This is a genomic window from Martelella radicis, assembly GCF_014196625.1.
In the GTDB taxonomy this organism is placed as follows: domain Bacteria; phylum Pseudomonadota; class Alphaproteobacteria; order Rhizobiales; family Rhizobiaceae; genus Martelella; species Martelella radicis.
In genome coordinates this window covers 1-113681 of record NZ_JACIDZ010000007.1, presented here as the reverse complement: position 1 = coordinate 113681, position 113681 = coordinate 1, and the positions used below count along the sequence as shown (strand labels likewise).

Annotated in this window: 104 protein-coding genes, 1 other RNA gene, 1 pseudogene and 1 riboswitch (1 of these 107 running past the window's edge); of the genes and pseudogenes, 49 read left to right on the top strand and 57 right to left on the bottom strand. The window is 62.0% G+C overall.

What is annotated here, in order from left to right:
* Positions 1–410, top strand: the 3' portion of a protein-coding gene (locus GGR30_RS11825; RefSeq protein WP_183486496.1) for a tripartite tricarboxylate transporter permease. Its footprint begins 1111 nt before the window's first position; only the last 410 of its 1521 coding nucleotides appear in the window; its start codon lies beyond the left edge, outside the window; it ends in the stop codon at positions 408–410.
* Positions 411–684: 274 nt separating this feature from the next.
* Here the strand turns inward: GGR30_RS11825 and GGR30_RS11820 are convergent, their stop codons facing one another.
* The 4 genes from GGR30_RS11820 to GGR30_RS11805 form a co-directional block, all read right to left on the bottom strand.
* Positions 685–2676, bottom strand: a complete 1992-nt coding sequence (locus GGR30_RS11820; RefSeq protein WP_183486494.1) for a TRAP transporter permease — start codon at positions 2674–2676, stop codon at positions 685–687.
* Between the two features lie 6 nt (positions 2677–2682).
* Positions 2683–3825 (bottom strand): TAXI family TRAP transporter solute-binding subunit, encoded by a 1143-nt coding sequence (locus GGR30_RS11815; RefSeq protein WP_183486492.1) that lies wholly within the window; start codon positions 3823–3825, stop codon positions 2683–2685.
* Positions 3826–4164: 339 nt separating this feature from the next.
* Complete coding sequence (locus tag GGR30_RS11810; protein WP_183486490.1) at positions 4165–4788, bottom strand: nuclear transport factor 2 family protein; 624 nt, start codon at positions 4786–4788, stop codon at positions 4165–4167.
* Between the two features lie 34 nt (positions 4789–4822).
* A complete protein-coding gene (locus tag GGR30_RS11805; protein ID WP_183486488.1) occupies positions 4823–6250 on the bottom strand; it encodes an aldehyde dehydrogenase family protein in 1428 nt (475 codons plus the stop codon).
* A 169-nt stretch (positions 6251–6419) separates the two neighbouring features.
* Here GGR30_RS11805 and GGR30_RS11800 point away from each other — a divergent pair, with 169 nt between their 5' ends.
* Positions 6420–6872, top strand: coding sequence for a MaoC family dehydratase (locus GGR30_RS11800; protein WP_183486486.1), 453 nt, complete (start codon positions 6420–6422; stop codon positions 6870–6872).
* Positions 6873–6888: 16 nt separating this feature from the next.
* Here the strand turns inward: GGR30_RS11800 and GGR30_RS11795 are convergent, their stop codons facing one another.
* The 6 genes from GGR30_RS11795 to GGR30_RS11770 all read right to left on the bottom strand — a co-directional run bounded on the left by GGR30_RS11795 (position 6889) and on the right by GGR30_RS11770 (position 12767).
* On the bottom strand, positions 6889–7644 hold the full coding sequence (locus tag GGR30_RS11795; protein WP_183486484.1) for an SDR family NAD(P)-dependent oxidoreductase: 756 nt from the start codon (positions 7642–7644) through the stop codon (positions 6889–6891).
* Positions 7641–9185, bottom strand: coding sequence for a class I adenylate-forming enzyme family protein (locus GGR30_RS11790; protein ID WP_183486482.1), 1545 nt, complete (start codon positions 9183–9185; stop codon positions 7641–7643). Before GGR30_RS11790 ends, GGR30_RS11795 begins: the two co-directional genes overlap by 4 nt.
* Positions 9185–9655 carry a MaoC family dehydratase gene (locus GGR30_RS11785; RefSeq protein ID WP_183486480.1) on the bottom strand — a complete coding sequence of 157 codons (471 nt, stop codon included), beginning with the start codon at positions 9653–9655 and terminating at the stop codon, positions 9185–9187. The genes GGR30_RS11790 and GGR30_RS11785 overlap by 1 nt, the downstream gene beginning before the upstream one ends.
* Entirely contained in the window at positions 9655–10677 is a 1023-nt protein-coding gene (locus GGR30_RS11780) for an NAD(P)H-quinone oxidoreductase (protein WP_183486694.1), read from the bottom strand. Before GGR30_RS11780 ends, GGR30_RS11785 begins: the two co-directional genes overlap by 1 nt.
* Before the next feature lie 54 nt (positions 10678–10731).
* Positions 10732–11718 carry a fumarylacetoacetate hydrolase family protein gene (locus GGR30_RS11775; protein ID WP_183486478.1) on the bottom strand — a complete coding sequence of 329 codons (987 nt, stop codon included), beginning with the start codon at positions 11716–11718 and terminating at the stop codon, positions 10732–10734.
* A 110-nt stretch (positions 11719–11828) separates the two neighbouring features.
* Positions 11829–12767, bottom strand: coding sequence for a DUF6282 family protein (locus GGR30_RS11770; protein ID WP_183486476.1), 939 nt, complete (start codon positions 12765–12767; stop codon positions 11829–11831).
* A 113-nt stretch (positions 12768–12880) separates the two neighbouring features.
* Between GGR30_RS11770 and GGR30_RS23670 the strand changes: the two genes are divergently transcribed.
* On the top strand, positions 12881–13663 hold the full coding sequence (locus tag GGR30_RS23670) for an IclR family transcriptional regulator domain-containing protein (RefSeq protein ID WP_183486474.1): 783 nt from the start codon (positions 12881–12883) through the stop codon (positions 13661–13663).
* A gap of 263 nt (positions 13664–13926) precedes the next feature.
* Here GGR30_RS23670 and GGR30_RS11760 read toward each other — a convergent pair whose 3' ends face one another.
* Complete coding sequence (locus tag GGR30_RS11760; RefSeq protein WP_343066498.1) at positions 13927–14346, bottom strand: GlcG/HbpS family heme-binding protein; 420 nt, start codon at positions 14344–14346, stop codon at positions 13927–13929.
* Positions 14347–14793: 447 nt separating this feature from the next.
* On the opposite strand from GGR30_RS11760, the gene GGR30_RS11755 reads away from it, so the two are divergent.
* Complete coding sequence (locus GGR30_RS11755) at positions 14794–15714, top strand: NAD(P)-dependent oxidoreductase (protein ID WP_343066497.1); 921 nt, start codon at positions 14794–14796, stop codon at positions 15712–15714.
* Between the two features lie 96 nt (positions 15715–15810).
* Here the strand turns inward: GGR30_RS11755 and GGR30_RS11750 are convergent, their stop codons facing one another.
* Positions 15811–15984, bottom strand: a complete 174-nt coding sequence (locus tag GGR30_RS11750) for a hypothetical protein (protein ID WP_183486472.1) — start codon at positions 15982–15984, stop codon at positions 15811–15813.
* 271 nt (positions 15985–16255) lie between these two features.
* Here GGR30_RS11750 and GGR30_RS11745 point away from each other — a divergent pair, with 271 nt between their 5' ends.
* Both GGR30_RS11745 and GGR30_RS11740 read left to right on the top strand, forming a co-directional pair.
* The gene (locus tag GGR30_RS11745) at positions 16256–17047 is read left to right on the top strand and encodes a helix-turn-helix transcriptional regulator (RefSeq protein ID WP_183486470.1); all 792 of its coding nucleotides are present in this window, start codon (positions 16256–16258) and stop codon (positions 17045–17047) included.
* A 65-nt stretch (positions 17048–17112) separates the two neighbouring features.
* Positions 17113–18684, top strand: coding sequence for a serine hydrolase domain-containing protein (locus GGR30_RS11740; protein WP_183486469.1), 1572 nt, complete (start codon positions 17113–17115; stop codon positions 18682–18684).
* Positions 18685–18751: 67 nt separating this feature from the next.
* Here the strand turns inward: GGR30_RS11740 and GGR30_RS11735 are convergent, their stop codons facing one another.
* From GGR30_RS11735 to GGR30_RS11710, 6 genes are all read right to left on the bottom strand, one after another.
* Positions 18752–19786, bottom strand: coding sequence for a LacI family DNA-binding transcriptional regulator (locus GGR30_RS11735; protein ID WP_183486467.1), 1035 nt, complete (start codon positions 19784–19786; stop codon positions 18752–18754).
* Between the two features lie 26 nt (positions 19787–19812).
* Positions 19813–21102: a sulfatase family protein gene (locus tag GGR30_RS11730; RefSeq protein WP_183486465.1), complete on the bottom strand. Its 1290-nt coding sequence runs from the start codon at positions 21100–21102 to the stop codon at positions 19813–19815.
* 10 nt (positions 21103–21112) lie between these two features.
* Complete coding sequence (locus tag GGR30_RS11725; RefSeq protein ID WP_183486463.1) at positions 21113–21946, bottom strand: carbohydrate ABC transporter permease; 834 nt, start codon at positions 21944–21946, stop codon at positions 21113–21115.
* A 7-nt stretch (positions 21947–21953) separates the two neighbouring features.
* Positions 21954–22832 carry a carbohydrate ABC transporter permease gene (locus tag GGR30_RS11720; RefSeq protein WP_183486461.1) on the bottom strand — a complete coding sequence of 293 codons (879 nt, stop codon included), beginning with the start codon at positions 22830–22832 and terminating at the stop codon, positions 21954–21956.
* Positions 22833–22894: 62 nt separating this feature from the next.
* Complete coding sequence (locus GGR30_RS11715) at positions 22895–24139, bottom strand: ABC transporter substrate-binding protein (protein ID WP_183486459.1); 1245 nt, start codon at positions 24137–24139, stop codon at positions 22895–22897.
* A 21-nt stretch (positions 24140–24160) separates the two neighbouring features.
* Entirely contained in the window at positions 24161–25219 is a 1059-nt protein-coding gene (locus tag GGR30_RS11710) for an ABC transporter ATP-binding protein (protein WP_183486457.1), read from the bottom strand.
* 566 nt (positions 25220–25785) lie between these two features.
* Here GGR30_RS11710 and GGR30_RS11705 point away from each other — a divergent pair.
* The 3 genes and pseudogenes from GGR30_RS11705 to GGR30_RS11695 all read left to right on the top strand — a co-directional run bounded on the left by GGR30_RS11705 (position 25786) and on the right by GGR30_RS11695 (position 29421).
* On the top strand, positions 25786–27465 hold the full coding sequence (locus GGR30_RS11705) for an arylsulfatase (protein WP_183486455.1): 1680 nt from the start codon (positions 25786–25788) through the stop codon (positions 27463–27465).
* A gap of 121 nt (positions 27466–27586) precedes the next feature.
* A pseudogene (locus tag GGR30_RS11700) lies at positions 27587–28385 on the top strand (transporter family protein).
* A gap of 70 nt (positions 28386–28455) precedes the next feature.
* Complete coding sequence (locus tag GGR30_RS11695) at positions 28456–29421, top strand: SphA family protein (RefSeq protein WP_183486452.1); 966 nt, start codon at positions 28456–28458, stop codon at positions 29419–29421.
* Positions 29422–29461: 40 nt separating this feature from the next.
* Here the strand turns inward: GGR30_RS11695 and GGR30_RS11690 are convergent, their stop codons facing one another.
* Positions 29462–30736: an anaerobic sulfatase maturase gene (locus tag GGR30_RS11690; protein ID WP_183486450.1), complete on the bottom strand. Its 1275-nt coding sequence runs from the start codon at positions 30734–30736 to the stop codon at positions 29462–29464.
* Between the two features lie 313 nt (positions 30737–31049).
* Positions 31050–32153 carry an ABC transporter ATP-binding protein gene (locus GGR30_RS11685; protein ID WP_183486448.1) on the bottom strand — a complete coding sequence of 368 codons (1104 nt, stop codon included), beginning with the start codon at positions 32151–32153 and terminating at the stop codon, positions 31050–31052.
* A 193-nt stretch (positions 32154–32346) separates the two neighbouring features.
* On the opposite strand from GGR30_RS11685, the gene GGR30_RS11680 reads away from it, so the two are divergent.
* From GGR30_RS11680 to GGR30_RS11635, 10 genes are all read left to right on the top strand, one after another.
* Positions 32347–33075 carry a GntR family transcriptional regulator gene (locus GGR30_RS11680; RefSeq protein ID WP_210288020.1) on the top strand — a complete coding sequence of 243 codons (729 nt, stop codon included), beginning with the start codon at positions 32347–32349 and terminating at the stop codon, positions 33073–33075.
* A gap of 4 nt (positions 33076–33079) precedes the next feature.
* Positions 33080–34102, top strand: a complete 1023-nt coding sequence (locus GGR30_RS11675) for an alpha/beta hydrolase (protein WP_183486446.1) — start codon at positions 33080–33082, stop codon at positions 34100–34102.
* Positions 34103–34136: 34 nt separating this feature from the next.
* Positions 34137–35360 (top strand): ABC transporter substrate-binding protein, encoded by a 1224-nt coding sequence (locus tag GGR30_RS11670; protein ID WP_183486444.1) that lies wholly within the window; start codon positions 34137–34139, stop codon positions 35358–35360.
* 140 nt (positions 35361–35500) lie between these two features.
* Positions 35501–36412, top strand: a complete 912-nt coding sequence (locus GGR30_RS11665) for a carbohydrate ABC transporter permease (protein ID WP_183486442.1) — start codon at positions 35501–35503, stop codon at positions 36410–36412.
* The gene (locus tag GGR30_RS11660) at positions 36409–37242 is read left to right on the top strand and encodes a carbohydrate ABC transporter permease (protein WP_183486440.1); all 834 of its coding nucleotides are present in this window, start codon (positions 36409–36411) and stop codon (positions 37240–37242) included. The genes GGR30_RS11665 and GGR30_RS11660 overlap by 4 nt, the downstream gene beginning before the upstream one ends.
* A 41-nt stretch (positions 37243–37283) precedes the next feature.
* Positions 37284–38174 (top strand): TIM barrel protein, encoded by an 891-nt coding sequence (locus GGR30_RS11655; protein WP_183486438.1) that lies wholly within the window; start codon positions 37284–37286, stop codon positions 38172–38174.
* Entirely contained in the window at positions 38171–39190 is a 1020-nt protein-coding gene (locus GGR30_RS11650) for a Gfo/Idh/MocA family protein (RefSeq protein WP_183486436.1), read from the top strand. The genes GGR30_RS11655 and GGR30_RS11650 overlap by 4 nt, the downstream gene beginning before the upstream one ends.
* 124 nt (positions 39191–39314) lie before the next feature.
* A complete protein-coding gene (locus GGR30_RS11645) occupies positions 39315–39659 on the top strand; it encodes a Rid family hydrolase (protein WP_183486434.1) in 345 nt (114 codons plus the stop codon).
* A 72-nt stretch (positions 39660–39731) separates the two neighbouring features.
* The gene (gene tkt / locus GGR30_RS11640; RefSeq protein WP_183486432.1) at positions 39732–41744 is read left to right on the top strand and encodes a transketolase; all 2013 of its coding nucleotides are present in this window, start codon (positions 39732–39734) and stop codon (positions 41742–41744) included.
* Between the two features lie 190 nt (positions 41745–41934).
* Positions 41935–42984 carry an aldose epimerase family protein gene (locus GGR30_RS11635; protein WP_246413783.1) on the top strand — a complete coding sequence of 350 codons (1050 nt, stop codon included), beginning with the start codon at positions 41935–41937 and terminating at the stop codon, positions 42982–42984.
* Positions 42985–43067: 83 nt separating this feature from the next.
* Here the strand turns inward: GGR30_RS11635 and GGR30_RS11630 are convergent, their stop codons facing one another.
* A complete protein-coding gene (locus GGR30_RS11630; RefSeq protein WP_183486430.1) occupies positions 43068–43298 on the bottom strand; it encodes a putative hemolysin in 231 nt (76 codons plus the stop codon).
* Positions 43299–43511: 213 nt separating this feature from the next.
* Here GGR30_RS11630 and GGR30_RS11625 point away from each other — a divergent pair, with 213 nt between their 5' ends.
* The 3 genes from GGR30_RS11625 to GGR30_RS11615 all read left to right on the top strand — a co-directional run bounded on the left by GGR30_RS11625 (position 43512) and on the right by GGR30_RS11615 (position 47856).
* Complete coding sequence (locus tag GGR30_RS11625) at positions 43512–44285, top strand: YrhK family protein (RefSeq protein WP_183486428.1); 774 nt, start codon at positions 43512–43514, stop codon at positions 44283–44285.
* Positions 44286–44401: 116 nt separating this feature from the next.
* The gene (locus tag GGR30_RS11620; RefSeq protein WP_183486426.1) at positions 44402–46018 is read left to right on the top strand and encodes an FMN-binding glutamate synthase family protein; all 1617 of its coding nucleotides are present in this window, start codon (positions 44402–44404) and stop codon (positions 46016–46018) included.
* 230 nt (positions 46019–46248) lie between these two features.
* Positions 46249–47856 carry an APC family permease gene (locus GGR30_RS11615; protein ID WP_183486424.1) on the top strand — a complete coding sequence of 536 codons (1608 nt, stop codon included), beginning with the start codon at positions 46249–46251 and terminating at the stop codon, positions 47854–47856.
* 84 nt (positions 47857–47940) lie between these two features.
* Here GGR30_RS11615 and apaG read toward each other — a convergent pair whose 3' ends face one another.
* Positions 47941–48324, bottom strand: coding sequence for a Co2+/Mg2+ efflux protein ApaG (gene apaG, locus GGR30_RS11610; protein WP_343066496.1), 384 nt, complete (start codon positions 48322–48324; stop codon positions 47941–47943).
* Between the two features lie 75 nt (positions 48325–48399).
* Positions 48400–49584 (bottom strand): O-succinylhomoserine sulfhydrylase, encoded by a 1185-nt coding sequence (locus GGR30_RS11605; RefSeq protein WP_183486420.1) that lies wholly within the window; start codon positions 49582–49584, stop codon positions 48400–48402.
* A 34-nt stretch (positions 49585–49618) separates the two neighbouring features.
* Positions 49619–49696, bottom strand: a riboswitch (SAM riboswitch).
* 69 nt (positions 49697–49765) lie between these two features.
* On the opposite strand from GGR30_RS11605, the gene GGR30_RS11600 reads away from it, so the two are divergent.
* Positions 49766–50854, top strand: coding sequence for a 2'-deoxycytidine 5'-triphosphate deaminase (locus GGR30_RS11600; protein WP_183486418.1), 1089 nt, complete (start codon positions 49766–49768; stop codon positions 50852–50854).
* Between the two features lie 125 nt (positions 50855–50979).
* On the opposite strand, the gene GGR30_RS11595 is transcribed toward GGR30_RS11600, so the two are convergent.
* The 5 genes from GGR30_RS11595 to GGR30_RS11575 all read right to left on the bottom strand — a co-directional run bounded on the left by GGR30_RS11595 (position 50980) and on the right by GGR30_RS11575 (position 56792).
* A complete protein-coding gene (locus GGR30_RS11595; RefSeq protein WP_183486416.1) occupies positions 50980–52425 on the bottom strand; it encodes a homospermidine synthase in 1446 nt (481 codons plus the stop codon).
* 163 nt (positions 52426–52588) lie between these two features.
* Entirely contained in the window at positions 52589–53506 is a 918-nt protein-coding gene (locus GGR30_RS11590) for a heme-dependent oxidative N-demethylase family protein (protein WP_246413780.1), read from the bottom strand.
* Positions 53503–53790 (bottom strand): YciI family protein, encoded by a 288-nt coding sequence (locus GGR30_RS11585; RefSeq protein WP_183486414.1) that lies wholly within the window; start codon positions 53788–53790, stop codon positions 53503–53505. The genes GGR30_RS11590 and GGR30_RS11585 overlap by 4 nt, the downstream gene beginning before the upstream one ends.
* 10 nt (positions 53791–53800) lie before the next feature.
* Positions 53801–54937, bottom strand: coding sequence for an aminodeoxychorismate synthase component I (locus GGR30_RS11580; RefSeq protein WP_183486412.1), 1137 nt, complete (start codon positions 54935–54937; stop codon positions 53801–53803).
* Between the two features lies 1 nt (position 54938).
* Positions 54939–56792: a M3 family oligoendopeptidase gene (locus tag GGR30_RS11575; RefSeq protein WP_183486410.1), complete on the bottom strand. Its 1854-nt coding sequence runs from the start codon at positions 56790–56792 to the stop codon at positions 54939–54941.
* Between the two features lie 377 nt (positions 56793–57169).
* Here GGR30_RS11575 and GGR30_RS11570 point away from each other — a divergent pair, with 377 nt between their 5' ends.
* Positions 57170–58807, top strand: a complete 1638-nt coding sequence (locus GGR30_RS11570) for a peptidoglycan L,D-endopeptidase MepK (protein WP_246413777.1) — start codon at positions 57170–57172, stop codon at positions 58805–58807.
* Between the two features lie 61 nt (positions 58808–58868).
* Positions 58869–59123, top strand: a complete 255-nt coding sequence (locus GGR30_RS11565) for an ArsR/SmtB family transcription factor (protein ID WP_183486408.1) — start codon at positions 58869–58871, stop codon at positions 59121–59123.
* Positions 59124–59493: 370 nt separating this feature from the next.
* Here GGR30_RS11565 and GGR30_RS11560 read toward each other — a convergent pair whose 3' ends face one another.
* Positions 59494–60516 carry a substrate-binding domain-containing protein gene (locus GGR30_RS11560; protein ID WP_183486406.1) on the bottom strand — a complete coding sequence of 341 codons (1023 nt, stop codon included), beginning with the start codon at positions 60514–60516 and terminating at the stop codon, positions 59494–59496.
* 394 nt (positions 60517–60910) lie between these two features.
* Here GGR30_RS11560 and GGR30_RS11555 point away from each other — a divergent pair, with 394 nt between their 5' ends.
* The 5 genes from GGR30_RS11555 to GGR30_RS11535 all read left to right on the top strand — a co-directional run bounded on the left by GGR30_RS11555 (position 60911) and on the right by GGR30_RS11535 (position 67488).
* Positions 60911–62266: an ABC transporter substrate-binding protein gene (locus GGR30_RS11555; RefSeq protein WP_183486404.1), complete on the top strand. Its 1356-nt coding sequence runs from the start codon at positions 60911–60913 to the stop codon at positions 62264–62266.
* Positions 62267–62505: 239 nt separating this feature from the next.
* The gene (locus GGR30_RS11550; RefSeq protein WP_183486402.1) at positions 62506–63516 is read left to right on the top strand and encodes an ABC transporter permease subunit; all 1011 of its coding nucleotides are present in this window, start codon (positions 62506–62508) and stop codon (positions 63514–63516) included.
* On the top strand, positions 63517–64659 hold the full coding sequence (locus GGR30_RS11545; RefSeq protein ID WP_183486400.1) for a carbohydrate ABC transporter permease: 1143 nt from the start codon (positions 63517–63519) through the stop codon (positions 64657–64659).
* A gap of 51 nt (positions 64660–64710) precedes the next feature.
* Positions 64711–66372 (top strand): beta-galactosidase BglA, encoded by a 1662-nt coding sequence (bglA, locus tag GGR30_RS11540; protein WP_183486398.1) that lies wholly within the window; start codon positions 64711–64713, stop codon positions 66370–66372.
* A gap of 18 nt (positions 66373–66390) precedes the next feature.
* Complete coding sequence (locus tag GGR30_RS11535; RefSeq protein ID WP_183486396.1) at positions 66391–67488, top strand: ABC transporter ATP-binding protein; 1098 nt, start codon at positions 66391–66393, stop codon at positions 67486–67488.
* Positions 67489–67620: 132 nt separating this feature from the next.
* On the opposite strand, the gene GGR30_RS11530 is transcribed toward GGR30_RS11535, so the two are convergent.
* Both GGR30_RS11530 and GGR30_RS11525 read right to left on the bottom strand, forming a co-directional pair.
* On the bottom strand, positions 67621–68307 hold the full coding sequence (locus GGR30_RS11530) for an outer membrane protein (protein ID WP_425488357.1): 687 nt from the start codon (positions 68305–68307) through the stop codon (positions 67621–67623).
* A 332-nt stretch (positions 68308–68639) separates the two neighbouring features.
* Positions 68640–69113 (bottom strand): helix-turn-helix domain-containing protein, encoded by a 474-nt coding sequence (locus tag GGR30_RS11525; protein ID WP_183486392.1) that lies wholly within the window; start codon positions 69111–69113, stop codon positions 68640–68642.
* 70 nt (positions 69114–69183) lie between these two features.
* Between GGR30_RS11525 and GGR30_RS11520 the strand changes: the two genes are divergently transcribed.
* Entirely contained in the window at positions 69184–70059 is an 876-nt protein-coding gene (locus GGR30_RS11520) for an aldo/keto reductase (protein WP_183486390.1), read from the top strand.
* A gap of 41 nt (positions 70060–70100) precedes the next feature.
* Here GGR30_RS11520 and edd read toward each other — a convergent pair whose 3' ends face one another.
* The 5 genes from edd to GGR30_RS11495 all read right to left on the bottom strand — a co-directional run bounded on the left by edd (position 70101) and on the right by GGR30_RS11495 (position 77087).
* On the bottom strand, positions 70101–71924 hold the full coding sequence (gene edd / locus GGR30_RS11515; protein WP_183486388.1) for a phosphogluconate dehydratase: 1824 nt from the start codon (positions 71922–71924) through the stop codon (positions 70101–70103).
* A gap of 49 nt (positions 71925–71973) precedes the next feature.
* Positions 71974–72672, bottom strand: a complete 699-nt coding sequence (gene pgl / locus GGR30_RS11510) for a 6-phosphogluconolactonase (RefSeq protein ID WP_183486386.1) — start codon at positions 72670–72672, stop codon at positions 71974–71976.
* 27 nt (positions 72673–72699) lie between these two features.
* Positions 72700–74172, bottom strand: a complete 1473-nt coding sequence (gene zwf / locus GGR30_RS11505) for a glucose-6-phosphate dehydrogenase (RefSeq protein WP_183486384.1) — start codon at positions 74170–74172, stop codon at positions 72700–72702.
* A 120-nt stretch (positions 74173–74292) separates the two neighbouring features.
* Positions 74293–75582 carry an NAD(P)/FAD-dependent oxidoreductase gene (locus tag GGR30_RS11500; protein ID WP_183486382.1) on the bottom strand — a complete coding sequence of 430 codons (1290 nt, stop codon included), beginning with the start codon at positions 75580–75582 and terminating at the stop codon, positions 74293–74295.
* A gap of 47 nt (positions 75583–75629) precedes the next feature.
* The gene (locus GGR30_RS11495; RefSeq protein ID WP_183486380.1) at positions 75630–77087 is read right to left on the bottom strand and encodes a glutamine synthetase family protein; all 1458 of its coding nucleotides are present in this window, start codon (positions 77085–77087) and stop codon (positions 75630–75632) included.
* 124 nt (positions 77088–77211) lie between these two features.
* Here GGR30_RS11495 and GGR30_RS11490 point away from each other — a divergent pair, with 124 nt between their 5' ends.
* From GGR30_RS11490 to GGR30_RS11480, 3 genes are all read left to right on the top strand, one after another.
* Positions 77212–78390 (top strand): BaiN/RdsA family NAD(P)/FAD-dependent oxidoreductase, encoded by a 1179-nt coding sequence (locus GGR30_RS11490; RefSeq protein WP_183486378.1) that lies wholly within the window; start codon positions 77212–77214, stop codon positions 78388–78390.
* Between the two features lie 347 nt (positions 78391–78737).
* Complete coding sequence (locus GGR30_RS11485) at positions 78738–79613, top strand: LysR family transcriptional regulator (protein ID WP_183486376.1); 876 nt, start codon at positions 78738–78740, stop codon at positions 79611–79613.
* Between the two features lie 187 nt (positions 79614–79800).
* Complete coding sequence (locus tag GGR30_RS11480) at positions 79801–80442, top strand: hypothetical protein (RefSeq protein ID WP_183486374.1); 642 nt, start codon at positions 79801–79803, stop codon at positions 80440–80442.
* Positions 80443–80529: 87 nt separating this feature from the next.
* On the opposite strand, the gene GGR30_RS11475 is transcribed toward GGR30_RS11480, so the two are convergent.
* Positions 80530–82305 carry an AsmA family protein gene (locus tag GGR30_RS11475; RefSeq protein WP_183486372.1) on the bottom strand — a complete coding sequence of 592 codons (1776 nt, stop codon included), beginning with the start codon at positions 82303–82305 and terminating at the stop codon, positions 80530–80532.
* 439 nt (positions 82306–82744) lie between these two features.
* Between GGR30_RS11475 and GGR30_RS11470 the strand changes: the two genes are divergently transcribed.
* The 7 genes from GGR30_RS11470 to GGR30_RS11440 all read left to right on the top strand — a co-directional run bounded on the left by GGR30_RS11470 (position 82745) and on the right by GGR30_RS11440 (position 87409).
* Positions 82745–82954 carry a cold-shock protein gene (locus tag GGR30_RS11470; RefSeq protein ID WP_024707586.1) on the top strand — a complete coding sequence of 70 codons (210 nt, stop codon included), beginning with the start codon at positions 82745–82747 and terminating at the stop codon, positions 82952–82954.
* 246 nt (positions 82955–83200) lie between these two features.
* Positions 83201–83425 (top strand): 30S ribosomal protein S21, encoded by a 225-nt coding sequence (gene rpsU, locus GGR30_RS11465; protein WP_183486370.1) that lies wholly within the window; start codon positions 83201–83203, stop codon positions 83423–83425.
* A gap of 65 nt (positions 83426–83490) precedes the next feature.
* The gene (locus tag GGR30_RS11460) at positions 83491–83703 is read left to right on the top strand and encodes a hypothetical protein (protein ID WP_183486368.1); all 213 of its coding nucleotides are present in this window, start codon (positions 83491–83493) and stop codon (positions 83701–83703) included.
* A gap of 204 nt (positions 83704–83907) precedes the next feature.
* Positions 83908–84930, top strand: a complete 1023-nt coding sequence (locus tag GGR30_RS11455) for an LLM class flavin-dependent oxidoreductase (protein WP_183486366.1) — start codon at positions 83908–83910, stop codon at positions 84928–84930.
* 261 nt (positions 84931–85191) lie between these two features.
* Positions 85192–86613 (top strand): alanine/glycine:cation symporter family protein, encoded by a 1422-nt coding sequence (locus GGR30_RS11450; protein ID WP_183486364.1) that lies wholly within the window; start codon positions 85192–85194, stop codon positions 86611–86613.
* A gap of 80 nt (positions 86614–86693) precedes the next feature.
* Complete coding sequence (locus GGR30_RS11445) at positions 86694–86849, top strand: DUF5993 family protein (RefSeq protein ID WP_183486362.1); 156 nt, start codon at positions 86694–86696, stop codon at positions 86847–86849.
* A gap of 8 nt (positions 86850–86857) precedes the next feature.
* The gene (locus GGR30_RS11440) at positions 86858–87409 is read left to right on the top strand and encodes a disulfide bond formation protein B (protein ID WP_183486360.1); all 552 of its coding nucleotides are present in this window, start codon (positions 86858–86860) and stop codon (positions 87407–87409) included.
* Here GGR30_RS11440 and arsB read toward each other — a convergent pair.
* From arsB to GGR30_RS11425, 3 genes are read right to left on the bottom strand one after another with little or no spacing between them, the layout of a single operon-like run.
* Positions 87376–88452 (bottom strand): ACR3 family arsenite efflux transporter, encoded by a 1077-nt coding sequence (arsB, locus tag GGR30_RS11435; RefSeq protein WP_183486358.1) that lies wholly within the window; start codon positions 88450–88452, stop codon positions 87376–87378. The two genes, GGR30_RS11440 and arsB, sit on opposite strands and share 34 nt — an antisense overlap.
* A gap of 1 nt (position 88453) precedes the next feature.
* Positions 88454–88981: an arsenate reductase ArsC gene (locus GGR30_RS11430; RefSeq protein WP_183486356.1), complete on the bottom strand. Its 528-nt coding sequence runs from the start codon at positions 88979–88981 to the stop codon at positions 88454–88456.
* A 4-nt stretch (positions 88982–88985) separates the two neighbouring features.
* Entirely contained in the window at positions 88986–89339 is a 354-nt protein-coding gene (locus tag GGR30_RS11425; RefSeq protein WP_183486354.1) for an ArsR/SmtB family transcription factor, read from the bottom strand.
* Positions 89340–89465: 126 nt separating this feature from the next.
* Here GGR30_RS11425 and GGR30_RS11420 point away from each other — a divergent pair, with 126 nt between their 5' ends.
* The gene (locus GGR30_RS11420) at positions 89466–90074 is read left to right on the top strand and encodes an HAD-IA family hydrolase (protein ID WP_183486352.1); all 609 of its coding nucleotides are present in this window, start codon (positions 89466–89468) and stop codon (positions 90072–90074) included.
* Positions 90075–90092: 18 nt separating this feature from the next.
* Here the strand turns inward: GGR30_RS11420 and recR are convergent, their stop codons facing one another.
* The 6 genes from recR to ffs form a co-directional block, all read right to left on the bottom strand.
* Positions 90093–90698 (bottom strand): recombination mediator RecR, encoded by a 606-nt coding sequence (recR, locus tag GGR30_RS11415; protein ID WP_183486350.1) that lies wholly within the window; start codon positions 90696–90698, stop codon positions 90093–90095.
* Between the two features lie 38 nt (positions 90699–90736).
* The gene (locus GGR30_RS11410) at positions 90737–91348 is read right to left on the bottom strand and encodes a LysE family translocator (RefSeq protein ID WP_183486348.1); all 612 of its coding nucleotides are present in this window, start codon (positions 91346–91348) and stop codon (positions 90737–90739) included.
* Positions 91349–91358: 10 nt separating this feature from the next.
* Positions 91359–91682 (bottom strand): YbaB/EbfC family nucleoid-associated protein, encoded by a 324-nt coding sequence (locus tag GGR30_RS11405; protein ID WP_183486346.1) that lies wholly within the window; start codon positions 91680–91682, stop codon positions 91359–91361.
* Positions 91683–91724: 42 nt separating this feature from the next.
* A complete protein-coding gene (locus tag GGR30_RS11400) occupies positions 91725–93641 on the bottom strand; it encodes a DNA polymerase III subunit gamma/tau (RefSeq protein WP_183486344.1) in 1917 nt (638 codons plus the stop codon).
* Between the two features lie 154 nt (positions 93642–93795).
* Complete coding sequence (locus GGR30_RS11395; RefSeq protein ID WP_183486342.1) at positions 93796–94266, bottom strand: YbaK/EbsC family protein; 471 nt, start codon at positions 94264–94266, stop codon at positions 93796–93798.
* Positions 94267–94297: 31 nt separating this feature from the next.
* An RNA gene (ffs, locus tag GGR30_RS11390) (signal recognition particle sRNA small type) lies at positions 94298–94394 on the bottom strand.
* A gap of 176 nt (positions 94395–94570) precedes the next feature.
* Here ffs and GGR30_RS11385 point away from each other — a divergent pair.
* From GGR30_RS11385 to GGR30_RS11370, 4 genes are all read left to right on the top strand, one after another.
* Positions 94571–94984, top strand: a complete 414-nt coding sequence (locus GGR30_RS11385; protein WP_183486340.1) for an HIT family protein — start codon at positions 94571–94573, stop codon at positions 94982–94984.
* The gene (gene nudC, locus GGR30_RS11380; protein WP_183486338.1) at positions 94981–95934 is read left to right on the top strand and encodes an NAD(+) diphosphatase; all 954 of its coding nucleotides are present in this window, start codon (positions 94981–94983) and stop codon (positions 95932–95934) included. Before GGR30_RS11385 ends, nudC begins: the two co-directional genes overlap by 4 nt.
* Before the next feature lie 3 nt (positions 95935–95937).
* Positions 95938–96624: an HTH domain-containing protein gene (locus GGR30_RS11375; RefSeq protein ID WP_183486336.1), complete on the top strand. Its 687-nt coding sequence runs from the start codon at positions 95938–95940 to the stop codon at positions 96622–96624.
* Between the two features lie 67 nt (positions 96625–96691).
* Positions 96692–97060: a VOC family protein gene (locus tag GGR30_RS11370; RefSeq protein WP_183486334.1), complete on the top strand. Its 369-nt coding sequence runs from the start codon at positions 96692–96694 to the stop codon at positions 97058–97060.
* 54 nt (positions 97061–97114) lie between these two features.
* Here GGR30_RS11370 and GGR30_RS11365 read toward each other — a convergent pair whose 3' ends face one another.
* The 3 genes from GGR30_RS11365 to GGR30_RS11355 all read right to left on the bottom strand — a co-directional run bounded on the left by GGR30_RS11365 (position 97115) and on the right by GGR30_RS11355 (position 99890).
* Positions 97115–98113 carry a lactate/malate family dehydrogenase gene (locus tag GGR30_RS11365; RefSeq protein ID WP_183486332.1) on the bottom strand — a complete coding sequence of 333 codons (999 nt, stop codon included), beginning with the start codon at positions 98111–98113 and terminating at the stop codon, positions 97115–97117.
* Positions 98114–98262: 149 nt separating this feature from the next.
* Positions 98263–99138 carry a prephenate dehydratase gene (locus tag GGR30_RS11360; RefSeq protein WP_183486330.1) on the bottom strand — a complete coding sequence of 292 codons (876 nt, stop codon included), beginning with the start codon at positions 99136–99138 and terminating at the stop codon, positions 98263–98265.
* Positions 99135–99890 (bottom strand): 3-deoxy-manno-octulosonate cytidylyltransferase, encoded by a 756-nt coding sequence (locus GGR30_RS11355; protein WP_183486683.1) that lies wholly within the window; start codon positions 99888–99890, stop codon positions 99135–99137. The genes GGR30_RS11360 and GGR30_RS11355 overlap by 4 nt, the downstream gene beginning before the upstream one ends.
* Positions 99891–100047: 157 nt before the next feature.
* Here GGR30_RS11355 and GGR30_RS11350 point away from each other — a divergent pair, with 157 nt between their 5' ends.
* The gene (locus tag GGR30_RS11350) at positions 100048–100812 is read left to right on the top strand and encodes a c-type cytochrome (RefSeq protein ID WP_183486328.1); all 765 of its coding nucleotides are present in this window, start codon (positions 100048–100050) and stop codon (positions 100810–100812) included.
* 43 nt (positions 100813–100855) lie between these two features.
* Here the strand turns inward: GGR30_RS11350 and GGR30_RS11345 are convergent, their stop codons facing one another.
* From GGR30_RS11345 to GGR30_RS11315, 7 genes are all read right to left on the bottom strand, one after another.
* Positions 100856–101800, bottom strand: a complete 945-nt coding sequence (locus GGR30_RS11345) for an AEC family transporter (RefSeq protein ID WP_183486326.1) — start codon at positions 101798–101800, stop codon at positions 100856–100858.
* A gap of 126 nt (positions 101801–101926) precedes the next feature.
* On the bottom strand, positions 101927–103222 hold the full coding sequence (locus GGR30_RS11340) for an ABC transporter permease (RefSeq protein ID WP_183486324.1): 1296 nt from the start codon (positions 103220–103222) through the stop codon (positions 101927–101929).
* A gap of 3 nt (positions 103223–103225) precedes the next feature.
* Entirely contained in the window at positions 103226–103903 is a 678-nt protein-coding gene (locus GGR30_RS11335; RefSeq protein ID WP_183486322.1) for an ABC transporter ATP-binding protein, read from the bottom strand.
* Positions 103904–103936: 33 nt separating this feature from the next.
* A complete protein-coding gene (locus tag GGR30_RS11330) occupies positions 103937–104398 on the bottom strand; it encodes a hypothetical protein (RefSeq protein WP_425488356.1) in 462 nt (153 codons plus the stop codon).
* Between the two features lie 72 nt (positions 104399–104470).
* Positions 104471–106228: an alkaline phosphatase gene (locus GGR30_RS11325; protein WP_183486318.1), complete on the bottom strand. Its 1758-nt coding sequence runs from the start codon at positions 106226–106228 to the stop codon at positions 104471–104473.
* 129 nt (positions 106229–106357) lie between these two features.
* Positions 106358–107005 (bottom strand): DedA family protein, encoded by a 648-nt coding sequence (locus tag GGR30_RS11320; protein ID WP_183486316.1) that lies wholly within the window; start codon positions 107003–107005, stop codon positions 106358–106360.
* On the bottom strand, positions 106998–107378 hold the full coding sequence (locus GGR30_RS11315; RefSeq protein ID WP_183486313.1) for a hypothetical protein: 381 nt from the start codon (positions 107376–107378) through the stop codon (positions 106998–107000). The genes GGR30_RS11320 and GGR30_RS11315 overlap by 8 nt, the downstream gene beginning before the upstream one ends.
* A 177-nt stretch (positions 107379–107555) precedes the next feature.
* On the opposite strand from GGR30_RS11315, the gene GGR30_RS11310 reads away from it, so the two are divergent.
* Complete coding sequence (locus GGR30_RS11310; protein ID WP_183486311.1) at positions 107556–108182, top strand: ribonuclease D; 627 nt, start codon at positions 107556–107558, stop codon at positions 108180–108182.
* A gap of 192 nt (positions 108183–108374) precedes the next feature.
* Positions 108375–110978, top strand: a complete 2604-nt coding sequence (gene clpB, locus GGR30_RS11305) for an ATP-dependent chaperone ClpB (protein WP_183486309.1) — start codon at positions 108375–108377, stop codon at positions 110976–110978.
* A gap of 188 nt (positions 110979–111166) precedes the next feature.
* On the opposite strand, the gene GGR30_RS11300 is transcribed toward clpB, so the two are convergent.
* On the bottom strand, positions 111167–113110 hold the full coding sequence (locus tag GGR30_RS11300; RefSeq protein WP_183486307.1) for a M23 family metallopeptidase: 1944 nt from the start codon (positions 113108–113110) through the stop codon (positions 111167–111169).
* Positions 113111–113681 lie beyond the last annotated feature (571 nt).

Below are 113681 nucleotides of genomic sequence, written 5' to 3'. Positions count from 1 at the left end.
TCGCCAACTTCTGCAATCTCGGCGTCGGCCAGATCGGCATGCGCATCTGGTCGCTGGCAATCGCCGCGCCCAATTCCGTGGTCTACCCGACGGCACTGCTTCTGTGCACCACGGGCGCCTATGTCACCACGGGCGGCATGTTCGGCATCTATATCATGCTGGTCTTCGGCGTGATGGGCTATTTCATGCAGCAGTTCGGCTTCTCCGTCGTCGCCTTCATCATCGGCTATGTGCTGACGCCGGAATTGGAATCCAAACTGGTCCAGTCGATCCTGATCAGCCGGGGCGACCCCTGGGTTGTGCTGCAGCATCCGATCGCGCTCGTTCTTCTCGCGCTCTCCGTCGTGTCGATCATCTATCTCGGCCCGAGGAAGCGGAAGAACAAGGATCCGGAGCCGGTGGAGGACTGAGCGTCCCGATCCTCGTTAGACAACGTTTCGATGCGCCCGGCGGAGTTTTCCCCGGGCGCATTCGCGTTTCAGGGGGGCGGATGTGTCACCTTGGCCGGGCATGCGGCAAGGCGACAAACGCCGCGGGCGGACAGGAAGTCTAGGTACGATATCTTGCGAAACGCAGGCGCCGCTGGTGCGGATCGGTGGCCAGATCCTCGGGTCGAGCCCGAGGATGCCGTGCGCAGAAAGAAGAGGTCCGGGCTTTCGATGCGGGTGAAGTGCTCGGGCCCGCTCAGGCGGGCCTGGCCCTGCTAAGGCCGCGCCGGTTGAGGATAAAGGCGGCAATGATGACGGGCGCCATGATCGCCAGTCCCAGGGCCAGCAATTCCAGATCGCCGAAGCCGGGGACAGCCTCGCCAGGCAGGGCGATCAGTATCGCGCCGATCAACAGCGGAAGCCGCAGCACCCAGACATAGGGACGGTCGGAAAAGACCGGCCCGATGCCCATGATGTAGCCCTGGACCCCGCTCGCGAACATCCACACCCCGAAAAGCGCAAGCCCTGAAGACAGGAGAATGTGCTGCCAGTCGGCGTCGCCGATAAGCGCCGGGTCGAACACGAAGAAGAACGGAATGAAATAGACGATGCTGCCGATCTTCATCGCCTCGAGCCCGGTGCGCATCGGTGGCGTGTTGGCGACCGATGCGGCGGCAAAGGCGCCAAGCGCGACAGGAGGCGTGATGAAGGACAACATGCCCCAGTAGAAAATGAAAAGGTGGGAGGCCATCGGATTGAGCCCGACCTGGATCAGCGCCGGCGCCAGCATCACGGCGAGAAAGATGTAACAGGCCGTCGCCGTCATGCCCGTGCCCAGAACAAGGCTGGTGAGCGCGCCCATGATGAGCAGAAGCAGGGGCGAATCCCCGGCAATGCTCAGGAGGTCATTGACCAGCGTTCCGGCAAGCCCGGTCATCGACAGCCCGCCGACGATCATGCCGACAGCGGCCAGCGTTGCCGCGAGCGTGGCGAAGAGACGCCCGAGACTGTCGATGAAATGCAGCAGTTCCTTCTTGCCCCAGCGGTCGGTCTTCGAAACGATCTGGTTGACGGCAAGCAGCACAGCGGTCGCATAGAAGGGGGCGTATTGTTCCTTCTTGAGCACGAGCAGCATGACCGTCAAAAGCGCGAAGGCGAAGACGTGGTGCCAGCCTTCCTTGAGCGTCTGCCTGAGGTCCGGGAGTTCCTCGGCAGGAAGGCCGCTGAGGCCCTCGCGCGCGGCGCGCGCGTCGATCTGGATGAACAGGCCGAAGAAATAGAGCGCGGCGGGAATGGCGGCGGCAAGGGCGATCGTCGCGTAGGGCACCTGAAGAAAATCCGCCATGACAAAAGCGGCCGCGCCCATCACCGGCGGCATCAGCACGCCGCCGGTCGAGGCGCAGGTCTCGATGCCCGCGGCGACCGTTCCCTTCATGCCAACCTTGCGCATGGCCGGAATGGTCATCACGCCTGTGGTCAGCACATTGGTGACCACGCTGCCGCTCAGAGAGCCCATCAGGCCGCTGGAGAGGATTGCGACCTTCGCCGGGCCGCCGCGCACATGGCCGAGAAGCGCGAAGGCGAGATTGATGAAGAAGCGTCCGGCGCCGGTATGTTCAAGCGCCGCGCCGAAGACGACGAAACCGAAGACGAGGTTGGCGAAGGCCTTCAGGGGAATGCCGAGAATGCTTTCGAGACTCATCGCATGGTACGCCGCCACATATCTGAACGGCGAGCTGAAGGCCGAGATCGGACCCGGCAGCTTGTCGGCAAACAGGGGATAGGTGGAGAAGAACAGGACGATCATGCCGAGGATCAGTCCACCCGCGCGCCGCCCCGCATCCAGCATCACCAGCCAGAGGATGGCGCTCGCATAGACGGCGGCGGTCGGCGGCGACATTTCCCAGCCAAAGAGGACGATGTCATAGGCGTTGAAAATGAAATAGCCGAGCGTCACGAATGTGATGGCCGCAAGCGCCCAGTCGACAATGCCGGGCGCCTTTCCGCCTGTCGCGCGCAAGCCGGGCATGAGAAGGAACACCATCGGGATGGCAAGCGCCAGGACGGCGTAGAAATACTGGTTTTCGAGCAGGGTCAGATGAAAGCGCGAACTGAGGTTGAAGGTCTGGTTTATGCCAAGAAGCAGAAGCAGAACCGTCAATATGCGCACGACGGTCGACGTTATCGGGGTGGGGCGGCGGGCGGAAACCGCCTCGCCACCGTTCTTGCTGTTGTCGATTGCCGGCATGTTGGGTTACCGGAAATAGGCCGGATATCCGGCGGCTTCGAGCGTATCGGCGCGCACCTTCATCCATTTCTCGGCAAAGTCATCGCCGCTCTCGCCGTCCATCTTGGCCCAGGCTTCCTGCAGAACCTTGGCGCGGGCGACGAGATCGTCATTGTGCTTCTGGTCCTCGTCGGTCCACACGCCCACTTCCTTGTAATACTTGATCGCGGCGTCGTTGAACGGCACGACCCAGTCGAAGACTTCAGAATCCGCCGCCCACCCGGACGTGCCGGACTGCATCTTGCTGTAGACCGGGGCCTGCAGGTCAATCGCCTTGGTCACATTGTAGACGAGATCGGGCGAGGCCGTGTAGGTGATCAGCGCCGGATAGGGAACGCCCGCGCATTCGAGCGGATGCTCCGTATCGATATCGATGCCGACGGTTGCCTTGCGCTGGCCGAAATGCGGGTTGACGGCCTGGAGGCGGTTCCAGCCTTCGGAATCGGAAAAGGGCAGTGCCAGCCATTTGAGGCCCTGCGGCGAGGCGGCGGCCTGTTCCAAAACGCCGCTGCCGCTGGTAACGGCGGTCATCGCGTCGATCTGGCCATTGGTAAAGGCCTGCCATGCGCCGCCATAGCTCGGCTGATCGACAAGCTCGACATCATCGACGGTCAGGCCACCGAAGGCGAGGAACGCCCGGACATTGGACTGCAGCGAAGGCGAACTGACCACCCATCCGATCTTCTTGCCCTTCAGCTCCTCAATGGTGTTGATGTCCTGATCGGCGGCGACGCCCATGGCGACGCCGTTCTTCGCGCCGGCAAGGATCACGGCCGTCAGCTTCTGCGGCCCGAGGTCGGGCGATGCATAGCTCAGCACGCCTTCGAAGGCATAGAAGGCGTCGCTTCCGGCCAAAGCGAAGGGAACCCGGCCTTCCCGGGCTGGCGCGATGCGCGAGAGATCCGTGCTCGCCGGAAGCACCCGAAGCGAGATGCCATAGGCATCCTCCAGCGCCTTGCCGACGGCAATCGACTGGTTGTAGCCGAGGCTGCCGGTGTCGAAGCTCGTCCACACCAGCGTCTTCGGCAGGGTGACGGCGTCATCCTTCGCAATCGCTCCTCCGGCGAAAAGGCAGATGGCGCCAAGCGCAAGGCTTGCGAGTTTTTTCATTGAATGTCCTCCTCTGTGTTTCACGGCTTTCGGCAGCGCATTTGCCCGGCTTGGCTAATCCGGCCGTCCAGGGCTGAACAGGTCGTCCGCAGCCGAGGGTTGAAATGCGCATGGGTTCCGGAATGCCTCGCCTTCCCGACGATCCGGCATGCCGGCAATACTCCTCCGTTTGTGAAACTACGGCCAATGCCGGGTTGCACAAATTTCAAAGGGTCTGCATTTCGCTTGGCGGAATGAGGTTTTCGCAAGACACACGCCGGCGGAAGGTCCGGCGGCCTTCGCTGCCTGTCGGCGGAGGCGCTTCGGACAACCCGCAGGAACTGCCGGAGGCGACGGCAATCAGTCCCGGCCCACGAGCCATCGCTCTTCGCCCGCATGGAAGGCGGCGAGTTCATCCGGCCGATCGTCGCCGAGGAGGTTCTGGTTGACGTCGATGCCCCGGCTCGCCTGAAGGTAGGAGAGAAAACAATAGGATGGCCTGAAAGCCCGCAGCTTGTCCCAGTCGATGGGCGGGGTCTCGTCCGGATTGACGGCGCGCAGGATATCCCGTTCGAACAGGACCTCGAAGCTCAAGAGCTTCCAGGCGCCGTCCTGACGCACCGCGCGGGAGAAGTAGCGGCAGAAGACGTGAAAATCGATCTGGACATCGCCGAGCGTCGCCCGGTTGAAGATCATGGCCGGGCTCTCGATTGTGGCCCTGTCGCCTTTCACCTCGGCAAAGGCCGGAAACACCCAGTGCTTGCCGTTGCCGACCTTTTCCATGAATTTGCGCGTGGCCTCCACATAGGCCGCACCGCCATGGCCGTCATACCAACTGGTGCGCACATAGGCGTCATCGTGAAAGCAGTCCCGCATCACGTCGAAGCGGCGCTGGTCGCGGGCAAACCGCTCGCGGCGCGCAAGGTCGTAAAGCTCCTCGCGGTCGAGCATCGCCATCAGGCGTTTGTCGGTGTCTGGCTGCATTATCCCCTCCTTGGTATCCTTTATGTCCCACCCATTAGGCGGCCGGATAGCCAAGGATCGCCTTGACCTCCAGATATTCCTCGAAACCGAACAGGCCGAACTCGCGGCCATTGCCCGATTGTTTATATCCGCCGAACGGCAGGCTCCGGTCAAACGGCGCGCCGTTGAGATAGACACGGCCCGCGCGTATGCGGTTGGCGATCGCTCGCGCGCGGTCGGGGTCCTTCGACTGGACGAAGCCGGCAAGGCCGAAGGGCGTGTCATTGGCCATCTCGACCGCCTCATCCTCGGTGTCGTAAAACATCATCGACAGAACCGGCCCGAAGATTTCCTCGCGCGCGATGCGCATTGTCGGCGTGACATCGGCGAACACGGTCGGCCGGACGAAATAGCCGGCATTGCATTCGGCCGGTCGCCCGGGGCCTCCGGCGACCAGCGTCGCGCCTTCCTCGATGCCGGAGGCGATCAGCGCCTGAACCTTGTCGAACTGGGTCTGGCTCACGAGCGGGCCCATCGTCGTTTCCGGGTTCATCGGATCGCCGAGCCTGATGGTCGATATCGCCTGACAGGCCGCCGCGATGGCCTCGTCGCGATGCTGGCGCGGCACCAGCATGCGGGTCGGCGACTGGCAGTTCTGGCCGCCATTGGTGTTGCAGGCATGCACGCCCGCCTTCACCGCGCCCGGGATATCGGCGTCAGGCAGGATGATATTGGCCGATTTGCCGCCAAGCTCCTGCGCGACGCGCTTGATCGTTTTCGCGGCCAGTTCGGCGACGCGGATGCCGGCATCGGTCGAGCCGGTGATCGAGACCATGTCGACATCCGGGTGGCTGGCGATTGCCTCGCCGACGGTCGGCCCGTCGCCGTGGACGAGATTGAAGACGCCGGCGGGGAGGCCCGCATCATCGATGATTTCGGCAAGCGCCGTGGCGCTGAGCGGGGCGATCTCGCTGGGCTTCAGAACCATGGTGCACCCGGTTGCAATCGCCGGGGCGACCTTGGAGGCGATCTGGTTCAGCGGCCAGTTCCACGGCGTGATGAGGCCGCAGACGCCGATCGGCTCCCTGCGGACAATGCCGGTTTCTTCCCGGCGTTCGAACGGGTAGTCGCGCAGAACCCGGATGACCTCCTCGAAGTGGAATAGCGCGACCGTTGCCTGACGTTCGATGGAAAACGTGATCGGCACGCCCATTTCCATGGTCATCAGCCGGGCAAGCTCGGGCAGGCGTGCCCGAAATCCCTCGGCGATGCGGCCAAGGACGGCGAGCCGTTCCGCACGGTCGGTCCGCGACCAAGATAGAAAGGCGCGGCGGGCGGCCGTGACTGTCGCGTTCACGTCACCCGCGCTGCCGAGGCTGACCTTGCCGATCTCCTGCTCGCTGGCGGGGTTGACGATCGGTATCGTCCTGGCTGCCGCCGGTCGCCGCCATTGTCCGTCGATATAGAACTCCAGAGCGTCCATCCTGCCGCCTTTCTCCTCCGCGAAGCGTTGCAACTCTATCCGGCGGTCGGCGCGCCGCAATCCAGCCGGCCGGCCGTTTCGCATCGCGGAACGCATGCCCCGCCATTTTGCCGAAAGGCCGACCCGGCGCTAAAACCACCGGGAAACATGACTGGAGACCGGAGAAACGATGCGGCGCTATTTCGAAGACTTTGCCATTGGCGAGACATGGACAAGCAGAACCATCACCTTGTCCGAGGACGAGATCATTCGCTATGCCCGCGACTATGATCCCCAGCCCATGCATGTCGATCCCGAAAAGGCTGCGGTAGGACGCTTCGGCGGCATCATCGCCAGCGGCTGGCAGATCGCGGCGCTTTCCATGCGGCTCTTCGTGGAAGCGGGCGGCTATGGCGAAACGCCGATGGTCGGTCTCGGCATCGAGCAGTTGCGCTGGCGTCGGCCGGTGCGCCCGGGCGACAGGCTGACCACGACCCGAAAGGTGGTTGCGACCGAGCCCCACCAGCGGCGGCCGGAATTCGGCATCATCAAGACCGAGGTGACGGTGACCAACCAGGACGGCGAGGCGGTGATGACGATGATCGCGCTCGGACAGGTGCCCTGCCGGCCAGCGGCAGAATAGGGAGCTCTATGAAGCCCTAAAGGTGCCGCCCTTCATCGACCGGGATGACGATGCCCGTTGAACTGGTCATGAGCGTGACGCAGGCAATGACGGCGCGGGCCACATCATCGGCGCTGGTGATCTTGGCAAGCGGCGTATGCTTTGCCGTCGCCTCCAGCCGCGCGCGCGGACGTCCCGGCACGAAGTCGGTATCGACGCCGGCGGGTGATACGGAAAACACCCGGATATCCGGCGCAAGCACTTTCGCAAGCCCGATCGTCAATGTGTCGAGCCCGGCCTTTGCCGCGCAATAGGCGAGATTGGAGCCGACGCCGGTGCGCGCGGCGATCGAGGAGATGTTGACCACAACGGCATCCTCCCCGCTCGCAAGGAGCGGCCTGAAAGCCCGAGTGACGGCAAACGGGCCGCGCAGGTTGACCCGCGTGATCCTGTCGAACATCTCGTCGGTCAGGCCGTCGAGATCATCGGCCGGCACGGCTTCGGTCGCGCCGCCATTATTGACCAGTATATCGACATGGCCGAAAGCCTTTTCGACTGCCCGGGCGGCCTCGGCGATGGTATCGCTCGCTTCAAGCGCGATGCGCAGCGCAATGTGATTTCCGCCGGGAAGCGATGCGACCAGGTCTTCGGCAGCCGCGCTTCGGCTGTGATAGCCGGCGACGATGGTGGCGCCGAGATCCGCGAGGCGGATCGCCGAGGCGCGGCCAATGCCGCTTGTCGCACCCGTGACCACGGCGATGCGTCCGCTTAAGGGAGGGGCCTGTTCGCTCATGGAGTCTTCTCCCAGAAGGGTTTGCGCAGTTCCTGCTTCAGCACCTTGCCGCCGCTGTTGCGCGGAAGTGTTTCGCGGAGCTCGACGGCCGAGATCTTCTGCATGCGCCCGAGCCGGGCATTGACCCAGTCGCGCAGCGCCTCCGGCTCGATCGTCGCGCCCGGTTTCGCGACCACGAAGCCGAGCGGCGTCTCGCCCCATTTCTCGCTCGGGACCGCGATCACGGCGGCCTCGATGACATCGGGATGGGCAAGCAACTTTTCTTCCAGATCCGAGGCGTAGATGTTGAACCCGCCGGAGATGATCATGTCCTTCTTGCGGTCCAGCAGGACGAGAAATCCATCCTCGTCGAACATGCCGATATCGCCGGTGCGGTGAAAAAGCCAGCCTTCGGCGTCGCGCCAGTAGAAGGCGCGGTTTGCCTCCTCATTGCGGAAATAGCCCGACATCATCATCGCCGAACGGCCGACAACCTCGCCGCGCCCGCCGGGCTCAACGTCCTTGCCGTCGTCATCGATGATGCGGATGATGTTTCCCGCTGCCGGCCTGCCCACGGTATGCGCCTTTTCGGGGTGGCGGGCGGCGTCGAGAATACAGGTGCAGCCGCCTTCCGTCAGGCCGTAGACCTCGAAGAAATCGCCCGGCCATTGTTCGATGATGGCGCGCTTTGCTGCAGCCGGAAGCGGCGCGCCGGTGCACTGCTTGACCCTGAAGGACGACAGGTCGCGCTTGCCGAAGCTCCTCGCTGTCAGAATGCGCTGATACTGGACCGGCACCAGCATGGTGTGGGTCGCGCCGTACTGCTCGGCAAGCGCAAGATAGGTTTCCGCGTCGAATTTCGGCATCAGCACGACATGGCTTGCGTGAAACAGCGCCGAAAGCATGGGCATCAGCGTGGTGTTGGAATAAAGCGGCGTCGCCAGAAGCATCGTGCTTTCGGGGCCAAGCCCGAAAAGCGTCCGCGCCGCCTGCCGGTATCGCATCGCGTGCGCGTGAACGATGCCCTTGGCCCTCCCGGTGGTGCCGGAGGAGTAGATGATGTTGAATGGAGTTTCGGGCGCCGGGATCACCGGGGCCGTCAGCGGCTCCGTTCCGGCGAGAAAATCGCGCGGCACGCCGCCCGCCGGCGTCGCCTCGAGCAGGATGATGCGCGCGGTCATCTCCGCCGGCAACAGATCCGCATAGCCATCCTGCACGAAGATGAGCGCGGGGTCGCAGTCTTTCAGCATACCGGCAAGTGCGTCGCGGTGTGCCGAGGCGGGCAGGGGCACGGCAGAACCGCCCGCAGCGACGATGCCGAGATAGGCTGTCGTCAGCCCCAGGCCGGCCGTTCCCAGAAGTGCTATCCGCCCGACCGCGCCGTCGCAATGTTGGGTGATCGCGCCCGCAACGGCCAGCACGGCGCTGCGGAGTTCTGCCTGGCTCATCGTTTCGCCGTTGCAGGTCAGCGCCGGCGCGTCGGGTTGCTCAAGACCGTGGCGCAGGATAGCGGCAACGAGTTCGCCTTCCTGGTGCGCGGCCGGCTTGCTGGCCTCGTTCATCAGCTGTCTCCCGGATCGTTTTCGATAAGCACGATATGACGGGTGGCGATGGCGGGCTTTTCGGAGCCCTCCAGCTCGATCACGGCGTCGTTGACGATCCGCGTTCCCAGCGCATGCGGCTCGGCGGCGACGAGCGTGAGGGCGAGCCGGATACGGCTTTCCACCGGAACGGGCGCGATGAACCGCATCCGGTCATAGCCGTAGTTCAGCCCGCGCCCGCGCGCCCTGATCTGATAGATCTCGCGCTGGAGCGCCGGCTGTAGCGAGATGATGAAAAGGCCGTGGGCAATGGTCTTGCCGCCCGGCATCTCGCGCGCGGCACGCTCCACATCCACATGGATCCAGTGATCGTCGCCCGTCAGCCGGGCATAATCATCGATTGCCTGCTGCGTCACGGTCATCCAGGCCGAGCGGCCGAGCAATTGTCCCTCATGGACAGCGAGATCACGGGCACGGTCAACGATCAGCATCAGTTCTTTTCCTTGTCGCGGGCACGCCCGATGGTTTCGGCGCGTTCGGCATTGACGGCCAGAACCACTTTGCCGATCTGCCTGTTTTCATCCATCAGCTGATGGGCGGACCTGACGTCGGCGAAGGCGAAGACCTGATGGATGCGGGTCGTCATTTCACCAGTTTCCAGAAGCGGCCAGACATCGCGGACCAGTTCGGCGGCGATCCGGCCCTTGTAGGCGGGCGGGCGCGGACGAAGGGTCGAGCCGGTCAGCGTCAATCTGCGCCGGACGATCTGGCGGATATTGACCTCGGCCGTCTCGCCGAGATGACTGGCGATGAAGACAAGCCGTCCGTCCGGCCGCAGAAGGTCGAGCTGCCTTTGCGTATAAGGCCCGGCCTGCGCATCGAGGATCACGTCGAACCCGTCGGTGAGCGCCCTCAGTTCGTCGTCCCAGGCACCCTTGTAGCTGACGGCATGGTGCGCGCCTGTCTGAAGGCAGACGGACAATTTCTCCTCCGTGCCGGCGGTCGCGAAAACATGGGCGTTGCGCAATTTGCGAGCGATCTGGATCGCGGCCATGCCGACGCCGCTGGTGCCGCCCTGCACAAGCAGGCTCTCGCCTTCGCCAAGTCGTCCTAGCCAGATGATGTTGTTCCAGGCGGTGAAATAGACTTCCGGCAGCGATGCGGCCTCGACAAAGCTCAGCCCGCGCGGAACCGGCATGCATTGAAGCGCAGGCACGACGCAGTATTCGGCATAGCCGCCGCCATTGGTCAGCGCGCAGACGGCATCGCCGGGAGAGAGCCCGGCCACGTCCGGGCCAACCGCATCGACAATGCCCGAGACATCAAGGCCGGGGATCGGGGAGGCGTCCGGCGGCGGCGGATAGAGCCCACGCCTTTGCTGGATATCCGGCCGGTTGACGCCCGCCGCATAAACCCGGATCCGGACTTCGCCCGCTCCGGGCGCGGGGAGGGGGCGTTCGACGATGTCGAGCACATCCGGTCCCCCCGCGCCGTTGAATTCCACCACACGCATTACGCTCACATTCCCCCTTTTGGCCATCGTGCCGATGCCGGTCTCCTCCGCTCGTCAGTCTTCCCAATTATGGACAACCGGATTGGACAACCTGCCGAGCCCCTCGATCTCGATATCGATCTTGCCGGACAGTTTGTGCATGTTTACCGAGCGGTGGCCATTCGGAAAATTGCCGACGCCTTTCGCCGATGTGCCGAAGCAGAAGACATCCCCGGGCTCCAGGGTGAAGAAGCGGCTGGCTTCCGCGATGACCTCGGCGACCTTGAAACGGTAGCTCGCGGTGCTGTCGACGGCGAAGGGCTCTCCGTCGAACCAGCCCTTCACCTCGAGCGCGTCCGGGTTTGAAACCTCGTCGGCCGTGGTGATGAAGGGGCCCATCGGCCCGAATGTGTCGGAGGCCTTGGAGCGGGTGTGGTAGACGAAATAGACATCGCGGTCGTCCTCGCCATGCCTGTTGCGCCAGGCAAGGTGATGCGGCCGCAGAAGATCGGGCTCGCGCGTCGTCGCGATCGAATCCATGCCGAACTTCATGCCGTGGGAGGTGACGTCGTTGATGATGGTGAAGCCGAAGATCGCGTTCTTCGCCTCCTCGACCGATATCTTGCTGCAGCGTTTGCTGATGACGGCGGCAAGTTCTAGTTCCGGTATGGTCTCGCCGTAATAGTCTTCCATGATGATCGGCTTGTTGTGGCCGGTCAGGCAGGAGGGCGCCTTCAGGAAAAAGTTCGGAACGCCCGGATCGCGATGGGCGGACTTGCGTATGCCCATATTGTTGAAGGCGACGCCGAGGATCTTGGAGGGCCGGGGCTGCGGCGGCAGCCAGTCGATCGAAGCCTCGTCAAGCGGGGACGCTTCGCCTTTCTCAAGCGCTTCGCGCGCCCGGGCGATTTCGGCTTCACCGCCTTCGATGAAGCCGTTCATGTCCGCAGGCGCGGACCCAAGCCCGGCGCTTTCGTAAAGCTCCGCCAGAAGAACGGTGGCGTCGCCCTTTTTTATGGCGAGAACAGGCTTTCCCTGATGGTTGATGGTTGCAAGTTTCACGGCGGTCTCCTTCGCGTGCGCGGGCTTTCTGGTTCTTCAAAGGTCGTGTTCCGGCGCCCGTCCGCGACACGAAAGGGGGCAATCGGATCATCGGTCGGGCAATGCTGTCCTCAGGCGGGGTCGAGACCGACCAGTTTGGCCGGGTTGTCTCGCACCATCAGGCGCACCTCGTCCTCGGTGAAGCCGAGCGCCAGCAGCAGCTTGATCGCCTGACGCAACCCTTCGACGGGCGAGGGGTTGTCGACCTGCCCGAGATCGGAGCCGATCGAGGAATGTTCGACGCCGGCGGCCAGAACATGCTCCTTTAGCTCCTGCGGCGAGAACACGTTGAAGCGCGAATCCACATAGAGGCAGGCCGATTGCTCGATCACCGCGCCGAACGCGGCCATTTCGGTGATGTCCTCATAGGTGAAGTGCAGCCCGTACATGGGGTGATTGACCAGAAGGCGCTTGACGCCGCGCTTGCGGGCCTCGGTGAACAGCTTCCAGATTTCCCAGACATGCAGGTGGCCGGAGGACAGGATGGCATCGAAGGCGGCGATGGAATCGAGGATCTCCTTCACCGCGTCGAGGATCTCGCCATAGGCGTCGACAACGGTGATGCCGGGGGACGCCTTGAGCTGAACATTGGAGGCAAGCCGTGTCTTGCGATGGGAGCTGCGGATGTGATTGGCCGATTGCGCCGTCGGCATCCAGACCAGCTTTGCGCCCTGGTTGAGCTGGGCATCGACGACGAAGGGGTTGAGGCCGCCGGTCGTGTTGTTGAGAACCAGCCCACCATACATCGCCACATTCAGATGGCCGAGCACGCGCTCCATGATCGGCAGGAAGGGCGCGACGGAATAGTGATGATCCTTGAACATGATCCCGCGCATGCCGGCGGCGGCGGCCTGTTCCACCGCCTGGAAATGATCGAGCTGACGGGCCATCGTCGACGGTCCGGAATGAACGTGAAGATCGACCGCCCCCTTCATCAGTCCGTCGACGACCGCGTCGTCGATGGTTGATATCAGGGCGCGCACCTCCTCGCGATTGTTCGCCGTTGCCATGCAAGTCTCCTTCCTTCGAACAAGACGGGTATAGGGCTTGACAACTTGCGCTCTCAACTTGCAAACCCGGTGTATTCCGGCAGGCGAAATGCCGGTCTCGGGGAGGAGAAACTGTGAGCATCCGATCGATCGAGCGGGGGCTGCGTGTGCTGCAGGAAATGAACCTGCAGCCATACACCTCGATTGCCCATCTGCATGAGCGCACCAAGCTGCCAAAACCGACCCTGGTCCGCATTCTGCGCACGCTTGAACAGGCCGGCTATGTCGAGAACGATCCGCGCGTCGGCGGCTATCAGTTGAGCGCGCTCGTCGCCTCGCTGAGTTCCGGCTATCACAAGGAGCCAATGGTGGTGGAGGCCGGGCGGCCCTGGGCCGTCGCTGTCACGCGCAAGCACCAATGGCCCGTTTCCATCGCGCTGCTGGACCGCGACGCCGTGGTGGTGCGCATGAGCACCGTCCCCGACAGTTCGGTCTCGCCGTTTCACAAGACGGTCAACATGCGCCTGCCGCTGATCACGCGCGGACTGGGGCTTGCCTATCTGGCCTTCACGCCCGATGAAGAGTTGGACCTGATCCTGCGCATGCTGCGGATGTCGGACGATCCCGAAAACGAGCTGGCGCGCCATCCCGACAAGATAGGGAGGCTTGTGGCGATGACGAAGAAGCGCGGCTACGCGACGCGCGCGGCCCATGTCGAGCCGCGTAATTCCGACACGATCGCGGTGCCGGTTTTCAATGACAGCGGCCGTGTGGTTGCGAGCCTCGGCCTGACCTATTTCCGCTCGGCCTTTGCCTCGCAGCGGGAGGCGAACGAGCGCTATTCCACCGTGCTGAAGACGGCCTCGGAGGAGATCACCCGCGACCTGACCCGCCTGAACCGCAGCACGCTGGGCTGAGCGCTTGTCGTGCTGGAAAAGCACGCCTTGCCGAACATTGTCGTCTCCGCTCTCGATGGCCTGTTTGCCGGGCGCATGAGAAACGGCTCTGCGGTGCGTTTTTGTAGATCAAGTCTGGCGCGGCAGACCGCCTCGGCATGACCGTCTCCTGAAAACAGCGCTACCCGGAGTGAAGCGGAGCGGAAGCCTTGTTCCGCTCCGGCTTTCGGTCTCGGTCAATTTTCAGGCGCGCCGGAAGAATTCATCCGACGGCGCTGCAGAGGCTAGATCCGGTCGGCGCCGATGGCAGCAAGTGCCGCTGTCGCGACGATGACGTCCTCATCGCCTGTACCGGAGCCGATGCCGATCGCGCCGGCAAGAAGGCCGTCGAAACGGATCGGAAAGCCGCCCTTGAGATTGATGACCTCGCCATCGGTCGCGACGGCCGCTGCGGCGGCGAAATCGGGCGCCATATGGCCGGTCGCCGTGTTCAGCGATGCAGCGGTGATGGCCTTTGCCCGGGCCGTCTTCATCGATGTGAACTTCGCGCCGTCCATGCGGAAGACAGCGAGCGTTACGCCGCTCTGATCGACGATCACCACATTTTGCGGGACCTTGATTTCCTCTGCCTTGGCGATCGCGGCCGTGAGTGCCGTCATGACGCCTTTGTGGTTGAGGGCGGTGGCGGGGCGGGTATTGGTCACTTCATCTTCCTCTCGTTAAGGGCCTGCGGCGGGGCCGGTAAAGACGCATCCGGGGGAGCGCAGACGGTTGCCGAACGCGAAAGCGGGGCTGATCGTCCGGGTGCTTTCACGCAGGAGAACCTTTTACGGCGTCAGGATCGGTTCGTCACCGTCCCTATCCTCGCCGGCAAGTTCACGCAGCATTTTTCGTCTGCAAGGCGGCCGGCTTCGCGGCAACCGGAGCTTGCGGCGGCGATGCGCGGGAGCCGGAAGGCGGAGCTGCCGTAGCCGCCCGAACCGGGGATTACGATGTCGTCCGGCACTTTGGCGGCAGACTGCGTCCGCTGCTATGATCAGGCGCCCTGACAGGCAGGCTGCGTCTGCCGGAGACGGTCTTCGACCTGGCCGTCGTCGGCCAGAAGCGCAACCGGCTTTTCATCGCGGCATCGACCGCATTTCAGGCGGCCTGTGTGGCCGCAAAGAGCAGCAAACTGGGAAAGGCGCAGCATGACGATCGCATTCCTCGGAACCGGATTGATGGGCGCGCCGATGGCGCTCAATCTCGTCAAGGCGGGCTTTCCCGTAACGGTCTGGAACCGGAGCGCCGGCAAGACGGTGGCCCTTGAGGAAGCCGGCGCGCGCGTGGCCGAGACGCCTGCAGAAGCAGTGGGCAAAGCGGATGTCGTTATCACCATGGTTTCGGATGGCCCGGCGGTCGGAGACCTGCTTTTCGAACAAGGCACGGCAGAACACATGCCGACCGGCGCGACCGTGATCGACATGAGCTCGATCAGGCCGGAAGAGGCGCGCAATCACGCAGACAGACTTTCGAAGATGGGTATCAGCCATATCGATGCGCCCGTCAGCGGCGGGACCCGCGGCGCCGAGGACGGAAGCCTGGCGATCATGGTTGGCGGTGACGACGTGACTTTCGACCGGGTCGCAAGCCTATTCGAGCCGATGGGCCGCGCGATCCTGCTCGGTCCGTCCGGCAGCGGCCAGCTCGCCAAACTCGCCAATCAGGCAATCGTCGCCATCACCATCGGCGCGGTTGCCGAGGCGACGTTGCTGGTGCGCGAGGGCGGCATCGATCCGGCGTGTTTTCGCGCCGTTCTTAAGGGCGGTTTTGCCGATTCCGTCATTCTTCAGCAGCATGGCGCGCGCATGCAGGCGGGCGATTTCGCTCCCGGCGGACGTTCCTCCTTCCAGTTGAAAGACCTCGAAAATGTGCTGGCAGAATGCCGGGCAATGGGCCTTTCCCTGCCGCTGACCGCGTTGCAGCGCGATCGCTTTGCCGACCTTGTGACCCGTCTTGAGGGCGGCGATCTCGACCATTCGGCCTTGTTCCTGGAATTGCTCGAGCGCAACAACCTATCCCGCAGCCAGTAGACCTCGGCGTTCCGGCGGGCAGTCTGTTCTGCACGAAGAAGTGACAATATCTTTGGAGGTCACCGATATCGCAGGTAGAGACCCTCGGGTCGGAGCCTATCCAAGCCAGGGCGATCGACGCCAGAACGCGCATTTCACCATGCGCTTTCCTTGCGGGGCCAGGAACGGCTGGCCGTTATCCGGGAACATGCTGGCAATATCCGGTGCATCGCTGCCCGCAGCGAACCGGTTGCCGATCGAGCAGCTTTCCGCGCTGGAGATCATCAGCAATTATGGCGTCGCAATGACGCCGCAGACCCTGAAGGGTCCGGGAGCAGGGTATCTGGGCCACCAATACACCGGATTTGCCGAGCCGAGAAATCGCCGGCCCGGTGTTGTTGTGATGCTCTGCCATTCGCGCGGCCTTCCGAGGCAGGCAGGCCGCCGCAGACGCTGGAGGTCCGGACGGTGGCTTGGAGGGTTTCCCTTTCTGCAAACAGAAGGTTAGGATGGCTAGCTGCCCGTTTTGACCGACCTTCTTCTTGCACGATCATTGAAACCCATGCTGAGCGACACAATCGATATCGAGCGGATTTATTCGCTCTGGGATGAACTGGCCGATTTCGAGGCATCGCGCATGAGTGAGGCGCGCTTCCATCTGCTTTCGGTCGTTTGCGACATGATCGATGCGCGACAGGCTGACTGGATCGGCGCCGTCCGGTTTGTCGACAGGATGCACCGCGACCCGTTGTTCGGTTGGCGGCCGCGCAGCGTGTCGGCTCTCTATCCCGACGAGGAAACGGCCAAGGTCATTCAGGAGGCCTTTGCCCTGATGGAGCGTGGCACGCCCGACATTACGACAGTACGCAATGCGGAGCTTGCCGGCACCTTCCGCGTCTTCATGCTGCATGAATTGGCGCCTGCGGAATGGTATGAGGGCGAGGCCTACCGGATCTATTACCGGGGAATCGACCGGCTGGATTCGATCTGGGTCGGGGTCCCCATCAATGAAGATGCGGAAATCCAGATCGGTTTTCACCGATCGCTGTCCCAATCTCCGTTTTCCGAGCGCGACCGGCGGATCGTTGCTCACGCACTGCGTGGAATCCGTTGGTTTTTTCGTCTGCAAATGTTGTCGGAGGGGATTGGCGTGGCCTCCGAGCCGCTGACCCAGGCGGAAGGGAATGTGCTGCAGGGGCTTTTAAAGGGTCTGCCCGAGCGCAAGATTGCCGAAAAAAACGGCCAGAGCCCGCACACGACTCATGATCACGTCAAACGGATCTATCGCAAATACGGGGTCACAAGCCGTCCGGCCTTGATGGCGCTTTGGCTGGGGCAGACCCCGCCCCCCTGAACAGGGGATTCCAAACCGGAAAAGACTGAACAATAAGGTTTCCAAAACAGGGTTAGAGGTTCCTCATGTCATCTTTCAGGCTTTCGCGCCGTCGCTTTCTGGCTTCCGCTTCCTTGGCGTCGGCTTCGCTTGCCATCCTGCCCAGTCAGGCGTTATCCGAAATGCTGCCGCCGTCGCGCACCGCAGGCGTTGCGGTGCCGCCGGGACAGATCGAAAAGGCGATTGCCGCTCTTGATGGGATTGTCGATGATATCAAGGCCCGCAGCGGCGTGCCGGGTATCGCCGTTGCCGTGGTTCATGGTGGCGAAATGCGCTACGCCAAGGGCTTCGGCGCGCGTGGCGAAGACGGCGCGCCCGTAACGCCGGACACGGTGTTCCAGTTGGCTTCGCTGTCGAAATCGGTTGGAGCGACGGTCGTCGCGCGACAGGTGAGCCGTAATGTCGTCTCGTGGGACAGCCGGATGCGGGATCTCCTGCCCTGGTTCTCGCTCTCGGATGCGGCGGTTACCGAAAGGCTGACGGTCGGCGACCTCTATAGCCATCGCTCCGGCCTGCCCGATCATGCCGGGGACGATCTCGAGGATCTCGGCTTCGATCGGCAGACGATCCTCGAACGGCTTCGCCTTCAGCCGCTTTCGCCCTTCCGCACAAGCTATGCCTATACCAATTTCGGTCTGACGGCGGCGGCCGAGGCCGTTGCTGAGGCCTCAGGCACGACCTGGAGCGCGCTTGCGGAAGAGGCGGTTTTCCAGCCGCTCGGCATGGCCGACACGAGTGCTTGCTACGCCGATTTCATTGCTCGGGAGAATCGCGCGGTCCCGTATGCGCGGACCGCCGACGGCTTTGCCCCGCTTTACCAGCGCCAGCCCGATGCCCAGTCGCCGGCCGGCGGCATCAGTTCGTCGGTCAATGACATGGCGAAATGGATGACATTGATGCTTTCGGATGGTGGCGATCTGATCAGGCCGGAGGCTCTGCAGCCGGCGATCAGCCCCCAGAGTTTTTCGAGCAGGCCGCGCAGTCCGGACGAGCGCGCGAGCTTCTACGGGTACGGTTTCGGCGTCGGCACCGATCCGACCGGCCGGGTTATCCTCAGTCATTCGGGCGCCTTCATTCTGGGGGCTGCAACTTATTTTGCGCTCATTCCGTCGCTGGATGTCGGCATCGTCGTGCTTTCCAATGCGGCTCCCGTCGGCGCGGTCGAGGCGATCGGCGCAAGCTTTGCGGACATGGTGCAGACGGGAGAGGTGAGGTGGGACTGGTATTCCGGCTATCAGCCTCTTTTTGCCGGTTTTTACGCGCCGCTCGGGGAAACGGCCGGCAAGGCCTTTCCGAAAGCCGCCGCACCCGCGCCGGCCGCAGGCTACTGCACAGGCACCTATGGTCACCCATATTTCGGAACGGTCGAGGTGCGCGAAACATCGGATGGCGGGCTGGTGTTGCTCGCCGGGCCGGGACCGAAATCATTTCCTCTGATGCCCTGGGACGGCTCGATGATGGTTTTCGACATCAGCACGGAAAACGCGCCTGATGGTTCGCGTTCGGCGGCAACCTTCTCGGGCGGCGGCGAACAGGCTGAAGCGCTGGAGGTCGAACTCTTCGTCCTGAACGGGCCGGCGCTTTTCCGAAGGATATGACAGGGCGCGGGGGCGCGATCCGGTGATGACCGGCCGAGTTGCGCGAAGCTTGTGGCTGCAGGCTCCTTCAGGAGGCTTGTGGCTTGCGCGTGCTGCCGCGCTCGATGATCGTCGGCATGATCTGAACATGTTTTGCGGCCTTGCGTCCGCCATGCCGTTCCATCAGCAGGTCGACGGAGGTTTCGCCGATGACGCCGGCCTCCAGGCGCAGCGTGGAAAGCTTGGGCGCCAGCATACGGGCGATCGAGCTGTCGTTGAAGGCGACGACCTGGACGTCGCGCGGGATTGAAAGCTTTGCCTCCTCAAGTCCGCGATAGACCTCGACGGCGGTGCGGTCGGCATAGATGACGACCGCGTCGGGCAGGGGCTTGCCTGCCCTGGAAAGCCGCGTGACCAGTTCCCTGATATGGGCCTGTCCGTCAGCGGTAACGTCGTTTCCGTAAGACACATAGTCCGGATCAAAGATCCCTGCCGCGCTCATCACCGATCGGAAGGCTGCAAGCCGCCTCGATGTTGCGTCCTTGGCGCCGACAAGGGCAGGGCGCCGGATGCCGCGTGTCAGCAGCCATTCGCAAAGCCGGGCGGATGCCGCCTCCAGATCGACATAGACGACATCGACGTCAACCGGTTTCTCATCAGGATGAGCGAGAACAATCGGCACGCCGAGCGAGCGGATAGCCTCAAGCTGGCCGGCGGGCAGATCGCCGACCGAAATCACGCCGACATTGCGGGCGCGGTTGAGCATCGCCGGGTCGAATTCGCCGGCAAAGAGCCGCGTCGTTGCCATGCCATAGGCCTCGCAGCGCGCTTCGATACCCTGTCGCAGACCAACATAGAAGGGCTGCGAGAGCTCGGACGCGCTTGAAAGAAAATGCACGATCATGACCGACTTGAGGTCGGATGGACGCCGCAGGGCGATCGACGCGTCTTCCTTGCGGTTGCTTCGCGACCGGCGCATTACGTATTGAAGCGCCTCGGCCGTCTCCACCACGCGACGACGCTTTTCATCGGAAATCGACAGGGTCGGATCGCGATTGAGGATGCGCGAGATCGTCGATTCAGCCACTCCCGTCCGCTTTGCGATCTCCTTCAGTGTTACCATGCGTGCATCCTGTTACACTCTACCCGTCAATCCGCCGGAACGATCTCGGCCGGCTCCTCGCCGGCGGCGATTATACGCGCGGAAAGTCGTTTTGCCAGCAGAGCGCGAAGTTCGGCATATTCCGGCGCGGCGACGAGATTGTCGAGCTCTGCGGGGTCGCGGTCGAGGTCGTAGAGGTGGGTCTCTGTATAGCTCCGGCTGGCGCTGTCGTTCCAGCTATCGGCTGCCGGATCGGCAACGCAGTATTTCCATTTGCCGGATCTGAGCGCACGGCCGACCTGACTTTCGCTGATCTGTATGAATACTTCGTCTTCGGGCAACCCGTCGGGCCGCAACAGCGAATATCCCTGCATCTCTGCAGGTACATCGATGCCGGCGGCATCCAGCAGCGTCGGCGGCAGGTCGATCAGGGAAGCGGCGCGGGTAATCTCTCCGCCTCCGTTCAGCCCCGGGCCGGCAATAAGGGTCGGCACCCGGATAGAGGCCTCGTGGCCGGAGCGCTTGTACTCGTCATTGCGGGTCTTGAAATGGCAGCCATGGTCGGACGAAAACAGGATGATGGTATTGTCGAGCTCGCCAAGCGAGATCAGCGCGTCGATGACGCGCCCGAACGCCTCATCAAGCCGTGCGACCATTCCCATATAGCCGTGGTAGTGTTGCCGGGTCGTGCCGCCCAGCGTCTCAAGATCGTCGGGATAGGAACTGATGCGCTTGGCGATCCTGTCCGCATAGCCGACGGGCGCCGGGTAATTGTCGTGCTGGTTCTGGTGGTGCGGCTCCAGAAAGGAGAGGAACAGGAAAAAGGGTTTCTCCCGTTTTTGGTCGAGATAGCGTATCGCCGCGTCCGTCAGCGCATCGACCCGATAGCCCGGCAACCGGTGACGTTCTCCCTCGCCGTCAAATAGATCGGTCTGATAGGGCCATGAGGTGAATTCGAGAATGTTCGCGGCGAGCCAGTAATCATAACCGCCCTGCTGGTCGCGCGGCACGGGATCGCCTCCGGCCAGATGCCATTTGCCGATATAGCCGGTTTCGTAGCCGGCCTCGCCGAAATAATGCGCAAGCGTCTTTTCGCCTTCCGGCAGCGGAATATCGTTGCGATAACAGCCCGTCGTCGTCGGATATTTTCCGGTCTGGAATGCCGAGCGGGCCGGTCCGCACACAGGTTGACAGGTGAAGGAGTTGCGGATGAAGCGGCCCATTTCGGCCATCCGGTCGAAATTCGGCGTCAGGTCCAGCGGGTTGTTGTGGGCGCCCACCGTATCCCAGCGCTGCTGGTCGGTGAAGAACACCAGAACATTCGGTCGTTTCGTCATGCTCCCCTCCTCACTTCATGCCCGAAAGCATCACGCTCTGGACGAAATAGCGCTGCATGATGACGAAGAGGAGGAAGCAGGGCAGAAACAGGAGCATGCCGCCCACGGCTGTGAGATTCCATTGGGTAAAGAATTCCTGGTTGAAAAGCGTGAGCCCGGTGGTGATCGGCCGCATGTTCTCCGATGAGACGGCGACGAGGGGCCAGATGAACTCGTTGAACTGGAAGACGAAGGTCAAGAGCGCCAGCGTCGCGATCGCAGGCTTGAGCTGCGGCAGGACGATGTCGACGAAGATCCGGAATTCGCTCGCCCCGTCGAGACGGGCGGCGGCCACCAGATCGTCCGGGATCGGCATGATGAACTGGCGCATCAGGAAAATGCCGAATGCGCTCATGGCGAAGGGCAGGATCAGGCCCGGATAGGTGTTGAGCAGCCCCATTTCGGCGGTCATCACGTAAAGCGGGATCAGCCGGATGAAGAAGGGGATCATCAGCGTCGCCAGCAGCGAAACAAACATGAACCGCTTTCCGGGAAACTCCATCTTGGCGAAGACATATCCGATCAACGGATCGAACAGAACATGCAGAAGCGTGATCGTGCCGGCGATGATCACCGAATTGAGCATGAAACGGGCAAAGGGCGCCTTTTCCCAGATCGTGACATAATTCGAGAACTGCAGGACTTCCGGGATGACGACGACCTGACCGGAAAACATGTCGGCATCGCTCTGCAGCGACAGCGAGACCATGTAGAGAAAGGGCAGCACTGCCATCAGCACGAAGAAGGCTAGCAGCGGATAGATCAGCAGTTTCGATGGCGTGGTGTGGGTGTCCTTGCGAGCCATGTCGTCCTCATACGTGCCTGATATCGCGGTGAAGCAGTTTGAACTGGGCCCATGTGATGAACAGGATCAGCATGAACATCGCGAAGGAAAGAGCCGAGGCGTAGCCGATGTTGAGGCCCTGAAACGCCGTCTCGTAGACATGGAGCGAATAAAGCCGCGTGGCGTTGGCCGGGCCGCCCTGGGTCATCAGGTAAGGCAGGGCCATTTCCTGCAGCGATGCGATCATGATGACGACGGCGAGAAACAGCGTGGTTGGCATCAGAAGCGGCAGGGTGATGTCGCGGAAAAGGTGATGACGCTTGGCGCCATCCATGCGCGCGGCTTCGTAGAGATGCGCGGGAATGCCCTGTATCGCCGCGATATAGATCAGCACGGCATAACCGAGATCTTTCCAAACCGAGACCGCGATCAGCGTCCAGATCGCCGTATCCGGATTGACCAGCCAGAATTGTTGCGGAAGTCCGACTTTGGCAAGCGCGGCGTTGAGCAGCCCGGTATAGGGGTCGAGGATCGCCCGCCACATTAGTGCCGAGATGACAAAGGAAATGATGTAGGGAAAAAACAGGATCGCGCGGATGGCGTTGCGCGCTCTAACCGGACCGACCAGAAGGGCCGAAAGCCCGAGGGCCAGCACCAGGGTGAAGACGACGCTGCCGATCGCATAGATCAGCGTTGCCTTGATCGCCTTGATCGCCAGCCGATCGTTCAGGATATGGGCGTAGTTTTTCAGTCCGATGAAGGCTGATTCGCCGATCAGGGGCTGGCCGCTTCTGAAACTCGCCCAGAATTCTATCGCGATCGGCCAGAAGAAATAGATCAGGAAATAAACGATGGCCGGCGACAGAAAGGCATAGGCGGTCAAGGTGCGCTTGGTTTTGTAAGTCATCCCGTCATTCCCGGTTAAAGGCGGTATGCCCCGGCTCTGCTTGAGCCGGGGCATGGATCTGCTCACTCGTCGGCAAGAATGGCGTTCGCTTCATCTTCAGCGGCGGAAAGAACCTCTGCGGCCGGTTCGTTGGCAAACAGCACCTCATCGATTGCGCCGTTCAGCACCTCATCGATGGCAGGATTGTATTTGCCGGCCTTGCGCAGTTCGAGCGTGACATCGCGTGAATAGGGAAGGCACGCGCCAAACTGGCCGAGAATCGGGTCGGCCTGCACTTGCGGGTCCTCAAGCCAGGACTTCCGCGGCATCGTCATCGAGTATTTGAGCGAGGTGGCGACTTCGACATCAACGGCGGTCAGGCGCTTGATCAGGTCCCAGGCCTGTTCGGGATACTGCGCGTCCTTGGGGATCATCAGGCTGACGCCGCCCTGGATGGTGGCCTGTTCGACCTCTTTCAGCGACGGCGCGACAGCCCAGTTGAGGTTGGGATTGCCGGTGCGGATGGGATTGATGTCCCAGGGACCGGTGATGATCATCGCCGCGCGGCCGGCGGTAAAGAGGCGCTGCGGCCCCTCGTAATCGGCCCCCGTAACCGGGACTGGCGCGGAGCGATCCTCGTGGATCAGGTCGGAAAGAAATTGCACGCCTTCTGCCGCCGCCACGCTGCCGAAGGCTATCTTGCCGGTTTCGGAATTGTAATACTGCCCGCCATTCTGGAAGACCCAGGGCATGGAATAGGCCCAGACGGCGTTGGGCGCGAAGCCGAAGACACCGTTCTTGGTCGTTGCCTTGGCAATCTCGCGGAACTCCGACCAATTAGCCGGCGGGTTGTCGAAACCGGCCTCTTTCAGCATGTCGACATTGTAGAGCAGCGTCGCACAGGTGAGATGAATCTGTACCCCGTAGAGTGAGCCATCGACGGTGTTCTTCTCGACGGAAGCGTCCTGCCAATCGCCGGGATAGTCGAATTCGGCCCGGTCGCGCGCGGCAAGGTCATCAAGATTGTAGAGAAGGCCCTGCTGGGCGAATTCCGGCACCCAGGCGCCGGGCTCCGCAACGAGATCAGGCGGGTTGCCGGCGGCGAAATCGGCCACCAGCTTGGTGCGCAGGTCCGGCCACTGATAGCGCTCGAAGGCGACCGTCCAGCCGGGATTGTCAGCCTCGAATTCCTCGAAGACCTCGAGATAGGTGTCATAGCCGTGGCCGGCATTGAAATAGATGCGGATTTCCTCGGCGCTCGCCGACGCCGCCAAGATGCCTGACGCAAGCAGCGTCGCGGCACTGCCCTTCAGTATCGATTTCAGCATTTAATCCTCCCGTGCTGAAAGTTACCGGAGACGTTTCTCCGTTTTCTGGTCGAAGAAGAATGCACGTTCCGACGGAATGCCGAGCGCCACGGTATCTCCGGCAGCCATCTCCCTATGGCCCTGAAGATCGACGCACAGTTCCGTTCCACCCGGCAGCGTGGCATAGCCGTAGGTCACGCCGCCCAGATGTTCGACAGCGCGCAGGCGGATCTCCATTCCACCTGCGCGAAGCTCGAAATGTTCGGGCCTTACGCCCAGAAGCCCGCGCCAGTCAGAGGGAACGAATTCCGGCCGGGGCAGCGGCGGGCCCTGTATCTCGCTCAGGCAGATTTCGCCGTCGGCGGCCTCCGCCTTGAGAAAGTTCATCGAAGGCGAACCGATGAAGCGGGCGACAAACAGGTTGTCCGGATTGTCATAGAGTTCCAGCGGCGACCCGACCTGCTCGATCCGGCCTGATCGTAATACGACAATCCGGTCGGCGAGCGTCATCGCCTCGACCTGGTCATGCGTCACGTAGACCATGGTGACGCCGAGCGTGCGGTGAAGATCGGCAAGCTCGAGGCGCATACGCGTCCTGAGCTCGGCATCGAGGTTGGAGAGCGGTTCATCGAACAGGAAGACCTTCGGATCCCTGACGATCGCGCGCCCGATCGCCACACGCTGCCGCTGGCCGCCGGAAAGTTCCGACGGCTTGCGCTCAAGCAAATCTTCCAGGCCGAGCGTGTGGGCCGCCCGTTCGACCGTGGTCCTGATCTCGTCCTTGGGTCTTTTCGCGATCTTCAACGCATAGCCCATGTTCTGACGCACGGTCATGTGGGGGTAGAGCGCGTAATTTTGAAAAACCATGGCCGCGCCGCGCTCGCCCGGATGGCGTTGGCTGACTTCTTCACCGCCGATCATGATCTCGCCGGCGCTCGCATCCTCAAGGCCCGCAATGGTTCTCAAAAGCGTTGATTTGCCGCATCCGGACGGGCCGACGAAAATGCAGAACTCGCCATCGCCGATCTTTAGGTCGATAGGCGGTATAGCCTCGAAAGCCCCATAAGACTTTCGCAATTGGCGGAGCTCGATCTCGGCCATTATATGTTTCTCCCGTTTCGCCTCGGGTCCCTCCACGAACCCTTCAGCGCCTCCTGGTAAGTTTTAGTAAAGTTTTACTAGCGATGAGTCAAGAGACCGTTCGGGTTTCTGAAGGTCAACGTTCGTTTACATATCTGCGCGCCCTCGCCTCGCCGGGCGAGAGCCTTCCGCACAGCGCGTGGCGGCGGTGCGCATCTGCTTTTTTTGGTGAGGCGTTGGTCCGATCCGCATCTGATTGATGCCGTCACCTGGGGCCGGCAAGAGCCCAATACCTCTCGCAATCATGCGGTTTTTCGGGCGGCGAAAAAAAGGTTGAGACTATTTTGGTTTGTGCTTGCGATTTTTGAGATAGAAGAATGAATAAAACGGTAAAACATGAACGGAAAAGGAAGTTTTATTTATATGATATGCAAAACCATTAGTTGAGTTTGGAAAAATATTGTTAGAGGTTTTTGTTTTTGCAAAAATATGTTAGAGTGTCCTTCGTTTTCTAAGATTTAATCAAATTACGCAGTGCATCAATTGTTCTTTTCCACCTGCCGTAAGGCGGGGCTAGGGAGGCTGGAATGGATGACGATGCCCATGATGACGCACAGGAAACGACCGGCGCGACCGGTGGGGTGACCCGCCGGAACCTGCTCTTGAGTTCAAGCGTGCTGGCGGCTTTTACCACGATCGCGACGACGGCGACCGTCGCCGGGCCCGGCCGGGCGCGAGCGCAGCAGCCTGCAACCGCAAGGCGGCCGAACATCCTTGTCATCTGGGGCGATGACATCGGATGGCAGAATGTCTCCGCCTATGGCATGGGGACGATGGGCTATTGGACGCCGAATATTGACCGCATCGGCAATGAAGGCATTCGTTTCACCGATCATTACGCTCAGCCGAGTTCCACAGCCGGTAGAGCAGCCTTCATTACGGGGCAATACCCGATCCGTTCAGGCATGACGACCGTCGGGCAGCCGGGTTCGGCGCTCGGACTTCAGGCCGCTTCACCCAGTCTCGCCGCGGTCATGAAGGGCGCGGGCTATCGCACAGGACAGTTCGGCAAAAATCATCTCGGCGACCGCAACGAGCATTTGCCGACCGCTCACGGGTTCGACGAGTTCTTCGGCAATCTCTACCATCTCAACACGCAGGAAGAGGCCGAACAACGCGATTACCAGCGCTTCGGCGAAGCCTTCTCGGGCAGCCTCGAGGATTACGAAGAGCGCTTCGGAACGCGCGGCGTCCTGCATTCGAAGGCAACTGACTATGACGACCCGACCGAGCAGCCGCGTTTCGGCCGGATTGGCAAGCAGACGATCGAGGATACCGGGCCGTTGACGCAGGAGCGGATGAAGAACTTCGATGGGGCCGAGGTCATTCCGCGCGCCATCGACTTCATGTCGGCCGCGGTGGATGCGGACGAGCCCTTCTTCGTATGGATCAATACCAGCCGCATGCATCTCTACACGCGGCTCAACGAGGAATGGCGCTATGCCGCGGAGGAATATACCTCCGAGGCGGATATGTACGGATCAGGCATGCTGCAGCATGACCATGATGTCGGCGTCATTCTCGACTGGCTCGATGACAACGGCCTGAGCGACAACACGATCGTCTGGTATTCGACCGATAACGGGCCGGAGCACAGTTCCTGGCCGCATGGCGGCACCACGCCGTTCCGCGGCGAGAAGATGACCACCTATGAGGGCGGTGTGAGGGTGCTTTCCATGTTGCGATGGCCCGGCGTCGTTCCTGCGGGTCAGATCCTCAACGGCATCCAGGCACATCAGGACATGTTTACATCACTCGCGGCAGCAGCCGGTGTCGAGGACGTGAAAGCCATGATGCTGGAGGAAAAGAGCCAGTATATCGACGGGGAAAACAACCTGCCTTACTGGACTGGCGAGAGCGATCACTCCGCGCGCGATCACATCTTCCATTATTACGAGAGCGATCTGACCGCCGTGCGCATGGGCCCGTGGAAGTTCCATTTCTCGACCAAGGAGGATTATTACGCCAACCTTGTTCCAAGAACGGCGCCTCTGGTCTTCAATCTCAGAATGGATCCGTTCGAGAGTTACGATTCCGTCGATGCCTATGGCCATCTCATGCAGAAGGTATCCTGGCTGGTGCAGCCAATGGGCGCGCTGATCGAGCAGCATCTGGCGTCGCTTGCGCAATACCCGCCGGTCCAGGGTGGGGCATCGTTCGACATGTCGAACCTCATAGAGGATTACCTCAGCAGCGGCCTTCAATAGGCTGGCGACTGGCCTGCTTTGTGTACTTTTGACCGGATGGCGCCGATCCAGCGGCCATCCGGCGTGATATCGCCTTTAGAAACATAAAACCGAACTTGCCGTGCGACCGGAGGGTTTTCGCATGAAGAAGAGCTGTGTTGCCTGCGCCACGCTTGCGCTGCTGTCGGCCGCGATCTGCGCGCGTGCCGAGGATAATGAGGAACTGGCCAAGCAGCTCAGCAATCCGGTCGCCAACCTGATCAGCGTACCATTGCAGTTCAATTATGACGGCAGCATCGGCAGTGCGGGGGGGCGATCGGGCTACCCTCAACATACAGCCGGTTGTCCCCTTCTCCCTGAATGACGATTGGAACCTGATCACGCGGACGATCGTGCCGGTTACCTGGCAGCGGGAAACCGCCGGCAGGTCGGGCACCCAGTTCGGCTTGGGCGACACGGTCCAGAGCTTTTTTCTGTCGCCGAAGGATCCGTCCGAAAGCGGCATTACATGGGGTGCCGGACCGGTTTTTCTCTACCCGACGGCGACAGACGATCTCATGGGCCTTAGCAAATGGGGCGCCGGGCCGACTGCGGCCGTGCTCGATATTACCGGCCCCTGGACGGTCGGTATTCTTGCCAACCACATCTGGTCCTTCGCCGGGGACGATGCGCGGAGGGATGTCAACGCGACTTTTCTTCAGCCCTTTCTGACATACACGACCGAGAGCGCATGGTCGTTCGGGCTCAATACCGAAACCACCTACGACTGGCTGGCCGACAGTTGGGCCGTGCCGGTCAACGCGACGGTCGGGAAGCTCGTCGTCCTTGGCGACCAGCCCGTCAATTTCCAGGTTGGGCTGCGATACTGGGCGGAAAGCCCGGCAGGCGGGCCAGGCGGTTTCGGAGCGCGCTTCGTGATGAATTTCGTGTTTCCCAAGTGACGCATCGCGCGAGTGTCCCGGTGTCGAGGCGCCATTTGAATTGGATTTCGCAAAAAAAGGCAGGGCAGGGATGATGCAGCAATTTCGGGCTACACTGCTCCGTAGCGGGCTCGTCGGTCTTGCGGGCGTGCTGACATTCGCCGGGGGTGGCGCGTCGACGCAGGCGGCCGAAGCGGGCACGGGCTTTTATCTCCTGGGGTCCAGGGGCCCGATGGCCGGCGTTCTTGCGCCGCCCGGAAGCTATCTGGCAAACGACATCTATTTCTACGCGGGCTCCGCCGGGGCCAGTGCCGATCTTCCGGCCGGAGGGCAGGTCATCGCAAATATCGACGCGACCGCGGTCATCGATCTTGCAACTGGCCTCTGGGTTCTTCCGGAAGAGATCGCCGGCGGCAATCTGGGACTGACGGTCACCTTGCCCTGGGGCTACCAGAATGTCGATGCGTCGGCGGTGTCCGCCGGCGGGGGTATTGGCGCGTCCATCAGTGACGATATCTTTTCCATCGGCGATCCTGTGATCGGCGCGAGTCTTGGCTGGCATTCCGGCAACTGGCACTGGATGGCCGGAACGCTCGTCAACGTGCCGATCGGCGACTATCAGAAAGGAGAGGTCGCCAATATCGCGTTCCACCGCTGGGGCGCGGATCTGAACGCGGCGGTGACCTGGCTTGATCCGCTTACCGGCTGGGAGGCCTCGGGCGCGGCGGGCGTGACCTTCAACGGAGAGAACCCCGAAACCGATTATGTCACGGGAACCGAGCTCCATTTCGAGGGCGCCGTGACGAAGACATTCGCGTCCCAATTCTCGGCCGGAATTGTCGGCTACTACTATCAACAGGTAACCGGCGACAGCGGACCAGGCGCATCGCTCGGAGATTTCAAGGGACGTGTGGCCGCCCTGGGCGCCACGGTTGGCTATAATTTCAATGCCGGCAAAACGCCGGTCTCCCTTCGTGCCAAGATCTATCGCGAATTCGATGCGAAGAACCGGCTGGAGGGCACAAGCGGCTATCTGAGCGTCTCGTTTCCATTCTGAACCGAGCGCGGCGAGGGCGGTCGGACCGGGCTTGTGCCTGTCAGCCGCCGCGCGCCAGCCTGTCGCAGGCTTGGATCACGTGGCCATAGAAATGTTGCAGGCCGTGGCAGAGGTAGTGAAGACCGGCCTCTCCGTCCTTCGTTTTCAGAAACCGATCCTTCGGACAGTGTCCCCAGCAAAGCTGCAGGTAACGACATTGCCGGCATTTTCCGGGCAGGTTTCGCGATTTGTCGAAGCCGAAATTGAGCTGCTGCTCGCCGAATGCGAGGTTGCCCTCGTGACGTTCAAGCAGGTTGCCGATCTTGAATTCAGGATAAACGAAGTGGTCGCAGCTATAGACATCGCCATTGTGTTCGACGGCCAGCGCCTTTCCGCAGATGCGGCTCGTCACGCATTGCTGTGAGCCCTGTCCAAGCAGCATAGACAGGATATTCTCGAACTGGTCGACAAACACGCGGCCGTAGTCATTGCGCTCCCATTCATCCCAGATGGTCGTCAGGAAACGTCCCCACTGTTCCGGGCTTACCGACCATTCAGCGACCGCCGAATTGGGGTGGCCGGGACGGGCGGCCCGCGCGTTCTCTCGCGGCAGGCGTTTTCTGTCCCAGTGATGCGGCGCGGTCTTGAAGAAGTCCTTCTTCTCCATGCCGGGTATGAACTGGATCATTCGCGGTCTGATCTCGTCGCGAAGAAAACGATAGACCGCAAGCGGCTCCTCGGCATTTGCGTTGTTTACGACGCAGAGCGCGCTGAAAGGAACCTCGTGGTCGCGCAGCATCTTCGCGGCGGCGACGACGCGCTCGAAGGTCGGCCGGCCGGCTTTGTTCACGCGGTAGCGGTCATGCAGATGTTCCGGTCCGTCGATCGACAGCCCGACGAGGAAGCCTTCCGTCTTGAGAAAGCGGCACCATTTCTCGTCAAGAAGGATGCCATTGGTCTGCAGGTCGTTCTCGATGCGCTGGCCCTGTTTGGCGTAACGGCGCTGAAGCGCGACGACCTTCTCGAAGAACGGCAGGCCCATCAGGGTCGGCTCGCCACCCTGCCAGCTGAAGACGACCTCGTCTCCATCCTGCGCCTCGATATACTGGCGGATATGCTGCTCGAGCACCTCGTCGCTCATGCGTGGCGCCTTGGGCTGGTGCAGCAGGCCTTCCTTGTGCAGATAAAAACAATAGGTGCAGTCGAGATTGCACTGGGCTCCGGAGGGCTTGATCATCGCGTGAAAACGATGGGTCTGGCCTTTGGCCACAAATCCAGCGGCCTCCAGTTCCGGGCCGGAACGCTGTTCGGAAGAATGGGTCTGCGCCAAGGTCATGATGTCTCCGCCGGCGGAAATTTCCGGCAGACTTCGCAATGCGGGCAAAAAAGCGCGCAAGGTCCAATCCGCCCTCCTCTTCAGGGCAGAGTATAGCATTCATTCGCGTCGAATGATATTCGTTCGCGCCAATCCGGACATGGCCAAGCTGATCGCAGCCAGCCGGCCGGCGAAGATCGACCGGCTGCACGTTTGCGGCAAACCTTATCGTTGCTCGAACTCCCCGCCCGAAGGCGGGAAGCCGGATCGCTTTCGCCCTGCCTGCCTGGCCTGGCGCGACATCGCGCAATCCGGGCGGTGTCGGCGGGACGCGCTAGGCGGTGGTGCCGACCGCCATCGGCATTGCTGCCAACTCGAGGCGGTCGCCGCTCTTGGTGTCGAAGAAGTGAATCTTGTCGGCATCCGCGGTGAAATGCAGCGTCTGTCCCGGCTGGAGCGTGGGGTCCGGCGCTAGGCGCGCTGTGATCTCCGTGTCGCCGAGAAGGCAGATGGCATGCGTATCGGAACCGAGTGGCTCCAGAACGTCGATCCGGGCGGAAAACAATGCTTCCTCGGGCGCGCAGGGAACAAGGTGTTCCGGGCGGATACCGATCTCGACCGCCTTGCCGTTCTCGTCTCCGCCTGCGATCGGCAGAGCGAAATCGTAGAAACGAAGCTCGGTGAGCCCGCCTTCCGATACCAGACGGGATTCGATGATGTTCATCTTGGGCGAACCGATGAACTCGCCGACAAAGCGGCTTACCGGGCGCTCGTAGACGCTGACCGGCTTGCCCTGCTGCATGATGACGCCGTCCTTGAGGATGACGATATGGTCGGCAAGCGTCATCGCTTCGACCTGGTCGTGGGTGACGTAGATGGTCGTGGTCTTCAGGAGCGTGTGCAGGCGCTTGATCTGCGTGCGCATGTCGACGCGCAGCTTGGCGTCGAGGTTCGAGAGCGGTTCATCGAACAGATAGACCTGCGGACGGCGGACGATGGCACGGCCCATGGCAACGCGCTGGCGCTGGCCGCCGGAAAGCTGGCCGGGCTTGCGCTCAAGCAACTGGGTGATCTGCAGGATGTCTGCGGCTTCCTGCACCTGCCTTTCGATCTCGGCCTTGGCGACACCGCGCATCTTCAGCCCGAAACCGATGTTCTCGGCAATCGACATGTGCGGATAGAGCGCATAGTCCTGAAACACCATGGCGATGTCGCGTTCGCGCGGCTCAAGGTCGTTGACGACCTTGCCGTCGATCTTCAGCCTGCCGCCGGAGATTTCCTCCAGGCCCGCGACCATGCGCAGAAGCGTGGATTTGCCGCAGCCGGATGGGCCGACAAAGGTCACAAAAGACCCATCCTCAATAGATAGGTCGATACCTTTAATCGCGCGGAACGCGCCGTAATCCTTGACCAGTTTTTCGAGTTCGATGCTTGCCATCAGTACCTCCCGGATGACCGGGCTCTATGCTGTTTACCCGGAATTGCCTTTAGTTTCATAGTTTTGTGCGGTCGTCACCGGTCATCATGTTTTCGGTGTCTGGTGGCGAACCCGACGAAAAATTCGTCTTGCCAAGCTCCGTTGGTATCGCTATATTATCGATAACGTTATCGATATGCAAGCAATGGATTGAATGATGGCGATCGAAAATTTCGGAAAACCGAGGGGCGGTCCTGCCTCCGGATCTTCTGCTCCGACCGCCCGGCGCGCCGGGCGGCGCAGCCTGACGGTCTATGGCGACCTGCAGCGCGACATCATGCTCGGCGACATTCCGCCGCTCACCGCCATCCTGGAGCTTGATATCGCCGAGCGTTTTGGCTGTAGCCAGAGCACGGCGCGCGAGGCGCTGATTGCGCTTGATCATGATGGTCTGGTCGACCGCCTGCCGCATCGCGGCACGTTCGTCGCCGATTCCAGGGCGGAGGATGCCCGGGAGCTGATCATGGTCCGTCGCGAGATCGAATGCCGCGGCGTGCCGCGCATCATGCAGCGCTACGGTTCGCTTTTGCGCAACAGCCTGCTCGAGATCATCATGTCCATGGTGCGCGCCGCGCGCGCCGAAGATGCCTATCTTCTCTCCCAGCTTGACCGCGAATTTCATCTGAAGCTCTACGAGGCGGCCAACCTGCCGTCCGTCCAGCCGATCCTCAGGCGCTGCCTCATCCACAATCATCGCTTCAAGATCCTGAACTCGAAGGATCGGCGGGATCTGGTCGAGACGGCCGAGCGGCACGAGGCGATCGTCGAGGCTCTGAACAGCGGCGACGTCAACTCCGCGGTCGCGACGCTCTCCCACCACATCACCACGATCGTCGAATTCGGTCCCAGCATTCTGCCGGAAGACGCGCCCGAGGGGAGATGAGGCAATGACGGGGGGAAGCGCACGGGAAGATATCGGCGGCGATCGCTTCGAGGCGCGCGCGGGGGATTGTCTCCTGTCGCCGGAGATGGAGGCCATCCTGGCGCGTCTTGCCGAAGAGGATGCTGCCCTCGGCGATCCGACGCTGATGAAGCCCCGGGACGGGCGCGCCCAGGCCGAAGCGGTCAATGCGCGCTGGAACCGGGAGATGCCGGCGCTTTTCGCCGCAGGCGACTTCGCGATCGAAGGGCCGGCCGGCAATCCCATCGCCTGTCGTCTCCTGACCCCTTCGGCCGATGCCCGTGGCCTGATCGTCTTCGTTCATGGCGGTGGCTGGGCCTTCTGCAGCATGGCGACGCATGAACATGCCGCCCGTCGTCTTGCGATCGCAGCAAACGCCCATGTCCTCACCTTCGATTACCGCCTGGTGCCCGAGCATCCTTATCCGGCCGGGCTGGACGATTGCGCAGCGGTGTGGAACGCCGTGCTTGAAGGGCACGGGCCGCTCGCAGGCCTCGGCGGTCCGCGCGCGCTGTCGGGCGACAGCGCCGGCGCCAATCTCGCCCTAGCTCTGATGCTGCGCCAGATCGATGAGGGCGGGGCGCTGCCGGATGCAGGCCTTCTTTTCTACGGCGTCTACGACGACGATTTCGCCTCGCGCTCTTATGTCGACAGCGCCGAGGGACCCGGCCTGACGCGCGCGAAGATGATGCGCTACTGGGATTTCTACACGCCCGACACATCCGTTCGAAAAAGCCCGTTCGTCTCGCCGCTCAAGGCCGATGACGCGGCGCTTATGAAGCTGCCGCCGCTCTATCTCAATGCGGCGGCGATCGACCCCTTGCGTTCTGACACTGCAAACCTTGCCCGCCGGCTCGAAGCGCTTGGGCGACGGGACACGTACAGGCTCTATCCCGGTGTTGTGCATGGCTTCATGCAGATGAACCCCATTCTCGCCGAAGCCCGGACGGCGGCAGAGGAGGCGGCGAGCGCCTTCTTGGAAGTTGCGGGCAAAATGAAAACCACTTGAACCGCTCAAAAGGCGGCACAAAGCGGAGGAGCAAATGAGGAAAATACTGACGATTGCGGCGTTATCAGCGTCGGTCATCGCGTATGGTGCTGCGGCGAATGCCGATGATACCGTGCGTTTCTGGTATCATTTCGACAATGCGGATAACCCGATGTCCGATCTGATCGCCAAATTCGAGGAGCAGAACCCCGGCATCACGATCGAGGCGGAAAACGTTCCCTGGAACAGCTATTACGACAATCTCTATACGTCGATTATTGCAGGCAACGCCCCCGACGCAGCCATGGTCAAGCTTTACGCCCAGCCGCGTCTGGTCGAAATGGGCGCGCTGGTGCCGATTGATGACTATATTTCCAGCTGGGAAGGCACCGCGGATCTGCAGGACAACCTGCTCGACCTGACCAAGGGTCCTGACGGCAACCAGTATTATCTGCCGATCCAGTATGTCGTTCTCTATCTCTATTATCGTGCGGACATGCTGGCAGAACTCGGGATGGAGGTGCCGAAGACCTGCGAGGAATTCCGTGAGGCTGCAAAGGCGCTCACCCAGGATACCGATGGTGACGGGAATCCCGACATCTATGGCTTTGGCTTCCGCGGCGCCAAGGGCGGCCAGGAACACTGGGGCTCGCTCGTGCTCTCGCGCGACGGCGTCAGCCTTGATCAACCCGGCGGCCTGACCAACCCGACCGCGATCGAAGGCACGCAATGGGTGGTCGACCTGTTCCAGAAGGATCACGTCTTCCCGCCATCCGCCCCCAATGACGGGTTCAAGGAAGTCACCGGCGCTCTGAAGGCCGGCAAGACCGCCATGACCATCCATCACATCGGCTCGGCCAATGACATGGATGCCGCTCTTGGCGACAAGATCTCCGCGACCACGGTGCCGGAATGCGGCGGCGGCCACTGGACGACCTTCGGTGATGAATCGACGGCGATCTTCTCCAGCGCGGAAAACAAGGATGCCGCCTGGAAGTGGATCTCCTTCCTGTCGACGACCGGCAACAACAAGGAATTCAACGAGGCGACCGGCCAGCTGCCCGTCACCAAGTCGGATTCGGCCAACTGGACCCTGCATCCCAAGCGCTTCGTCGATGCCACGGTCGCCTCGCTGCCCTTCGCGGTGACGCTGCCGAACACGCCGGAGACCTCGGATTTCGTCAACACGGTCTGGCCCGTCAACATGCAGCGCGCGCTGACCGGCGAAATCACGGCCGAGAAGATGAACCAGAACATCGAAGAGCTCTTCAACCCGTAAGAGCCGCGTAAAACACCGTCCGGCCCGAACCTTCCGGGCCGGGCTCCTCCCATCCGTATCACCTTCGAGACTGACCCTTTTTGCCGGCCCCCGAGGTGTTGGAGCGATAAGGACGCCGGATCAACCGGCGAAAACGGACCATGACCATGACTGCCCCCGATATGCCGGCGGGGCGCGTGGCGCTAGCCAAGCGCGTCTTGCTCTATGCCCTGCTGTCACCCGCCGTACTGGTGACGCTGGCGATCGTTTTCTTTCCGATGATCCAGGCGGCCTGGATGAGCCTGCACGATTACGTGCTGTGGAAACCAAATGCGATCACCTTCGTCGGCCTGAAGAATTTCTTCGCCGCCTTTCAGGATGAGGTCTTCTGGATCTCGCTGAAGCATACTGTGATCTGGATCGGCATCACCATTCCCGCCCAGATGCTGCTCGGCCTGGCGACCGCCATGCTCTTGAACCAGGAATTTTCCTGGCGGCCCCTGGCGCGTGCGCTGATCATCATTCCGTGGGCGCTGCCAAGTGTTGTTATCGGCCTGATGTGGGTCTGGATCTACGACAGCAATTATGGCGTGCTGAACGACTTCCTGCTCAGGATTGACGTCATCAAGCAATCGATCCCGTGGCTGGCTGATCCCGACACCGCGCTTTACGCCATCATCCTGACGCTGACCTGGCAGGGTTTCCCCTTCTTCGCGGTGATGATCCTCGCCGGCCTTCAGTCGATCCCGAAAAGCTATTACGAGGCTGCCTCCATCGACGGCGCCAGCAAGTTCCGCCAGTTCTGGCACATCACGCTGCCCGGCATTTCCGGCGTGCTCGTTACCGCCGTGCTTTTGAGAACCATCTGGGTCGCGAACTCGATCGACGTCATCTACGTCATGACCGGCGGCGGCCCCGGATACTCCACCTACACGCTGCCGCTCTATGCCTTCATCAAGGCCCGCACCAATCTCGATTTCGGCTACGGCTCCGCACTCGCCGTGCTCTTCACGATCATGCTTCTGGGTCTTGTCATCGTCTATCTGCGCAAGGTCGGGAGTGACAACAAATGATCGCCGGAAAGAAGTCCAGAACCAAAACCCTGCTGTTCGTCGAACTGCCGATGGTGCTGATCCTGTTGTTCACGCTGGGTCCGTATCTGTGGATGCTGCTGACCTCGCTGACGGCTGAAAATCGGCTGTTTACCGAAGGTCCCAGCATTATCGGCGCCACCTTCGAGAACTATATCCGCCTGTTCAAGACGGTCGGCTTCCTCAACAACATGATCGCCTCGCTGATCGTTGCCGTCGGCACGGTGATCGTCGGCCTGTCGCTCAGCGTCACGGCGGCCTACGCCTTCTCGCGGTTCTCCTTCCGCGGCAAGAAATATCTGATGATCCAGTTCCTGATCATCAACATGTTCCCGATCGTTCTGCTGATCCTGCCGCTCTTCGTTCTGATGCGCGTGCTCGGCCTCCTGGATACGCATCTGGCGCTGATCATCGCCAACTCCACGGTCGCCATTCCATTCTCCACCTGGATGATGACGAGCTATATCAACGGCATCCCGAAATCGCTGGACGAAGCCGCCATGACCGATGGCTGCACCCGGATGGGCGCGCTACGTCGGGTCGTCCTTCCGCTCTGCACGCCCGGCATCGTGGCGACCGGCATCTATATCTTCATCACCTCCTGGAACGAGTATCTCTATGCCCTCACCCTCGGCGGTCAGAATGTGCGCACCATCACGGTCGCCATCCAGACGCTGATCGGCGAATACGAGGTGCAGTGGGGCCTGCTGACGGCGGGCGGCATTGTCGGCGCGCTGCCGGCGACCATCCTGTTCCTGATTGTCCAGAAACGTCTCATCAGCGGCATGACCCAGGGCGCGGTCAAGGGCTGATGACCAACCACCAACTGTAGAAAAGAGAAAGAAAGCATAACGTGACCAACCCGATCGGTATCATATCGATGCAGTTTGCCCGGCCCTTCGGCCGGGAGCACATGCACCTCTTCCGGCACATGAGGACGCTCGGCTTCGACCTTGTCGAACTGCTTGTCCCCGAACCCGAAGATGGTCTTGACCTCAAGGCGCTCAAGGCAGCGCTGGACGAGGCCGGACTTGGCGTGGCGCTGGCCGCCCGCGTCAATCTGCAGCGCTCGATATCCGATGCCGACCGGGGCATCCGCGAAGGGGGCATGGGTTATCTCCGCTATTGCCTCGAGGTCGCCCACGCGCTCGGCGCAACAAGCCTTGGCGGACCGCTCTACGGCGCGCCCATGGTCTTTGCCGGCCGCGCGCCCACACCTGTCGCGGAAGAGGAAATGAAAGCCCGCGGCGCGCGGGTGATCGAAGGGCTTGGCGTTCTGGCGCCGGAAGCCCAGGCGGCCGGGACCAGGCTCGCGCTCGAGCCGCTCAACCGTTACGAAACCGACGTCATCTCGCTGGTCTCGCAGGCCGTTGCCGTCGTTGATGCCGTCAACCATCCGGCCCTTGGAGTTCTCTTCGATACCTTTCACGCCAATATCGAGGAAAAATCCATTCCCGATGCGATCCGGCTTGCCGGTGAGCGTATCGTCTATTTCCAGGCGAACGAAAACAATCGCGGCTATCCGGGGACCGGTCATATCGACTGGCAGGGCACCATGCAGGCGCTCGCCGATGTCGGCTACAAGGGGCCGATCACGTTGGAGCCGTTCCGCCGTGACGACGATGAACGTATCGGCCTGCCGATTGCCCAGTGGCGGCCTCCGCACGAGGATGAAAGCGAGAAGCTGACAGAGGCCATCGCCTTCATTCGCGACCTTCTCGCGAAGACGGGAGGTCGGTCATGACGCTCAATATCGGCTGGATCGGCTGCGGCCGCCACGCAACCCACATGCTGATGCCGCAGCTTGGCCGCAACGACATGCGCATTGCCGCCGTTTGCGACCTGAACCGCGATGCCGCCGCCTCTGCCGCATGGCAATATGGCGCTGAAGCCGCCTACAGCGACTATTCGGAGCTGATTGCCCACAAGGGGCTCGATGCCGTCTGCATGGCCGTCGGGCCGGACCTGCACCGCGTTGCAGCGATCGCGGCGCTTGAAAAGGGCCTTCCGGTGTTTCTCGAGAAGCCGCCGGCGCGCGATGCCGCCGGTGCACGGGAGATCGCCGCTGCCGCCGAAAAGGCGGGCAAACCGGTCGTCGTCGGTTTCATGAAGCGCTACTCAACCGGCAACCGGATTGCCGGCAACATCCTGCGCGGAGAAAGCTTTGGCAAGGTGCTCGGCGTGACCGGCTCCTACATGTCCGGTCCCGCCTATTTCGCCGGCGTGCCGGATTATTCCGGCTTCTACCTGCACCACTGTGTCCACTACATGGACCTGATCCCGTGGTTTGCGGGCTCTGCCTTCGAGGACATGGCCGTGCGCACGGTCGAGACCGCGCCCGGTCATCTGCTGCTTCACCTCAATTTTGCCTGCGCAAACGGCGCGATCGGAACGATCGTGATGGGCACGATCCAGTCGCGCGGCACGCCGACGGAAGACATCACGATCATGGGCGACCATCGCCGCATCGAGATCGAGAACGTCATCAATGTCCGCTATTTCCGCGATCCGCCCTTCAAGGCGGAGGACCCGGCGGCAAGCCTTGCAGGCGGCGCCGATACGCTGAGCTGGACGCCGAATTTCACCGCCGCCGCCAATGAGGACCACAAGGGCTATGCCGCCCTGATGGCCGATGCGGCGAAGGCCTTCCGGGGCGAAGACAACAACGCCCCCGATATCACCGATGGAGTGAGTGCCATGGCGTCGCTTGAACGCATGACCGCCCTTATCGACGATGATCTCAGGAGACGCCGGAAATGACGGACTGAGGAGACTCCAGGCCGGCAGGATGCGCGAACCGCGCCTTTGCCGGAAGATGAAGACGGGGCTTGCCGCGCCCTTCCACAAGCATTGCGGCAAGCCCCTCACAAGGAAAGGAAACACCGTGACAAACAGATATCTTCCAACCCCTGTCCTGCACCGTGTCGTCGAAAAAGACGGATTGGTCTTTGTCGGTGGCACCGCATGCGACGACACAAGTCTCGATATTGCCGGACAGACACGCCAGACCATCGCCAAGCTCGAAACCTATCTTGAGGCTGCGGGCTCCGACAAGTCCAAACTGCTGTTCGCAACGATCTATCTCTCCGATCTCAGCCTGAAACCCGGCATGAGCGATGTCTGGGCCGAATGGATACCGGCCGAAAGCCTGCCGGCGCGCGCCACCATCTGCCCCGGCGACCTCGGCCCGGACGTCCTGATCGAAGTCACACTGATCGCCTACAAGTAATGACCCGGAAAGCCTTGCGCCCCGCGCTCCAATGCGCCGCCGCAGGCTTCCCCAGCCTTTCGAGACAAGAAAATGCTGAACAAATCCCCCGCCACCGCCTCGTCCACCGAGCTTGCAAACACCATCCGTGTCCTTTCCATGGATGCCGTGCAGAAGGCTGTTTCCGGCCATCCCGGCATGCCGATGGGCATGGCCGAAATCGCCGTCGCGCTGTGGACCCGCCACCTGAAGCACAACCCGAAGAACCCTGACTGGCTTGACCGCGACCGTTTCGTGCTGTCGAACGGCCACGGCTCGATGCTGCTTTATAGCCTGCTGCATCTGACCGGATACGATCTGTCGATGGAAGATATCCGCAATTTCCGCCAGCTGCATTCCAAGACGCCGGGCCACCCCGAGCATGACGTCACGCCCGGTGTTGAAACCACGACCGGCCCGCTCGGCCAGGGCATTGCCAATGCCGTCGGCATGGCCGTTGCCGAAAAGATGCTGGCCGCGTCCTTCAACAAGCCTGGCCACAAGATCGTCGACCATCACACCTTCGCCTTCCTCGGCGACGGATGCCTGATGGAGGGCGTCAGCCACGAGGCCTGCTCGCTCGCCGGCACGCTCGGCCTCGGCAAGCTGATCGCGCTTTACGACGACAACGGCATTTCCATCGACGGCCATGTCAGCGGCTGGTTCACCGACGATACGCCGAAGCGCTTCGAGGCCTATGGCTGGCAGGTGATCCGCAATGTTGATGGCCATGATGTCGAGGCGATCGATGCCGCGATTGCGGAAGCCAAGACGAACACGAAACAGCCGACGCTGATCTGCTGCAAGACCACGATCGGCAAGGGCTCGCCGTCTTATGCCGGTGACGCCCATTGCCACGGCAATGTGCTCGGCGATGAGGAGATCGCCCGCGTGCGTGAAGCGCTCGGCTGGTCGCTGCCGCCCTTCGAAGTGCCGGAAAATGTCTACGAGACCTTCAACGCCGAAGAGGCCGGCAAGGAAGCCGAAAGCGCCTGGGATGAAGCCTTTGCGGCCTATGAAAAGGCCTATCCTGCCGAGGCTTCCGAATTCAAGCGTCGCATGAGCGGCGAGCTTCCTGCCGACTTCGATGCCGAAATGGGCGCCTTCATCGCCTCCGCCGAAGGGCTGACGGACACGATCCCGATGCGTAAGGCAAGCCAGAACGTGCTGCAGATGCTGGGCGACGAACTGCCGGAACTGGTCGGCCTTTCCGCTGACCTTGCCGGCTCCTGCCTTTCCATCTGGGACAAGATCGAGCCAGTGACGGCTCAAACGGGCGGCAATTACATCTATTGCGGCGTGCGCGAATTCGGCCTCGGCGCAATGATGAACGGCATCTTCCTGCATGGCGGCTTCCGGCCTTTCGGCGGCGGTTATGTGGTCTTCTCCGACTATCAGCGCAATGCCATCCGCATGGCGGCCCTGATGAAGCTCGGCGTCGTCTACGCGCTGTCGCATGACTCGATCGCCGTCGGCGAAGATGGCCCGACCCATCAGCCGATCGAGCATCTCGGCTCGCTGCGTCTGATGCCGAACCTTGATGTCTGGCGTCCGGCCGATGCCGTTGAAGCAGCGATCGCCTGGGAAACGGCGCTGAAACACACCGGCACACCGACGCTGATGTCGCTCAGCCGTCAGGTTCTGCCGCCGCTTGCCCGCTCGGCCTCGCAGGCCGAAGCCATCCGCAAGGGCGGCTATGTTCTGGCCGAAGCCGAAGGCACGCCTGCCGCCGTCATCATCGCCACGGGTGCGGAGACCCGCCAGGCGCTCGATGCAAAGGCAGCGCTTGCCAAGGAAGGCGTTCAGGTCCGCGTCGTCTCCATGCCGTCGACCTTCGTCTTCGACAGCCAGGACAAGGCTTACAAGGCCGAAGTGCTTCCTGCTGGTATCCCGCGCGTTTCCGTGGAAGCCGCCGGAACCGAATACTGGCGCAAATATGTCGGGCTTGAAGGCGGCTGCGTCGGCATCGACACATTTGGCGAATCCGCTCCCCCGCCGGTCCTGTTCGAACTTTTCGGCATCACCGCCGAAGGGGTCGCCAAGACCGTCAAATCGGTGATCGGCTAATCGCGAGGGCCTGTCATCGTAGAGCGTCGCCCCTCCGGCATGGGTTGGGGCGGCGCTTGCCCGGAACATCTTGCCGTATGCGCATGCACTGTCATGCGCCTGCGCATTGCTACAGAACAATGAGAAGGCGGGTCTTCGTCGCTAGGAGAAGACGAAAGCCCTTTTCAAACATCCTCGGGAGGATACCGCCTTGGCCGGCCACACAATTGAACACGCCGTTATCGGTGAAATCGACGGACAGGCGGTTGATGCCTATCGCCTGACGGGCGGCGAAACGGAAATCGAGGTGATGACCTATGGCGCGATCCTGCGCCGGGTCATGCGCCCGGATCGCAACGGCAGGGTCGAGGATATCGTCATCGGCTATGACGATCCGGCCGACTATGTGACGAAGCCCGGCAATGCCGGGGCCATCTGCGGCAGGCTTTCAAACCGGCTCGCGCTCGGCAAGTTCACGCTTGATGGCATCGACTATCAGCTTCCGACCAATTCCGGCCCGCATCATCTGCATGGCGGACTGCCCGGTTTCGGCAAGCGTTTCTGGAAGGCCGCACCCGACCCGGACAACAACGCCGTCACCTTCCGCATGGAAAGCCCGGATGGCGATCAGGGCTATCCCGGCGCGCTCGATGCCACGGTCACCTATCGCCTTGGTGACGATGGCGCCCTGGCGATTGAAATGGAAGCGGTCACGGACCGCGCCACTATCCTCAACATCATCTACCACGGCTACTGGAACCTTGCCGGTCATGCGAGCGGCAGTGTCGAGAACCAGCGTCTGCGGCTGCTGTGCGACGGTTACACGGCGGTCAGCGAGGACAAGATTCCGAGCGGCGAGATCGTCGCGGTCGCCGGCACGCCTTACGACTTTACCGAAATGCACCCGATCGGTGACAGGATATCCGAGGCATGGCCGGGCGTGGGGTACGACCACAATCTCTGCGTCGCCGGTTACGATGGCGCGATGCGGCTTGTGGCCGAGGCCGAAGATCCGGAGAGCGGGCGCGGTTTTCGGCTCTTCACGAACGAGCCCGGCGTACAGTTCTATACCGCCGGCCATTATCAGGCCCAGCCCACCGAAGGGAAAGGCGGCGCGCTCTATCGGGAATTCGCCGGGTTCGCCTTGGAAACCCAACACTACCCCGATAGCCCTCATCACGAGAACTTTCCCTCCGTGGTGCTGCGGCCGGGCGAAACCTACCGCCACCTGATGCGGTTCGATTTCACGGCGGGAGAATAGGCGACGCGCGGTTGGCGGCAAGCGCCCGGGAGCCTGCACGGCAAAGGTTGCGGGCAGGGCGTTGGCCGCTCCGCTTCAGTGCTCTACTGCTGGCCGACGCGCGCCCGGTAGAGCGCCCATTCCTCGGTGACGCTGCCATCGGGGAGGTGGCAGTAGCCCACCTGACCGCCGGTCTCGTTGCGGATTTCGGTGCGCCCGCCAAGGCTCGCGCAGTATTCGGATGCCGGATTGGCGAGGCCTGTCGGCGCTGGCGCCGATTGGGTGCAGGCGGCGAGAACCACGGCAAGGCCTGTCAGCAGAACAATTTGGCGCATCGAATGTCTCCCTGAACTTGTCCGGCGACGGTAACAGAGGGGAGGGCGTGTCGCCAGAGAGGACAGGTTCGATGAAACGGGGCGGCGCAGCGCCGTTTCGCCTGGCGGCCGCATTCCGGAACACCTCTTCTTCAGGGTTTCGGCCTTGTGGGGGTTGTTCGAAGAGGTTCCCAAAGGCCATTATCGGCGGCGACAGAGGGAGTCAGATCCGCCATGCCGCATATGTTCGTCAACCGCCCGCGTATTCATGATTTTGTCGCTGACGATCCGGACAATAGAAAGAACTTCCGCTGGGAGACCATCAATGCCGCCGCCTATCAGCTGGGCGGACTGGTGTTCATCTTCGGCAGCATCTGCTTCTTCCCTGCCCTTTCCTTTCTCGCCGATATCGGTGCCTGGACCTTCTTCTTCGGCTCGCTGCTCTATCTGCTCGTCACCGGTCACGACCTTGTCGAGGTCTTCATCCATGCCCGTGAACGCAAGGGCATTGCAACGCTATGGGACAGGCTGGAGTTCTGGGCCGCCTGGACCTATGTGGCCGGCACGCTGCTGTTCGTCGCCGGCAGCATCTTCTTCCTGTCGTCCGTCGGCTGGGAGACGGCCGGCGCCTGGTGCTTCATCATCGGCAGCGTGCTGTTCGTCGTCGGCGCGGTCATCAATGTCATCCAGATCGTGCAGGCCGATGACCTTGTGACCCTGCAGATGATGAACCTGACCGCAGTGACCTTCGTGGTCGGGTCGACGCTTTTTGCCGTTGCCTCCATCCCCTATCTCTGGGAGGTTTCAAGCCCCGCCGACGAGGTCCGAATCGACGGTTTTCTCGCCTGGCAATATCTCGTCGGGAGCGGCCTGTTCTTCATCGGCGGTCTTCTGAACTATCGTCGCGCCTATCGCATCGTGGCCCAGGCGCTCGGCAAGCCGACCCGCTATGCGAGCCATCCGATGAAACCTCTTGCGCCGCACCGGAAGAAACCCTGGGAACGATAGCGCCCCCATTATGGGCTTACCCAGTCCGCGGAAATAACACCTGAAATTGCAGAGACCAGCTAGCCAGAACGCGCGCGTTCTGCTAGCGCATGAAGGAAATGAAAGGGGAGGTCTCGATGGTTGATATGCTTTTGCGGGGCATCGTGCCGATCGCGGCCGCTTTCTTCACGATTGTGGCGATCGCGACGGGATGGTTCTGGATCCTGCTGTTCACCATACCCGCTCTGGCGGTTGCCGCTTATGACTGGTTTCAGTCCTCCTGGACCATTACCCGCAACTATCCCGTGCTGGGGCGCTTTCGCTGGCTGGCGCTTTCGCTGCGTCCCTTCATCCGTGCCTATGCGGTCGAGGATGATACCCACGGAACGCCCTATTCCTACGCCGCGCGGCAATTGATCAAGACCCGTTCGCACGGGCAGCCCGACACGATCCCGTTCGGCACGGAACTCGAACTCTACGAGGATCCGCATCACTGGATTTCCCATTCGATGGCGCCGGAAGCCAATCCGGACCTTTCTCCGCGCATCATGGTCGGCAACGAGCAGACCTCGAAGCCCTATTCGGCCTCGATCCTCAACATCTCGGCAATGAGTTTCGGGGCGCTGTCGGCCAATGCGGTCGAAGCGATGAATATCGGCGCGCGCGACGGCGGCTTCTATCAGGATACGGGCGAGGGCGGCCTCAGCCGCCACCATCTGGAACATGGCGGCGATCTTGTTTGGGAAATCGGTTCGGGCTATTTCGGCGCGCGCGACAAGGACGGCAGGTTCGATCCGGAGATGTTTCGCGACAAGGCCGCCAATGACGCCGTCAAGATGACGGAGATCAAGGTCAGCCAGGGTGCCAAGCCCGGCCATGGCGGCATGCTTCTCGGCTCCAAGGTGACGCCCGAGATCGCCGAGGTGCGCGGTGTCCCGGTCTACGAGAACTGTTTGTCGCCGCGCGGTCACTCGGCCTTTTCAACGCCCGCCCAGATGCTGAATTTCGCTGCGACAATGCGCGAGCTTTCGGGCGGCAAGCCGGTCGGGATCAAGTTCTGCGTCGGACAGCCGCACGAACCCTTCGCGCTCGTCAAGGCGATGCTGACGACAGGCATCTATCCCGATTTCATCGTCATCGACGGAGCGGAGGGTGGAACAGGCGCCGCGCCGCTCGAACTCGCCGACTGGGTCGGCATGCCCCTCTGGGACGGGCTGGTGCTGATGCGCAACGCGCTGGTCGGCGCGGGCATCAAGAAACATGTGCGTCTCGCCGCAAGCGGCAAGGTGTTCTCCGGCATGGGCCTTGCCCATAACCTCGCGCTTGGCGCAGACTGGTGCAATGCCGCCCGCGCCTTCATGATGTCGGTCGGCTGCATCCAGGCGCAGCGCTGCCATACGGGCACCTGTCCCACCGGCGTGACCACGCAGGACAAATGGCGCCAGCGCGCGCTGGTGCCCGAAGAGCAGGGCCGGCATGCTGCCCGTTTCCACAAGAAGACGCTCGAGGCCCTGGCCGATATCGTCGCCGCCTGCGGCTTTGCCCATCCTCAGGACCTTCAGCCGCATCACGTCATGCACCGCATCGGTTCGCATGATTCCCTGCCGCTCGACAAGCTCCATCCCTTCCTCGCCGAAGGCATCCTTCTGTCGGATCCCGATTCCACGATCTATGCGGACTGGTGGCGCGCGGCGAGTTCGGACAGTTTTCGCCCGGTCGAGGACCTTGTCCGGTTGAGAGCGAGCAACGGCTAGCAATTCCGCCATTCTTTCTCCCCAATGGGGGCGGAGAAAGACCTCTTGGTTCGAGCCAATCGGTGCCTTCACGTCAACGGTAGAATCTGACGGAACCGCACGCAAACCGATTGACTTGAATCGGCGTGCGCATGAATACTTAAGATTGTGAGAATGTATACTCATTGTAGTGAGCCAGCAGGGGTGGCCGGCTGCATTCGGTGAAGCGCGTTAAGCTAGGGGAACATAAAATGGCAATGCGACGCGAAATCGGCCTTATCGGCCTGACGTTTGTCGCCGTGGGCGGCGTTCTGGGATCGGGGTGGCTCTTTGCCCCGCTCGACACGGCGCAACTGGCGGGACCGGCCTCTGTTATCTCATGGTTGATCGGAGCGGTGGCGATGCTGCTGATCGCTCTGACCTATGCGGAGAATTCCACACTCTTTCCCATCGCGGGCGGCATTGCCCGTATCCCGCAATTCTCCCACGGCCGGCTTCTGGCGCTTGCCATGGGCTGGAGCGCGTGGGTCGGCTACTGCACCACGGCTCCGATCGAGGTGAAGGCCTCGCTCGGCTATGCCTCGTCCTATCTCCCGTGGCTGACCAATGCCACCGGCGGCCTGACCTTCTCGGGCTATATCGCAGCCGCGGTCTTCCTTGCGGTGCTGACCGTGGTGAACGTCTTTGGCGTCGCCTGGTTCGCGCGCATCAATACGACGATGACCTGGTTCAAGCTGATTGTTCCCGTAGTCTTCATTGTCGTCGTGGTCGCGTCCCGATTTGAACCGTCGAACTTCACTTCGGCAGGCGGTTTCGCGCCCTATGGTGTTCCCGGCATCTTTGCTGCCGTCTCGACCGGCGGCGTGGTCTTCGCCTTCATCGGCTTCCGCCATGCGATCGATCTGGCCGGCGAGGTGAAAAACGCCCAGAGGGTGATCCCGCTGGCGCTGATCATGTCCGTGCTGATCTGCCTTGCGATCTATGTCGGCTTGCAGATCGCCTTTGTCGGCGCCGTCAACCCGACCGATCTTTCAGGCGGCTGGCACACGATCGAATCGAGCCATGAGCTCGGCCCGCTCGGGGCGCTCGCCACGTCGATCGGGGTCTTGTGGCTGCTGAGCATGCTGAATGTCGCCGCAGTGATCTCGCCGGCCGGAAGCGGTCTCGTCTCGGTCAGCTCGAACGCCCGTCTGGCGCTGGCCATGTCGAACAACGGCGTGTTTCCGCGCCTCTTCGCCAAGCTGAACGAATACGGCGTGCCGCTTTGGGCTCTGATCCTCAACTATGTCGTAGCACTCTTGATGCTGATCATCTTGCCGTTCCAGGAAATCCTGGCGCTCAACAGCGCGGCGGTGGTGCTGTCCTTCATCGCCGGTCCGGTGTCCATGGTGGCCTTCCGCTATCTCGCGCCGAATGCTCGCCGTCCCTTCGTGGTGCCGGCAGCGGGCGTGATCGGGGCGCTTGCCTTCATGATCGCGACGCTGATGATCTACTGGTCGGGCTGGAGCACGATCTGGGTGCTGCTGGTGCTCCTGGCCATCGGCGCGGCGCTGTTCTTCCTGCGCCTTGCGGTGATCGGCCGGGAGGATCTGGAGCCGATGAGCGCGGTCTGGTTCGGGGTGTACATGGCCGGCGTCGCCATCATCTCCTATCTCGGCGGATATGGCGGCGGACTTGGCGTTATTCCGCATCCAGTCGATTCCGTGCTTGCGGCCCTGTTCTCGCTCGCCGTCTTCCTGATGGCGGTGCGCGGCCGTATTTCGCAGGACATTTTCGATCGCTTCCGTCACGAACAGCATGATATCGAGCTGGAAGAATATGGCGGCGACGATGTCGAGGATGTGATGACCCGCGGTTAAGCATCGCGATCAGCAAAAATCAGGAAAAGCCGCTCTCCTTGCCGGATGGCGGCTTTTTCATTCCGAAGGGTTCAATCCGCAGTCTCAATGGTGTGATCGATCCTCGTAAGGCGAATCGAGTGAAAACGGCGGGATCGCCACCTGCAGGAGGCGATTGTCGCCGGTGCGCACCACGTAATGACCGATCATGATGCCGGACGCCGTGTCGAGTGGGGCCGCCGACTGGTAGGTAAAACGCTCGCCGCTCGCCAGAACCGGTTGCTTGCCGGCAACCCCTGGGCCGTTGACGGTCTCGACTATGCCGTCTGCATTGGTGATCGTCCAATGACGGGCGACGATCTGGACCTCCACCGCGCCGTGATTGACAATCTCGATGTCATAAGCCCAGACGAACTGATCCTCGGCCGGCGTGGAATGCTCGTCCAGGAAGCGGGTTTCCACCCTGACCTCTATGTCGTCCGTCGTCACGCTTGGCACTTGCCGGCTCCGGATCATCATTGCCGCCGGTTGCGGTCAGCTCCGGCCAGTCCGCAATTCTGACGCTTATGCCGGTACTTTTGCAAGGGCCTGGGCGAAATCCTCGATAAGGTCGTCAGCGTCCTCGATCCCGGCGGAAAACCGGATCGTGCCGCCGGTAATGCCCAGTTCGGCGCGCGCCTCGTCGGAGAGGTTCTTGTGCGTGGTCGTCGCCGGGTGGGTGATCAGGCTCTTGGCGTCGCCGAGATTGTTGGAGATCGAGACGATATCGAGCGCGTCCTGCAGCGCAAAGGCCGCCTCCTTGCCGCCCTTCAGTTCAAAGGCGATCAGCGTCGAGCCCGCCGTCATCTGCTTCTTGATGATGTCGGCCTGGGGATGATCGGCGCGACCGGGATAGATCACGCGGGCGATCTGTTTCTGGTCGGCAAGAAAATCCGCGATCTTGGCAGCACTTGCCGTCTGCTGGCGCACGCGCAGCGGGAAGGTCTCCAGCCCCTTCATCAAAAGCCAGGCATTGAAGGGCGAAAGCGCAGGGCCGGTGTGGCGGAAATAGTCCTGCAGCTCTTCCTCGATCCATTCCTTCGACGACAGGATGACGCCGCCGAGGCAGCGGCCCTGGCCGTCGATATGCTTGGTCGCCGAATAGACGACGACATCGGCGCCGAGTTCGAGCGGCTTCTGATAGAGCGCGGTGGCGAAGACATTGTCGACCACGAGCCGGGCGCCGGCCTGATGGGCGAGATCGGCAACGGCGGCAATGTCGACAACCTCGAGCGTCGGATTGGTCGGGCTTTCGAGGAAGAACAGCCTGGTGTTCGGGCGGATGGCGGCTTCCCAGGCGGCGATGTCGCGACCGTCGACCAGCGTGCAATCGATGCCGTATTTCGGCGCAAGCGTCTCCACCACCCAGCGGCAGGAGCCGAACAGGGCGCGCGCGGCGACGATATGGTCGCCGGCCTTCAACTGGCAGAGGATGGCGGCGGAAACGGCGGCCATGCCGGAGGCGGTGGCACGGGCATCTTCCGCGCCTTCCAGCGCGCACATGCGTTGTTCGAACATGGCGTTCGTCGGGCTGCCATAACGGGCGTAGATGAAGCCCTCATCCTCACCCTTGAAACGGGCCTCGGCGGCGGCCGAATTCTCGTAGAGGAAGCCCTGCGTCATGAAGATGCCCTCGGACATCTCGCCATACTGCGAACGCAGGCTTCCTGCATGAACGAGTTTGGTTTGCGGACGCCAGGACTTTTTCATTTTCATGTCTCCAAACAAAAAAACCGGTCGCGAAGGGACCGGTTACCCGGCCTTTTAGCTACTTGTTTAACGTGGCTGCAAGCCGACCGGCCAAATCACCACAGGGATAAGGCGGCATAATCCCTATAAGCGCTTGCGTCAATTCTGAAAGATTGGTTTTGTCGGCCAACAGGAGCAAAACATGTCAAAAAAGCCCGGAATTCTGGCCGATCACGCCATTGCCGCACTGCTCGAGCAGAAAAACCTGACCACGATCAAGCCGCTCGATCACGACCAGATCCAGCCGGCTAGCCTCGATCTGAGGCTCGGCGCCAAGGCCTATCGCGTGCGCGCCAGCTTCCTGCCGGGACCGCGCCACAGCGTCGCCGACAAGCTTTCGCGGCTCTCCATGCACGAGGTCGACCTGTCCCAGGGCGCGGTGCTGGAGACCGGCTGCGTCTATATCGTCGAATTGATGGAGGGGCTCGCCCTGCCGGAGCATCTCTCCGCCTCGACCAACCCGAAAAGCTCGACCGGCCGGCTCGATATCTTCACCCGCGTGATTCCGGATTTCGCGCAGGAATTCGACATCATCCCGTCGGGCTATGAGGGGCCGCTTTACCTGGAAATCTCGCCGCGCACCTTCCCGGTGATCGTGCGGCAGGGCTCGCGGCTCTCGCAGATCCGTTTCCGCTCGGGCCATGCGGTGCTGGCCGAGGACGCGCTGATGGTGCTGCATCGGGCCGAAACGCTCGTTGCCAGCGACATGCCCAACATCTCTGACGGCGGCATCGCGCTGTCGATCGATCTGGAAGGCGAGGGGCTCGTCGGCTACCGCGGCAAGCATCACACCGGCGTCATCGATGTGGACCGCAAGGCGGGCTACGACATTCTCGACTACTGGGAACCGATCCCGGGGCGCGGCAAGGGCGAGCTGATCCTCGATCCGGATGAATTCTATATTCTCGTCTCGCGCGAGGCCGTGCATGTGCCGCCGCTCTATGCCGCCGAGATGACGCCTTTCGACCCGCTGGTCGGCGAGTTTCGCGTTCATTACGCCGGCTTTTTCGATCCAGGCTTCGGCCATGCCGAGGCCGGCGGCAAGGGCGCGCGCGCCGTGCTGGAGGTCAGAAGCCACGAGGTGCCCTTCATCCTCGAACACGGCCAGATCGTCGGCCGCCTCGTCTACGAGCACATGATGGACCCGCCAACGGCGCTTTACGGCTCGGGCCTCGGCTCGAACTACCAGGCCCAGGGGTTGAAGCTTTCGAAGCATTTTCGGGCGGGGTGAGGAGAGACCGGCCAAGGGGCCGGATTTCTTGCCCAGGCGGTGCTGCTGCTAGCAATCTCCCCCCTTGAGGGGGAGATCGCCGGAGTTGAATCAATCTGTCGGTGACAAGAGGTCAGACCCCTTGCCTAGAACTGCACCAGAATGTTCTTGAACTGCCAGGGATCCTTCTCGTCCTTGCGTTCCTCGAAGAAGGTCTGGCGGTCGGTGAGCGGCGTCCAGTCGGTGTAGTGGCCTTCGACCGGGCCGAGATAGGGCATCTGGATTTCCAGGCAGCGGCGGTAGTCCATTTCATCGGCCTCGACGATGCCGGCTTCCGGGTTTTCCAGCGCCCAGACCATGCCGGCGAGAACGGCGGATGTCACCTGCAGCGCGGTCGCGTTCTGATAGGGCACGAGATCGCGGGTTTCCTCGATCGACAGCCGCGAGCCGAACCAGTAAGCGTTCTTGTCGTGGCCGTAGAGCAGCACGCCGAGCTCGTCAATGCCGGTCAGGATGTCGGCCTCTTCCAGCACCAGGCTTTCTTCCTGCGGAGTGCCGCCATTGCCGAACATTTCATCCAGAGACAGAACCGCAACGTCGGCCGGGTGATAGGCATAGTGGCAGGTTGGCCGGTAGGTGACCTTGTCGCTGTCGTTCCTGACGGTGAAGTAGTCGGCAATCGAGACCGATTCATTATGGGTGACAAGGAAGCCATACTGGGGACCGGGCGTCGGGCACCAGCTTCTGACGCGGGTATTGGCGCCCGGCTGTTCGATATAGATCGAGGCCTTGCAGCCCTTCTTGTGCTTCTTTGCGTTCTTCGGCATCCATTTCTCGTGGGTGCCCCAGCCGAGTTCGGCCGGCTGCATGCCCTCGGCGACAAAGCCTTCCACCGACCACGTATTCCAGAACGTGCCCTGCGGGCGCAGGAATTTGGAGCGCTGGGTGTCGCGCTCGGCAATGTGAATGCCCTTGACGCCGGCATCCTTCATCAGTTGCGCCCAGCCCTCGCGGTCATCGGCCATCGGCTCGACGAAATTCATGGATGTATCGCGGGCAAGGTTGACCAGCGCCTGCTTGACGAACCAGGAGACCATGCCGGGATTGGCGCCGCAGCAGGAAACGGCGGTGGTGCCGCCGGGGTTCTTGCGCTTTTCCTTGCGCACGGTTTCGCGCAGCGCGTAATTGGTGCGCGACGCATTGTCGGCATCCTTGTCGAAATAGAAGCCGAGCCAGGGTTCGATCACCGTGTCGACATAGAGCACGCCGAGCGAACGGCAGAGCTTCATCAGGTCGAGAGAGGAGGTGTCGACGGACAGGTTGACGCAGAAGCCCTGGCCCTCGCCTTCGGTCAGGAGCGGCTCCAGAAGTTCCTCGTAATTGTCCTTGGTCACCGCCGCATGGATGAAGCGGACCCCGTGATTGGCGGCGATATTGGCATGCGCGTCATTCGGATCGATGATGACCATGCGCGACTTGTCGAAATTGAAATGCCGTTCGATCAGCGGCAGCGCGCCTCTCCCGATGGACCCGAAACCGATCATGACAATGGGTCCGGTGATCTCGGCGTGGATCGGGTATTCCTGAAGCATTTCCGTTTCCTTCTCGGTTAGAACCTGCGCGCAAGGCGAATGCCGCGAACGTAAGGACAAATTGTGACACGGCTATTTTGTTCCGTGGCGTGTCGATCGCGCAAAAAGCGTGACCACAGCCGCAGCCAACAGTAAAGCGGATTTGTCGCCGCCGTTCCAGAAGTCAGTTCAAAACTTCCCGCAGATAAGCCGAAAGCGCGTCGATATCGGCGTCTTTCATGCCCTTGTAGGCGCGTTCTTCCACGGTGAGCCCGTCAAGCTGCTTCAGCATGGCCGAAGCGATTGCACGGGCTTCCGGATGGCGCGCAATCACCGTCAGGGGATCGGCGTAGATCTTGACCGTGAAGATGATGGCGCCGGTTTCCGGCAGGCGACGCAGCGTCTGGCGTTCGACGCGCAGGAAATTTCGGCCGATCGGGCGAACCGGACGGAACGGGTCTTCGGGCAGATGTTTGGAAACCGGCATGGCCAGCGCATCCGACCCCTTGAACGACCAGTTGAACCGCTCGGCCGGAAGGTCGGGCTTCAGATTGTCGAAGATGCGGGTGACCATGGCGGCGTTGCGCGTGCCGCCCTGAAAGCCCGGCACATCGGCATGCACCTCGTCCATGGGTCGGCCGGCCTTTTCGGCCAGCGACCAGGAGGAGGGAAAGGCGATGAAACCTGCCGCTAAATGCCAGTGGCCGTCATGTTTGACGAGGATGGCAAGATCGTCGGCGATCATCAGCCCCGCCCGCATCAGGGGCGGCATGGTCTCGTCGGCAAGGTCGACGCTGCGGCCGGCCACGGTCATCGTCTTGCCGGACAGGCGATAGACGTCGGCGTGATGATCCGCGAGATGCCGGGCGATCATTGCGAGGGCTTCGTTCTGGGCGTCAAGGCTATCGGCTGTCGCCCGAAAGACAGCATCACGCTTCGTTTCGAGAAGGTGCTGCTTCTCATCGAGATAGCGACCGAGCTCGGGCTCCGCTTCCAGCCAGTCCGTTGTCGCAATCTGCGAGAGGCCGATGGAAAAGGGCTTGTAGGCCCGGCCATAGGGCATGAGCCGAAGCGGGCGATCGGCGGTTGCGCTGTCGGTCATGCCTGCTTCAGCCCCGAAACGCTGTCGACCGTCTTCGAGAAATCCACTTCCGTCAGCTCATATCGCGCGACGCCTTCGCTGACGAAAGGATCCGTCTCGCAGATGGCGCGCACTTCATCGAGGCTGCCACTCGCGATGATGACGCCGCCGGTGCGCGGCACCTTGCGCCCGGAGGCAAGGAAAACGCCATCGGCATAGTGCCTGTTCAGCCATGCGAGATGGCCGTCGAAATGCGTCTCGACGGCCTCCATCGGCGCAATATAGGTCAGCGAAATCAAGATCAAGGCGGTCTCCTCAACCAGCCGGCTGGGCAGAAAGGTCGCCGGCGAAACGGGCTTTCAGCAGAGCTTCTTCATATTCGGCGCGTGCGGTCGAATCAAGAACAATGCCGCCGCCGACATTGAAGACGGCGCGACCGTCATCGAAAAGCGTGATCGTGCGGATGGCGACGTTGAACCGCATGGCGCCGTCGGGGGCGATATGACCGATCGCCCCGCAATAGGCCCCGCGCGGCCCGTCCTCCAGCCGGCGCAGGATCTTCATTGCCGAAATCTTCGGCGCGCCGGTGACCGAGCCGCAGGGAAAGAGTGCCGAGAAGATCGCCGCGATACCGGCATCGGCGTTCAGCTTCGCGCGGACATGGCTCACCATCTGGTGGAGCGTGGGGTAGGTCTCGATCTCGAAGAGCTTCGGGACGTGAACGCTGCCGGGCTCGGCAATGCGGGAGATATCGTTGCGCAGGAGGTCGACGATCATGCAGTTTTCCGCAAGCGTCTTTTCATCGTCCAGCATGGCGGCGACGATCGCCTCATCTCCCGCAGCGGTTGTGCCGCGCGGTGCGGTGCCTTTCATCGGATGTGTTTCGATAAAGCCGTTATCGTCGACCTTGAAGAAGAGCTCCGGCGAGCGCGACAGGATCCGCGGACCGGCAAGTTCGAGATAGGCGCCGTAGCGCACCGGCTGGCGTTCGGCGTAGGCGTGGAAGGCGGCCAGCGGATCGCCCTGCCAGCGGGCGTTGATGGGAAAGGTGAGATTGCCCTGGTAGCAGTCTCCGGCCATCAGGTGGGCGTGCAGCGGCTCGAAACGTTTCCGATAGGCGGCAAAATCCCAGGCGGGTTCGAGGTCGAAGAGAAACGGCGTTTCGGAACGCTTCTCCGGCAGGTCCGCCTCTTCCGGCGGATCGAAAACGCCGAAGCAGAGATAGGGCGTTTCGTTCTCGACCGGCGGAAGGTCGGAGAAGGCGGGATCCAGCAGGAACCCCGCCTCATAGGCCACATAGCCGGCGAGCCAGTGACCGGATGCGCGCGCTTCTTCCATGCGCGCGAAAGCCTCCGGCAATTCGTCCGGGTCTTCCGCCACGATCAGCGCATGCGGATCGGAAAATGTCAGCATGCGACCGGCGAGGTCGTCCCGGAAGACGGCGCGCGGCATGCTATTCCTTGTCGAGCGCTTCGAGTTCGTCGATCAGGCCCTCGATCATCGAAAGCCCCTTGCTCCAGAAGGCGGGATCCGAGGCATCAAGGCCGAAGGGCTTCAGCAGTTCGGAATGGTGCTTCGTTCCGCCGGCGGTCAGCATCTCGAAATACTTGTCCTGAAAGCCGCTCTCGGCATTCTGGTAAACCGCATAGAGCGAGTTCACCAGGCAATCGCCAAAGGCATAGGCATAGACGTAGAACGGCGAATGGATGAAGTGAGGGACATAGCTCCAATAGGTTTCATAGCCATCGGCAAGCTTGATCGCCGGTCCGAGGCTTTCGGCCTGCACCGACATCCACATCTCGTTGATCTGGTCTTCCGTCAGTTCGCCTTCGCGGCGGGCCGTGTGGACCTTGCGTTCGAACTGGTAGAAGGCGATCTGGCGTACGACCGTGTTGATCATGTCCTCGACCTTCTGGGCGAGCATCGCCTTCCGCTTCGCCTTGTCGGTCGTCTGGGAAAGCAGCGCGCGGAAGGTCAGCATCTCGCCGAAGACGGACGCGGTCTCGGCGAGCGTCAGCGGGGTCGAGCACATCAGCGCGCCCTGTTTTGCCGCCAGAACCTGATGCACGCCGTGGCCGAGTTCATGGGCAAGCGTCATCACGTCGCGCGGCTTGCCGAGGTAATTGACCAGTACGTAAGGATGGGCGGAGGGCACGGTCGGATGAGCAAACGCGCCTGTGCGTTTTCCCGAGCGGATCGGCGCGTCGATCCACTGTTCGTCGAAGAAGCGCCGCGCAATATCGGCCATCTCCGGCGAAAACGCGCCATAGGCCGAAAGCACCGTGTCACGGGCCTCGTCCCAGGGAATGACGCGTTCGGCGGCATCGGGCAGGGGCGCGTTGCGGTCCCAGTAGTTCATCTGCTCCATGCCGAGCCATTTTGCCTTCATCGCGTAATAGCGATGGGACAGGCGCGGATAGGCCTCGCGCACCGCCTCGGTCAGCGCATCGACAACCTCGCGCTCCACCCGGTTGGAGAGATGACGGCTGTCGGCGATATCCTCGAAGGCATGCCAGCGGCTGTTAATCTCGGTATCTTTCGCCACCGTGTTCATGATCAGCGAGAAGGTCGGCAGATTGTCCTTGAAGGTCGCAGCCAGCGCCTCCGCGGCCTTGCGACGGACGGGCTCCTTCGCATCGCTCAGGAGATTGAGCGTCTTTTCCAGCGGCAGTTCCTCACCGTCGACGGTAAAACGCATGCGATCCATGGTCTGGTCGAACAGGCGGTTGAAAGCCTGGCCGCCGGTCGTCGATTTCTCCATGAACAATTGTTCGATCCGGTCATCCAGCTGATGCGGCTTTTCCAGCCTCAGATCGAGCACCCAGGGATGGTAATGGGCGAAGCGGGCGTCAGCCTCGAGCGCCTTGTTGATCGTTTCCTCATCCAGCCGGTTCAGCTCCAGTTCGAAGAACAGGAGGTCGGCGTAGATTTCGGTGATCCGCGCCGAGGTGTCGCCGTAGAGCTTGCGCAGCGCCGGGTCGGCGGCATTGGCATAATAGGAGAGGCCGGCAAACGAGCCGAGCCGCCCGAGCGTGTCGCCAAGCGCCTCATAGGTCTCGATGGCCGCGCCGAGCCCGTCATCGCCGGTCTTGCCGGCGGCTTCCTCGAGTTTGCCTTTCCACCGGGCCGAAAACGACCGCGCCTTCTTTGCCGCTTCATCAAAGGCATTGTTGAACTCGGGCGAGGAGGCGCCGGGATAAAGATGGGTGAGATCCCATTCGGGCAGGCGGCCCAGGGCCTCGTCGCCGGATTTCGTCGCCTGGGCCGGGCCGCCGGCCGGATTGCGCGGAAATGAAGCGTTGAACATGGGTCTGTCTTTCCTGTTGTTATTCGGTCGCCGCCTCAGGGGCGCGGGGCCTCAACATATGTGTCGCCTGCCGGCCCCGCAATCGGCAGAGGTCAAAATATGCCGGTCCATTGCCCGGTATCCCGTCTGGCACTCTTGCCCGCCGTTGTTGATTTGCGGCAAAGACTTAACGCTTGGGAAAGGCTAAGCGGTTATGTATGGCCCTAGGAATTTAACCAAATGTTGCCTATAAAATGGCAAGTTGAACGTAAGGCGGGAAAATTGCCTCGTTTGCGCCGCATTGGACCTTCAAAACGGTCACCGTCCACAAACCTGAAAGGGCACGGACAGCGCGGGGCACCGACCAAGACATTCAGAGTACCCAGGGAGAGTCCGGTTTGAGTGACCGTTCATCAAGCATATTCCTGCAACGGACAATTGCCGTTCTGGCCTTGCTTGCGGCCATGTTCTGCGTTTTCGGCGTGTCGGAGGCACAGGCCGAAACTCGGACTCTGAAAATCTACTTCATCCATACCGGCGAAAAGGCAGAGATCACCTTCAAGCGCAACGGGCGCTATGACAAGAAGGGACTCGAGCAGCTCAACTGGTTCCTGCGCGACTGGCGGCGCAAGGAACCGACCAATATGAACCCGAAATTGTTCGACCTGGTCTGGGAGGTCTACCAGCAGGTGGGCGCGACCGATTATATCAACGTCGTATCCGCCTATCGCTCGCCCGAGACCAACGCCATGCTGCGCAAGAATTCGTCCGGCGTCGCCAAGAAATCGCAGCACATGCTCGGCAATGCGATGGATTTCTTCATCCCCGGCGTGCCGCTCGCCAAGCTGCGGGCGACGGCGATGAAGCTGCAGCGCGGCGGCGTCGGCTATTATCCGAGCTCCGGTTCGCCTTTCGTCCATCTCGATGTGGCAAGCGTTCGCGCCTGGCCGCGCATGAGCCGCAGCCAGCTTGTGGCGCTCTTTCCTGAAGGTCATACGCTGCATCTGCCCTCCGACGGCAAGCCGCTTCCCGGCTATCAGGACGCGCTGGCTGAATACAAGTCCAAGGGCAGTGTTTCCGGGTCTGAACCCGTGCGCGTCGCCAGCAATGATGACGGTGACGAGGACGAACGTCCGAACCTGCTTTCAATGCTGTTCAACCGCAACAATTCCGGCAATGACGATGATGCGGGAAGCAGCCAGCGACAGCGCACGGCAACGCCTTCGCGCCAGAGCGCGCCGCAGCCGTCCGCGCCCCAGCAGCGTCCCGTCGATATCCTGACGGCAGCCGTCAGTTTCGACAATCTCGATATACCACTGCCGCTTTCCCGTCCCGGCGCCGACAACGCGGATCTCGGCACGCCGCTCGCCACGGCGCTGGTCGACCCCAACCCGCCCGAGGCCGAACCCGCTCTGGCGATTGCGGCCAATATTCCGGTCCCGCAGTCACGGCCGGCCTCGCTTGGCGAGCAACAAGGCATGTCGGTGTCCGACGTACTGGTCGCCGAGGCAGCGTCGCCCGTCGAGCAAGCCCCGGTCGAGGTTGCCTCGCTCGGCGGCGGAGAATTCGAGCAAGACCGTTTCGGTCTGTTTGACGGCGAGGTTCCTGTGCCCAGTCCGCGTCTTGCCTATGCGGGGCTAGACCAGGGCGCGACGATTACGCCGGAACAGCTCCAGGCCGCCGGCCGGGCGCGCGCCGCTGTTCCCGAGCCTGCGCGGAACCCGCGCAAGGCGGCACAAAGCGAGCTTGCGCGCAAGCTTGCGGAAATGGGCGAGACGACCGAAGTCGCCTATAGCGAGGAAAGCGATTTCCGGGTGCTGTTCCGCCCGACGGCGGCGCGAATCAACGCGACGGCTCCCGATGGGCCGATGAAGGGCGCCCGCCCGGGTTCGATCGCGCCAACGGCGGCTGACGATCTTTCCATGCAAAGTAATAGTGCGGATGTCGAACTGCAATCTGCAAGTCTTGCAAGTTCAAATGGCGGGAAAACAGGGCAACGTTCAATTGTTGACTATTTTGATCAAGAAAGATTTTGAAGACTACTTTTGAACGTATGGAGTACTTGTCGCACGGATAACTTTAACGTAATATGTCGACATGAGCACCTCAGACCCTTTTGTCGCTATTGCCGACCCCAATCGCCGCCATCTCCTGATGGCATTAAGGCGTGAGCCGAAAACGGTGACCGAGCTTTCGGAAGGGTTACCGATCAGCCGTCCGGCTGTCTCCCAACACCTCAAGGCTTTGCTTGACAGCAAGCTCGTGCGCGTGACGCCGGTCGGCACGAAACGGTTCTACGCCATCAATCCCGAAGGCTTTTCCGCACTGAGCGGCTGGATTCGGCAATTCTGATAACCGGGATTGCCGAAAAAAAACGGTGGTCGGAACGGCAAGATGGACGTCGCACGTTATCTTGTGTTGCGCGTCTGCGTCGGCATTTTTGCCCGTAACCCTGCATGTTTTTCGAGCATTTCGCGGATGACGGATGGAATCGGCCGATGTCCGCTAAAGCACGTTATAACAAATAGATAGAACGGATTTGCATTTCCGTGGAACGTGATTCGCTCTGAAGACCTGGTTGCGTCCTGCTGCTTGTGGTGGGCGATGCTGATTTGCAGCGGTGCGCAAGACATCGCCCCGGTCGCCGGATCATTTCACAATGCCGTTTCCGCGAAGGGTGCCCGTTCGGCCCTGCCTATCTGCCAAGGTGCTATGCTGCCCTTCAGTCCGGCGCCCGTCCGGTGGAGGCGCGGACGACCAGTTCCGGGCGCCACAATTCCTGGACATCGTCCTTCTCTAGCCCGTTGACGCGGTGGATCAGCCGCTCGGCGACGCGTTTTCCCGCCGTGCGCAGCGACGAGCGGGTGGTGGTCAGCGGCACGGAGAAGAGTTCGGGCCGCAGCAGAGGCAGAACGTCGTCATAGGAAATCAACGAGACGTCCTTTCCGAGTTGAAGACCCGCCTGCGAAACGGCGCGGACGATGCCGAGCGCCTGCACCATGCTGGAGCAGAGCATCGCCGTTGGGGTGTCTTCGCCGGAGAGAAAGCGTTCGGCCGCGCGCTGTCCGTCGGCCTCTGTCATCTGGGCGGAGACGTGGAAACGTTCATCGAGGCTGAGACCCGCTTCCGCCAGCGCCTTGATGACGCCGTCGCGCCGGCGGATGGCGAAGCCGAACTTCTCATCGCCGTTGATAAGGCCGATGCGGCGATGGCCGAGCTGCAGCAGAAGTCGGGTGGCGTCGTAGAAGGCCGCCTCATTGTCGACGTCGAGCGAGGGATAGGGGTGTGGCGGATCGAAGAAGCGGCCGTGAACGATGAAGGGCAGGCCGAAGGATTCCATCAGGTCGATCTTGCTGTCCTGCTCGCGAATATAGGCAAGGCATAGCCCGTCGACATAGCCGCTGGTTGCCAGGCTTCGAAGCGCGGAGACCTCGTCGGCGGGGTCGGACGGCATGACCACCAGGTGGAAGTCCTCGGCTTGGGCCTTCTCGCCCAGCCCGCTCAGGAACTCGCCGAAATGCAGATCGGAGATCACCTGGTCGCCGATCGGCATCAAAAGGCCGATGGACCCGGCCTTGCCGGTGGCCAGGCGCTGGGCGGTGCGGTTCGGCCGGTAGCCGGTCTCGCGCGCCGCCTTCAGCACGCGCTCACGGGTCGCGGCGTTTACCTCGGGATATCCGTTCAGGGCCCGGCTGACAGTCGTCGGCGAAAGGCCGAGCCGCGCCGACAATTGTTTCAGGTTCACTCCCGTTTCCTCCCCGGAGGCACGTAACACAAAAAAAATTGTGAAACCTAGTGCGCTCCAAAACGTTTACCTGCAAGGATGGTTCCGCGGAAATCCGTACGGCTCGCTTGTGCGCCGTCGCGCATAGCGTGCAAGGACCTCTTTGGCCGTTTCCAAAGCGGTTTGGCTTTTTTATCAAGCCTTGCCCTCCGAAGGGAAGTCTTTTTCGCGATGGTTTGACAGAAAAATGCCATTAGGCGCGAAAAAACGCCAAAATTCGGACCTGATTTACGGAAAGGGGTTGACTCAGACCCGTCACACGAGAATTCTCTGGAGATGTCAAAGCGCTTTGGATAAAGTGTTGTCTGACAACCGAAACCCTTGAGAGGGTTGAATGTGATGGGAGGTAAATCACATGCATAAAGTTCTGTTGACGGGCGTAGCCTCGCTCGCCCTCGTCGCCGGCGCGGCCCAGGCTGCCGATCTGAAATTCGCCCCCGGCGAGGATTCCCGCTTCAACTGGGACAGCTTTACCCAGTTCTCCGATTCCCATGATCTGAGCGGACAGACGCTGACGATCTTTGGCCCCTGGCTCGGCCCCGACAAGGATCTGATCGAGAGCGTTCTTGCCTATTTCGAAGAGGCAACCGGCGCCAACGTCGAATATTCCGGCTCCGACTCCTTCGAGCAGCAGATCGTCATCGACACCCAGGCCGGCAGCCCGGCCAATATCGCCGTCTTCCCGCAGCCCGGCCTCGCCGCCGACCTCGCGGCCAAGGGCTTTCTGACGGAGCTGCCCGCTGCAGCCGGCGAATTCCTGTCGGAAAAATATGCCGCCGGTCAGTCCTGGGTCGATCTTTCGACCTATGATGGCCCCGACGGCGAGCCCGGCCTCTATGTTTTCCCGTACAAGGCCGACCTGAAGTCGCTTGTCTGGTACGTTCCGGACAATTTCGACGATGCCGGCTATGATGTTCCGGAGACCATGGAAGACCTGAAGGCGCTGACCGAGCAGATCGTCGCCGACGGCGGCACGCCCTGGTGCATCGGTCTGGGCTCCGGCGGCGCGACCGGCTGGCCGGCCACCGACTGGGTCGAGGACATGATGCTGCGCACGCAGCCGCCGGAAGTCTATGACCAGTGGGTCTCGAACGAAATTCCGTTCAACGATCCGCGCGTCGTCAACGCGATCGACGAGTTCGGCTGGTTCGCCAAGAACGACAAGTTCGTTGACGGCGGCGCTGCGGCCGTTGCTGCGACCGACTTCCGCGACAGCCCGAAGGGTCTCTTCGACAGCCCGCCGAAGTGCTACATGCACAAGATGGCCTCGTTCATCCCGTCCTTCTTCCCGGAAGGCACCGAGCTTGGCCTTGATGCCGACTTCTTCTACTTCCCGGCTTATGAAGGCGAAGACCTCGGCAGGCCCGTTCTCGGCGCCGGCACGCTGTTCGGCATTACCAACGACAGCCCTGCCGCCGAGGCCTTCATCGAGTTTCTCGAAACGCCGATCGCGCATGAGGTCTGGATGGCCCAGTCCGGCTTCCTGACGCCTTTCAAGGACGTCAACCCGGAAGCTTACGCCAATGACACGCTGCGCGGCGAAGGCCAGATCCTGACCGAAGCCACCACCTTCCGCTTCGACGGTTCCGACCTGATGCCCGGCAAGATCGGCGCAGGCGCGTTCTGGACCGGCATGATCGACTATGTCGGCGGCCAGTCGGCGGAAGAGGCGGCGACCGAAATCCAGAACTCCTGGGATACGCTGAAGTAACGGTCGTCAAACCGGTTGTGTTTTGTCATACTGCACCGGGCCGAGATCGGCCCGGTGCGCTACTCCTCGAAAATGAGATAGCGCGGTAGCGCACTGTTCCGAAGACACGCATGGACAGAAACCTGCGCGTCTTGCGGCTGGGTTCGGCTCGCCTCCGGCGGGCGTCGAAAAGCTGAGAAGACAAGAACAGAACGGTCCGGCGAACTCAGTTTCATATCCGTTCTAGGGAGACAAACGGCGTGGAACAGATTTTAAAAGCCTTGTTGGCTGTGGTCATCGGCGTCGCTGCGGCGGTGCTCTATTTCTACGGGTCCAACAAGATACTCGACCTGATTTTCCCTTCGCAGACGAAGGACCCGGCCGACGGCGCGCGCAATCTGCGCATCTCGGGCATGATAAGGCCCTGGCTGTTTCTCGGTCCGGCGCTTTTGTCGCTTGGCATCTACCTTGTCTATCCTGTCGTTGCCTCTGCCTGGATTTCCTTCAGGGGGCCGACCGGCGATAATTTCGTCGGTCTCGCCAATTACCGCTGGATGTTCGGGGATTCCGAATTCCGCCAGTCGATGTTCAACAACATGCTCTGGCTGATCTTCGTGCCGGCGCTGTCGACCTTTTTCGGCCTGATCATCGCATGGCTGACGGACCGCATCTGGTGGGGCTCCTTTGCCAAGATGATGATCTTCATGCCGATGGCGATCTCCTTCGTCGGCGCCTCGGTCATCTGGAAATTCGTCTATGATTACCGCGGCGAAGGCAGCGACCAGATCGGCATCCTGAACGCGATTGTCGTCGCCATGGGCGGCGAGCCGCATGTGTGGATCGCCATGCCCTTCTGGAACAATTTCTTCCTGATGGTCATCCTTTTGTGGATCCAGACCGGCTTTGCCATGGTGCTCCTGTCCGCAGCCTTGCGCGGCATCCCGGAGGAAACCATCGAAGCCGCCGTCATCGACGGCGCCAACGGGGTGCAGATATTCTTCAAGATCATGATCCCGCAGATCTACAACACCATCGCGGTCGTCTGGACCACGATCACCATCATTGTCCTGAAGATCTTCGATATCGTTCTCGCGATGACCAACGGGCAATGGGATACGCAAGTGCTCGCCAATCTCATGTTCGACTGGATGTTCCGCGGCGGCGGCGATTTCGGCCGTGGCGCCACGATCGCCATCGTCATCATGGTCCTGGTTATCCCGATCATGATCTGGAACATCCGCAACGCGCGCAAAGAGATGGAGGGCAGGTAAATGTATTCGCACAAGAAATCACCGCTTGTCTGGTTCTCGCATATCACCGTCCTTGTTCTCGTGGTGCTGTGGACCATCCCGACCTTCGGGCTGCTGGTCACGTCGCTGCGCGACAAGGACCAGATCGTTGCCTCCGGCTGGTGGACCTCGCTTGCAACCTCGACGCAGAACCTGATCTACCGCACGCCGGGCGAAGCCGGGCAGACGGAAGAGGGCGGCCTCTACATCAATGTCGGCAATGCGCTGGAAGGCAGCTCCGGCAAGGTTTCGCGCTTCGGCACGTCCTCGCTTCGTCCGGAAGAATTCGAGGTCGGCCAGACCGTCGACCTCGATGACGGGATGCAGCTCACCGTCGAGGAAAACGGCGACTATCGCCTGACCTCGCCGGAACCCTTCGGCAGGCGCGGCGAGCGGATTTTCGTTACCGCCGAGATCCCGCCGCGCTTCACGCTTGAAAACTATCGCAACGTGCTGACGGCGGAGGGCATCGGCCAGTCCTTCCTGAACTCGCTGACGGTTGCCATCCCCTCGACCATCATTCCGGTGCTGGTGGCGGCCTATGCGGCCTATGCGCTCTCGTGGATGAAATTTCCCTTCCGCAACCTGCTTCTGGCTATCGTCGTCGGCCTGCTCGTCGTGCCGCTGCAGATGTCGCTGATCCCGCTTCTGAAGATGTATAATTACATCGGGCAGACATTCGATGTTCCGGCCAAGACCTATGTCGGCATATGGCTCGCGCATATGGGCTTCGGTCTGCCTCTGGCGATCTACCTGTTGCGCAACTACATCGCCGGCCTGCCGCGCGAACTGATGGAATCGGCGCGCGTCGATGGCGCGAACGATTTCACCATCTTCAACAAGATCATTCTGCCCTTGTCCTATCCGGCGCTCGCCTCCTTCGCGATCTTCCAGTTCCTGTGGACCTGGAACGACCTTCTGGTGGCGACCGTGTTCCTCGGCAATTCCGAGCAGACGATCGTGCTGACGGCGCGATTGAGAGAGTTGCTGGGTTCCAGGGGCGGTAACTGGGAGATCCTGACGGCATCGGCCTTCGTGTCGATCATCGTGCCCCTGATCGTGTTCTTTGCCCTGCAGCGCTATCTCGTGCGCGGCCTTCTGGCCGGTTCGGTCAAGGGCGGCTGATGGCCGTCCGCGAGCGAAAACCGTGACATCAGGATACAGAAAAGAAAAACAATGACCGAACCCAATATCAACCAAGCGGACAAGGACTGGTGGCGCGGCGCCGTCATCTATCAGATTTATCCGCGTTCCTTCCAGGATTCCGACGGCGACGGCGTCGGCGACATCCGCGGCATTGCCGACCGGCTCGATTACATCGCCGGGCTCGGCGCCGATGCCATCTGGATCTCGCCCTTCTTCACCTCGCCGATGAAGGATTTCGGCTATGACGTGTCGAACTACAAGGACATCGATCCGATGTTCGGCACGCTTTCCGATTTCGATCAGATGATCGAGAAGGCCCATGAACTCGGCCTCAAGATCATGATCGACCTCGTGCTCTCCCACACGTCAGACCAGCACCCCTGGTTCATGGAAAGCCGCGCGAACCGCGACAATCCGAAGGCCGACTGGTATGTCTGGGCGGATGCGAAGCCCGATGGCTCTGCGCCCAATAACTGGCTGTCGATCTTCGGCGGATCGGCCTGGCAGTGGGACAGCCGCCGCCTGCAATATTACATGCACAATTTCCTGGTCTCGCAGCCGGATCTGAACTTCCACAATCCGGACGTTCAGGACGCGTTGCTCGACGCGGCCCGTTTCTGGCTGGAGCGCGGCGTCGATGGCTTCCGGCTCGATACGATCAACTTCTATTTCTGCGACAAGGAATTGCGCGACAATCCGGCGCTGGCGCCCGAACTCAGGAACGACAGCACGGCGCCCGCCGTCAATCCCTATAACTACCAGGAACATCTCTACGACAAGAGCCGGCCGGAGAACCTCGCATTCCTGAAGCGCCTTCGTGCGCTGATGGAGGAGTATCCGGCGATCGCCGCCGTCGGCGAGGTGGGCGACAGCCAGCGCGGTCTCGAGATCGTCGGCGAATATACCTCCGGCGATGACAAGATGCAGATGTGCTACGCCTTCGAATTCCTGGCGCCGCAGAAGGTGACGCCGAAGCGCGTGATCGACTCGATCAATGCTTTCGACGCTGCCGCCCCCGAGGGCTGGGCCTGCTGGGCATTCTCCAACCACGATGTCGTTCGCCATCTCACCCGCTGGGGCGCGGATGTCGCCGACCAGACGGCCTATGCCAAGATGCTGGGCGCCCTGTTGATGACGCTGAAGGGCTCGATCTGCCTCTATGAGGGCGAGGAACTGGGCCTCACCGAAGCCGATATCGCCTTTGAGGACCTGCAGGATCCTTACGGCATCGAGTTCTGGCCGGAGTTCAAGGGGCGCGACGGGTGCCGCACGCCGATGGTCTGGCAGGCGGGCGCGGCCAATGCCGGCTTCTCGACGGCGGACAAGACCTGGCTTCCGGTCTCTGCCGACCATGTGATGAAGGCGGTTGATGTGCAGGCCGGCAATCCGGCTTCCATTCTCGAGCACTACCGCCGCTTCCTCGCTTTCCGCAAGGCCCATCCGGCCCTTGCCAAGGGCGCGATCCGTTTCCTCGCCTCCGGCGATGACGCGGTGCTGGTCTTTGCCCGCGAGCTTGCGGACGAAACGGTCCTCTGCGTTTTCAACATGTCGGCCGAGCCGGCAACGGTCCGCCTGCCCGAAGGCGCATGGACCGCGTTTTCAACCGGCGACCACGGTTTCTCCGCTGAGGAGGACGGGACCATGGTACAACTTCCTGCCTGGGGCGGCTATTTCGCCCGCCAAGGAGCATAAGGGACAAAGGGGCGAAAGATGACTGGTGTTACCCTCAATAAGGTCAAGAAATCCTACGGCAATGTCGAGGTGCTTCACGGCGTCGACCTCGACATCAATCCCGGCGAGTTCGTCGTCTTTGTCGGTCCGTCCGGCTGCGGCAAGTCAACGCTGTTGCGGATGATCGCGGGTCTGGAGGAAATCTCCGGCGGCGAAATTTCGATCGACGGGCAGGTCGTTAACCAGATCCCGCCCTCCAAGCGCGGCATCGCCATGGTGTTCCAGACCTATGCGCTTTATCCGCACATGTCCGTCTATGACAACATGGCCTTCGGCATGCGGATCGCCAAGGAAAGCAAGGAAGAGATCGACCGGCGCGTCAGGGCTGCGGCCGAAATGCTGCAGATCACGCCCTATCTCGATCGCCTGCCCAAGGCGCTTTCCGGCGGCCAGCGCCAGCGCGTGGCGATCGGCCGGGCGATCTGCCGTGATCCGAAGGTGTTCCTGTTCGACGAGCCGCTTTCGAACCTCGACGCGGCGCTGCGCGTCGCGACCCGTATCGAGATCGCCAAGCTCAACAGCAAGATGTCCGAGACGACGATGATCTACGTGACCCACGACCAGGTGGAGGCGATGACGCTTGCCGACCGGATCGTGGTGCTTTCGGGCGGCTATATCGAGCAGGTCGGCCCGCCGCTGGAACTCTACGAGCGTCCGGCGAACCTGTTCGTCGCCCAGTTCATCGGCTCGCCGGCCATGAACATCATGCCGGCCAAGATCACCCGTACGGGCGAGACGACCGAGATCGAACTCAAGGACGGCAAGCGCCTCGAAGTTCCGGTCAAGACGCCGGAAGGGGATCTGGGCAAGAGCGCCAGCTTCGGCGTCCGTCCGGAGGATGTGCGCGAGGCAGAAGAGGGCGAGGACTTCCTGTTTGAAGGCAAGGTCTCGATCATCGAGGCGCTCGGCGAGGTCACGCTCATCTATATCGAGGGCGAGCTCATTGACGAGGACCCGATCATCGTCAAGCTTCCCGGCATTCACGAGGGCAGGCCCGGCGACACGATGCGGTTTGCCGCAGATCCGGAGAAGCGCCATCTCTTTGACGAGAAGGGCCACAGCTACCTCTATCGCTGATCCGTACGCAGCAAGATGCTGACAGCAAAAAGCCCCGCCGGTGAAACCGGCGGGGCTTCTTCTTTCCGGCGTGGGAGGAGGGTACGCCGGAAAAGCGGTGCAGGGCGGGAGAGAAGAGCCCTGCCTTGCCTATCAGAACTTGTAACCGACGCGGGCCATTACGCGGTTGGACGTGTAGTCCTTGGCTTCAAAGCCGGCCAGCGCGCCATCGAAGTCCTTCTTGCCGAAGTCCGTGTAACGGTACTCGAGACCACCGAAGAGGTTGTCGGTGAAGGCGTAGTCGAGACCGGCGCCGACCGTCCAGCCGTTGAAGGCCTGGTTCTGGGTTTCGCCATTGCCTTCGATATAGCCGTTGGCGATCGCCCAGCCGCCCGTGGCGTAAAGCAGGGCATTGTCAAAGGCGTAACCGACGCGGCCGCGAACCGATCCTTCCCAGTCGGAACCGGCCTTCACGCTGTAAGGTAGACCGACATTGTAGGACTGCTCATTCCAGTTGTAGTCGAGCTCGCCTTCGACACCGAGAACGATGTTGTTGTCGAGCTGGTAGTTGTAGCCGGCAAAGCCGCCGAGCTTGCCACCATTGAAATCGTCATTGCCGACCTGGGCGCCGTTGTAGTGCAAGTTCGCGGTCGCCCAGTCGTAACCGCCGGTGCCACCGAGGTAGAAGCCGGACCAGTTGAAGGTCTGGGGGATGACCTGCGGGGCAACATAGGGTTCGGCCGGTGCCGGCGTGGCGACGACATCGGCAGCTTCTGCGGAGGCGGCCATTGCGACAATCGCGGCGGAAGCGAGAAGAATTTTCTTCATAACAGTCTCCATCTTGTCATTCGATGAGGGAGAAATGGTTTAGATGATCAATCGTTCAATTAAATTTCCCGCTTCTATGTCACATCGGCTGTTGCTGTTGCCATAATGCGACACTTCCGGATTGTGCGATTGATCTCATAACCCCCAAACGAAAAGGGCCGGGAATTTGTTTCCCGTGGCCTCCGATTAGAGATTGCGTGTGGTGATTTAGTGGCAGCAAAGCGCAGGGATTGAGGCAGCCGATCACGGTTTGAATCAGCGTGTTAACGATCTCGGGAGCGTTGGCGTTAGGGGGCAGTCAGGGAGCGGCCTGTCAGCCGGCGGATCGCCACTCTGCGGTGCCGTCAGCGTTTCAGCTTGTCGCCATCACCATTGAGCGGAAGGCCACTACTGCGCAGTCCCTCGCCGCTGACCGGGGCCCTGACGAGTGCGTAATCGAGAAAATCCGGCGGCGGCCCCTGCCGCCCCTCGCGCATCCAGGTCATTTTGTCGGTGACATAGGCGGTCATGCCATCGAGCGCCAATTTCTTGTCCTCAAGTTCCTGCAGGATTGACCTCTGGATCTCTTTCGCGCGCTCCGGCGTGATCCCCGATTTGCGCTCTTCCTCATTCAGGGCAGCGATCTGACGAAGAGACATGCCGAGCGATTGCGCAACCCGGATGAAGCGGGCCATCGCCACGTCACTCTCGGAGAAGATCCGATAGGGATTGCTGCCGCCCTTCAGGCCCTGTTCGGGCTGGAGAAGGCCGCGCTTGATGTAGAAATGGATCGTGTCCCGGGGAAGCCCGGTCTTGTCGGAAAATTCGGAGATCAGCATCGCACATCATTGACCATGGACCATGCTCCACACTTACGAGATCTGGAGCACGAAGAAAAGGAGACCGAGAATGACAACGGAAAAAAGCGGCACATTCGGTATCGGCGGCGACCTGCCCGTCACACGCATGGGGTTTGGCGCCATGCGGCTGACAGGCGAACTGGTGTGGGGCCCGCCCGAGGACGAAGCCGAGGCGCGCCGTATTCTGCGGCGGGCGGTTGAACTCGGCGTCAACCTGATCGACACCGCCGATGTCTATGGGCCGGAACACAATGAACGGATCATCCGCGAGGCTCTGCATCCCTACCCCGAGGACCTGGTGATCGCCACCAAGGGCGGCCTTCTGCGGGCCGGCCGCGGAACGCGGGAAAACCTGATGATCTCGCATGATGCCGGGGAAGCCCATATCCGAGAGGCCGTGGAAGGCAGTCTGCACAGGCTCGGCATCGAGCGCATCGACCTCTACCAGCTGCATAGGATCGACCCTGAAGTCCCGGTCGAGGACACGATGGGTGTTTTCAGAGCACTGCGTGAAGAAGGCAAGATCCGCCACGTCGGGCTTTCGGAAGTCAGCGTGGCGGAAATAGAGAGGGCAAGAAGCGTGGTCGAGATCGCGACCGTGCAGAACCACTACAATCTTGCTGATCGGAGCTATGAGGATGTCCTGGCCTATTGCGAGGAACACGGCATCGGCTTCATGCCCTTTTATCCCTTGAACGCCGGTGCGCTTGCGGTCGATGCCACCGCGACGGCGATTGCCGAACGTCTCGGCGCAACAAAGGCGCAGGTGGCGCTTGCCTGGCTGCTGGCGCGCTCTGCGAACATGTTGCTCATCCCCGGTACGGGGTCGATCGACCATCTCGAGGAAAATATCGGCGCGAGCGCCCTTGCTCTATCATCCGAGGACTTCGCCGCACTCGATGCGGCCGGTCAGAAACCGGGCTGATTGAGAGAAAGGCCACCGGCACTTGGCCGGCGGCCGGAATTTCAGCCGAAGACGACGCTTGCGCCTTCGTCGGCGGTGCCGACATGGTGGCGGAAGGGGGCGAAGAGCTCACGGCCCATGCCGAATTCATTGCCGGAGAGATCGGCGGTCGCGACCTCGCGGCTATCGAATTCTTCGGCGGGAACGAGCGCCTCAAGCGTGCCGTTCTCGGCATCGAGCCGCAGCATGTCGCCGTCGCGGATCCTGGCGATCGGTCCGCCATCCTTCGCCTCGGGGGTCACGTGGATCGCCGCGGGCACCTTGCCTGATGCGCCCGACATGCGGCCATCGGTGACGAGCGCCACCTTGTAGCCGCGGTCCTGCAGCACGCCGAGCGGCGGCGTCAGCCGATGCAGTTCGGGCATGCCGTTCGACTTCGGCCCCTGGAAGCGTACCACAGCGATGAAATCACGGTTGAGCTCGCCGGCCTTGAAGGCGGTCTGCAGGTCCTGCTGGTCGTGGAAAACGACCGCCGGGGCCTCGATGATGCGGCGCTCCGGTTTGACGGCGGAGATCTTGATCACGCCCTTGCCGATATTGCCCTTCAGCATCTTCAGCCCGCCATTGGGCTGGAACGGCTTGTCATGGGTGGTCAGGACCTTCGGATCGGCACTCGGGCCGTTGCCGATCGTCTCGCGGCTGACGGTGCCGTTTTCGCCGAGCTTCACGTCGATCGCATAGGCCTCCATGCCCTCGCCGAAGACGGTGCGGACATCGTCGTGCAGGAAGCCGGCGTTCAGCAATTGGCGGATCAGATAACCCATGCCGCCAGCGGCGTGGAAGTGGTTCACATCGGCAAGGCCGTTGGGATAGACGCGCGCCAGCAGCGGCACGATGTCGGAAAGGTCGGAAATATCCTGCCAGGTGAGCTGGATGCCGCCGGCTCTCGCCATGGCAATCAGGTGCATGGTGTGGTTGGTCGAGCCGCCCGTAGCATGCAGGCCGACGACACCGTTGACGATCGAGCGCTCGTCGATCATCTGGCCGACAGGCGTGAACTCATTGCCGTTGACGGTGATGGCGAAGGCGCGCTTGACCGCTTCCTTCGTCAGCGCATCGCGCAGCGGCGTGTTCGGGTTGATGAAGGAGGAGCCCGGCATGTGCAGACCCATCATCTCCATCAGCATCTGGTTGGAATTGGCCGTGCCGTAGAAGGTGCAGGTGCCGGGTCCGTGATAGGATTTCGATTCCGATTCCAGCAGCTCCTTGCGGCCGACCTTGCCTTCCGCATAGAGCTGGCGGATCTGCGACTTCTCGTCATTGCCCTGGCCGGTGGTCATCGGGCCTGCGGGAATGAAGATCGTCGGCAGGTGGCCGAAGGTCAGCGCCGCCATGGCAAGTCCGGGCACGATCTTGTCGCAGACGCCGAGATAGACGGCCGCGTCGAACATGTTGTGGGAGAGCCCGACGGCAGCCGCCATGGCGATCAGGTCGCGGGAGAAAAGCGACAGTTCCATACCCGGCTGGCCCTGGGTCACGCCGTCGCACATGGCCGGCACGCCGCCGGCAACCTGGGCAACGCCGCCGGCTTCGCGCGCGGCCTCGCGGATCATTTCCGGAAAGACCTCGAACGGCTGATGCGCCGAGAGCATGTCGTTGTAGGCCGTGATGATGCCGAGATTGGGCACGCTGTCACCCGACAACGCGTCCTTTTCGGCGGGGGAACAGACGGCAAAGCCATGGGCGAGATTGCCGCAGGACAGGACCGAGCGGTGCACGCCCTTGGAAATGGCCTGGCTGACGCGATCGAGATAGGCTTCGCGCGTGGGTTTGGATCGCTCGACGATGCGGGCGGTGATCTCTGCAATGCGGGGATCGGCGGTCATGGGCTTTTCCTGTTTTCAGAAGAAACGCGGAAGGCGCCCGGCAGAATTGTCAGGGCGCCCAGTAGATATTCACGGGGGAGGTGGCTCTTGAAAGAACGGCGCGGATGGGCATTTCCGTTTCGTCGTTGCCGGCAAGGGCCTTTTCCAGAACATCCATCTTTTCCTGGCCTTCGATGTGCAACACCAGAAGGCCGGCATTTTCGAGACTCGAGAAGGTGAAGGTGAGGCGGGCCTCGCCGGCGCCCTCGGCATGCATGGACATCACGCCGGCCGGCGTCTTCATGTCGAGCGCGCGGCCAAGCGTGTCGCCTCCGGGAAAGAACGAGGCCGTGTGGCCGTCGGTTCCCATGCCGAGCACGACGACATCAAACGGCAGGCTCGTCGCCGATACCTTGTTGGTGACGATCTCGGCGGCTTCTTCCGCCGTTTTGACATTCTGGTAAAGCGGAATGAAGCGCGCCTGCGCGGCGGGGCCCAGAAGCAGGTTCTCCTTGACCAGCTTGTGGTTCGAACGCGGGCTGTCTTCCGGGACGAACCGTTCGTCGACGAGCGTGATCGTCACCTTTTCCCAGTCAATATCCGCCTTTGAAAGCGTGCGGAAGAATGCCTTCGGCGTCGAGCCGCCGGAAACGGCGATGGAGGCCGTTCCTTTTTCGGCGATGGCGGCGGCCAACGTGTCGGCGACATCGGCGGCGAGAGCTGCCGCCAGCGCGCTGCCGTCTTCGAACTTCTTCATATTCTGAGTCATGATGCTCTCTTCCGGTTTGTTTTTGCCTCAGAGAGGTTCGTGCCAGGTCCGGCCGTCACGTTCGATCAGCGCGATCGATTTCGACGGGCCCCAGGTGCCGGCGGTATAGCCCTGAACCGGCTGGTTGGTCTCTTCCCAGGCCTTCAGGATCGGGTCGACCCAGCGCCAGGCGACCTCGACCTCGTCGCGGCGCATGAACAGCGTCTGGTTGGCGCGGATCACGTCGAGCAGCAGCCGTTCATAGGCGTCCGGATTGCGCACATCAAATGCCTGGGCAAAGCTCATGTCGAGCGCCACCTGGCGCAGACGCATGCCGCCAGGGCCCGGATCCTTGATCATCAGCCACTGCTTCACGCCCTCGTCGGGCTGCAGGCGCAGCACCAACTGGTTGGAATTGATGCGGCCGGCATTCGGTCCGAAGATCGAGTGCGGGATCTGCTTGAAGGTGATCACGATTTCCGAAAGACGGCTTGCGAGCCGCTTGCCGGTGCGCAGGTAGAAGGGAACGCCCGCCCAGCGCCAGTTGTCGATCTCTGCCTTGATGGCGACGAAGGTCTCGGTGTTGGACTCGCCTTCCAGCTCTTCCAGATAGCCTTTCACCGGGCCGCCCTTCGACGCGCCGGCGCGGTACTGGCCGCGCACCGTCAGATAGCCGGCATTGTCTTCGGTGATGGGCTTGAGCGAGCGCAGGACCTTCAGCTTCTCGTCGCGCACGGCTTCTGCTTCCATGGAGTGCGGCGTTTCCATCGCCACCATGCAGAGCACGTTGAGAATGTGGTTCTGCACCATGTCGCGCAGCGCGCCGGACTTGTCGTAATAGCCTGCGCGGCCTTCAAGGCCGACTTCCTCGGCAACGGTGATCTGGACGTGGTCGATATGGTTGGCGTTCCACAGCGGCTCGTAGAGCGCATTGGCAAAGCGCAGCGCCATCAGGTTCTGCACGGTTTCCTTGCCGAGATAGTGGTCGATACGGAAGACCTGCTCTTCCTTGAACACCTTGCCGATCATGTCGTTGAGCTTGAGCGCCGAGTCGAGGTCGCGCCCCAGCGGCTTTTCGACGACGATGCGGGTCTGCTTGGTGATCAGCTTGTGATCGCGGATGCCATCGCAGATCGGGCCGAAAATGCTCGGCGCCACCGCCATGTAGAAGGCGCGGACCCGGTCCTTGCCGTCTTCCAGCATCTTCTTCAGCGCGTCCCAGCCCTTGTTGGTGGTGGCATCGACGGGCACATATTCGATGCGGGCCAGGAACTTGTTGACCTGATCGTCGTCATACTCGCCGCGCTTCAGGTGCTCCTTCAAGGCCTGTTGCGCGCGTTTGCGGAACTCGTCCGAGGTCAGTTCCGAACGGGAGGCGCCGATGATACGCGTCGGCTCGGTGAACTGGCCGGCAATCTGCCTGTGATAGAGCGCAGGCAGAAGCTTGCGCTCCGTCAGGTCGCCGGTGGCGCCGAAGACGACATAGTCAAAGGGTTCAACGGGGATCATTTGACTGCTCATGGTCAGTCCTCTCAATCGTCAGCAGGGTTGATGTCGTTTTATCAAATCGATTTAAAAATGCCAGTCCCATTCCGAAAAATCGGAAAAATGTGTTTTCGGCCGGCGGCCGTGCCGTGCCGGCTAGAAACGGTCGCGCAGCGCGAACCATGTCAGGGCCAGAAACAGCAGGGGCTTCCTGAGCGGTCCGCCGCCCGGAAAGGATGGTATATCCAAATCCCGGTAAAGTTCCAGATCAAGCGAGCGCCCTGCAATCTCGTCTGCGTAAAGCTTGCCGCAATAGTTTGACAACATCACCCCGTGGCCGGAAAAACCGCCGATCGAGGTGACGCCGGGCATGATGTCGTGGACCAGCGGACGGCGCGGCATGGTGATGCCGACGGAGCCGCCCCAGGCATGGGTGATCTCGACATCCTTCAACTGCGGATAGATTTCCGCGATCTGCCGTCTGAGATGCCGGGAAATATTCTTCGGATTGTCGGCGGAATAGACCTCGCGGCCGCCGAACAGCATCTCGCCCGTCGGCGCCTTGCGGAAATAGCGCACGACAAAGCGGCTGTCGTCGACAGATTCGCCGCCGGGCAGTATCTTGCGGTCTTTCTTCACGGGCGTTGTCGCGGCGATGAAGGAGCGGATCGGCATGATCTTCGCGGCTGTCTTGGGTTCCAGATGATCCTCGATATAGCCGTTGCAGGCGATCAGCACACGTTCAGCCGTGATCGTGCCGCGACCGGTTTCGATCACGTTCTTGCCGTCGACATGTTCGATATTCTCGGCCTTGGTCAGTTCGAACAGTCGCGCGCCGGCGGCCGCTGCCGTCTTGGCGATGCCGACCAGAAGCTTCAGCGGATGGATATGGCCGGTGCCGATATCGCGGATGCCGCAGAAAAATCGGTCCGAGCCAAGCCTCTCAGCCGTCTCGGCATTGCTCATGAAGGAGAGGTGCGGATAGTCGTAACGCTCAGCGAGCGTGTCCACATGCCGGCGATAGGTATATTCCATGCCACGCTTGTGGGCGACGCTGAGCTGACCCGGTTTGAAGTCAATGTTGATCTTGTGCTTGCGCGCGAAGTCGAGGAGATGGGACTTGGCTTCTTCGGCGACCCGGAAAAAGGCCTGGGAACGTTCTTCGCCGAGCTTGGTCTCCAGCTCCTCCGGCCACCAGTGCTGGCCGGTGCCGAGCTGACCGCCATTGCGCCCTGATGCGCCATCGCCGAATCGGGCGGCATCGATCAGCACGACGTCGACACCGTCTTCCGCGAGTTGGCAGGCGGCCTGAAGCCCGGTGAAACCGCCGCCGATGATGGCCACATCCGCCGTTGTCGAACCGTCAAGCGCCGGGTAGGTCGGTCGCTCGGTCAGCGTCGCCTGATACCATGAAATCCCCGGGGCAATCGGGCTTTGCCAAACCATTTTCTCAGTCGCTCCATTCTCGCATTATGTCTTTGCCTGCCACGCTATCACACGTGAAGCAGCAGGAACTCCCTCTCCCATGGGCTGATTACCTGCATGAAGGTCTCGAACTCCCCACGTTTGATGCCGCCGTAAAGATCGATGAACTCACGCGACAGAACCGGGCCGAGCGCCAGTTCGCCTTCCATCAGCGCCAGCGCCTCAAGCAGGCCGCGCGGCAGGTCGATCGTCCCTTCATTGGCGGTATCGCCGGTCGGGGCGGACGGATCGACCATGTTCTCGATGCCGAGATAGCCGCAGGCAAGCGAGGCGGCAAGGGCGAGATAGGGATTGGCGTCCGAGCTCGGCAGCCGGTTCTCCACGCGTCTTGCGGCAGCATCGGACACGGGGATGCGGAAGGCCGTGGTGCGATTGTCATAGCCCCAGGCGGTATTGACCGGGCAGGCCATGTCCGGCGTCAGCCGGCGGTAGGAATTCACATAGGGTGCCATCATCACCAGCGTCGCCGGAACATATTTCTGCATGCCGCCGATGAAGTGGAAGAATTCCGGCGAGGGTTCGCCGTTCTCGAGCGAGAACACGTTGCGGCCAGTTTCTATATCGACCACCGACTGATGGATATGCATGGCCGAGCCCGGCTGGCCCTGCATGGGCTTCGCCATGAAGGTGGCGAAGGTGCCGTGCTTGGTCGCTGCCTCGCGAATGGTGCGCTTGAAGTAGAACACCTGGTCGGCAAGCTCCAGCGGATCGCCGTGCCTGAGGTTGATCTCGAGCTGCGCCGGGCCTTCCTCGTGGATCAGCGTGTCAATCTCAAGCCCCTGCGCTTCGCTGAAGTGGTAGATGTCGTCGATCAGTTCGTCAAACTCGTTGATGCCGGCGATCGAATAGGCCTGCCCGGCACCGATGGGACGGCCCGAACGGCCGACGGGCGGGGTCAGCGGCAGGTCCGGGTCGTCATTCTTGGCAACAAGATAGAACTCGATTTCCGGGGCCACCACCGGCCGCCAGCCGCGCTTTTCGTAAAGCTCGACCACGCGCTTGAGCACGTTGCGCGGCGTGTAGGGCACTTCCTCGCCGTCGGCACCGACTACATCGCATATCACCTGCGCGGTGGGGTCGGTTTCCCACGGCACCGCCGTCAGCGTCGAGAGATCGGGCACAAGCTTGAGGTCGCTGTCGCGCGGCTCATAGCGGAAACTGCCGCTCTCGTCGGGATATTCGCCCGAGATCGTGTGGCGATAGAGTGCGGAGGGCAGGGCGAGCGAGGTGTTGGAGGTGAATTTCGACGATGGCATCATCTTGCCGCGCGGCACGCCGGCGAGGTCCGGCGTGATGCATTCGATATCCTCGATGCCGCGCAGCTTTAGCCAGCGGGCTGCGCCCTTCCAGTCTTCCACGCCGCGCGGCGGCGAGGCGGCGGCGGGCGTCGACGGCTTCTTGGCCCTTTTGGCCTTGCTGGTCGGTGTTCTGCTTGCGGCTTTGATGGTCGTTTTTTTTGCTGGCATTTCTCTGACCGTTTTGTCATTGCGCGTGAGCGTATCATAACCACGGCGCGCGTCTTGGCGAGGGGGCATATTGACTTTCTCTTCGCCCTTGCGAACAGATTCACCCAGCAACAGGCAGAAAGTCATGAGTGAATTCGATGTGATCATTGTCGGTGCTGGCGCTGCCGGCCTGATGTGCGCCGCACGCGCGGGACGGCGCGGCCGCAAGGTGCTTCTCGTCGATCACGCGAAAAAGCCTGGTGAAAAGATCCGCATTTCCGGCGGCGGCCGCTGCAATTTCACCAATATCGGCGCCGGCCCGCAGAACTTCCTGAGCGAAAACCGGCATTTCGCCAAATCGGCGCTGGCGCGCTTCACCCCGGCCGATTTCATCGCGATGGTGGATCGCTACGGCATTGCCTGGCACGAAAAGACGCTCGGGCAGCTTTTCTGCGACGGTTCGGCGAAGGAGATCATCGCCATGCTGCTGGCCGAATGCGAGGCCGGCAATGTCGAGATCAGGCTTGAGACCCCGGTCACCGCTCTCGAACATTCGGCCGACCGCTTCCGGCTCTCGCTGGACGGAATGCCGGCCTCGGCGCGCACGCTGGTGATCGCCACCGGCGGCAAGTCCATTCCGAAAATGGGGGCAACGGGCTTTGCCTACGAGGTCGCCGAGCGTTTCGGCATCCGTGTGATCGAGCCGCGGCCGGGGCTTGTGCCCTTCACGCTCGATCCGGGTCTTCAGAGCGAATTGCAGCCGCTTGCGGGTATCGGCGTTCCGGTGGAGGTCTCCTGTGGTAAGGGGCAATTCAACGAGGCGATGCTCTTTACCCATCGCGGCCTTTCCGGGCCCGCCGTGCTGCAGGTTTCCTCCTACTGGTCGCCCGGCGACACTGTGATGGTGAAGATACGGCCCGATATCGAACTTGCCGATGTCCTGACGGCGGCAAAGCGCGAAAATGGGAGGCAGGGCGCCGCAAGCGCCCTCGCCACTCAACTGCCGAAGCGGCTGGCGCAGTATTTCGCCGATCGCGCCGGCATGACGGGCCACCTTGCCGATCTTTCCGACAAGGCGCTGGCACGCCTGGCGGATTCGATCCAGGACTGGCGCTTCAAGCCTGCGGGAACCGAAGGCTACCGCACGGCGGAGGTCACGCTCGGCGGCATCGATACCAAGGCGCTGTCGTCAAGGACGATGGAGGCCCGGGCGGTACCGGGCCTCTATTTCATCGGCGAATGCGTCGACGTCACCGGATGGCTGGGCGGTTACAATTTCCAGTGGGCCTGGGCCTCGGGCGTTGCGGCCGGTGATGCGATCTGAATAACCCGGCAACACGTCCGGCGAAACGGTCGATCAGGCGGCCCGTCCTTCTCCAGGAAGCGGGCAGCGGATCGGAAAACCGTGCGTAATATTCATCTTCCGAAAGCGGTCCGGTTTCCTGCGGATAGTAGAGGCTGAGCAGCCTTGCGGGTACGGATTTGCGTGTCATGGCGGTCACTCCCGGCGATCACGTGACGGCCGTTCAAGACCGGTCGATGATCGCGCTCTCTTTGCGGTGATGCCGGAACAGAGGTTTCTCGGCCCGGCATCGTCCTCTTGGCATGCTGGAAATATAAGAATAAAAATTGTCCTTTGATATCCGCAGGAATGCAGGCTATTTTTCATTGATGAAAAACATTCCCTGGTCCTACTACCAGCTTTTCCTTTCCGTCATCCGCCATGGCGGGCTCAGCGGCGCGGCGGCGGAACAGGCGATCAGCCCCGCCACGGCCGGCCGGCACATGCTCGATCTCGAACACCGTCTCGGGCGCTCGCTTTTCGTGCGCAGCCAGCGCGGCTATAGCCTGACCCCGGAGGGCGAGACCCTGAACGCGTTGCTGACGGGCGCGGACGGCAGCTTTCGCAGGATTGATGACTGGCGCGGCGAGGCGGCGGCGCCGCAACTGGTCCGCCTGGCGCTTGGCACCTGGAACGCCTTTCTGATTTCCGCGCATATCGGCGAGATCTGTCGCGAGGACGATCCGTTCCGCCTGCAATTGCTTGTCGGCGAAGCCCGAGCGAGCCTCGCGCACCGGGAAAACGACATCGGCATCCGCTCCTTCGAACCCGAAGAGAGCAATCTGGCGGCGCAGAGGCTCGGCTCCGTCGCCTATGCGCCCTTCAGGTCCAGGAACGCGCCGCCCTTGGCGCGGGAACGCTGGATCGCCGTCACCCGGGAGGAAGCGATCTCCGACTACCTCAGATGGCCGCACCAGGCCCGGCCGGCGACCATTGCCCTCACGGCAAGCCGTCCGCGGACGATGCTCGACCTCGTCGAGGCGGGCGCCGGCGTTGCCGTCCTGCCCTGCTTCATCGGCGATACCAATCAACGCCTGGTGCGGGCGGGGCCGGTCATCGGTGAATTGGGGCATCCTCAATGGCTGGTACTTCACGATGACGACCGGCATCGGCGCGAAGTGCGGCGCGTGGCCGACCGGCTGGCGAAGTTCATGAAGGCGAGGGCAGCGCTCTACGCCGGGAAAAGAGCGGAGACGGACGGCTGAAGAACGAGCCCGAAGCAAGTGACCCTAGTTGCAAAATTATCACAGTGATCACGAAACCGGGTATTCGCCGGTTTATCGGAAATGGCAGCGTTGTCACGGATTGATGACTACAAATCCGTTAAATTAGAAAGGCTTAACAAAGATCGCCTAGCCTCGGCGAAACAGGGTCACTTCAATGGGATACGGAATGCTTCATAACAACAACGGCGTGCGCAGAAAACTTCTTTCCATCTTTGCCTCGGCGACGGCCTTTGCCGCTTTCATTCCTGCGGCAAACGCCCAGGAGCCGGTGATCCAGCCTTCGGTCGGTACGCTCGGTATCGGGCTCTCGGGCTTCTACAAGCTGAATGAGAGCTTCGGCTTCAGTGGAACGGTCTCGGGCTTCAGCTACGCGCCGTCCGGCACATATGAGGGGGCGGATTACGACGGCACCTTCAAGGCGCTGACTGTCGGTGCCACGCTCGACTATTACGTCAATCAGTCGGACTTCCGGATATCGGTCGGCGCGCGCTACACCGACGACAATGCCAAGGGCACGTTTTCGATGTACAATCCCTATCTTGACGTCGTCGAAACGGCTCAGGTCAAGGTAACGCCGGAATATGATTTTCAGCCCTATTTCGGGATTGGCTATGACGCTGACCTCAACGAGCGGATTTCTTTCGATTTTTCGCTGGGCGCCTACTACATGGGCACGCCCAATGTTCAGGAAAGCTGGTCAGGCTCCGTCTATCAGCCCCTGCAGGACAGCATCGATGATTTCCGCAACGCGGCCAAGGATTACAAGTTCTATCCTGTCGCCCAGATCGGACTGCGCTACCGGTTCTGATGTGCGTAGACGTTTTCGCCTTTAAGGGGCGCGCGCGGCGGGCCTGCGCCCCGCTGCACATCGCGGTGCTGAGAGGGGCGGACGCCGTTATTCGAGCAGTTCGGACGGCGTGTCCACGCGGCGCGCCAGAGCGGCAAGTGCGTTGCCGCTGATCCTGACGGAGACAGGCTCGGTTCCCTCGCCGCGACTCCAGCTCGTCAGCAGGGCTTCAATCTGTCCGTTGCCAAGATCAATGTCGCCTGAAAGACGGACCCGCCCGCCTGCCGTTTCCATGACCAGCGAATCGAGACGGATCGTCGTGCCCGCAAGGCTGCCCTCGCCCGAGATCGACGCGAATGAGAAGGGCTCGCGCTTCAGAGGCGAAAAGGCGAAGTTTTCGCTTGCTGCTGCGGATTGCAGGATGTCGCCGAGATCGAGCCAGGTGAGATTGCCGACGCGCCCGGAAAAGCGGAACCGCCCGTTCAGGCCATCCCGTCCGTCTTCGCTGAGCGGCAACCGAGCCTCATAGGACATTTCGAGGCTGAACTGGTCGCTTTGAATGGGCACGCTGAAACCCAATTGCTTGAACAACGGGCCGGAGCGGACATTTTCCACATTCATGCGGACATTCGCAGTGCCGTCATTGCGCACGGCCAGATGGGCAAAGAGAGAGCCGTCGTCCAACCGGCTGTCGGCAATGTCGAAACTTGTCTGCGCACCGGTGCGGATGATGCTGGCCGCGACATCGCGAAGCGTCAGGTCCGAGAGCTTCACCGTGCCCGCCGAGACGCGCAGGTCGAGGTCTGGCAGAGGCAGAGCGTCGGTCGCGCCGCCCTCAGGGACCGGAGCGACCGCGTCGATCCAGGCCGGCAGGGAAGACTGCGCATCCAGCAGAGACACTTCCTGAAGTGCCATGGTCGCGGAAATCTCGACCGGTCCGTCGGGCGACGAGGGGACGATGTCTAGAACGCCGTTGCCCTTGGCGGCTCCGATAGTCAGTTCCACCGGGGAAAACCGAAGCGAACCGCCGCTGCGCGAGACCTTGCCGTTCAGGGATGCGCTGTCGACATCGCGCAGAAGGCTTGATTCGACTCCCATCTTCGCCATCAGTTCCTGCAGCGCGCCGGTGGAAAGCGAGAATGTACCGTCCAGCAGATAGGGCCGGCTTCTGGACGCGGTGCCATCGAAGCGGATGTTCGCGGTTTCGCTTGAAAGGTTCAGATTGATTGGCGAAGGCCCTCCGGCAATCATGGCCGCGGCCTCGCCAGCCTCGAGTGAAAACTGCGTGGCGCGTTCGGCGAGGATCGCCGAGCCGGAAAGACGGACCTTGCCGGACAGGGTCGGCCAATCCAGTTCGGCATTGACGCCCTTGACGATGCGGGTCTCGCCGTCTGAAGCAAAGCCGAGCGTGCTGTTAGTGACCGAAAGCGTTCCCGGGCCTTCGGTGCGTCCGGGCGTCCTCTCTTCGCCGTCGATCGCGGCGATCTCGCGCGCGAGCGCGTTCGCCGGCGGCCCCTTGGGCGCGTCCGGTTGCTCGAAGATGATCACCGCACCGTCGAGTTTGATGTCTGCGAAAGAGGGGTTGCCGGCAAGCGCGCCGAGAAAGCCGAAATTGGCGACCAGGCGGGAACTGTTGCCATAGATCAGCGGTCCCGCACCGTCAGGCCGGGCAACGGAAACGGCGGTAGCGGAGACCCGGGGCCTGGGCCAGTAGCTGATATCGACATCTCCGCTGATGGAGGCCGGCGCGCCGAGCCAACTGGAAAGATCCGCCTCCAGATCGTCCGCCAAGGATTGCGGCGTGATGACGAAGGGGACCAGATAATAGACCATCACGCCCGCCAGCAGGACGATAGCCAGAGAGATGCGAAGCGGGCGCCCCATGCGCCTTCCGGGACGCTTTGAACTTTCAGGTTTTCTCATCGGGGCGGTCTTCAGTTGCTGAGATCATTGTGGGGCGATAGCCGAAAATCGTTTTCGTTACAATCGCGGAAGCCTTTTGGGCTGATCGAATAAGGCCTATTCGCCTGTCTCCGCGGGCAGAAAGGTTAGCGTCTGTATATATGATCCTTATGCTATCATGTGATGTTTTCTGCGGAACCGGATCGCGAAAAGGCGTGTGCCGGAGCAAGAGGCCGTCCGCGCCAAATGGGTTAATTCCGCCTCTGCCATTGCAATATGGCAGGCAAGCGCCTATATCAGCGTCATCGACCATTGCTTGCGACGTTGTCCGAGAGCCTTATGGCTCCGTCTGATTTCCTCTCAAAATCGATCTAATTCCGCGAGGTATTGCGGAAGTCACGACGTTTGAAAGGAAATCGTTATGAATAATGGCACCGTCAAATGGTTCAATGCCACCAAGGGCTTTGGCTTTATCCAGCCTGATGATGGCAGCACGGACGTGTTTGTGCATATTTCTGCCGTGGAGCGCGCTGGTATGCAGTCGCTGAATGACGGGCAGAAGCTTCGTTACGACATTGTCCGCGACAATCGCTCTGGAAAGAGCGCGGCCGACAACCTTCAGGCGGCTTGATGATTTGCTTTCCCGGTTGACCACGGATGTACTGGCAGCCGGATCGTGCAAGACGAAAATTATTCGTCGTTTCAAGCCCGATGTAATTTGTCATCGCTGTCGCTGACCACGGATGTACTGGCAGTGACAACAGAGGAGGTCGGGTCATTTCCCGGCCTTTTTGTTTTCGCCTTGCTCCTGCGCGCCCGGTTACGGGCATGCGCGGGGGACGGGCGGATAAAATGAAACAGGAACAAGGAGGTTTTCTTGCAGGTACTGGTAAGAGATAACAATGTCGATCAGGCGCTTCGCGTCCTGAAGAAGAAAATGCAGCGCGAAGGCATCTTTCGCGAGATGCGTGCGCGTCGTTCTTACGAGAAGCCTTCGGAAAAGCGTAACCGTGAAGCGGGCGAGGCCGTACGCCGCCTGCGCAAGTTGAAGCGCAAGCAGCTTCAGCGCGAGGGTCTCGTCCCGTCGCGCAAAAAGCGGTAAGGGCTTGAAACGGGCAGCCGCTCAGGCTGCCGGCCCGCTATTTCTCCACGTGAAGGAGACCGTGCATGACCGCAACCAAAGATGAATTCTTCAAGCCTGGCCGGATGTCGGCTTCCGACAAGGCCTCGATCACCGATCGGACGGCGCGAGCGATCATCGCGGAAGAGGCGACGCAATTGCAGTCCAAGACCGAGCGCCTCAGGCGCCTGCGGCTGGAGCGCGAAGCGACCGAGCCCGTGCCCGCACCGAAGAAGAAAAAGACAAAACGAACCGCCTGATGCGGTCGATCTCGTCCCTTTCAAATGGCCCGCTTCCCGGCGGGCCGTTTTGCGTTTGAAGCCGGTAATTGTCGGGACGACACAGTGTTCATCGCATGACGAATTGAACACGGACGCTGCCGGGTGCACATAACGGGCAACAGGCACCGCAACAGGTGCGCTCTCAATTGCCGGGTTCGCCCGCCTATGGAAGGTTCGCGTATCATGAAGAAAATAGGATTTCTGTCCTTCGGTCACTGGACCCCATCGCCGCAGTCGGGCACGCGTTCGGCGGAGGATGCGCTGCTCCAGTCGATCGACCTTGCCGTGGCCGCTGAGGAACTTGGCGCGGACGGCGCCTATTTCCGCGTCCATCATTTCGCCCGCCAGCTCGCCTCGCCGTTTCCTCTGCTCGCCGCGATCGGCGCCAGGACCAGCCGGATCGAGATCGGCACGGGCGTGATCGACATGCGCTATGAGAACCCGGCCTATATGGTCGAGGATGCGGGTGCTGCCGACCTGATCGCGGGCGGACGCCTGCAGCTCGGCATCTCGCGCGGCTCGCCCGAACAGGTGATCGATGGCTGGCGGCATTTCGGACATATCCCGCAGGAGGGCGAGGACGATGCGGCGATGGCGCGCCGCCATACGGAGGTTTTTCTCGACAGGCTCAAGGGCAAGGGATTTGCTCAACCCAATCCGCGCCCGATGTTTCCCAATCCTCCCGGCCTTCTGCGCATCGAGCCGCATTCGGAAGGCCTCCGCAAGCGCATCTGGTGGGGCTCGGCCACCAACGCGACGGCCGAATGGGCAGCCCGGCTCGGCATGAACCTGCAGAGCTCGACGCTGAAATTCGATGAGACCGGCGAGCCGCTGCACAAGCAGCAGGCCGACCAGATTCGCGCCTTCCGCGCCGCCTGGAAAGAAGCCGGCCATGACTTCGAACCGCGCGTCTCCGTCAGCCGTTCCATCTTCGCGCTCGTCAGCGACATGGACCGCGCCTATTTCGGGCGTGGCGGCAACGAGCAGGACACGATCGGCTATCTTGACGAGAAGACCCGCGCCGTCTTCGGTCGCTCATATGCCGCCGAGCCCGACCGGCTGATCGAGCAGTTGAAGGGCGACGAGGCGATCGCCGAGGCCGATACGCTGCTTCTAACCGTGCCGAACCAGCTCGGCGTTGCCTATAACGCCCATGTCATCGAGGCGATCCTGAAATATGTCGCGCCGGGTCTTGGCTGGCGCTGACGAAGCACGCCGGCATCTTCCGAACACCGTGGCGCGCCGTGTGTAAGAACGTGGCGCGCCTTTTTTGGTGCAAAGGCACAAAAAGCCGTTTGCGGGCCTATCAGTGCTTGCTGAAATTGCGGTTCGAATCTACGCTCTTGTAAATAAAGGCAAAACGAGACGAGATTTTGCCTGTTTCCGGGTGGGGGCTCGAGGAAATCGGATCGTGCGGATTCTGCACGGGCGTCACTTCGTGCATTTCGGAAAACAAGGGGACATGAATTGCAGTTCTTCGATTCGCTTTTCAACTATATCAATGACCTGACCTGGGGTTGGGCGCTCGTGCCCTTCCTCGTCGTGCTCGGCGTGTTTTTCACCATCGCCAGCGGCTTCGTGCAGTTCCGCTTCTTCAAGCGCATGTTCGGCGTGTTGTGGGGCGATGAGGATGGCGATCCGTCGAAGATCAGCGCCCGCGAGGCGCTTTTCGTTTCCGTCGGCGGACGTGTCGGCGGCGGCAATATCGCCGGCGTCGCCGTGGCGATCACGGCCGGCGGACCGGGCGCGGTGTTCTGGATGTGGGCCATCGCGCTTGTCGGCATGTGTTCCGGCCTGATCGAGGCCACGCTCGCGCAGGCGTTCAAGCGCACGACCGGCGAAGGGGACTATCGCGGCGGTCCCGCGCGCGCCATCATCCACGGGCTCGGCGAAAACTATCGCTGGCTGGCGGTCATCTACGCCGTCTGCCTGATCGCCTCCTTTGCCATCGGGTTCAACGCCTTCCAGGGTAATACGGTGGCCGGTGCTGCCGCTGACAGTCTCGGCGTTCCGCGTTACGCGACGGGCATCGTGCTGGCGGCTGCCACCGGCTTCATCGTTTACGGCGGCATCCATCGCATCGCCAAGGCGTCCGATGTCATCGTTCCGATCATGGCTTTCGGCTATATCGCCATGGCCGTGGTGATCATCCTGATGAACATCACCGCGCTTCCGGCCGTCATCTGGGACATCGTCGCCAACGCTCTCGGGTTCCGCGAGGCGGTTGCCGGCGGCGTCGGGGCAGCGGTTGCCAACGGCCTTCGCCGTGGCCTGTTTTCGAACGAAGCCGGTCTCGGCTCCGCGCCAAACGTCGCCGCCACGGCCTATGTGCGCCATCCGGTCAGCCAGGGTATCACGCAGAGCTTTTCGGTGTTCATCGACACGATGATCATCTGCTCGTGCACGGCTTTCGTCATCCTTCTCGGCGACGTCTACCAGCCGGGCCAGGCCGATGTCGACGGCGTTATCCTGACCCAGCAGAGCATGGTCGACCATGTCGGTAGCTGGGCGCAGTATTACCTGACCGTGGCGATCTTCCTGTTCTCGTTCTCGTCGATCATCTACAACTACTATCTCGGCGAGAACGCGCTTGCCTTCATGACGGAAAAGCCGAGCGCGGTGCATATCCTCAGGATCGCGATCGTCGCGATCGTCTTCGTCGGCGCGGTGGCGCCCGGCGCCACGGCGGTCTTCAACTTCTCCGATCCGATGATGGGCATCCTCGCGGTGGTCAACCTGCTGGCGATGATGATGCTGTTCCCGATCGCGCTCAGGCTGATCAACGACTTCCGTTCGCAGCTTGCAGCCGGGATCAAGCGTCCGATCTTCGACCCGAAGAAGTTCCCGGATCTCGACACCGACGAGACGGCCTGGCCGGACGCGAAATAATAACGGGCAAAGCCCGATCTTCAGAACGCGGCGGCGCAATGCCGCCGCGTTTGTTTTCAATGAGGCGGAGGAAGCTTCTCATGATGACACTGCCCTTTTTCATTTGCGCCGGCGCGCTCTTCAGCGCCTGGCGCGGGCATCGCGGCATCGCCGCGCTTTTGACGGTGATCGCCGTTCTGGTGCTTTTCGTCCTTTTCAGACTGCACGCGACAGACGTGCTCGACATCGATCTTTGAGGTGATCCATGCCTGTCCGTATTGCCCATCTTCTGAATGTGCTGGCGCTTCTCGCCATTTCCTTCGTTCTTCTGTTCGCCTTTTATGACCAGTTCGCAAACGGCGACCTGCCTTGCCCGCTCTGCCTGCTGCAGCGCGCCGGTTTCGTCATCGTCGGCACGGGGCTGGCGCTCAATGTGTTGCTGGGCGTCGATGCCCGCCACTACGGGCTGATGCTTCTGGGGGCGGTCGCCGGCGGCGCGGCGGCGCTGCGGCAGGTGGCGCTGCATGTCGTGCCGGGAACGGGCGGCTATGGCGCGCCCTTTCTCGGCATGCATTTTTATAGCTGGGCCTTCGTGCTGTTTGCCGTCGTCGTCCTGGGCACGGGCGTCATGCTGGTGCTCGGGCCGTCGCGGGCTTCCGAGCGGGTGCAGCGCGGCGGGCTCGGCCTTCTCGCCGTCGCCCTGTTTGCGGTGATGACGCTTGGCAATGGCGTTTCCACGCTTGCCGAATGCGGCGTCGGGCTCTGCCCGGACAATCCGACAAGCTATGAGGCGCTGGATTCGCTCCTCGGCCGCTGAGCGGTATTGCGGGAAACGGCCGGTCCTGCCTCGTACCAGCCCTTCGTCCGGTTGACGATGGCGACGACCGAGAGCATGACCGGCACCTCGATCAGGACGCCGACGACCGTTGCCAGCGCCGCTCCCGAATTGAAGCCGAAAAGACTGATCGCGGCGGCGACGGCAAGCTCGAAGAAGTTCGACGCGCCGATAAGCGCCGAGGGGCCAGCCACGCAATGCTCCTCGCCGGAAGCGCGGTTGAGGAAATAGGCAAGGCCGGAGTTGAAATAGACCTGGATCAGGATCGGGACCGCCAGAAGCGCGATGATCATCGGCTGGGCCAGGATCTGTTCGCCCTGGAAGGAGAATAGCAGGACGAGCGTCGCCAGCAACGCCACCAGCGAGGCGGGCTGGATCTTCGCCAGCAGGGCATCGAGCCTTGCCGTCGAGCCGTCCTTGATCAGGCTCTTGCGGATGATCTGCGAGATGATCACCGGAATGACGATGTAGAGCGCGACCGACAGCACCAGAGTCGACCACGGCACGGTGATGGCCGAAAGCCCGAGCAGCAGCGCGACGATCGGGGCAAAGGCGACGATCATGATTGCGTCATTCAGCGCCACCTGAGAAAGCGTGAAATGCGGCTCGCCCTTCGTCAGGTTCGACCAGACGAACACCATGGCGGTGCAGGGGGCTGCGGCTAGGATGATCAGCCCGGCGATATAGCTGTCGATCTGGTCTGCCGGCAGCAGCGGCCGGAACAGCCAGCCGATGAACAGCCAGCCGAGCAGGGCCATGGAAAACGGCTTCACCGCCCAGTTGACGAAGAGCGTGACCGAGATGCCGCGCCAGTGGCGACCAACCTCCGCAAGGGCAGAGAAGTCGATCTTCAGCAGCATCGGAATGATCATCAGCCAGATCAGCACGGCGACGGGCAGGTTGACGCGGGCGATCTCGAGCGCGCCGATGGCGACGAAGACGGAGGGGAAGAAATGGCCGAGCGCGATGCCGACGACAATGCAGAGCGCGACCCAGAGGGTCAGGTAACGTTCGAATGTTGACATGTCAGTCGGCCTTCCGGGCTTTCTCGGTGGCGCCTTCCATGGCGCCGATTTCCTTCAGCTTGCCGCCTGGGTCTTCCGGCCCGCCCCCATCCTTGTAGAGGTTGATGAAGGCCATGATCCGGCTCTTGAGATAGGTCGCGGTCTGGGCAAAGGCCCGCAGCTTCTCCTCGTGCGTACCCTCCACATGGCTCGGATCCTCGACGCCCCAATGGGCGCGCCGGCCGGGGCCGCGCATGATCGGGCATGCCTCGCCGGCCGCACTGTCGCAGACGGTGATGATGAAATCGATTTCCGGCGCGCCGGGTTCGGTGAACTCGTCCCAGCTCTTCGAGCGGAACCCCTCGGAGCGGTAGCCCATGGCCTTGAGCGTTTCCAGCGCCAGCGGGTTTGGCGTGTCCTTCGGATGGCTTCCGGCGGAAAATGCGCGGAACCGGCCACTGCCTTCGCCGCTGAGGATCGATTCGGCCAGAATGGACCGCGCGGAATTGCCGGTGCACAGAAAAAGCACGTTCAGGGTCTTCTCGGTCATGGCATCACGTCTCCGTGGGGTGTGTTTCGCAGCAGGGCGCAAGATCCTCGATCAGCGGCGTGCAGAGATCCGGATTGCCGCCGCAGCAATCGCGCAGCAGAAAAAGCATGGCCGCGCGCAGCCGTTCGAGGTTGGCGCGGTAGATGATGGACCGTCCCTGTCTCAGCCCCGTGACAATGCCCGCCTGGGTCAGCGTGTTGAGATGGGCCGACATGGTGTTCTGCGGTATCTCCAGCCTGCGCGCGAGGTCGCCTGCGGCAATGCCCACCGGCTCTGCTTCAACGAGCAGGCGGAAGGCCTGTAGCCTGGTCGGCTGGGCGAGGGCGGCAAGCACCGCGATTGTTTCTGTATTATCCATATATCCAGAATAATGGATATATTGTCGAAGTCAATCGTGTTTCTGATGGCAGCCCGAAACCCGCTCGCCCTTTCCATAAGAACCGTGACGGGTTACCAAACGGGTCAGGACACCAAGGAGGACGGGATGAAACGCTGCCTGATGCTGGATGTGGACGGCGTGGTCGTGAACGGACGACCCGGTGACCGTCTGTCTTGGGCAACAGATATCGAGCGCGATCTCGGGATCGATCCGGAGAGGCTGGAGCATCATTTCTTCCGCCCGCACTGGCCGGATGTGGTCGCCGGGCGCAAGCAGCTTGTCGAGGTCCTCAATGATTGCCTGCCGGTGCTTGAGGCTCCGGTTTCCGCCGAGGATTTCGTCGATTACTGGTTCGCGCGCGATTCAGGTGTTGATGACGCAGTGCTCGCTGCCTGCGATGATCTGAGGGCTGAAGGCATGACCATCTATCTGGCGACCAATCAGGAACATCTGCGCGCGCGCTATCTGATGGGAACGCTCGGCCTTGGAAACCACGTCGACGGTATCGTCTACTCGGCCGCCCTCGGCGTGAAGAAACCCGACCCGGCCTTCTTCCGTGCGGCGGAACGGCACAGCGGGTTTGGCGCCGAAGATCATGTTCTGGTGGATGACCAGGCGAAGAATGTCGAGGCGGCGCGGGAAGCCGGCTGGGCAGCCTTGCAGTGGACGGGCGGGCAGAAGCTGACAGTGCTGCTGGAATCACTGAAGGATTGAGGCGTCAGCGCGGCATTCTCAGAGGCTCGTACGCGACCTGAGCGCAGCCACCAGCGTGCCCTCGTCCAGATAGTCGAGCTCGCCGCCGACCGGCACGCCGTGCGCAAGCCGGGTTACCTTGATATCCATGCCCTCGAGCTGGTCGGTGATGAAGTGCGCGGTTGCTTGACCTTCGACGGTGGCGTTGACGGCGATGATCAGTTCCTTGACCTCGCCCGCCTTCACCCGATCGACAAGAGCTGCAATCGTCAGGTCATCCGGCCCGATGCCATCGAGCGGCGACAGCGTGCCGCCAAGCACGTGATAGGCGGCATTCAGCGCCGCCGCGCGTTCCAGCGCCCAGAGATCGCCGACGTCTTCCACGACGATGACCAGGCTTTGGTCGCGGGTCGGATCGGTGCAGATCGTGCAGGGATCGGCAGTATCGACATTGCCGCAGGTCGAGCAGATCTTCACCTTGTCATAGGCATCCTGCATGGCACCCGACAGAGGGCCCATCAACTGGTCGCGCTTCTTGATCAGGTGCAGCGCCGCGCGCCGCGCCGAACGCGGCCCAAGCCCCGGCACCTTCGCCAGAAGCTGGATCAGTTTTTCGATTTCGGGACCGGTGACTCGTTTTGCCATGGTGGCGCTTTAGCCTATCGGGAGCCGGATTGGAATCATCATCGCGTCGCAATCGCCGCAGCTGCGCCGCCGATCATGCCGGCGGAGATGCGGTTGGCGATCTTCATGGCGCGCGGGCTTTTCAGGAAACGCCGTGCCTTGGCGGCCATGAAAACCCAGGAGAGATCGACAATCGCGAGCACGATCAGGAGCGTTACCGTCAGTTCGACCCAGCCGAGAAGCGTGACGCTGCCGAGATCGATGATGGTCGGCAGGAGCGCGACGTAGAACATCATGATCTTCGGATTGCCGAGCGTGACGCTCATGCCGGTCAGGAACATCTTCCAGCCGGATGCGGCGCTCGGCAGTTCCTCGCCGTCCGCCGCCGGATCGGCGGTCCACATCTTCCACGCCAGCCAGGCGAGATAGGCGACGCCCGCCCATTTGATGGCGATGAAGACTTCGTGGAAGGCAGACGCCACGGCGACCAGTCCGAAGACGGCCAGCGTCAGCCACAGTGCCTCGCCCAGCCACATCGCCGCCATGAAGGGCAGCACGTCGCGGTGTCCGCGCGACAGCACGCGGGCGACAAGGGCTGCCACGCTCGGCCCCGGGGAGCCCGCGGCAACAAAAAGCGTGATGGCGAAAAGGGCGAGCGCGCCGATGGTCATGGTCGGGATCCTAGAAGGGGAGCTTCATGCCGGGCGGAATCGGCAGGCCGGCGGTCAGTTCCTTGGTCATTTCCTCGGCCTTCTGCTCGGCGCGGTCCTTGGCATCGCGATGGGCGGCGACGATCAGGTCCTCGAGCATTTCGGCGTCGTCTTCGGAGAGCAGCGTCGGGTCGATCTTGATGGAGATCATCTCGCCCTTGCCGGTCATCTTCACATTGACCATGCCGCCGCCGGAAACGCCATCGACTTCCACGGCTGCGATGTCCTCCTGCAGCTGCTCCATCTTGGCCTGCATTTCCTTCATCTTGCCCATCATGCCCATCAGGTCGCGCATGGAATTCTCCTCATTTTCTGTTCAAATTCAAAAGGTTTGGTGTCAGTCGTCGAGATCGTCTTCTGGAAGGACGTCGCCATCCTCGTTGACGGCGGCGTCGGGCAGGCCGTCGGCGCCGCCTTCCGCAGTCTCCGTCTCTTCCGCCCGCACCCGCACATCAGTGATCCTGGCGCCGGGGAAGAATTTCAGGATCGAGGCGACTTCCGGATCCTCGCGGGCGTCGCGGAAAAGCTTGTCCCGTGCCGCCGTTTCCGCCTCGACCAGCGTTGCCTCGCCCTTCTCGCGGCTGAGGCTGACGAACCAGCTTTCGCCGGTCCATTCGCGCAGTTTCGTGCCGAGTTCATTCAGAAAGGTCTGCGACGCGCCGTCTTCGAGATTGACCTCGAGCCGTCCGGGCTCAAGGCGCACGAGGCGGACGAAATTGCGAATCTGCGCGCGGATCAGCGGCGCGCGATGTTTCGAGCAAAGGTCGGTGATGTCCTGCAGCGATTTGATGGCGGACGTCTTCGGCGGTTCCGGCGCGCTGGCCGCGGCCGGTTCTGGCGCCGGCTCTACCTCCACCGGGGCGGCCTCGCCGGGCTCCGGCTGCGGCGTCTCGGAAGTCTGTGGTCGCAGCATGGTGACCGTTGCGGACGGCCGTGAAGCCTGTTCGCCTGTCGCGGAGGCAGAGACCGCCCGGGCGCTCGTTCCTCCACCATTCCCGCCGTTCTGGGGCGACGTCGCGGACGGGCGAGACGGCGGGGTTTGCGCCTCGCCGCTCTCGAGCGCCAGCAGCCGGCGCGCGGCATCTTCGGGCGAGGGCAGGTGGGCGGCGTGCGTCAGGCGGATCAGCACCATCTCGGCCGCGCCATAGGGGCGGGCGGCGTTCTCCGTCTCCGGAATGCCCTTCAGCAGCATCTGCCAGATGCGTGACAGGGCGGAAACGGCAACGCTTTCGGCGAATTCGCGACCCTTGGTCCGTTCGATCTCGCTCAGCGAAACGTCATCGGCGCCTTCCGGCACATATTTGAGCCGCGTCACCAGATGGGTGAAATCGGCCAGATCATTGAGCACGACCACCGGATTGGCGCCCGATTCGTACTGCGCCAGAAATTCTTCGAGCGCTGCCTTGACGTCGCCGCGCACCACATGGCCGAAGAGGTCAACGATACGGGCGCGGTCGGCAAGGCCGAGCATGCCGCGCACGGCGGATGCCTCCACATGGCCATTGCCGTGGGAGATCGCCTGGTCGAGCAGCGACATGCCGTCACGGGCCGAGCCTTCAGCCGCGCGCGCGATCATCGACAGCGCCTCATCCTCGATCGTCACGCCTTCCTTGGCGGCAATCGTGGAATAGAGCCGCACCAGATCGGCAGCGGGAATGCGGCGCAGGTCGAAGCGCTGGCAGCGCGACAGCACCGTGATCGGAACTTTTCGAATTTCGGTGGTGGCGAAGATGAATTTCACATGTTCCGGCGGCTCTTCCAGCGTCTTCAAGAGGCCATTGAAGGCCTGGGTGGAGAGCATGTGCACTTCGTCGATGATGTAGACCTTGTAGCGCGCCGTCGACGGCCGGTAACGCACCTGGTCGATGATCTCGCGAATGTCGTCGATGCCGGTATGGGAGGCGGCGTCCATCTCGATCACGTCGACATGGCGGCCGTCCATGATCGCCTGGCAGTGCTCGCCAAGCTCCTTCAGGTCGATCGTCGGCTTGTCGACCGTATCGGTCTTGTAATTGAGGCCGCGCGCCAGAATGCGCGCCGTCGTGGTCTTGCCCACGCCGCGCACGCCGGTCAGCATGTAGGCCTGCGCGATCCGTCCGGTCTCGAACGCATTGGTCAGCGTGCGCACCATCGGCTCCTGGCCGACCATCAGGTCGGAGAAGTCCTTCGGGCGGTATTTGCGCGCCAGAACGCGGTAGCCGCTGCCGTCGGAAGCGGGTTTGTTCGGTTCAATGTCGGATGCGTCGTCGGCCATTGCCACTCATATTGGTTGTTGTCCGGCCGGCTTCAACGGCCGGCAGGCGGCAAGCATAGTCGAGACCCGGCGCGGGAGTCACGAAAGCCGCGGCAGTTTGGCAGAGCCGAAAGGAAAATGCACAGGAATTTTGGATGCCGGCGGCAGGTTCGCCTCAAGGGGCGGGCTCCTGGCAGACATCGACCCACTCGGCGCCGGTAATCTCGGCGATCCGGTGGGGTGCGATGCGCACGGCTGCGTTGCGGGCGCCGGCAGCGGGATAGACCACATCGAAGGCCTTCAGGCTGACATCGCAGTAAACGGCGATCGGCTCGGCCAGACCGAAGGGGCAGACGCCGCCGACGGGATGACCGGTAATCGTCTCGACGTCTTCGAGCGAGAGCATGCGCACCTTGCCGCCGAAGGCCGCCTTGGCCTTCTTGTTGTCGATGCGGGCATCGCCGCGGGCAACCAGCAGGAAGCGCTCGTCCTTGACCGAAAAGGAAAGCGTCTTGGCGATCTGCGCGGGCGCGACGTCATGGGCGGCAGCGGCCTCTTCCACCGTGGCGCTGCTTTCCTCCGTCTCGATGATGGCGAGGTCGGGGGCGGCGGCGTTAAGGTGCGCGCGAACGCTGTCGATGCTCATGGAAACGTCTCCGCTTGGGAATAAGGGGAGGGTGGGAGACCGGCACGATGACCCGTACACAACTCGTTGGGGCTGCTTCCTTCCGGACCTGACCCGGTTGGCGAGTGGCACGTCCACCACCAGCCTCCCGGCCGCACATATCGTCAATTTGCCGTTTGAATGCAAGCAGCGCGCGGAAAAAACTTTGCCGAAGCCTTGCTTGCCCCAGGCTGTTTTGCGGTTGTTGCCTTGCGTCCATTTGATAGACATGTCTGGATAGGATGAAAACCGGAACCGGTCCGGGTCAGGAATGAACAGGGACGACATGCAGGGATTCACGCTCGATGAACGTTTGCAGCGGGACAGCGCGCTGATTGCCACTCTGGGGCTGTCCGAGCTCCGGCTGATGCGCGACAAGCGCTGGCCCTGGCTTCTGCTAGTGCCGCAGCGCCCCGATGTCAGCGAAGTTTTCGAACTGGCGCCGCTTGACCAGACCATGCTGACCTTCGAGATCAACGAGGTCGCAAGGGCGCTGAAAGAGGCCACCGGCGCCGACAAGATCAACATCGCCGCCATCGGCAATATGGTGCGCCAGCTCCATGTCCACGTTATCGCCCGTTTCGAGGGCGATACCAACTGGCCGGGCCCGGTCTGGGGCCATGGCACGGCGGAACCCTTCAGCGAGGATGAGATGGCGGCACTGGCACACAAGATCACGGAGGCGATGGCCCGGTCATGAGGTCCATTTTCGAAAAGGCGGGTCCGCATGACGACCCGAGCGCGCTGACGGCCTTTGCCGGTTGCCGGATCATCCGCGATTCCGAGCATCGGGCGGATGACAGCCTCATCACTGCGGCCCGCACGCCGGGCGCCCGCTTCATCGCCTTTGCCGGCGGCAGGCCGATCGTCAAGCACGAGCGCCAGGTGCTCGATCCCTATTTTGCCCGCTACGAGATCCTCGAGCTCTCGCCGGACCGGGAAAGCGCCGTGCTTCTTGGCCATGACGCCCATGGCGTGCCGCTGCTGTCGATCGAAGTCGGGCTGGATCCGGAAGCCCTGCCCGCGCACCTGAAGGCGACGAGCGCCCGGGCGGTCTATTCCGAGGGGCTCTTCGACGAGGAGACGCAAGGCGCTTTCGCGCTTGCCACGAGCCTCAATGTCTGGGCCCGCAACCATCGCTTCTGCGGGCGTTGCGGCGCGAAGGCGGAAGGGGCCGCCGGCGGCTTCCGCCGCCAGTGCACGGCCTGCGGCCACATGATGTTTCCGCGCACCGACCCGGTGGTGATCATGCTCATCGTCGACGAGAAGCGCGACCGGGTGCTTCTCGGGCGCAACCCGAATTTTCCGCAAGGCCGCTATTCGTGCCTCGCCGGCTTTCTCGAGCCGGGCGAGACGGTGGAAGATGCCGTGCGGCGGGAAACGCTCGAGGAATCATCCGTACGCATCGGGGCTGTGCGCTACCATGCCTCCCAGCCCTGGCCGATGCCCTATTCGCTGATGCTCGCCTGCTACGCCAAGGCCGAGACATTCGACGTCAACCGGGATGACGAGGAGCTTGAGGATTGCCGCTGGTTCTCCCGCGAGGAACTTGAAGCGGTCGTCGAGGGACGACACGAAGGCGGCATAAACGCGCCGCCCGAAGGCGCGATCGCCTTCCGGCTGATGCGTGATTTCCTCGACTGGCCTTGAGCCGTGGCAGGCTCGCGCTCCGAGCGGCTGCTGGCGCTTTTGCAGGCGCTCAGAACCAGACGCTACCCGGTTTCAGGCGATGAGCTGGCGCGCGAGCTCGGCGTCAGCCTGAGGACGCTTTACCGCGACATCGCCAGCCTGAGGGCGCAAGGGGCGGCAATCGAGGGCGAGGCAGGCGTCGGCTATGTGCTGAGGCCCGGCTTCCTGCTGCCGCCAATGATGTTCTCGCAAGAGGAGATCGAAGCGCTGGTGCTCGGCAGCCGCTGGGTGGAAAAGGTCAGCGATCCGAAACTGTCCTCTGCCGCCAGCCAGGCGCTCGCAAAGATCGCAGCCGTTCTTCCGCAGTCGCTTTCCGAGACGATCGACGAGACGGCGCTGATTGTCGGCCCGCGCGCCGTGGCCGCGGAAACGGCCGATATCGCCGCGCTCAGAAGCGCGATCCGCGCCGAGAAAGTGCTTGAGATCGACTACCGCGATGAGCGGGATCAGGTGACTACGCGCGTCATCTGGCCGATCGGCCTCGCCTATTTCGAACGGGTGCGCATCGTCGTTGCCTGGTGCGAGATGCGACAGGATTTCCGGCATTTCCGCACCGACCGGATCGCGGCCCTGCACGAAGCCGGACGGCGCTATCCGCGACGAAGGCCGGTTCTTCTTGCCGAGTGGCGCAGGCAGTTGCCGGGCGCATGATGCTGACGGAAACTGTCAGCGCCGCCGCTTAGGGTCTCTTTCGTCGAAACACGAAACGGAGACCATCATGTCGGCCATCAATCTTGTCGTGCTCTATGTCGAGGATACCGAAAAGAGCGGCGCCTTCTACGAACGCCTTCTCGGGCAAAAGCCAAGTGCGCTGTCGCCGGGCTTCACCGCATTCCATATGCCGAATGGCCTGATGCTGGGCCTGTGGCGCAAATCCACGGCGAAACCTGACGCCGAAGGCGGTCCCGGCGCCATGGAAATCGGCTTCATGACCCCGGAGCCGGGCGGCGTGGCGGCCTTTTTCGAGCGCGCGAAAGACGAGGGCTACACGATCCTGCAGGAACTGGTCACCGCCGATTTCGGCCCGACCTTCGTGATCGCCGACCTCGACGGCCATCGCATCCGCGTGTGCGAGCCGGACAAGTAAGCGCGTCCGCCAAAGACGGAAGTCGCCGGCAGCGCTGAACTGCCGGCGGCTTTTCTATGCCGCCTTATTGGGCGTTTCAGGACCGGTCCCGGCGTCCCGCATGGCCGCCTTGATAAAGGCTGCGGAATCGGCAAGCTTCTGCTTTTCCCATGCATTGAGGTCGACCGGCAGCTTGGCAAGAATGCCCTCGCGACCGATGACGCAGGGCATGGAAAGCGCCACGTCGCCGTCAAAGCCGTATTCGCCGCGAAGCGTCGTCGAGGCCGGATAGATGCTGCGCTCGTCGAGCAGTACGGCCTTGGCCATGGTGATCGCCGCCTGCGCCACGCCTGCGTTCGTCCAGCCCTTGCCGTTCAGCACTTCATAGGCGGAAGAGACGATCCGGGTCTTCACGGTGTCGGGGTTGCGGATGTCCTCTTTCGCGGCGAGATAGCGGTCGATCTCGCCGAAGGGAAGCCCGCCGACGGTCAGATGGCTTAAGACCGGAAAGGCGGTGCTGCCGTGCTCGCCCATCATGTAGCCGGAAACCGATTTCGGATCGACGTCATATGTATCGGCGATCAGCTTCCGAAGTCGGGCGGAATCGAGCATGGTGCCGGTGCCGAACACGCGGCCTTCCGGATAGCCGAATTCGTTTTCGGCGATGTAGACCATGGTGTCGAGCGGGTTGGTGATCAGGATGACAATGGCTTCGGTCGTATGGCGGACGATGCCGGCCATGACCTCGCGGATGACTGCGCAATTTGTCTTCGTCAGCAGCGTGCGGTCCGGCTCGCCCGTCGGGTTGTCTGGATCGGGTATGACGCTCGGCCCGGCGGCAATGACGATCACATCGGCATCCGCGCATTGCTCGTAGCCGCCGGACGTCACGTCGACATTGTTCATGTAGGTCAGCGCGGTCGCCTGCGCCTGGTCGAGCGCTTCGCCGAAGGCGACGTTTTCGCGGATGTCGATCAGGCCGATCTCGGCGAAGAGGCCCGTCTTCATCGCGTCTGCCAGCACATAGGAGCCGACATGGCCGACGCCGACGACCACAAGCTTGTTCTTGTTCATGATAGTCTCTCAATCTGTTGTGGCAAGCATGCGGAGGGACATGCCGAAGCGCCTCCCGAAGCGTTTAGGCCTCGGGAGAAATGCCATCAATGCGTTTTGAAAGATAAGGTTTCACTTTCCGGAAAAAGACCGGCGGAAAGTTAGCACCTTTATTCTTCTTCCAGCATGGCCTGCAGATGCCGGCGCATGGGGTGGCCTTCATAGACGCCAAGAATGCGGACCTTCTCGGAGAAGAATTCCAGCTCCTCCAGCGCCCGGGCCACCGGCGGATCGTCGGGATGGCCCTCGATGTCGGCATAGAACTGCGTGGCGACGAACTTGCCGCCGATCTGGTAGCTCTCGAGCTTGGTCATGTTGACGCCGTTGGTGGCGAAGCCGCCCATGGCCTTGTAGAGCGCTGCCGGAATGTTGCGGACATTGAAGACGAATGTGGTGACGATGGTCTTGTCGGTTCCGTCGCGTTCGGCGCGTTTTTCCTTGTCGGAGAGAATGACGAAGCGGGTGATGTTGCTGTCGGAATCCTCGACATTCTCGGCCAGGATATCGAGACCGTAGAGCGTGGCTGCAAGGCGCGGCGCAAGCGCCGCCATCGTGCGGTCGCCCTTCTCCTGCACCAGCATTGCCGCCCCCGCCGTGTCGCCGGCAATCACCGGGTTCCACTTGTTGCGGCGGATGATCTTGCGGCACTGGCCGAGCGCGTGGATATGGCTGTGCACGGTCCGGATCTCGTCAAGCGAGACGCCCGGAAGCGCCATCAGCTGGAAGCGGATCGGCATGAAATATTCGCCGACGATCGAAAGCCGCGAGTCGGGCAACTGGTAATGGATGTCGGCGACGCGACCGGCGAGCGTGTTCTCGATCGGGATCATCGCCAGATCCGCATCACCGTTTTCAACCGCGAGAAAGGCGTCCTCGAAGGTCTTGCAGGGCAGCGGCTCCATATCGGGATACATGTCGCGGCAGGCCATGTCGGAATTGGCGCCGAACTCGCCCTGGAACGAGATGCGGTTGGTCTTCATGATCATGATGCGCCTCCCTTGCCTTCAAGAATGCGACGCGCCTTTTCGAGGTCCTCCGGCGTGTCGACGCCGAGCGGCATTGCCTTCACGATCTCGACGTCGATGCGCATGCCGTGCTCGAGCGCGCGCAGCTGTTCGAGCTTCTCCCGCTCCTCGAGGAAGGAGCGCGGCAGCGAGACGAAACGCTCGAGCGCGGAGCGGCGATAGGTGTAGAGCCCTATATGGTGATAGAGCGGCCCCTCGCCCCAGGGGGCGGTGGCGCGGGTGAAATAGAGCGCGCGCAGCCGGTAGGCGCCGATCGGCGCGCCGACGACCTTGACCACCTGCGGGGCGGTTTTTTCGTAGTCATCGGTGATTTCCACCGCAAGCGTCGCGATATCGACATCGGGGTTTTCAAGCGGCCGGAGCGAGGCCTGGATCGTCGCCGGATCGAGCGTCGGCAGGTCGCCCTGGACATTGATTACGGTCTTTGCCGTCTTGTCCGGATCGACCTTCTTCAGCGCCTCGAAAATCCGGTCGGAACCCGACTGGTGCTGGCGGCCGGTCATGACGACCTCGTAGCCGGCCTTTTCCACGGCCTCGTAGACGGCATCGTCATCGACGGCGATGACAACACGCCCCATGCCCGATTCGCGGGCGCGGTCGGCGACGTGGATGATCATCGGCTTGCCGTCGATCTCGGCCAGCGGTTTGCCGGGCAGGCGGGTTGAAGCCATGCGAGCCGGGATAAGGACGATCGTTTCGTCGGTTTTGTTCATCGCCACTTGCAAGCTCTTCGTTTATTTGCCACTCACAGATTGGAGGAGCGGGTTCATGTGCCGATGCAGCGTTGCATCGCGGCACCAAAAGACATAGGTTCTTCAAGATTGCAAGGTGATCCGGTAGAGAGGCCGGGTGAAGGGGAGCTGCAACGCAATGAAATTCAATCTCAATATGGTCCTGGCGGCCCTGTTGGGGACGATCTTCGTCCTGATGACGGTGTCTTTCGTGTCCGAGGCGATTTTCGATCCGCGACCGCCGGAAAAAGAGGGCTATGTGATTGCAGTGCCCGAGACGGATGCGAGCGGCGCTCCGGCCAAGGTCGAGGAGACGCCGATCTCCGTGCTTCTGGCAAGCGCCACCCCGGATGCCGGCGAGCGCGTCTTCAAACGCTGTCAGGCCTGTCACACCGATACCGAGGGCGGGCCCAACAAGGTTGGTCCGAATCTCTGGGATATCGTGAACCGTCCGATCGCCAGCCACGAAGGCTTTTCCTATTCTGCCGCGATGAAGGACTTCTCCAACGGCGGCGAGAAGCTCTGGACCTACGAGAATCTTGACGTCTTCATCAAGGCGCCGAAGAAGGACGTGCCTGGAACGGCGATGGGCTTTGCGGGCCTGTCCGACGATCAGGACCGTGCTGACCTGATCGCCTATCTCTCCACGATGTCGAACAATCCCGTGCCGTTCCCAGAGCCGCCGTCGGATGAAACGGCGGATGCCGGTTCGGCAACAGGCGAAGGCTCGGGTGAAGCGGCCGCGCCTGCCGAAGGCGGCGAGGCTGCGCCTGCGGCAACGGATGACGCTTCTGGTGCTGCCGATGCCGGCCCTGCGAACACAGAGAACACGACGGCCGAGCCCGCTCCCGGCGCCGAGGCGACGCCGCCCGGATCCGCGGAGAGCGAACAGCCGGCTCAGTAAGCGGCAACAGCAGGCGGGGCTTTCGGTCCCGCCTTTTTCTTGCTCAATAGCCGAGCAGCAGAACCCAGAAACTGACCGTCAGAACGCCGAGCGCCGTCGTCAGCGTGATCGTTGAGGCGGCGATATTCTTGCCGGTGCCGAACTGGTTGGCGAGCACGAAGGCGTTGACGCCGGAGGGGGCGGCGGCGGTCAGGACGATGCCGGCGATCGTCGAGTGCGACAGGCCGAGCGCCGTGGCGATGAGAAACACGGTGCCCGGCATCAGCACCAGCTTGATGAAGGTAATCGTCGAGAACAGGCCGACATTGCCGGCAACCTTGTATTGCGTCAGCGTCATGCCGATGGCGACAAGCGCGACCGGGGCAGCCATGCTGGCGAGCATGTTGATCACCGTGCCCACGGGACCCTCGACCGGAATGGCGAAGAGATGCATCAGCGCGCCTGCCGCAAGGCCGATGACAATCGGGCTGGTGATGAGATTGTAGCCGATCGTGGCGAATACCTTTGCCGGGTTGCTGATTGCCCCGCCCTCATGGGCTTTCGCCCGTTCCACCAGCACGGTCGCGGTCACCATCATCACCGGCATGTGGATGGCGAGCACCAGAGACAGCGCCACCAGCGCCGCATCGCCGGCAACATGGCTGACGAGCGGTATCCCCAGAAGCGCGATATTGGAAAAGGTGCCCGACAGGCCGATGATCACGGCGGAGGCATGATCGCGGTGAAAGACGATCCGGGAGATCAGGGCCGCCGCCGTCCAGGCGACGGCGACGCCGCCGAAATAGGCGATCCAGATCTTCACCGGCCCGGTATTGTGAAAATCGGCGCTGGCAATCGTGCGCAGGAGCAGAAGCGGCAGGCCGATCTTGAAGACGAAGCTCGTTAGCACGCCGGCATTGTCGGCGCTCATATAGCGCAGCCGAACCGCCGCCCAGCCGATCAAGATCAGGGAGAAGATCGGGATGACGTTGTTGAAAATCTCATACATGACAGGCTTTCGCGAGGAAGCGGCCGGGCGGGAGGAAGCAGGAGCGCCGCTCCGGCGAAAATGTTCCGCATTGCCAGGGGTGTCAAGCCTGAGGGGTTGCCGGCGCCCTCAGGCCCTGTCCGCGTCTCACCCCTTGAGAGCGGCGGCCGGCGGCTGGCGATAGGCGAGGAAGGCCGGGAGCGCGGCAAGTAGGGCGGCGACAACCAGCAGCACAAGGGCGTTCGCGATATCGGAGCCGACAAAGCCGACGGGCATGTTGACGCCGCGCTCGGCCATGATCGATTGCGAGATCATCCGTGCCGCGATGAAGCCGGCGCCATAGCCGATGGCAATGCCGAGACCGACAAGCGAGAACAGTTCGACCCAGACAATAGCGAAGACCGCGCCGCGCGGTGCGCCGAAGGCTCTCAGCGCGCCGATCTCGCGCCGTCGCTGGGAGACGTGGATGACGGTCACCAGCATCAGGGCGGCTGCGACCAGCACCTGCGCGCCGATGGCGATTGCCGTCAGCACCTGCCGCGCATCGCCGAGCGTGGCGTAAAGGCGCGTCAGAACCTCGGCCGGGAAGACCGCGACCGTGCCGTCGGCCTCGCGGTAGTCCTGCCGCAACCGGTAGGCATCGGCGATCGATTTCGGCTTCACCAGAATGGCCGGCAGGCCGGGCGTTTCGCCGCGCTGCCAGTGCTCGTTGATCGGCGCCGCGGCCTCAACGCTTTCGTGATGATGCTCGTCATGTTCGTCGTCGGCGTGGTCATCCGCGCCGTGATCATGATTGGCTTCGTCGTGGTCCGCGGCTTCCTCTTCGTGGAGGTCATCACCGCCGAGGCCGTGGATATGCCAGACCGCCTGGATCGGAACGAGGATCGCCCGGTCCCACGGCGTTCCGGTGGGTTCGGCCTTGCCGGTGACGTGATAGGCAAGCTCGGTATGGGTGTGTCCGCCGGTCTCCGCCGCGCCGTGCATCGGCTTGATTTCCGACCCGACGGCCAGATCAACGGCCGAGCCGATCACCGCGTCGCCTTCGTGGACGAAGATCCCGCCCTCGGCAAAGCCCGGCACGGTTGCCTCGATGAGGGCCGTGGTGGTGCCGACGATCGGGTATCCGGCATAGGAATCGCCGAAGCCGATCGGCGCTGCCCAGGCAACGCGCGGATCGGCGTTGAGCTCGGGCAGAAGGTCGCCATCCATCAGCGGCAGGTCGGAAGGCTGCAGGAAGACGGAGGAGAGCACCAGTTGCGTCTCGCTGCCGGGCGCGCCGATGACAAGGTCGAATTTCTCCGACGCCCGGGCAGACCCGAGCCGCAGCGCCCGCTCCTGCAGCGTGATGGTGACGCCGAGCGCGGTGGCAAGGGCGATCAGAAGCACGATGACGACGGATCCGGCCCACAGTCTTTTCAGATCGGAGAAGATGAAGCGGAACATGGCTCAGTCCTTCCGTTCGTCAGCGGCGATCGCGCCGGCGAGGAGCGAGATCCTGCGGGCCATGGGCGCCACCAGTCGCTCGTCATGGGAGACGACGATCAGCGTGCTGCCGAGGCTTTTCGCAAGCTCCAGAAGCAGCTCGCCGACGATCGCGCCTGCATCGCTGTCAAGGCTCGCGGTCGGCTCGTCGGCGACGATGATGGCGGGTTCGCGCAGCAAGGCGCGGGCAACGGCGACGCGCTGCATCTCGCCGCGCGACATGGTCTCGACCTTCTGATCGTGACGGGCGATGCCGACGGTCTCGAGCAACGCCTTCGCCCGCTCAAGACGCGACCGGTCGGCGGCATGGGCGAGCCGGGCCGGCAGAAGCACGTTGTCATAGGCGGAGAGCCCGGGAAACAGATGAAAGTCCTGCATCACCAGGCCGATATTCTCGCCGCGCCAGCGGTCGCGCCTGCCTTCGGGAAGCGCGGCGAGATCGGTGTCGCCCCAGCTTGCATGGCCGGTCTTCAGCTTTTCCAGCCCGGTGATGATGTTGACGAACGTGCTCTTGCCGGAGCCCGAGGGGCCGGTGACGGCCACGCGCTCGCCTGGGGCGATCTCGAGAACGGGAATGCTGAGCACCGGCGCGGAGAGACCGGGAAAGGAAACGGCGACATCTTCGAGGCGAAGGGGCAGCATGGGGGCGGCTTTCGGATTTGCGGGCGCGGCGGGTCAGACGGTCTTGTAGCGCGCGTCTCTCAGGCGCAGCTGGCTGACGAAACCGGTTTCGGGATCCACCCAGGAACCGCGGTCGAGCGTGCCGGTCACCTCGATCATCTGGTTCGGCTGGACGAAGGTCTGTTTCCTGTCGAGATAGACGACGACGATGTTTTCCGGCCAGTCTGCATCCGACGAGCAGAACGGGCAGAGCGTCATCGGAATTTCGGAGAGCACGAAGAACTGCGCCTCGGCCTTCAGCGGCGGCGCCATGAAGCCGCGGATCGCGATTTTTTCGCCGGTGAGTTCTTTCACCTTGTCGGAGAATTCGAGGCCGAGCGGGCTGAAGGAGCCGTAGAGTTCGTCGAAATTCAACTCGGCCGTGGCGGCAAGCGCGGGGCGGAAGGCAAGGCCGAAGCCGAGCGCGCCGAGGGTTGCAAGCAGGCTGCGGCGGGAAAGGGGTAGACGAGCAGTCATCAATCTCATCTCATTGTTCTCGGGTAGAGGAGACTGGGCGAAACCCGCCCGGTCCCGTCTCAAACGTGACGCTTACTGCTTCTGGCTATTGCCGAGGGCGAAGGTATCGGCCAGCACTTCGTAGACGTCGGACTGTTCCATATAGCCCTTGAAGCCTTCGGCGCCGGGGCCGGTTGCCTGCAGGACAACGTCATCGACGGCGTGGACGCCGGTCGAGGCGTCGTAAGGCAGGTTGCCGGTGCGCAGAACCGCGCCGGGAACGTCCTTGTAGGCTTCGTTGGCGACGTAACGACCGTTCTCGTCCTTCACGGCCGGCTCGAACGGACCGTCCATTTTCGGGCGGAAGGTCTCGTAATAGTCGGGGAAGTTGTTGGCGAACATGGCGAGGCGGCGCGAGACGTCGATCTTGTCCGGATAGCCGTCTCCGTCTTCATCCGTGTAGTTCGGGAAGCCGGCATCGTCATAGGTCATGACCTTGTCGCGCATCTCTTCGGCATCGACGTCATCATCGATCGTGCCGATGACGGAGAAGCCATGCGTGTGGTCGCCGGTGACGACGATCAGCGTGTCCGGATTGGAATTCATCCACTCCATGGCGGCGCCGATGGCCTGGTCGAACTCGATCATGTCGATGACGGCGCGGTCCCAGTCGAGGGGATGCGACATCTTGTCGACATTGGCGGCCTCGACCATCAGGAAGAAGCCTTCCGGGTTCTTGGAAAGCTGGTCGATTGCCGCCGTGGTCATGTCCACGAGGCCGGGCTGGTTCGGGAACTTGTCGACGCTGCCGGTCTTCAGGAACTTGCGGTCAAGCGTCGAATCCATGTTGCCGGTGTGGAACAGGCCGAGCAGCTTGCCGTCTTCCGTCTTTTCGGCGGAAGCCAGTTCGTCGGCGGAGGTGACGACCGTGTAGCCGGCATCCTGGAACATGGCGACATAGTCGTTGTCGTCCTTGCGCTTGGAGCCGGGGACGTCCGACTTCAGGAAGTAGGCAGAACCGCCGCCGAGGACGACTTCCGGCTTCACGTCGTAGAACATGCCGACGATATCGGCCTTGTCGGCGCGAAGGCGAGTGTGGGCAACGACGGCGGCCGGCGTCGCGTCTTCGATTTCGGCGGTGGAGACAACGCCGATCGACTTGCCGGTCTGGCGGCGCAGCGCCTCGGCCATGGTTTCGACCTTGGGGTCGTCCTGGCTGTCGGGCGTGCGGTCGGCATAGACGCCGAGCGCGTTGACGCGGGTCTTGTGGCCGGTCATGTAGGCCGACATGGTGTTGGCGCTGTCGGTCGCGACCGAATGGGTCGAGGAGGTGCCGATCGTTGCCATGTGGTCGAGGTCGTCCATGCTGAGGCGACCGTCGGCCTTGCCCTCGGTCATGCCTTTGGACATGATGCGGGCCGCCGAGCGATGGCCCATGGACATGCCGTCTGCGACGAAGAAGATGATGTTCTTGGCCTTGGGCGTTTCCGGCGTGTCATAGACGGTCCAGGTGACTTCCTTCGTCTCGTCGCCGGCCTTGACGGCAACGGTGTAGTCGCCGGCCTCGCCGAGGGCGAGATCACGCAGGATCAGGGCGGAGCCGAGGCTCGCGCCGTCCTTGCCCTTTTCGTCGGCTACGAATTCGGCTTCGTTGCCGAAGACATCCGAATAGGCTTCGCCGTTGACGGTGACTTCGATGTCACCGGCGGCATAGACCGAATCAAGTTCGACCTTGAAGTCGAAGGGCGAGCCGACCAGGATGGTGGCGCGGTCGAGGGGATAGATCGTGGCGGCCTGGGCCGTGCCGGCAAGGCAGGTCGCGGCGGCGAGAAGTGCGAGACGTGCGCGCATGAAAACCTCTTGGTAAAAGAGTGTGTGAAGATAGCTGCGCATTCGCGATAGTCCCGCGGCATTACAACTGCGTGACGTTTTGACTGCGTTTTGATGACGCTTTGAAGCGTTGCGACGGTCGCTTCCGCCTCAATGCCGGTTCCGCCGGCCGCGCGGTTTCAGGTAACGCCGGCGGCGCTTTTTCAAGGAAAAATGCAGGACGCGGGTCATGTACCAGAAGAGCGCCAGCGTCACTACGCCCGCCGCCAGGAAGCCGCTGGCATTGCCGACGATCTGGGCCACGGCGATGATGTTGTGGGAGAAGATCAGGCCGAGCAGCGTATAGATCAGAACATAGAGCATCTGCCCGGGGATGGCGGCGGCGATGAAGAGTTTCCAGCGCATGCCGGCGGCGCCTGCGACCGGGTTCATGTAAGGCCCGATCATCGCCAGAAGCCAGCGGGTGATGAAGATCGCGATGACGCCCCTGCGTTCCAGATAGTCGCGGGCGCGGTCGACGAGGCGCTGGCGTTTCGGTCCGCGCGCGGCGAAGCGCTCCACATAGCCGGTGCCGCCGATCCGCCCGGCCCAGTAGCCGACCTGGTCGCCGCCGCAGGCCGCCCCGACGCAGGCCGGGTAGACCGCCCAGAAGGAAAGGTCGCCCGTTGCCACCAGCGAGCCGCCGAACAGCATGATCACGGCCGTTGGCAGCGGAATGCCGCAACAGGCCAGAAAAACGGCAAAGCCGATCACGGGCACGCCGTAGACCGGCAGGAGCGCCAGTAGCTGCTCACTCATCGCGCTCGGCCTTTTCGTCCTCGTAATCATCAAGGGCGTCGGCGATCTCGTCCTCCAGCTCCTCAAGCGAGATGCCCTTGATGCGGGCGATCTGCCGGAGCATCATCCGCCGGCTGCGGCTGTCGGGCCGAAGATCGAGTTCCTCGGCCAGTTCTTCCGCGGGGATGTCGTAGACGATGGCGACATGGCCAAGCGTCATCCAGCCCTTCAGTTCGAGGTTGCGGTTTTCCGGATTGCGCCAGTAGAAGACGGACAGGATGAACTGCAGGGCGAAGACAAGCGTGATGAAGGCCGTGACGACAAAGGCAATGCAAAGGCCTCGGTGACGTTTCCAGAGCGCACAGACCGGCGCTATCATCCTTTTGCCTCTCATCGCCTCGCCTTTCGCTTTCCTCAAAACGTGTCTCCAGATAGCCATTCCGCGGCGCATGCACAACGCCTGCCGGCGCCGGCCAATCACGCCGGGCGCGGGCTTTTCTTCTATCGTCTTCTGCCATGATCCGCTATGACCCGGGGAGAACGAAGCAGGAAAGCCCACGGAGAAGAACGGATGAAAGACGAGATCCGCGTCCACAAACACGACATTCCGGCCGAGGATGCCGCCCGCTATACCGGCGCGATCGCCATCGACACCGAAACGCTCGGTCTGGTGCCGCGTCGCGACCGTCTCTGCGTGGTGCAGATCTCGCCGGGCGACGGGACGGCGGATATCATCCAGATCGCTGCCGGGCAGAAGGAAGCGCCGAACCTTTGCGCCATGCTCGCCGACGCCTCGCGCCAGAAGATCTTTCACTTCGGCCGCTTCGATATCGCCGTTCTCTATTATACGTTCGGGGTCACCACCGAGAACGTGTTCTGCACCAAGATCGCCTCGCGCCTCACGCGGACCTATACGGATCGCCACGGCTTGAAGGACAATCTGAAGGAAATGCTGGAGGTCGACGTTTCCAAGGCGCAGCAGTCCTCCGACTGGGCGGCGGAAACGCTCTCCGAGGCGCAGCTTGCCTATGCCGCCTCCGATGTCCTCTACCTCCATCGCCTGCGCGACAAGCTGATGGAACGGCTGATGCGCGAGGACCGGATGGCGCTCGCCGGCGCCTGCTTCGATTTCCTGCCGACCAGGGCCAAGCTCGACCTTCTCGGCTGGGAGGAAACCGACATTTTTGCCCATAGCTGAAGGGGTTAGTCGGTGTTGCATATCAGCAACAAATTCTCCGGCGGTCCTCTTTAAAGCCCTCCTGTCTGCACCCATATCTGACCTTGAGCGGCGCTAACGCCGCGCTATCAGGACCCGCCTTTAAGAGGGGGTTTATCTAGGTCATCGTCCTGTCGCTTCAAAAAGGTCAGGACGAGGAATGGAGGCGAAGACATGAACATCGAAAAATATTCCGAACGCGTGCGCGGTTTCCTGCAGTCGGCGCAGACCTATGCGCTTTCCCAGGATCATCAGCAGTTTGGCGCCGAGCACATGCTGAAGGTTCTGCTCGATGACGAGCAGGGCATGGCGGCCTCGCTGATCGAGCGGGCAGGGGGCGATGCCAAGAAGGCGCGCCTTGCCAATGACGCGGCTCTTGCCAAGATCCCCAAGGTTTCCGGCGCCAACGGCCAGATTTATCTGTCGCAGCCGCTGGCAAAGGTTTTCAACACGGCGGAAGAAGCCGCGAAGAAGGCGGGCGACAGTTTTGTTACCGTCGAGCGGCTGCTGCTGGCGCTGGCGATCGAAAAATCCGCCTCGACCGCGAAGACGCTCGAGGGTGCCGGCGTGACGCCGAACGGGCTGAACGAGGCCATCAACGAAATCCGCAAGGGCCGCACCGCCGACAGCGCCAGCGCCGAGGAAGGCTATGACGCGCTGAAGAAATATGCGCGCGACCTGACGGCGGACGCCCGTGACGGCAAGCTCGACCCTGTGATCGGCCGTGACGACGAAATCCGCCGCACGATCCAGGTTCTGTCGCGCCGGACCAAGAACAATCCGGTTCTGATCGGTGAGCCCGGTGTCGGCAAGACGGCGATCACCGAAGGCCTTGCGCTGCGCATCGTTGATGGCGATGTGCCGGAAAGTCTGAAGGACAAGAAGCTGATGGCGCTCGATATGGGCGCGCTGATTGCCGGTGCGAAATATCGCGGCGAGTTCGAGGAGCGGCTGAAGGCGGTGCTGAACGAGGTTCAGTCCGAAGCCGGCAACATCATCCTGTTCATCGACGAGATGCACACGCTGGTCGGCGCCGGCAAGGCCGATGGCGCGATGGATGCATCGAACCTGCTGAAGCCGGCTCTTGCCCGTGGCGAGCTTCATTGTGTCGGCGCGACCACGCTTGATGAATATCGCCAGCATGTGGAGAAGGACGCGGCCCTTGCCCGACGGTTCCAGCCTGTCATGGTTGACGAGCCGACGGTCGAGGACACGATCTCGATCCTGCGCGGCCTGAAGGAGAAATATGAGCAGCACCACCAGGTGCGCATCTCCGACAGCGCGCTGGTGGCAGCCGCGACGCTTTCGAGCCGCTACATCACCGACCGCTTCCTGCCGGACAAGGCCATCGACCTGATGGACGAGGCGGCGAGCCGCGTGCGCATGCAGGTGGACAGCAAGCCGGAAGAGCTTGACGAGCTCGACCGCCGGATCATCCAGCTGAAGATCGAGCGCGAGGCGCTGAAGAAGGAAACGGACACGGCGTCGAAGGACCGGCTCTCCAAGCTGGAGGGCGAACTCGCCTCTCTGGAAGAAGAAGCCGATACGCTGACGGCGCGCTGGCAGTCGGAGAAGAACAAGCTCAACAAGGCAGCCGATCTGAAGAAGCAGCTTGATGCGGCCCGTAACGAACTTGCGATCGCCCAGCGCGGCGGCGAGTACCAGAAGGCCGGCGAGCTTGCCTATGGCACGATCCCGAAGCTGGAGAAGGAACTGGCCGAGGCCGAATCCGAGGACAATACGGTCACCGATTCCATCCTTCAGGAGGTTGTCACGCCTGACAATATCGCGCAGGTCGTCTCCCGCTGGACCGGTATCCCGGTCGACAAGATGCTGGAAGGCGAGCGCGAGAAGCTGCTCCGGATGGAGGACGAACTGGCCCGCTGGGTTGTTGGCCAGGGCGACGCCGTGCAGGCGGTCTCCCGCTCCGTTCGACGTGCGCGCGCAGGCCTGCAGGATCCGAACCGGCCGATCGGCTCGTTCATGTTCTTAGGCCCCACCGGCGTCGGCAAGACGGAGCTGACGAAATCGCTCGCCCGCTTCCTCTTCGACGACGAGACGGCGATGGTGCGCATGGACATGTCGGAATACATGGAGAAACACTCCGTGGCCCGGCTGATCGGCGCCCCTCCCGGCTATGTCGGTTACGACGAGGGCGGTCTTCTGACGGAGGCCGTGCGCCGGAGACCCTATCAGGTGGTCCTGTTCGACGAGATCGAAAAGGCCCATCCGGATGTCTTCAACGTGCTGTTGCAGGTTCTTGACGATGGGCGGCTGACTGACGGTCAGGGCCGCACGGTCGACTTCCGCAACACGATCATCATCATGACCTCCAATCTGGGTTCGGAATTCCTCACCCAGCTTGGCGAGAATGAGGACAGTTCGGCGGCGCGCGAGCAGGTGATGGAGGTCGTCCGGGCATCGTTCCGGCCGGAATTCCTCAATCGTGTCGATGACATCATCCTGTTCCACAGGCTGCATCGTGAAGACATGGGCGCCATCGTCGATATCCAGCTCGGCAGGCTCGAAAAGCTGCTGTCGGACCGCAAGATCGTGCTCGACCTGACGCCGGAGGCCCGCGACTGGCTCGCCGAGAAGGGGTACGACCCGGCCTATGGCGCACGCCCCTTGAAGCGCGTGATCCAGACGGCTGTTCAGGACCCGCTGGCCGAGAAGATCCTCGGCGGCGAGATTTCCGACGGCGCCCATGTGAAGGTCGATGCCGGATCGGATCGCCTGTTGTTCTCGCTGGGCAGGCGTCTTCAGGACGTCGCCTGATCAAGAATGGCCTAAGAAAAGCAAGAGGCCGCCTCCCGGGGCGGCCTTTTCCAGTTGTGGCAAGAGTATTGGGCAGTCAGGCGGAAACATCTGGTGACCGCGAAAATACGCCGAGACGAATAGATGAAGCGGGCCTGCAGTTCCGCGAGAGGCGGAACTGCTCTACAGGCACAGGTAGGGCTGCAGCCTCAGTTGCCCCTGTTCGAAGCCACCTGCGCCGAGCTTTCATTGCCGAGCAGTGCATCGATCCTTCTGCGCTCGGATTCGAAGCGCGCGAGCTTGTCGCCCGTCAGCGCATCCGAGTTCGGGAAGCGGATCTTCATCGGATCAACCTTGGTTCCGTTGACCAGGACCTCGTAGTGCAGATGCGGTCCGGTGACGAGACCCGTCGCACCGACATAGCCGATGACCTGTCCCTGCTTGACGCGTGCGCCCTCCTTGACGGCGGGAGCGATCTTGCTCTGATGGTTGTAGGACGTCTCGTAGCCATTGGCGTGGCGGATGATCGTCTGGTTGCCGTAGCCGGAGGATGACCAACCGGCCTTTTCGACAACGCCGTCGCCTGCGGCGATGATCGGCGTGCCGGTTCGCGCCGCCCAGTCCACGCCGCTGTGCATGCGGGCATATTTGAGAACCGGATGGCGGCGCATTCCGAAGCCTGAGGTGAACTTGCCGTTCGGCACGGGGTTGCGCAAAAGGAAGCGGCGGATGCTGCGGCCGTTTTCGTCATAGAAGTCGACGGCGCCGGTCTTCGGGTCCGAGAAGCGATAAAGCTGGATGGTCTCGTCGCCGATCTTCGCGTCGATATAGAAAAGCTCCGAGGTCGCGGTCGCCTTTCCGTTCGGGTCGGCGTCGGAGAAGAAGAGTTCAAGCTGGTCGTCCGGCGAGGCCATGGATTGAAGATCGACCTTGCTTGCCAGAAGATTGATCAATTGTCCGGCCATGTCCTGGGTGAGCCCATAGGTCATCATGGCGCGGAAGATGCCGTCATAGACCCTGACAGGCTTTTGCGTGGTGCCGAGCAGAAGATCGGTCTCGTCAGCCGAGGCGTTGGCAACGGCTTCGCTCATCGGCGGTTCCACGCCCTCGACGAAGCGGCCCTTGTCGTTGAGGGCCATCGTCATCACATGCTCGCCGCCCCGGTAAAGACTGAGACGTACGACGCGCATGTTGCGGCCCATCCGCATCAGGCCAATGCGCAGGATGTCATTTGACTTCAGCATCGGAGAATCCGTGCTTTCCTCAACCAGGCGGCGAAGTTCCGCGGCAAGGGGCGCAGGATATCCGGCGGCCACGAGAAAGGCCTCCACGCCCACCTGCTGGCGGACGGGCAGGATGTCGTCATTGAAATCCTGGGTGAAGACCGACTGCAGCGCGCTCACCGATACATTCTCGTCAACGATCTGCGCGGCCATGGCCGGCTTCAGCGGCAGCATGATCTGCTCCGGCTCGAAACGGTCCGGATCCACATAGCTCAGCATCGACAGATCGCCCACGCTGTTCTGCAGCATGGTCTCGTTGGCGAGGATGGTTTCCTCGATCTCGTCGGTCGAAAGGCCGGTGGCAAAGGGCAGGTCCGGCTTGTTTGCGGGGAAGGGGGTGAATTTGAGTTCGACCTCGCCCTCGACATCGGTATCGTAGATCACATCGGCCGTGCGGAGCGGCGGGCCTGCGCGCTCCGTGGTCGAAAACACCTCGAAAGGGTCGAAGGCCGGGTAGTCCGGCGTCTTGCCGTAATTGGCGGCGAGCGCCATCCGCACCTCTGAGAAGGGCTCATAGTGAATGACGTCGCGATCGCCTTGGCGCACGGCGGTCGGCACCTGCAGGACACGACGGTTGGACGGTTTGGCGATCACCGTGGTGGGCACGAGGCGACTGCCCCTGACCGCGCTGTCTTCAGCGCCCGCGGCAGGTGTCTTGGCAAAGGCCGAGGCGGGGGTCGCGAGGCGCTCGCGACCGTCCACGGCCGCCGAAAGGGCGATTGCCATCAGCGCGGTGCTGGTCAGTCCCGTAAGGCACGCGCCCGCGAGCCATCGGATGGAGACGTCGCGCCTGGCGGGCGGCGTTTTGCCATCCACGACAATCGGCGTTCCTCTGCCGAACGAGCGCGCAGGATTTTTCTTTTCTTTCATATGCCTGTGGTCTTAAGCCCGATGTGCCGACGTCGCAATTGGTACAAGTCATGTGCCGAAATTCGAAGCGCGTGTCAAATCAGCATTCGTCCGCGAGGCGTCACCATGTACCGTCACGACGCTTCCACGGACGCCGACAGCGCTCTTCTTCACACTCGAGCCTCCGTGTAGAACATGGCGTATTGAAGGCGAAGCAGACGTTGTCCAAGAAGGATGATCCGAGCGCTCTCAACCGGCCTCTCCACCATCTTTTCAAAAAGGTTTTAAAAACCAATCACTTAACAAAAATGTCATTTTTTTTGATGTTGGTTGTTGACGGTTGGGAGAGTTGGGGTCTATAAGCCGCCTCACCGAACGACGGGGCGGCGCTGAGGCGGTGCTTACGGTTCTAGAAAATCTTCCGACAGGCTGGAATGCTGAGTCAGGCTGAACTTGAAAAGAGATTGGCCGCGAGAGGATTTGTGACGGTTTTGCCGTCGGTTATTTGGACAATTGAATATTTGAAGAAAGAGAAACGTGGCGAGCGGCTTTGTCGGTGAGCTTTCGGGCTTACCAAAGAGACTTAAGAAGC

What these genes read in the sequence shown, in the direction of transcription:
- GGR30_RS11650 (WP_183486436.1), top strand. Translation starts at nt 38,171, where the DNA reads ATGACGCTCAATATCGGCTGGATCGGCTGCGGCCGCCACGCAACCCAC.
- GGR30_RS11470 (WP_024707586.1), top strand. Translation starts at nt 82,745, where the DNA reads ATGAATAATGGCACCGTCAAATGGTTCAATGCCACCAAGGGCTTTGGC.
- GGR30_RS11715 (WP_183486459.1), bottom strand. Translation starts at nt 24,139, where the DNA reads ATGCTGAAATCGATACTGAAGGGCAGTGCCGCGACGCTGCTTGCGTCA.
- GGR30_RS11685 (WP_183486448.1), bottom strand. Translation starts at nt 32,153, where the DNA reads ATGGCAAGCATCGAACTCGAAAAACTGGTCAAGGATTACGGCGCGTTC.
- GGR30_RS11605 (WP_183486420.1), bottom strand. Translation starts at nt 49,584, where the DNA reads ATGAAAAAGTCCTGGCGTCCGCAAACCAAACTCGTTCATGCAGGAAGC.
- GGR30_RS11430 (WP_183486356.1), bottom strand. Translation starts at nt 88,981, where the DNA reads ATGACCGAGAAGACCCTGAACGTGCTTTTTCTGTGCACCGGCAATTCC.
- GGR30_RS11355 (WP_183486683.1), bottom strand. Translation starts at nt 99,890, where the DNA reads ATGAACAAAACCGACGAAACGATCGTCCTTATCCCGGCTCGCATGGCT.
- GGR30_RS11670 (WP_183486444.1), top strand. Translation starts at nt 34,137, where the DNA reads ATGAGGAAAATACTGACGATTGCGGCGTTATCAGCGTCGGTCATCGCG.
- GGR30_RS11690 (WP_183486450.1), bottom strand. Translation starts at nt 30,736, where the DNA reads ATGACCTTGGCGCAGACCCATTCTTCCGAACAGCGTTCCGGCCCGGAA.
- GGR30_RS11660 (WP_183486440.1), top strand. Translation starts at nt 36,409, where the DNA reads ATGATCGCCGGAAAGAAGTCCAGAACCAAAACCCTGCTGTTCGTCGAA.
- GGR30_RS11520 (WP_183486390.1), top strand. Translation starts at nt 69,184, where the DNA reads ATGACAACGGAAAAAAGCGGCACATTCGGTATCGGCGGCGACCTGCCC.
- GGR30_RS11460 (WP_183486368.1), top strand. Translation starts at nt 83,491, where the DNA reads ATGACCGCAACCAAAGATGAATTCTTCAAGCCTGGCCGGATGTCGGCT.
- GGR30_RS11600 (WP_183486418.1), top strand. Translation starts at nt 49,766, where the DNA reads ATGTCAAAAAAGCCCGGAATTCTGGCCGATCACGCCATTGCCGCACTG.
- GGR30_RS11330 (WP_425488356.1), bottom strand. Translation starts at nt 104,398, where the DNA reads ATGACTGCTCGTCTACCCCTTTCCCGCCGCAGCCTGCTTGCAACCCTC.
- GGR30_RS11350 (WP_183486328.1), top strand. Translation starts at nt 100,048, where the DNA reads ATGAAATTCAATCTCAATATGGTCCTGGCGGCCCTGTTGGGGACGATC.
- GGR30_RS11745 (WP_183486470.1), top strand. Translation starts at nt 16,256, where the DNA reads ATGCTGAGCGACACAATCGATATCGAGCGGATTTATTCGCTCTGGGAT.
- GGR30_RS11800 (WP_183486486.1), top strand. Translation starts at nt 6,420, where the DNA reads ATGCGGCGCTATTTCGAAGACTTTGCCATTGGCGAGACATGGACAAGC.
- GGR30_RS11400 (WP_183486344.1), bottom strand. Translation starts at nt 93,641, where the DNA reads ATGGCCGACGACGCATCCGACATTGAACCGAACAAACCCGCTTCCGAC.
- GGR30_RS11525 (WP_183486392.1), bottom strand. Translation starts at nt 69,113, where the DNA reads ATGCTGATCTCCGAATTTTCCGACAAGACCGGGCTTCCCCGGGACACG.
- GGR30_RS11675 (WP_183486446.1), top strand. Translation starts at nt 33,080, where the DNA reads ATGACGGGGGGAAGCGCACGGGAAGATATCGGCGGCGATCGCTTCGAG.
- GGR30_RS11810 (WP_183486490.1), bottom strand. Translation starts at nt 4,788, where the DNA reads ATGCAGCCAGACACCGACAAACGCCTGATGGCGATGCTCGACCGCGAG.
- GGR30_RS11705 (WP_183486455.1), top strand. Translation starts at nt 25,786, where the DNA reads ATGGATGACGATGCCCATGATGACGCACAGGAAACGACCGGCGCGACC.
- GGR30_RS11310 (WP_183486311.1), top strand. Translation starts at nt 107,556, where the DNA reads ATGAAAGACGAGATCCGCGTCCACAAACACGACATTCCGGCCGAGGAT.
- GGR30_RS11340 (WP_183486324.1), bottom strand. Translation starts at nt 103,222, where the DNA reads ATGTTCCGCTTCATCTTCTCCGATCTGAAAAGACTGTGGGCCGGATCC.
- tkt (WP_183486432.1), top strand. Translation starts at nt 39,732, where the DNA reads ATGCTGAACAAATCCCCCGCCACCGCCTCGTCCACCGAGCTTGCAAAC.
- GGR30_RS11535 (WP_183486396.1), top strand. Translation starts at nt 66,391, where the DNA reads ATGACTGGTGTTACCCTCAATAAGGTCAAGAAATCCTACGGCAATGTC.
- GGR30_RS11730 (WP_183486465.1), bottom strand. Translation starts at nt 21,102, where the DNA reads ATGACGAAACGACCGAATGTTCTGGTGTTCTTCACCGACCAGCAGCGC.
- GGR30_RS11790 (WP_183486482.1), bottom strand. Translation starts at nt 9,185, where the DNA reads ATGAACGAGGCCAGCAAGCCGGCCGCGCACCAGGAAGGCGAACTCGTT.
- GGR30_RS11300 (WP_183486307.1), bottom strand. Translation starts at nt 113,110, where the DNA reads ATGAAAGAAAAGAAAAATCCTGCGCGCTCGTTCGGCAGAGGAACGCCG.
- pgl (WP_183486386.1), bottom strand. Translation starts at nt 72,672, where the DNA reads ATGACTCAGAATATGAAGAAGTTCGAAGACGGCAGCGCGCTGGCGGCA.
- GGR30_RS11735 (WP_183486467.1), bottom strand. Translation starts at nt 19,786, where the DNA reads ATGGTAACACTGAAGGAGATCGCAAAGCGGACGGGAGTGGCTGAATCG.
- GGR30_RS11770 (WP_183486476.1), bottom strand. Translation starts at nt 12,767, where the DNA reads ATGGCAACGGCGAACAATCGCGAGGAGGTGCGCGCCCTGATATCAACC.
- GGR30_RS11445 (WP_183486362.1), top strand. Translation starts at nt 86,694, where the DNA reads ATGATGACACTGCCCTTTTTCATTTGCGCCGGCGCGCTCTTCAGCGCC.
- GGR30_RS11575 (WP_183486410.1), bottom strand. Translation starts at nt 56,792, where the DNA reads ATGTTCAACGCTTCATTTCCGCGCAATCCGGCCGGCGGCCCGGCCCAG.
- GGR30_RS11630 (WP_183486430.1), bottom strand. Translation starts at nt 43,298, where the DNA reads ATGCGCCAAATTGTTCTGCTGACAGGCCTTGCCGTGGTTCTCGCCGCC.
- edd (WP_183486388.1), bottom strand. Translation starts at nt 71,924, where the DNA reads ATGACCGCCGATCCCCGCATTGCAGAGATCACCGCCCGCATCGTCGAG.
- recR (WP_183486350.1), bottom strand. Translation starts at nt 90,698, where the DNA reads ATGGCAAAACGAGTCACCGGTCCCGAAATCGAAAAACTGATCCAGCTT.
- GGR30_RS11425 (WP_183486354.1), bottom strand. Translation starts at nt 89,339, where the DNA reads ATGGATAATACAGAAACAATCGCGGTGCTTGCCGCCCTCGCCCAGCCG.
- GGR30_RS11580 (WP_183486412.1), bottom strand. Translation starts at nt 54,937, where the DNA reads ATGCCGCGCGCCGTCTTCCGGGACGACCTCGCCGGTCGCATGCTGACA.
- GGR30_RS11370 (WP_183486334.1), top strand. Translation starts at nt 96,692, where the DNA reads ATGTCGGCCATCAATCTTGTCGTGCTCTATGTCGAGGATACCGAAAAG.
- GGR30_RS11725 (WP_183486463.1), bottom strand. Translation starts at nt 21,946, where the DNA reads ATGGCTCGCAAGGACACCCACACCACGCCATCGAAACTGCTGATCTAT.
- GGR30_RS11720 (WP_183486461.1), bottom strand. Translation starts at nt 22,832, where the DNA reads ATGACTTACAAAACCAAGCGCACCTTGACCGCCTATGCCTTTCTGTCG.
- GGR30_RS11365 (WP_183486332.1), bottom strand. Translation starts at nt 98,113, where the DNA reads ATGAACAAGAACAAGCTTGTGGTCGTCGGCGTCGGCCATGTCGGCTCC.
- clpB (WP_183486309.1), top strand. Translation starts at nt 108,375, where the DNA reads ATGAACATCGAAAAATATTCCGAACGCGTGCGCGGTTTCCTGCAGTCG.
- bglA (WP_183486398.1), top strand. Translation starts at nt 64,711, where the DNA reads ATGACCGAACCCAATATCAACCAAGCGGACAAGGACTGGTGGCGCGGC.
- GGR30_RS11740 (WP_183486469.1), top strand. Translation starts at nt 17,113, where the DNA reads ATGTCATCTTTCAGGCTTTCGCGCCGTCGCTTTCTGGCTTCCGCTTCC.
- GGR30_RS11785 (WP_183486480.1), bottom strand. Translation starts at nt 9,655, where the DNA reads ATGCTGATCGTTGACCGTGCCCGTGATCTCGCTGTCCATGAGGGACAA.
- GGR30_RS11320 (WP_183486316.1), bottom strand. Translation starts at nt 107,005, where the DNA reads ATGAGTGAGCAGCTACTGGCGCTCCTGCCGGTCTACGGCGTGCCCGTG.
- GGR30_RS11780 (WP_183486694.1), bottom strand. Translation starts at nt 10,677, where the DNA reads ATGCGTGTGGTGGAATTCAACGGCGCGGGGGGACCGGATGTGCTCGAC.
- GGR30_RS11625 (WP_183486428.1), top strand. Translation starts at nt 43,512, where the DNA reads ATGCCGCATATGTTCGTCAACCGCCCGCGTATTCATGATTTTGTCGCT.
- GGR30_RS11530 (WP_425488357.1), bottom strand. Translation starts at nt 68,307, where the DNA reads ATGGAGACTGTTATGAAGAAAATTCTTCTCGCTTCCGCCGCGATTGTC.
- arsB (WP_183486358.1), bottom strand. Translation starts at nt 88,452, where the DNA reads ATGTCAACATTCGAACGTTACCTGACCCTCTGGGTCGCGCTCTGCATT.
- GGR30_RS11485 (WP_183486376.1), top strand. Translation starts at nt 78,738, where the DNA reads ATGAAAAACATTCCCTGGTCCTACTACCAGCTTTTCCTTTCCGTCATC.
- GGR30_RS11545 (WP_183486400.1), top strand. Translation starts at nt 63,517, where the DNA reads ATGTATTCGCACAAGAAATCACCGCTTGTCTGGTTCTCGCATATCACC.
- GGR30_RS11815 (WP_183486492.1), bottom strand. Translation starts at nt 3,825, where the DNA reads ATGAAAAAACTCGCAAGCCTTGCGCTTGGCGCCATCTGCCTTTTCGCC.
- GGR30_RS11615 (WP_183486424.1), top strand. Translation starts at nt 46,249, where the DNA reads ATGGCAATGCGACGCGAAATCGGCCTTATCGGCCTGACGTTTGTCGCC.
- GGR30_RS11710 (WP_183486457.1), bottom strand. Translation starts at nt 25,219, where the DNA reads ATGGCCGAGATCGAGCTCCGCCAATTGCGAAAGTCTTATGGGGCTTTC.
- GGR30_RS11360 (WP_183486330.1), bottom strand. Translation starts at nt 99,138, where the DNA reads ATGATCATGAAGACCAACCGCATCTCGTTCCAGGGCGAGTTCGGCGCC.
- GGR30_RS11440 (WP_183486360.1), top strand. Translation starts at nt 86,858, where the DNA reads ATGCCTGTCCGTATTGCCCATCTTCTGAATGTGCTGGCGCTTCTCGCC.
- zwf (WP_183486384.1), bottom strand. Translation starts at nt 74,172, where the DNA reads ATGAGCAGTCAAATGATCCCCGTTGAACCCTTTGACTATGTCGTCTTC.
- GGR30_RS11565 (WP_183486408.1), top strand. Translation starts at nt 58,869, where the DNA reads ATGAGCACCTCAGACCCTTTTGTCGCTATTGCCGACCCCAATCGCCGC.
- GGR30_RS11385 (WP_183486340.1), top strand. Translation starts at nt 94,571, where the DNA reads ATGCAGGGATTCACGCTCGATGAACGTTTGCAGCGGGACAGCGCGCTG.
- GGR30_RS11335 (WP_183486322.1), bottom strand. Translation starts at nt 103,903, where the DNA reads ATGCTGCCCCTTCGCCTCGAAGATGTCGCCGTTTCCTTTCCCGGTCTC.
- GGR30_RS11620 (WP_183486426.1), top strand. Translation starts at nt 44,402, where the DNA reads ATGGTTGATATGCTTTTGCGGGGCATCGTGCCGATCGCGGCCGCTTTC.
- GGR30_RS11795 (WP_183486484.1), bottom strand. Translation starts at nt 7,644, where the DNA reads ATGAGCGAACAGGCCCCTCCCTTAAGCGGACGCATCGCCGTGGTCACG.
- GGR30_RS11590 (WP_246413780.1), bottom strand. Translation starts at nt 53,506, where the DNA reads ATGACCGACAGCGCAACCGCCGATCGCCCGCTTCGGCTCATGCCCTAT.
- GGR30_RS11805 (WP_183486488.1), bottom strand. Translation starts at nt 6,250, where the DNA reads ATGGACGCTCTGGAGTTCTATATCGACGGACAATGGCGGCGACCGGCG.
- GGR30_RS11680 (WP_210288020.1), top strand. Translation starts at nt 32,347, where the DNA reads ATGATGGCGATCGAAAATTTCGGAAAACCGAGGGGCGGTCCTGCCTCC.
- GGR30_RS11595 (WP_183486416.1), bottom strand. Translation starts at nt 52,425, where the DNA reads ATGCTTCAGGAATACCCGATCCACGCCGAGATCACCGGACCCATTGTC.
- GGR30_RS11665 (WP_183486442.1), top strand. Translation starts at nt 35,501, where the DNA reads ATGACCATGACTGCCCCCGATATGCCGGCGGGGCGCGTGGCGCTAGCC.
- GGR30_RS11480 (WP_183486374.1), top strand. Translation starts at nt 79,801, where the DNA reads ATGCTTCATAACAACAACGGCGTGCGCAGAAAACTTCTTTCCATCTTT.
- GGR30_RS11820 (WP_183486494.1), bottom strand. Translation starts at nt 2,676, where the DNA reads ATGCCGGCAATCGACAACAGCAAGAACGGTGGCGAGGCGGTTTCCGCC.
- GGR30_RS11395 (WP_183486342.1), bottom strand. Translation starts at nt 94,266, where the DNA reads ATGAGCATCGACAGCGTTCGCGCGCACCTTAACGCCGCCGCCCCCGAC.
- GGR30_RS11345 (WP_183486326.1), bottom strand. Translation starts at nt 101,800, where the DNA reads ATGTATGAGATTTTCAACAACGTCATCCCGATCTTCTCCCTGATCTTG.
- GGR30_RS11490 (WP_183486378.1), top strand. Translation starts at nt 77,212, where the DNA reads ATGAGTGAATTCGATGTGATCATTGTCGGTGCTGGCGCTGCCGGCCTG.
- nudC (WP_183486338.1), top strand. Translation starts at nt 94,981, where the DNA reads ATGAGGTCCATTTTCGAAAAGGCGGGTCCGCATGACGACCCGAGCGCG.
- GGR30_RS11315 (WP_183486313.1), bottom strand. Translation starts at nt 107,378, where the DNA reads ATGAGAGGCAAAAGGATGATAGCGCCGGTCTGTGCGCTCTGGAAACGT.
- GGR30_RS11475 (WP_183486372.1), bottom strand. Translation starts at nt 82,305, where the DNA reads ATGGGGCGCCCGCTTCGCATCTCTCTGGCTATCGTCCTGCTGGCGGGC.
- GGR30_RS11325 (WP_183486318.1), bottom strand. Translation starts at nt 106,228, where the DNA reads ATGCGCGCACGTCTCGCACTTCTCGCCGCCGCGACCTGCCTTGCCGGC.
- GGR30_RS11495 (WP_183486380.1), bottom strand. Translation starts at nt 77,087, where the DNA reads ATGCCAGCAAAAAAAACGACCATCAAAGCCGCAAGCAGAACACCGACC.
- GGR30_RS11405 (WP_183486346.1), bottom strand. Translation starts at nt 91,682, where the DNA reads ATGCGCGACCTGATGGGCATGATGGGCAAGATGAAGGAAATGCAGGCC.
- GGR30_RS11410 (WP_183486348.1), bottom strand. Translation starts at nt 91,348, where the DNA reads ATGACCATCGGCGCGCTCGCCCTTTTCGCCATCACGCTTTTTGTTGCC.
- GGR30_RS11500 (WP_183486382.1), bottom strand. Translation starts at nt 75,582, where the DNA reads ATGGTTTGGCAAAGCCCGATTGCCCCGGGGATTTCATGGTATCAGGCG.
- GGR30_RS11555 (WP_183486404.1), top strand. Translation starts at nt 60,911, where the DNA reads ATGCATAAAGTTCTGTTGACGGGCGTAGCCTCGCTCGCCCTCGTCGCC.
- GGR30_RS11455 (WP_183486366.1), top strand. Translation starts at nt 83,908, where the DNA reads ATGAAGAAAATAGGATTTCTGTCCTTCGGTCACTGGACCCCATCGCCG.
- GGR30_RS11695 (WP_183486452.1), top strand. Translation starts at nt 28,456, where the DNA reads ATGATGCAGCAATTTCGGGCTACACTGCTCCGTAGCGGGCTCGTCGGT.
- GGR30_RS11420 (WP_183486352.1), top strand. Translation starts at nt 89,466, where the DNA reads ATGAAACGCTGCCTGATGCTGGATGTGGACGGCGTGGTCGTGAACGGA.